The organism is Mycobacterium kyorinense, assembly GCF_002101735.1.
GTDB classification, from domain to species: Bacteria; Actinomycetota; Actinomycetes; order Mycobacteriales; family Mycobacteriaceae; genus Mycobacterium; species Mycobacterium kyorinense.
Map to the genome: position 1 here is coordinate 1 of NZ_LQPE01000133.1, position 99,236 is coordinate 99,236.

The window sequence follows — 99,236 nt, forward strand, 5'->3', positions numbered from 1 at the left end:
AGCGGCGCACCGTCTCCCGGGAGGCCCCGCACGGGATCGGCGTGCCGTCGACCAGTCGCAGGTCGTCGGCCCACGAGCGGCCAGATACAGCATGGCTTTGCAGATCAACGGAGCGGCGGCCTTGATCCGTTTGTGGTAGCCCGGCTGCTTGGGCAAATACGGAAACAGATGGCGCAGCCGGCCCAAACACATACGCAGCCAATGGTGTTCGCTGCGAGCACCGAGCAGTACCTGCGCCACGGCCAGGCACACCAGCTCGGCATCGGTGAGTCTCTTCGGTCGACCGACTCGCCGTCGGTCCGGTCCGATGACATGATCATCGATCGTCACATACAGTTCGGTCAGGAGGGCATCGAGGTTCGTCGTCACAAACGTCCATCGATGCCCTCCAACCACATCAGTCACAAGCCGCCACGCCGCACAGACAACCAACAGCGGTACGCATCAACAACCCGCCGCAACTCACCCGCCGCCGCGGTTAGGAATTACTCATCTAGTGGGTCGGGGGCATCGACCGGCCCATCACCGCGGAGAACAGCCGCTGGTAGCCAGAACCAGTTGCGCGCACGATCACGTCAAGCGCCTTGGCGTCCGGGCCGACCAGCACCCGGGCCTTGTTCTTACGCACCGCGTCCAGAATGATCCGGGCGGCCCGCTGCGGGCTGGTGCTGGCGAGGCGCTTGTCGAAGAACTCGGCCAGCTGATTGGCGTCGACCCCCTCAGCGGCGGTGGCGTTACGAGCAATCGCCGTCTTGATGCCGCCGGGATGCACAGTGGTCACCTTCACCGGATGGCCGGCCAGGATCATCTCCTGTCGCAGCGCCTCGGTGAAGCCGCGAACGGCGAATTTGGCCGAGTTGTAGGCCGCCTGCCCCGGCACGGAGAACAACCCGAAGACGCTGGAGACGTTGATGACATGCCCGTCGCCGGAGGCAATCAGGTGCGGCAGAAAAGCCTTGGTGCCATTCACGACGCCCCAGAAGTCGACGTCCATCACCCGCTCGATGTCCTTGAACTGGCTGATCTCAATGTCACCGGTGAATGCGATCCCGGCGTTGTTGTAGATCTGGTTCACCTTGCCGAAATGCTCGTTGACCGCGTCGGCATAGGCCAGGAAGGCCTCGCGCTCGGCGACGTTGAGGCGGTCGGCCTTGACCGGGGCGCCGATAGCCGCCAGGCGCTCCTCGGTCTGCGCCAGCCCTTCGGTGTTGATGTCGCTGATCGCCAACTTGGCGCCCGAGCGGGCCAGTTCGACGGCCAGCGCCTGGCCGATACCCGAACCGGCGCCGGTGACCACGGCCACCTTCCCGGCAAACCCCTCCATGGAAACTCCTTAATCGGTTAGCTCTCGATGAGGCTAGCCGGTACTCGTGGTACGGCCTGCGTGGCCCCCGCGAGCGTGCACAGAATCCCGCCGGCACCCGGCGTGTCGTGCGGGGACACGCACGCTCGCGGCAGGCAGATCAGCTCAGCCGAACGCGAGGTCGATAATTTCCTGCTGCTCGACGGCGTGCACCTTCGACGAGCCCGACGACGGCGCCGACATCGCGCGGCGTGAAATCCGTTTGATGCCAGTCAATTTGTCCGGCACCATCTCGGGTAGCTCAAGACCGAACCGCGGCCACGCGCCCTGGTTCGCCGGCTCTTCCTGCACCCAGAAGTACTCGTTGACGTTCGGGTAGCGGTCCAGCGTTTCGTTGAGACGCCGTCGCGGCAGCGGCGCCAGCTGCTCGATGCGCACAATCGCGACGTCATCACGGTTGTCCTTGGCCTTGCGGGCCGCCAACTCGTAGTACAGCTTGCCGCTGGTCAACAGGATCCGCTTGACGTTGCCGCGATCGCCGACGCCGTCCTCGTAGGTGGGCTCTTCGAGCACCGAGCGGAACTTGATCTCGGTGAAGTCCTTCAGGTCGCTGACCGCGGCCTTGTTGCGCAGCATCGACTTCGGGGTGAACACGATCAGCGGCCGCTGGATGCCGTCGAGTGCATGCCGGCGCAACAAGTGGAAGTAGTTCGCCGGAGTCGACGGCATCGCGATCGTCATCGACCCCTCCGCCCACAGCTGCAGGAAGCGTTCGATGCGGCCCGACGTGTGGTCCGGGCCCTGGCCCTCGTGCCCGTGCGGCAGCAACAGCACCACGTTGGACAGCTGGCCCCACTTGGCCTCGCCGGAGCTGATGAACTCGTCGATGATCGACTGCGCGCCATTGACGAAGTCGCCGAACTGGGCCTCCCACATCACAAATGCGTCCGGGTTGCCCACCGTGTAGCCGTATTCGAAACCGACAGCGGCGAATTCGGACAGCGGCGAGTCGTACACCAGGAATTTACCGCCGGTCGGGGTGCCGTCGGGGTTGGTGGCCAGCAGCTGCAGCGGGGTGAACTCAGCGCCGGTGTTGCGGTCGATGATCACCGAATGCCGTTGCGAGAACGTGCCGCGCCGGGTGTCCTGCCCGGATAGCCGCACCAGTTTGCCTTCTGCCACAAGCGAACCCAGCGCCAACAATTCGGCGAACGCCCAGTCGACCTTGCCCTCGTAGGCCATCTCCCGGCGCTTCTCCAGCACCGGCTTGACCCGCGGATGCACGGTGAACCCTTCCGGCATGGCCAGGTGAGCATCCCCGATGCGGGCCAGCAACGACTTGTCCACCGCGGTGGCCAGCCCCGCAGGAATCATCTGGTCGGACTCCACCGATTCGCTGGGCTGCACGCCGTGCTTTTCCAGTTCGCGGACCTCGTTGAACACCCGCTCCAACTGGCCCTGGTAGTCGCGCAGGGCGTCTTCGGCTTCCTTCATCGAGATGTCGCCGCGGCCGATCAGCGCTTCCGTATAGCTCTTGCGCGCACCGCGTTTGGTGTCGATCACGTCGTACATGTACGGGTTCGTCATCGACGGGTCGTCGCCCTCGTTGTGGCCGCGGCGGCGGTAGCACAGCATGTCGATGATGACGTCCTTGTGGAACTCCTGCCGGAAGTCCACCGCCAGCCGCGCTACCCACTCGCAGGCTTCGGGGTCGTCGCCGTTGACGTGGAAGATCGGCGCCCCGATCATCTTCGCGACGTCGGTGCAGTATTCGCTGGACTTGGAGTGTTCCGGCGAGGTGGTGAAGCCGATCTGGTTGTTGACGATGATATGAATGGTGCCGCCCACCCGGTAACCGGGAAGCAAAGCCAGGTTCAGCGTTTCGGCCACCACGCCCTGCCCGGCGAACGCGGCGTCACCGTGCAGCATCAACGGCACCACCGAGAAGCCGTCCTCGCCGAGCCCCTTGTCGAGCAGATCCTGCTTGGCCCGCACCAGCCCCTCCAGGACCGGGTCGACGGCCTCGAGGTGCGACGGGTTGGCGGTCAGCGACACCTGAATGTCGTTGTCGCCGAACATCTGAATGTAGACGCCGGTGGCGCCGAGGTGGTACTTGACGTCACCGGAGCCGTGCGCCTGCGCCGGATTGAGGTTGCCCTCGAATTCGCTGAAGATCTGCGAGTACGGCTTGCCGACGATGTTGGCCAGCACGTTGAGCCGTCCGCGGTGCGGCATGCCGATGACCACTTCGTCGAGACCGTGCTCGGCGCACTGGTCGATCGCGGCGTCCATCATCGGGATGACGGTCTCGGCGCCTTCCAGCGAGAAACGTTTCTGCCCAACGTATTTGGTCTGCAGGAACGTCTCGAAGGCTTCGGCGGCGTTGAGTTTGGACAGAATGTACTTCTGCTGGGCGACGGTCGGCTTGTCGTGCTTGACCTCGATCCGCTCCTGCAGCCACTTCTGCTGCTCGGGTTCGAGGATGTGGGTGTATTCCACGCCGACATGCCGGCAGTAGGCGTCGCGCAGCACCGACAGCACGTCGCGCAGCTTCTTGTACTCCGCGCCCGCAAACCCATTGACCTTGAATACCCGATCGAGGTCCCACAGCGTCAGCCCGTGGGTCAGCACGTCGAGGTCGGGGTGGCTGCGGAAGCGGGTGTTGTCGAGCCGCAGCGGGTCGGTGTCGGCCATCAGGTGGCCGCGGTTGCGGTAGGCCGCGATCAGCTCGACGACGCGCGCATTCTTGTCGACGATCGAGTCCGGGTTGTCGGGCCGCCAGCGCACCGGCTCATACGGGATGGACAGCTCGCGAAAGATCTCGTCCCAGAAGGTATCCGAGAGGATCATCTCGTGGATGGTGCGCAGGAAGTCGCCGGATTCCGCGCCTTGGATGATGCGGTGGTCGTAGGTCGAGGTCAGCGTGATCAGCTTGCCGATACCGAGTTCGGCGATGCGTTCGGGGCTGGCGCCCTGGAACTCGGCGGGGTATTCCATTGCGCCGACGCCGATGATGGCGCCCTGGCCAGCCATCAGCCGCGGCACCGAGTGCACGGTGCCGATGGTGCCCGGGTTGGTCAGCGAAACCGTCACGCCGGCAAAGTCTTCCGCGGTCAGCTTGCCGTCCCGAGCGCGGCGCACGATGTCTTCGTAGGCGGTGACGAACTGCGCGAAGCGCATGCTCTCGCAGCGTTTGATGCCGGCAACCACAAGCGACCGCTTGCCGTCCTTGCCCTGCAGGTCGATCGCCAGGCCCAGATTGGTGTGCGCGGGCGTGACCGCAGTGGGCTTTCCGTCGACTTCGGCGAAGTGGCGGTTCATGTTCGGGTATTTCTTGATGCCCTGAACCACCGCGTAGCCCAGCAGATGGGTGAACGAGATCTTGCCGCCGCGGTTGCGCTTGAGCTGGTTGTTGATGACGGTCCGGTTGTCGATCAACAGCTTGGCCGGGATGGCCCGCACACTGGTGGCCGTCGGTACATCCAGCGACATGGACATGTTCTTGACGACGGCGGCGGCGGCACCGCGCAGCACCTGGACCTCGTCGCCCTCGGCGGGCGGGGGCCCGGCCGGTTTGGCCGGGGCCACCGGTGCGCTGGTTGCGCCATTGCCCGGGGTGGCGGTGGTGGCGGGCGGCGCGGCGGGCTTGGGCGCCGGCGCCGGCTCGGGAGCGGCCGGTCGCCCGTCGCCGGTCGGCGGGGTGTCGATCGTCGGCTCGGGGTTGTAATCGACCAAGAACTCATGCCAACTCGGGTCGACCGAGGAGGGGTCGTCGCGGAATTTGCGGTACATCTCCTCGACCAGCCATTCGTTCTGACCGAATGGTGAACTCGTACTGCTCACGGCAGCTGCTCGCCTCGATTCCTCTGTCCGGCAAGCGCGCTACCCACGACACTTGCCCCCTAACTGCGCCCGACGTGCCGGCGCAACTCCCACCTGCGGCGGACTTGACGATGGCCGCCCCATAAAGGCTATCTCTTTGCCGGTAATCCGCCAGGCGCGCCGCTACCCAGCGCCCGTTGCCGCTCTACCCGGCGTCGCGAACCGTCGGCAGCAGGTGCAGCGTCACCGGCCAGCGTGCCGGCGGCTCGCCGAATGCCTTGCGGGCGTTGCGGACGATCTTTTTGCCGACCATCCGGTTGCCGATCGCCCCGACCAGCGCGCCGATTCCCACCGGCAGCAGCTTGCCGAACAGCAACGCCCCGCGCCGCAGCGTGTAGCGCTTGACGGCGTATTTCAGCAGCCGCGAGTTGAGCTGCGACACCGCGGGCATCGGCAGCGTTGCCACCCCGTCGGACAGCCACGCTCCGCTGGTGCGGCCCGGCCCGATCAGTTCGGCGAGCGCGTGCTTGCTGTCGTCGCCGACCAGGACGGACAGCACCAGGGCGCGGCGGCGTTCCCGGTCCTCGATGGGGACCCCGTGCACGGCTGCGACGGCCAACGCGAAGAACGCAGTGGCCTCGAGGAACACGGCGGTCTCACCGGCCGCTGCGGAGAACGCGGCCAGCGTGCCGACCCCCGGCAAGGCCGCCGCCGAACCCACCGCGGCGCCACTGGCCGTCACCGCCGCCAGGTAGCGCTTCTCCAGCTTCGCGACGATGGTGGCCGGTCCCGCGCCCGCGTTGGCGCGCCGCAGCCGTTCCACATACGCCTTGGCAGTCGGTCCCTGCGACCGCGACGCGCGCTCGATGACATGCGCCAACGCGCGCGCGGATGCTTTGGGCTTGCCGTTGCTGGCTGTCTGCGGGTCCGCCGTCGACCCGCTCCGTCGGGCGCTCATAGTGCCTCCGTTAGCTGGAATGGCGTCACTTCAGGCTAGCGCCGGCGCCACGGAAGGCGGGGGAGGCGTCGCCACCGAATACTCCACCCGGAATAATCCGCTCCGGACAAGCCGAGCCGACAGGACGGATGGTTAATGGCCTACCAGTTGACGTCGTTGGGTATTTCCGTCTTGGCGCTGCTGCGGGAGCGCCCCATGCACGGCTACGAGATGTTCCAGACGCTGGTGCGACGTCATGCGGATCACATCGTGAAGGTTCGCCCGGGCTCTCTGTATCACGCCGTGGACCGGCTGACCGAGGAGAAACTGATTCGCCGCGCAGCAACAACCCGTGCCGGCAACCGCCCCGAGCGCGCTGTCTACGAGATCACCGATGCCGGCGTCGAAGCGCTCGGTGAGCGGGTCCGCGACCTGGTAGCGATGCCGGCCAACGAATTCCCGCAGTTCGTCGCCGCACTCGCCGCGATCGATACCCTGGACCCGGACGCCGCGGCGACTGCCGTCGACGACCGGGTCGGGGCATTGGAGGCGCGCGCCGCGGAAATCATGGCGCTGCGAGACGCCGGCATCACACCGGCCACCGGCTCTTTGGTGGCTTTCGACTACGTGCTGGCGACGATGCGGGCCGAGCTGTCATGGTTGCGCGAATTTGCCGACTCGCTGCGGACCGGAAGCCGAGACGAGGTGAGCAGATGACCACGGCGACGAGCAGGACGCGTTCGGCCCGCAGCACCCGGCGCCCGCCCGCCGTGACGCCGCGCAAGCGGGGGAACAGCCCGAACCCGTGGCACGCGCTGTGGGCGATGATGGTCGGCTTCTTCATGATCCTGCTCGACTCGACCATCGTCGCGGTCGCCAACCCCAGCATCATGAACGACCTGGAAACCGGCTACGACACGGTGATCTGGGTGACCAGCGCGTACCTGCTCGCCTATGCGGTGCCGTTGCTGGTGGCCGGCCGACTCGGGGATCGGTTCGGCCCGAAAAACCTCTACCTGGGTGGGCTGGCGGTGTTCACCGTCGCCTCGCTGTGGTGCGGCCTGTCCGGCAGCGTCGGCACATTGATCGCTGCGCGGGTGGTTCAGGGCATCGGCGCTGCACTGCTGACCCCGCAGACTCTGTCGACAATCACCCGCATCTTCCCGCCGGAGCGTCGCGGCATGGCGATGAGCGTGTGGGGCGCCACCGCCGGCGTCGCCACCCTGGTGGGCCCGCTGGCCGGCGGTGTCCTGGTCGACGCGATGGGCTGGGAGTGGATCTTTTTCGTCAACGTCCCGATCGGTGTCATCGGGCTGGGATTGGCGGCCTGGCTGGTTCCGGTCCTGCCCACCGATATGCACCGCTTCGATCTGGCCGGCGTCGCCTTGTCGGGGGTGGGGATGTTCCTCGTCGTCTTCGCCCTGCAGGAGGGCCAGTCGGCGGGCTGGGCGCCGTGGATCTGGGCGGTGCTCGTCGCCGGCATCGGGTTCATGGTCGCGTTCGTCTACTGGCAGTCGATCAACACGCGCGAGCCGCTGATCCCGCTCGACATCTTCCGCGACCGCGACTTCAGCCTGTCCAACCTCGGGGTGGCAGTCATCGGATTCGCCACGACGGCGATGATCCTGCCGCTGATGTTCTACGCGCAGGCGGTGTGTGGACTGTCGCCGACGCGTTCGGCGCTGCTGACCGCACCGATGGCGATCACCAGTGGGCTGCTGGCCCCGGTCGTCGGCAGAATCGTGGACCGCACCCATCCGCGGCCGGTTGTCGGTTTCGGGTTCTCGGTTCTGGCTATCGCGCTGACGTGGCTTTCCATCGAGATGGCGCCGGGCACGCCGATTTGGCGGCTGGCGTTGGTGTTCATCGCGATGGGCGTCGGGATGGCGTTCGTCTGGCAGCCGCTGGCCGCCACCGCGACGCGCAACCTGCCGGCGAACCTGGCCGGCGCGGGCTCGGGGGTGTACAACGCGACCCGGCAGGTCGGCGCCGTGTTGGGCAGCTCCAGCATCGCCGCGTTCATGACGTTGCGGATCACCGCGGAGTTGCCGCCGATGCCGGGCGGCCTGCACCCGGAGGCCACCGAGGACCGCAGCGCCCTGCAGTTGCCGGAGTTCCTGCGGGAGCCGTTCGCGGCCGCCATGTCTCAGTCGATGCTGTTGCCGGCGTTCATCGCGCTGTTCGGGGTGGGCGCGGCGCTGTTCATGGTCGGCTTCACCGCGTCGCCGGCCAGTCGTCAATCGCAGGCCGTCGAGGGCGACGCCGGGACTGAGCGGATCCGGGTGATGCCGGCTGTGTCCGACGATTTCGACGACTACGTCGAGTACGTAGTGCCTCGTGCGCCCCAGCCGCGCACCGATGAGTACGACACCGAGCCGCTGGCTCCCGTCAAGCCGCCGGCTCCTAAGGCGGAGCCGATCAGGTTCGCGCACAACGGATTCCATGTCGACGACCGGCGCTTGCGGTCCGGCGCGGAGTTGCCGCAGTCACGGCGCAATCGGCACTACCGGGCCGATCCCGATGACGCGCCCGGCTACGGCCGACACTCGTACGACTAACCGTCGGTCACCGCCAGGAACGCGCCCAACTCCACCAGCCCCGCCGGCGTGGCGGGCAGGTAGTCGGTCAGTGTCTCCGCCCGTACGATCAGCGCCGCGTACTGCGCGCGGCTGATTGCCACGTTCAACCGATTCCGGTTGAGCAGGAACGGGATTCCGCGCGGGATGTCTTCGACGGACGACGCCGTCATCGAGATGAGGACCACCGGCGCCTGCGCGCCCTGGAATTTGTCGACGGTTCCGACCCGGACGTCGCCGAGACCGGCGGCCGCCAGTCGACGCCGCAGCAACACCACCTGCGCGTTGTACGGGGCCAGCACCAGCACGTCGGCGGCCTGCAACGGCCGGGTACCGTGCTCGTCGGTCCACGACGAGCCCAGCAGCCGCGAGATCTCGTCGGCAATCGCCTCGGCCTCTTGAGGACTCTCGGTCGAATTGCCCTCGTGGCGCACCGTAAGTGCCTGGACCCCGGGCGAATATCCGTCGAGGCGACGCGCGGCGGTGCGTTCGACATGGGAATGCAGCCGTCCCTCGTACGCGAGCCGCGACACCGGCCCGCAGACCGCGGGATGCATCCGATAGGAGCGGTCCAGGAAGTAGCCGCGTTCGGCCGGCAACGTGCGCTGATTCTCGACCAGCCACCCGAGCGCGGAGGTGTCGACCGGTTCCGGATGGGTGCCCTGGCTGACTTGCGGCAATTGCTGCGGATCGCCCAGCAGCAGAAGGTTTTTCGCCGCCGGTGCCACCGCGATGGTGTTGGCCAAGCAGAACTGGCCGGCCTCGTCGATCACCAGCAAGTCCAAACTGCCGGGCGGCACCCGACTGGTATTGGCGAAGTCCCAGGCCGTACCGCCGATCACGCACCCCGGAGTCCCGGCGACGAAGTCGGCGTACTCGTCCCCGTCGATGTGCCGCCAGGCCGGATTGTCTCGGTCGTGCTGCTTCTTGGCCACCCGTTGCGGATCGATTCCGACCGACACCGCGCAGTCGAAGAGGTTCTCCACCACGGCATGCGACTGCGCGACTACCCCGATCCGCCAGCCGTGTTCGGCGACCAGTTGCATGATGGCGCGCGCCGCGGTGAACGTTTTGCCCGTCCCGGGCGGGCCGTGCACCGCCACGTACGACGAATCCAGGTCCAGCATCGCCGCGACGATGTCCGCGGCCGTATCGGCGCTGCGTGGCAGCGGCGCGCCGCTGCGGAGTCGGGGGGCGCGTCGCAGCAGAATATCCACGATGGCGGTGCGGGGAAGCCGCGGCAACGCGGCTGCGACCTCGGCAGCCGTGGCCTCGATCGACTCCCGCAGCTTCGTGGTCGCAATCGGCGGGCCGGGAGTGAGCGCGAACGGCAATTGGTCAAAGGTGCTGCCGTTATTCGGTGTTCGTTCCAGGACCACTACCTCGGTGGGCACCGCCGGGTCGTCGGCCTCGACGACCTGGGCGTGGCCGGCCGCCCGACGGTCGGGATCGTCGGTCATCCCTTCGGGCGCCGGGGGTTCGTAGAGCGCGAACACCGTCGAGCTGAGTTCGCCGCGGGCCAGCTCGCCGGTCAGCCGCAACCTGCGCTGCGGCTTGCGGGCACGCGGCGGCTGATGCCAGTCCACCGCCACCGAGGCTTCGTCGACGACGAAAACGTCGGTGTTGTCGGCCCATTCCTCCAGCGGGTAGTTGAGTCGGTCGAAATGCGCCCACCAGAACGGCTTGTCCTCGCGTCGGTGATAGCCGCGCGCCGCGGCCACCAACGCGACCGCCATCTGCTCCGCGGTCCGGTCGCCGAGTGACGCGAAGTCCGCCAGCGTCGCCGCCAGCGCGTCGTGTTGCTCGACGCTGCCGCCATCCGAAACGGGTTGGGCGCCAAGCGGTGTGATGCCACACTCGAAAGCCCGCATCAGCAGCCAGTCGCGCAGTGCCCGGGTTGACCGGCAGTCGTAGTGGTTGTAGTCCTCGATCTCCTTGAGCACCGTCGCGGCCTCGTCGGCGCAGCCGTCGGCGCGCAGCTCGCAGAACCGGGCGTATTGGGTGATCGAATCGGCGGCAGTGGTCACGTCCCCGGAGCGCAACTGCTGGCCCATGAACAGCGGCTCGAGCGCCTTGAGGCTGAACGAGTCTGCTCCGACCCGAAAACTCTTGCGCACCAACGGATACAGGTCCACCAAGACCCCGCTGCGCAGAAGGTCGTCGACGTCGTCCTCGCCGACGCCATGCCGACCGGCGAGCCGCAGCAGCGCGGTCTTCTCGTAGGGGGCGTAGTGGTAGATGTGCATGTTCGGGTAGCGCTTGCGGCGCTTGGCCACCATCGCCAGAAAGTCCGTCAACGCCCGCCGCTCGCCGGCGCGGTCGTGCGCCCACAGCGGGCGAAAAGCGCCGCCGGCGTCCAGGACGCCGAACAGATACTCCAGACCCCATTGCCTGCCGTCGGCGGTCCACAGCGGATCACCCTCGAAGTCGAAGAACAGGTCGCCGTCGTCGGGGTTGGGTAACAACGCCAGTGGCTGCGGATCGGCGATCTCGAACTGGGGCTCGCCGGTTTCGCGTTCGACCACCTGCAGCCGGGCTTGCGCGGTGAGCTTGGCCAGCGTGCGTGGTGCGAGATCGGGCACCGGCCCGGTGTGGCCGGCCAATTCGGCGACGGTGCTGACGCCGGCGTCGAGCAGCTTGGCTCGCTGGCTGACCCGCATCCCGGCTACCAGCAGCAGGTCGTCGCTGAGCCGAACCTGCTCCTCGCACTCCGGGCAGCGAAAACACGCCCGCACCCGCTCGTCGTCCCAGCGCACCGGTTCGGTTGCGGCGTAATGCTCGTCGAGCAGCCGCTGCACCAGCGCCCGCTGAGAGCGATAGACCGGTATCAGCTCGTCGATCGCGTAGCGCAGGACGGTGCCGTCGCCGAGGATCAGTTCGGCGTCCGGCGCCACCGGCACCCCCGAGCAGCTCAGCGTGTCGGCGTAGCCGGCCAGTTGCAGCAGCGCGGTGACCTTGGCCGAGCGGGCCAGTTTGGTGTCGGCAACGCGGTACCGGCCACCGTCGCGCACCAGGAAGTCGGCGAACCCGACGAAGCGGCCGTCGAACATGGCGGCCTGGTACACCACCGGCGCGCCGTCGGCGACCGCGCGCCGGGTCGCCTCGGCGGCGGCGGTCAGCCCGGCGATCGTGTAGGCCGGGCGACCGATGACGGCAACCGCGTCGCCGAATTCGACTCGGAACTGGTCGAGTTGGCGTTGCTCGTGCCGGCGGCCCAGATCGGCAGTGCGGGCGAGCAACTCGTCCTCGGCGGCCACCGCGGGCCCGCGTCCCAGCTTCGCGTCGAAGTCGCGTAGCAGCGCGAACTCGCAGCGGGACGCGGCTGCCAGATCCGACGCGCTGTAGACCACTCCGTCGTCGGTGACGAACACAGGCCCACCCTAGGTGAGGGCACCGACATCGACCGGCGACACGCACCGGCGCGAAGAGGGGTCAGCCGGCGGTATTGCCGATCAGCTCCACCCCGTTGCCGTTCCAACGGAACTTCACCACGCTGGCCAAGCCGCTGATACCGCTGGCGGCGGTCAGCGCCACGGTGTCGCCGGTGGACTGCGACGTGTCCAAGCCGTTGAACCCGTAGGTGTCGGGCACCCCTTGCGGGATGTACTTGCCGAGGTGGAACATCACCGCCCGGGTGTTGGGGTTCGCGCCGTTGGTGTTGGCCTTGACGATGACGGCCGACAGCTGGGCGCACTCGTTGTAGTTGCCGGCCAGCGGCTCGGGATTCCACGGCTGCTGGCTGCGCGGATCACGCGGCAGCTCGGACACCGCCCGGGCGATGGCCGGGTCGGCGAGATCGATCGCGCAGGGATCGGCCGGCGCGGCGGCGGTGGTCGTCGGCGGCGGGGCAGCGCGTGGCGCGCCCGGCTTGCCCGGTGTGCTGGTCGGACGCGGTGTGCTGGCCTGGGGCGTCTTGGCGACGGTCGAGTCGCCCGATCCGCAGCCGGTCAGCATCGCGGTGGTCAGCACGGCAGCAACGGTCAACCGCTTCCACACAACGCTGCACCGTACCGGCATCGGACTCGCGGGTGTGGCAGGCGCGGCCACTAGACTCCTTGTGAAATGGCTTCTCCGGACGACGCGCCTGTCACATTCGCCGACCTGCAGATTCACCCCGCGGTGCTGCAGGCCGTCGTTGACGTCGGCTACGAGTCGCCGTCGGCCATTCAGGCCGCGACCATTCCGGCGCTGATGGCGGGCTCCGACGTGGTGGGCCTGGCGCAGACCGGCACCGGCAAGACGGCCGCGTTCGCCATTCCGATCCTGTCGAAGATCGACACTGCCAGCAAAGCGACCCAGGCGCTGGTGCTGGCACCCACCCGCGAGCTCGCTCTGCAGGTGGCCGAGGCGTTCAGCCGCTGGCGCACATCTGCCGCAGATCCACGTGCTGCCGATCTACGGCGGCTCGTCGTATGCCGTGCAGCTGGCCGGGCTCAAGCGCGGCGCGCAGGTGGTGGTGGGCACCCCGGGCCGGGTCATCGATCACCTCGAACGCGGGACACTGGATCTGTCCCGAGTGGACTATCTGGTGCTCGACGAGGCCGACGAGATGCTGCAGATGGGTTTCGCCGAGGACGTCGAGCGAATCCTGTCCGACACCCCGGAGTACAAGCAGGTCGCGCTGTTCTCGGCGACCATGCCGCCGGCGATCCGCAAGCTCACCGCCAAATACCTGCACGAGCCGCTCGAAGTCACCGTCGAAACCAAAACCGCTACGGCGGAAAACATCTCGCAGCGCTACATCCAGGTCGCCGGGCCCCGCAAGATGGACGCGCTGACCAGGGTGCTCGAAGTCGAGCCGTTCGAGGCGATGATCGTCTTCGTCCGTACCAAGCAGGCCACCGAAGAGGTGGCCGAAAGACTGTGTGCCCGAGGGTTTTCCGCGGCCGCCATCAACGGCGACATCGCGCAGTCGCAGCGGGAACGCACCATCAGCGCGCTCAAGAACGGCAGCATCGACATTCTGGTCGCTACCGATGTGGCCGCCCGTGGACTGGACGTGGACCGGATTTCGCATGTGCTCAACTACGACATCCCGCATGACACCGAGTCGTATGTGCACCGGATCGGACGCACCGGCCGGGCCGGACGCTCGGGGACCGCGCTGCTGTTCGTCTCACCGCGGGAGCGCCACCTGCTCAAGGCGATCGAGAAGGCGACGCGCCAGAAACTCACCGAAGCCGAGCTGCCCAGCGTCGAGGACGTCAACGCACAGCGGGTGGCCAAGTTCGCCGACTCGATCACCGACACGCTCGGCTCGCCGGGAATCGAGCTATTCCGCAGCCTGGTCGAGGATTACGAACGCGAGCACGACGTCCCGATGGCCGACATTGCGGCGGCGCTGGCGTTGCAGTCCCGCGACGGTGAAGCGTTCCTGATGGCGCCGGAGCCACCACCCGAGCGTCGCCCGAAAGAGCGCCGCGACAAGCCTTCCAAGCCCAGGCCGAAGGACGGCTTCGCCACCTATCGCATTGCCGTGGGCAAGCGACACAAGGTCGGCCCGGGAGCGATCGTCGGGGCCATCGCCAACGAGGGCGGTCTGCACCGCAGCGATTTCGGCCACATCACCATCGGGTCGGACTTCTCCTTGGTGGAGCTGCCGGCCAAGCTGCCGCGTTCGACGCTCAAAGCGCTTGAGCGAACCCGTATTTCGGGGGTGCTGATCAATCTGCGGCCCGACAGTCGCGGCGCCAAGCCCCGCCGGAAGCACGCGGGATGACGGTCTCGGACGCCACCACCGACCAGGGCGGTCTCGAGCAGGTCTCCGGCCCGGACCGGGTCGCGTCGCTGACCGGGATCCGCGCGGTCGCCGCTCTGCTCGTGGTCGGCACGCACGCCGCCTACACCACCGGCAAGTACACCCACGGCTATTTCGGATTGATGTGTGCGCGCATGGAGATCGGGGTGCCGATTTTCTTTGTGCTGTCCGGGTTTCTGCTGTTTCGTCCGTGGGTGCGCTCGGTTGCCGCCGGCGGGCCCTCGCCGTCGGTGAGTCGCTATGCGTGGCATCGCGTTCGGCGCATCATGCCGGCCTATATCGTCACGGTGCTGGCCGCCTACGTCGTCTACCAGTTCCGCACTGCCGGGCCCAATCCCGGCCACACCTGGATGGGGCTGTTCCGCAACCTCACGCTGACGCAGATCTACGCTGGCAACTACCTGGACTCGTATCTGCACCAGGGGCTCACGCAGATGTGGAGCCTCGCAGTAGAAGCCGCCTTCTATGTGGTGTTGCCACTGCTGGCCTACCTGCTGCTGGTGTGGGTGTGTAAGCGGCGGTGGGAGCCGGTGCGCATGCTCGTCGCGTTGGGCGTGTTGATGTTGATCACCCCGGCGTGGCTGGCGTTCGTGCATGCCGCCACGTCGGTGCCCAACGGGGCGCGGCTGTGGCTGCCGACCTACCTGGCCTGGTTTCTGGCCGGCATGATGCTGGCGGTGCTGCAGGCGATGGGCGTGCGCTGTTACACGCTCGTCGCGCTACCGCTGGCGATCGTCAGCTACCTCATCGTCTCCACCCCGATCGCGGGTGCCCCGACGACGTCGCCGCAGGGATTGCCTGAGGCGCTGGTGAAGTCGGCGTTCTACGCCGCCATCGCCGCGCTGGCGGTGGCGCCGCTGGCACTCGGCGACCGCGGCTGGTACAGCAAGCTGTTGGCGAGCCGGCCGATGGTGTGGCTGGGCGAGATCTCCTACGAGATCTTCCTGATCCATCTGGTGACGATGGAGATCGCGATGGTCGAGGTGGTGCGTTATCCGGTCTACACCGGCTCGATGGTGAACCTGTTCGTGGCCACGCTGGCGATCACCATCCCGTTGGCCTGGTTGCTGCACCGGTTCACCCGAGTGCCAAGCTGAGTGTGTTAGGTTAACCTTCCCTAAGTTGCAACGGAAGGGTAGCTTGACGCAGATGGCTGATCACAAGGGGTCCCGCGGCTTTGCCGGCGCGGTGCTGAAGCTCTTGCGAGCCGGTGACTACCGGCTGACTGTGACCGGCAAGCGCGAAATAAGCCCGCACTACCTGCGATTGAGCTTCGACGGGGGCGGCATGCTCGCCGAGCACCAGGTGCACCCGACCATGTGGATCCGAATGTGGTTCGCCGACGGCGACAAACAGCATCAGCGCGGCTACACCTTGGTCGACCCCAACCCGTCTGCCGACACCTTCGACATCGAATTCGCGCTGCACGGCGGGATTGCGTCGCGGTGGGCGCAGGACGCGCAGCCCGGCGACACCATCGAGGCGACGGTGTTGGGCAGCAAGTTCGCCGTCCCCGAGCCGGCGCCGGCCGGGTACGTCATCGTCGGCGACACCGCATCGTTGCCCGCGATCAACTCGCTGCTGACGGCGATCGGGGACGCCCCGGCGCAGGTGTTCCTCGAGGCCGGCTACGACGACGACAAAGACTTACCGGTGGCCCGCGACGCGAACATCACCTGGGTGGACCGCAAGAACGCCGGCGAGGCATTGGTGCAAGCCGTCCGGTCGGCGGCCTTCGATGCGGGGGACCACTTCGGCTGGGTGGCGTGCGACCACCGCACCACGCGCTCGGTGGTCAAGGTGCTGCGCGACGAGTTCGGCATCCCGCGCAATTCCATTGCCTCGCGGGCATATTGGATGGCTAGCCGGGGAGCCTAGCCGGTACCACGATCGGGGCGACGAACTCCTCGACCATTGCCAGCTCGTCGGCTTCGTCGCGGCCCGGGAAGATCAGCAGCGACGTGATAACCCGCACCAACCATCGGGCCCGGCGATCGACCGCCGCCGGGTCGTCGACACCCAACGAAGCGACGAACCCGCCGACCAGCGCATTGATCACATCGGAATATTCGGCCATCTCGCCGCCGATTGGCGGCTGCGTGGTGGCGAACCATGATGCCAGCGCCGGATTCTCCCGCACCATGGCTACCGACCTGGTGATGCCCGCCACGAGTCGCTCATGCGGGTCCTCGATACCGGCGAGGCTCTCGGTCATTCGCCGGTACACCATGCGCGCCTCGCGGTGTACGTATGCAGTCCGCAGCGCCTCGCGGCTTTCGAAGTAACGGTACAGTGTCGCGCGCGAACACCCTGCCGCACTGGCGATCTCGTTCATTCCGACCGAAGCGGCATCCTGGCGGGTGAAAAGTTCCCCGGCCGCGTCCAGAATCCGATCTGCGGCCACCTCGCTGCGCCGGTCCGCCAGCCAGTCGTTGCGGGGCATCAGGACCTGACCTTGAAAGGCACCGACAGTGGGCGTCGCACATAGCTGCCGCCCGACCACACGATGCCGGACTCGTCGACGTCGAATTCCGGGCAGCGCGATAGCAATTCGGTCAATGCCACACGCGACTGCATCCGGGCGGCGGCCGCGCCCAGGCAGTGGTGTGCGCCGTGGCTGAAGGTCAAGATGTTGCGCGGACAGCGGCGCACGTCGAGCTCACTGGCATCCGGCCCGTATTGGCGTTCGTCGCGATTACCCGAGCCGTACAGCAGCAGCACCTTGCGGCCGCCCGGCACGGTGGTGTCGCCAATCGTCACGTCGCGAGTGGTGGTGCGGGCCAGACCTTGCACCGGCGACGTCAGCCGCAGCAGTTCGTCGACCGCGTCCGGAATCAGGTCGGGGTCATCGACGAGCAGCTGTCGTTGGTCGGGGCGTTGGTGCAGCAGTTGGACCGACCCGCCGAGCATGCCGGTGGTGGTGTCGTTGCCGCCGGTGACCATCGTGAAGGTGAACGCCAGCACCGACAGCGTGCCGGCGATGTCGCCGTCGGCGCCGACCCCGGCCGCCACCAGATGCGAAATGGTGTCGTCCTCGGGCTTATGGCGGCGCCGCTCGATCAGCCCGGTGAAGTAGGCCATCATCGACCCGACCGCGTCGCCGGCCGACGCAACCCCGGCCTCGGCGGCGTTGGCCGCGACGATGGCTTGGGTCCAGCCGTCGAACTGGGCCCGATCCTCCTCCGGGACGCCCAGGTAGTGCGCCACAACCATCGACGGCAGCGGCTTGAACAGCTCGGCGACGATGTCGCCACCGCCCTTGGCGCGTAGCCGCTCGATGCGCTGCACGACGAACTCGCGCACCTTCGGCTCCACCGCCTCGACCTGACGCGGCGTGAAACCGCGCGACACCAGCTTGCGGAACTCGGTATGCACCGGCGGGTCCTGCATCACCATCGGCGGATTGTCTTGCAGCCCAATGAGTTCCAGCTCGCCGTAGTTGACCGTCAGCCCCTGGGCCGACGAGAACGTCTCGTGGTCGCGCGCGGCCGCCCAGATGTCGGCGTGCCGGGACAGCACGTAGTAGTCCTCATCGGGCCTGTCCTGGGGCACCACGTGGTGCACGGGGTCGTGGTCGCGCAAGGCCTGGTACATCGGCCACGGGTTGGGCCAGGTTTCGGCGGTGCAGAGCTCGAAGCGCGCCTCGTGAGACAAAGTCGTCGTCATGTCTTATTCGTACGACATGTAGGCTGCTGTGTCAATCGCCGAGCGTAACGTCAGGGCGGAAAACCGGCCCGGATTTCGCCGTGGCGTTACAGCCGGCGCAGAGTCAGATGCCCGAGCCCGGGTTCAGAATGCCCAGCGGATCCAACGCGTCCTTGATGCGGCGGTTCAGCGCCATCGCGTCCGGGCCGAGCTGGTCGGCCAGCCATGGCCGCTTCAACCGGCCGACGCCGTGCTCGCCGGTGATCGTGCCGCCCAGGCGCAAGGCGAGGTCCATGATCTCGCCGTAGGCCAGCTGCGCGCGCTCGGTCATCGCCGGATCGGCGGGGTCGTAGACGATCAGCGGATGGGTGTTGCCGTCGCCGGCGTGCGCGATCACCGAGATCATCAGCTCGTGCTCGGCCCCGATACGGGCTATCCCGCTCACCAGGTCGGCCAGCGCGGGCAGCGGCACGCCGACGTCTTCGAGCAGCAGTGGGCCCTTGGCCTCCACCGCAGGGATCGCGAACCGGCGCGCGGCGACGAACGCCTCGCCCTCGTCGGGGTCGTCGGTCGAAAACACTTCGGTCGCACCGTATTCGGTGAACACCTCGGCGATGAACTCGGTGTCCTCGCTGCCCGCGCGGCCCCGTTCGTCGGAGCAGGCCAGCAGCATCGCGGCAGCGCCGCGGTCCAGGCCCATCCGTAACTTGTCCTCGACGGCGTTGATGGCCACCGAATCCATGAATTCCAGCATCGCCGGACGAATGCGGGCGCTGACCGCCAGCACCGCCTCGGCGGCGGCCTCCACCGACCCGAAGTTGGCGACCACCGTGCAGGACCGGGGCTGCGGCGGCACCAGCCGCAATATCACCTCGGTGATCACGCCGAGCGTGCCTTCGCTGCCGACGAAGAGTTTCGTCAGCGACAGCCCTGCCACATCCTTGAGTCGCGGTCCGCCCAGCCGCACCGCGGTGCCGTCGGCCAACACCACCTGCACGCCGAGCACGTAGTCGGTGGTGACCCCATATTTGACGCAGCACAGCCCGCCGGCGTTGGTGGCGATGTTGCCGCCGATGCTGCAGATCTCATACGACGACGGGTCGGGTGGGTACCACAGGCCGTATTCGGCGACGGTCTTTTTCACCTCGGCGTTGAGTAGTCCGGGCTGGCAGACCGCGGTGCGGGTGACCGGGTCGACGACGATGTCGCGCATCTTCTCCGTCGACAGCACGATCCCGTCGTCGACGGCGGTGGCCCCGCCGGACAGGCCGGTGCCGGCCCCGCGGGTCACCACCGGCACTCGATGAGCGCTGGCCCACCGCATGATGGTCTGCACGTCTTCGCTGCGTCGCGGCCGCACCACCGCCAGCGGTTTGCCCGCCGACGGGTCGAAGGCGCGGTCCTGCCGATAGCCTTCGGTCACCGCCGGGTCGGTCACCACCATGCCGTCGGGCAATTCGGCGACCAGGCCGGCCAGCACATCGCTGCTCACCAGCACGATCCTACGGTCCGGTCACGATCTCTGACGTGCGGTCCAGCTCACGCAGCGACGGCAGCACGACCGACACCACCCCGATCGCGATCATCGGAATCGCCAGCACCAGAAACGTCGTCCGTAGCCCGGTGGTGTCGGCCAGCGGTCCGGCCACCATCAGGCCCAGCGGTCCGGCCGCATAGGCCAGCGAGGTCATCACCCCGACGACGCGACCACGCAGCTGCGGCGGCGATTTGGTCTGCATGACGTAGTTGTAAATCGGCGCAATCGGCCCGTAGACCAGGCCGATGACGCCGCACAGCAGAAGGATCACCGGCAGCGCCGGCAGCAGCGAGATCAGCGCTGTGCACGCGCCGAGGGTCAGCGTGGCCGACAGCAACGTGACTCGCCGGCTCATGAACCGCACCAGCAGCGGATAGGCCAACGCGCCGACCAACCCGCCGATGCTCAACGCCATCAACACCCAACCCAGGTGCGACGGCGCATCGCGGTCGGTGAAGTACTTGGGGAACAGCACACTTTCCAGTGGCAGATACAGCCCGGTCATCGCCAGGTCGATCAGCGCCAGTGTGCGTAACACCTTGAGGTTCCAGACGAACCGCAGCCCGTCAAGCATCCCCGACCACGGGCCTTCCGGCCGTTCCGGCGGCCCCGCGCCCGGCAGCCGCAACACGCTCACCGCAAGGATCGAGAGCGCGAACGCGCCGGCGGTGACCCACATGGTGTTGACGCCGCCGATCAACGCGATCAACAAGCCGCCCAGGCCCGGCCCGACGATGTAGGCGACGTTGAAGATGGCCTCGTAGACGCCGTTGATGCGATCCAGCGTCCACCCGGCCCGCCCAGCCGCCTCCGGCAACATCGATTCGCGTGCGGTGATCCCGGCCGGGTCGAACACCGCGCCCAACGCGGCCAGCACCGCGAGCACAGCGACGTTCACACGGTGCTGGCCGAACAGCGACGCGGCGATCGGAACTGCGGCCACGGTGGCAGCCGACAATGCGTCGGACATGATCGAAATACGGCGCCGGCCAAGGTAATCCACCGCTGTGCCGGCGATCAGCGTGGAGAACAGCAGCGGCAGCGAGGCGGCAGCCGCGACGATCGACGCGTCGGACGCACTGCCACTGTGCTGCAACACCAATCAGGGAAAAGCGATCAGCGAGATGCCGTTCCCGGCGGCGGCAGCCAGCGCCGCGAACAGGATGAGGTAGACCGGGCGGCGGGACGAGGCGGACATGGGAATTCGGGGTCGGAATCTAGCAGCGGGCAGGCCTGCCGGGCGAGCGATTTTCGCCCACCGTGCACAGTAGAGCGGTGATCTTTGCTCATCCGCGCACAGGACAGATGTTCGCGTCGCCGGTGCCGCCGGGCAGCGGCTGGCCGGGCGACCCCGCCACGCCGGATACGCCCATCGCGTCGACACCGGCGCAGGTCGTTGCGATGGCCGAGTCTGCCGAGACGCCCGCACAGCTCGACGCGGAGGTGTCGGTGTGCCGGGCGTGCCCGCGACTGGTCGAGTGGCGCGAGCAGGCCGCGCTCGCCAAGCGGCGATCGTTCGCCGACCAGCCGTACTGGGGCAGGCCGGTGCCCGGCTGGGGCGCCAAGCGTCCTCGGGTGCTGATCGTCGGGCTGGCGCCGGCCGCCCAGGGCGGCAACCGGACCGGCCGGGTTTTCACCGGCGACCGGTCCGGCGACGTGCTCTATGCGGCGATGTACCGGGCCGGCCTGGCGAATTCGCCGATCAGCGTCGACGCCGCCGACGGGTTGATGCTGCACGACACCCGCGTGGCGGCCGCGGTGCGCTGCGCGCCGCCCGACAACGCGCCGACGCCGGCCGAGCGCGCCACTTGCGCGCCGTGGCTGGCCGCCGAGTGGCGGCTCACCGGCGGCGACGTGCGGGTCATCGTGGCGCTGGGCGGGTTCGGCTGGCGGTCGGCGCTGGAGATGGTCCGCAACGGCGGCGGTCAGGTGCCGCGGCCGCAGCCGAAGTTCGGTCACGGCGCCACCGCAACACTGAAGGCCGCCCACGGCGACGTCACGCTGCTCGGTTGCTATCACCCCAGCCAGCAGAACACCTTCACCGGCAAGCTCACCACCGCGATGCTCGACGACGTCTTCGGCCGCGCCGCAGACCTGGCAGGACTATCCGAGTGACCCCAGGCGTTGACGCCGACATGCGGCTTTCGGTTCTCGACCTCGTCCCGGTGCGCACCGACCAGAGCACGGCCGACGCGCTGGCGGCCACGCTGCGGCTGGCGCAGAACGCCGACCGGCTGGGCTACACCCGCTACTGGGTCGCCGAACACCACAACATGCCGTCGGTGGGCGCCACCAGCCCGCCGGTGCTGATCGCCTACCTCGCCGCCCAGACCACACAGCTGCGGCTGGGCTCCGGCGGGGTGATGCTGCCCAACCACGCGCCGCTGGCCGTGGCCGAGCAGTTCGCCCTGCTGGAAGCGGCCGCGCCGGGCCGCATCGACCTCGGCATCGGCCGGGCACCCGGCTCGGACCCGGTGACCTCCTACATGCTGCGAGGTGCGGCCGGCCGGGAAAGCGCGCTCCGCGAGCAAGACATAGCCCAGTTCCCGGACTACCTCGACCACGTGCGGGCGATGATGAGCCGAAACGGTGTGCGGGTACAACTGCGCGACGGCGACTATGTCCTCAAGGCCACTCCGGCCGCCGCCACCGAACCGCGGCTGTGGCTGCTCGGCTCGTCGCTGTACTCGGCGCGGCTGGCCGCGGCCAAGGGGTTGCCCTATGTGTTCGCGCATCACTTCTCGGGCAAGGGAACCGAAGAGGCGCTCGAGCTGTACCGGTCACAGTTCGTGCCCAGTGAGCTAGCCGCCGAGCCCACGACGTTCCTCACCGTCAACGCCGTCGTTGCCGAAACCCGGGAGGAGGCAACGGCTTTGATACTGCCGAACCTGCAGATGATGGCGCGGCTGCGCACCGGCCAACCGCTCGGGCCGCTTCAGCTCGTGGAGGACGCCGCTGGCGCCGAGCTGACACCACCCCAGCAGCACATCGTCGAAAGTGGCCTGCGGCGTGCCGTTCTCGGCACCCCCGCCGACGCCGCCGACCAACTGCGGGCGCTGGCCACCCGGTTCGACGTCGACGAGATGATGGTGCACCCGGTAGCCTCGGCTCACCTCGGCACCGACCAGCGAACCGCGCCAGGCCGGGAGAAAACTCTCGAGCTGCTGGCGAAAGAACTGTTCTAAGCAGAAGGCGTCAGCACGATTACCGGGATCGGCCGCGACGTGCGCCGCTGATAAGCCTTGTACCGGTTGGCGTTGGGCTTGTTGACAATCTCCCACAGCCGGTCATAGTCGGCGTCGCCGGGCATGACCCGTCGCGCGGTGACAGCGAAACGCTTTGGGCCGACGTTGATTTCGGCATCGGGATGCTTGCGCAGGTTGTGATACCAACCGGGATAGGTGTCGGCGCCGCCGTTGGACGCGACGATCAGATACGAGTCGCCGTCGCGTGCATACGTGAGTGACGTGGTGCGCTGCCGGCCGGTCTTTGCGCCGATCGTGTGCAACAGCAGGCTCGGCGGTGCCCCCGGTATCCGATGCCCGACCCAGCCGTTGGTTTTCCGGTAGACCATGTCGTGGATCCGCAGCAGCCGGATGCCCACCTGCTCGATCGGCGTGAGATTGCTCATCGGTTCAGTCTGACTGCCGGGCGTCGATCCGCGCCAGCGCGTCGCGCAGGATCCGTCCGGTGCTCTCGCGGTCCGGGTCGCGGCGCAGCAGCATTCCCTTGGCGACCGACAACTTGTCGCCGTTGCGCCGCGGCAGCACATGCAGGTGAATGTGCGACACCGTCTGGAAGGCGGCCCGGCCGTCGTTGATCGCGATGTTGGTGGCGTCAGCCAGCTCGGTGGTGCGGGCAGCCTTGGCGATCCGCTGTCCGATCGTCACCATGTCGGCCAGCGTCTCGGGCGGGGTGTCGGTCAGATCGACGGTGTGCCGCTTGGGCAGCACCAGCGTGTGGCCGCGGGTGAACGGTCGGATGTCGAGGATGGCCAGGTAGTTGTCGTCTTCGCAGATGCGGATGGCGGGCGCCTCGCCGGCGACGATCGCACAGAACACACAAGACATAACGCCACCGTAGTCAGGCCGACAGCGCCGCAGCCATCGCCTCGATCGCACGGTCCAGGATCCGCCGGGTGGTCGCGAAGTTCAGCCGCGCGAAACCGGAGCCGACGCTCGCCCCGAACGGGATGCCGGGCGACAGCGCCACCTTGGCCTTCGACAGCAGATACTCAGCGGGCTCGGCCGGCAGATCCAGCGCCCGAAAATCCACCCACGACATGTAGGTGGCCGCCGGGGTGTTGATCTTCAGCCCCGGAACCGCCTGCGGCAGCGCCCGGGCCAGGTGGTCGCGGTTGGCCCGCAGATACCCCAGCAACTCGTCGAGCCAGCCGACATCGCCCTCGTACGCCGCGATGTTTGCCCGAATACCGACCGTCGCCGCCCCCATCTTGTGCAGCATGTTGATCCGGTCCCAGTCGTCGACGTCGCGCGGATTGGACAACACCACCTGAGCGCACATCAGCCCCGGCAGATTCCAGCCCTTGGAGGCCGACAGCAGCGTGACCACCGTGCCGGCGGCTGTATCGGACACCGACGCGGCGGCGACGTGCGGCCGGTCGTAGACCAGCGGCGCGTGGATCTCGTCGGCGATCACCCGGGCGTCGTGCCGGGCCGCGATGTCCACGATCGCCCGCAGCTCGTCGGCGGTGAACGCGGTGCCCAGTGGGTTGTTCGGATTGCACAGAATCAACGACCCCGCCCCGCCGGCGAACGCGGCGTCCAGGGCATCCAGATCCAGCACATACCGTCCCGAATCCTGTTGCGGCGACGGGATTTCCACCCGTTGGCGACCGGTGACCCGCAGCACGTCGAAAAACGGCATGTAGGCGGGTACGGGCAGCACTACCGGACTTTCCGGGCGGGTGAGGAAGTTGACGACGGTCTCCATGCCCTTGAGCACGTCCGGAACGACGCGAACCCACTCGGGTTCGACGTGCCAGCCATAGCGGCGCCGGCACCAGTCCGCGGTAGCGCGCGGCAGAGTGTCCTCGCCGACCGGCGGGTAGCCGAACTCCTCGTTGGCGACGCACGCGTGCACCGCGTCGCGCACCGCCGGCGCGGTGGGAAAGTCCATTTCCGCGATCCACAACGGCAACACGTCGGGGCCGAACAGGTTCCACTTGATCGTGTTGCGCGCGCGAAGCTGATCTTCGGTCAATAGATCGAACACCGAGTCGGTCATGGCAGTAGTCTGCCTGCCCGTGGACCCACGTGAGCTCGCGTTCGCCGGCGCGGCGGAGCAGGCGCGGATGCTGGCGGACGGCGTCATCACCGCGCCCGCGCTGCTCGACGTGTATCTGGAGCGCATCGCGCGGCTGGACCAGCAGCTGCGCTCCTACCGCGTGGTGCTGGCCGGCAGCGCACGCGAAGAGGCCGCCGCCGCACAGCGCCGCATCGACGCCGGCGAGCGCCTGCCCCTGCTGGGTGTGCCCATCGCGATCAAGGACGACGTCGACATCGCCGGGCAGACAAACACTTTCGGCACCAGCGCGCACGGGCCCGCGGCCGTCGAGGACGCCGCCGTGGTGCGCGCGCTGCGCGAGGCCGGCGCGGTGATCCTCGGCAAGACCGCGGTGCCGGAGTTGATGATGCTGCCGTTCACCGAGTCGGTCACCTTCGGCGCCACCCGCAACCCGTGGGACTTATCCCGCACGCCGGGCGGCAGCAGCGGCGGCAGCGGCGCCGCGGTGGCCGCCGGGCTGGCCCCCTTGGCGCTGGGTTCCGACGGCGGCGGCTCGATCCGCATCCCGTCGACGTGGTGCGGGGTCTTCGGTCTCAAGCCACACCGCGACCGGGTCTCCGTCTCGCCGCACGACGACGCCTGGTGCGGGCTGAGCGTCAACGGCCCGATCGCGCGTTCGGTTCGCGACGCGGCGCTGTTCCTGGACGTGACGACGACGTTGCCGGCACCCGACGGAGGATTTGTCGCGGCGGCGTCGCGGCCTCCCGGCCGGCTGCGGATTGCGTTGAGTACCAAGGCGCCACCGCCGTTGGTGATCCGAGCCGGCAGACAGCAGCGGGCGGCCGTCGAGCAGGCGGGCCGGTTGCTTTCAGACCTCGGCCACGACGTCGTCGCCCGCGATCCCGACTACCCGCCCGCAGCGATCGTCGGCAACTACCTGCCCCGCTATTTCCGTGGCATCTACAACGACTTTCGCTTGTTGGCCCATCCGGAGCGGTTGGAGGCCCGCACCCGCAACATGGCCCGCATCGGCTCGTTGTTCTCCGAGCGGCGGATGGCGGCGGTGCGCGCCGAAGAGGCGGCGCTGGCCGCCCGGATCCAGTCGATTTTCGACGACGTCGACGTGCTGCTGACCCCCGCCAACGCCACCGGACCATCCCGCGTCGGCGCCTATCAGCGCCGCGGCGCGGTGTCGAGCCTGCTGCTGGTGTCCGCGCAGGTGCCGTTTTTCGAGATCTGGAATCTCACCGGCCAGCCGGCAGCCGTGGTGCCATGGGGCCTCGACACCGACGGCCTGCCGATGTCGGTACAGCTCGTCGGCCGGCCCTACGACGAGGCCACGCTGCTGGCGCTGTCCGCCCAGATCGAAGCGGTGCGGCCGTGGGCGCAGCGGCGACCGCCGGTGTCATGACTGCGCAATCAACCGCCATGCGGCGAGTTTTTCGCCGGGCCGCATCGCGCGGGCCGGACTGCTCGACGGCAACAGGTGGTAGGTCAGCGCGCGGTCGATACTGACCAGCCTGCGGAACAGCGTGGCCGCCGTCTGGCCGTTGAAGCAGACCGTGCTAATCGTCGGGTAGCGGCCGAACAGCCAACCAAAGTCGTTGACTACCAAGCATTTCCGATCGATCTTCGCGTCAGCGCTACCGACGCGAAGGCACTTGTCCACCACATCCCACAACGCGATCCCGTGCGATTGCAGTGCAGCCAGCCGACTTTCGTAGGCCAAGCCCGTATCGATGCCGAACAGCTCAGCCATCATCGGCCAGAACGCATTTCGCGGATTGGCGTAGTACTGGCGCTCCGCCAGCGACTGGACGCTGGGAAACGATCCGAGAATCAGCAGCCGGGCAGCGTCGTCGACCACTGGTGGGAATCCTTGCAGAAGCGGTGTGGTCATCGACCCACATGATGCCTCGTCGCGTTATACGTTGACGGCGTGGACGTACCCGAAGAGCTGCTCGCCGGTCTGGAGGGCTCCGCACGCGACGAGCGGGCCGAGCTGATCGAGTGGCTGCTCGAGCGGGGCTTCACCGCCGACGAGATCCGGGCCGGGGATCCGCCGATGCTATTGGCGTCGCGGCGAATCCTCGGCGACGACGGCGTCTACGTGTCGGCACGCGAAATCAGCGAGCGCTACGGCATCGACCTCGACCTGCTGCAGCGCGTGCAACGCGCCATCGGGCTGGCCCGGGTGGACGATCCCGACGCCGCGGTGCACATGCAGGCCGACGGCGCGGCCGCCGCGCACGCGCAACGCTTCCTCGAGGTCGGCCTGGAACCCGAGCACCTCGTGCTCGTGGTTCGGGTGCTGGCGGAGGGGCTTTCGCATGCCGCCCAGGTCATGCGCTACACCGCGCTGGCGACCATCCTGCAGCCTGGCGTGACCGAACTGGAAGTCGCAAAGCGCTCCGAAGCGCTGGTCAGCCGGATCGCGCCGCTGCTGGGTCCATGGATCGAGGACATGCTGTTCATGCACCTGCGGCACCAGATGGAGACCGAAGCCGTCAACGCCAGTGAACGTGCTGCCGGCAGGGCGCTTCCGGGTGCCCGAGAAGTCACCGTGGCGTTTGCCGATCTTGTCGGTTTCACCCGGCTGGGGGAGGCCGTGCCGCCCGAAGACCTGGTGCAACTCGCCAACCGGCTGGCCGACCTTGCCCGCGACGTGGCGGTGCCGCCCGTGCGCTTCGTCAAGACGATCGGCGACGCGGTCATGCTCGTCTGCCCCGACCCGGCTCCGCTGCTGGACGCCGTACTCAAGCTGGTCGAGGTGACCGACACCGACAACGAGCTGCTCCGGCTGCGGGCCGGCATCGCCACCGGGCTGGCGGTGAGCCGGGCGGGCGATTGGTTCGGCAGCCCGGTGAACCTGGCCAGCCGAGTGACCGGGGTGGCCCGGCCGGGCACCGTGCTCGCGGCCGAGTCGACACGGGAGATCCTCGGCGATTCGGCGGGATTCAGCTGGTCGTTCGCCGGCGGACGGCACCTCAAGGGGATCAAGGGCGAGGTGAAACTGTTCCGCGCCCGCCGCGGCGACAGCTCGTAGTCCAGACATGAGGGCAGGCCCGGAGGGCACTGGGGCTGCGTCTCATACATCCTGCGCGGCCGGCTCTCTTACCCCTTACACCGGCTCTTTGGATCAGCCACTCTCGGGCCTGCTTCGCTCCTAAAGCTATAACTTTCCACCCGTCATATCAACGGTTTTCGCGCAATCCGAGCATGTGGGCGGACCGCGCGTTCGCCCGGGGTGAAACCACTATCCAAAGTTTTGTAATGATGTAATCATGTAAGCATGAGACACCATCGCACACGGTACGGGCGCCCCGGCGGCTGGCAGCAGGCCCAGCAACCCGACGCCAGCGACGCCGCCGAGTGGTTCGCCGGACGCCTGCCCGACACCTGGTTCGACGGCGATCCGACCGTCGTTGTCGACCGTGAAGAGATCACGGTGATCGGCAAGCTGCCCGACACCTCCGAGAAGGACAAGAGCGAGGCCCGCACGTCGGGCCGCGTCTCGCGGTTCCGCGAAGAGACTCGGCCGGAGCGGATGAACATCGCCGACGAGGCGCAGGACCGCTACGGCCGCAAGGTTTCCTGGGGCGTCGAGGTCGGCGGTGAGCGAACCCTGTTCACCCACATCGCCGTACCGGTCATGACGCGGCTCAAGCAACCCGAGCGTCAGGTGCTCGACACCCTCGTCGATGCCGGAGTGGCCCGATCCCGATCCGATGCGTTGGCCTGGTCGGTCAAACTGGTCGGCGAGCACACCGAAGAGTGGCTGGCCAAGCTGCGCGACGCCATGTCGGCCGTCGACGACCTGCGCGCGCAGGGGCCCGAACTGTAAACCGTTGTCAGCTCACGGGCTTTCCGCACCGCGGGCAGAACCGGTCCTGCGGCCGACGTGGTGCGCCGCACGCCGGACAGACTTTGATCGCGGTGGTCACGCTGTCGCTGCCGGGCACGGGATTGCTCGGCCGCGGGATCGGTTGGGGCGGTAGCCCGCCGACAGCGGCAGGACCGCGTGGCGGTGGCGGCGGCGGTGTCGGGCCGGGCATCCACCCTTGCATTGGCGAGGGTGGCGGCGCCTGCATCGGAAAGCCGGGAATCGGCGGGCCGTCCGCAAATTGCGGCCTGCGCCGGCGTCGTCGCACCAGCACCGCTAACAGCACGAGGGCTCCGACGCCGACCAACACCACCGCGCCGATGATGTACCACAGGGGCGCCAGTCCGGCGCTGGGGGGAGTTGGGGGCTTGACGAGAGTTACGTTGTGCGACAACGCAAATGACCGGAGGTCGGGGGTGTTGGTGATGAAATTGAAGCCGGCTGCGGTGGTTAGGCCCCTGCTGTTCACACCGACTACCTGTCCGTCCTTGTTGACGGTCGGCCCGCCCGACATGCCCGGCGCGAGTTCGGTGCTGACCTCTATTTGCACCACGCCCGACGGCGTCACTTGATTGCTGGAGATGGTGCCGGACTTGAACGATGCCCGCGCGATCTGGCTTTGATCGGTGATGTCCTGAATATCGCCGGGGAACCCGATCGACGTCACCGGATCGCCCACTTGCGGCGTGTTCTGCGCGATGACCAGCCCGGGGGTGGGCTTGGTCATGTTGGGGACGTGCAGCAACGCGACATCGCCGGCATCGGGCGCCTTGAAATCCACGACTTCGACCGTCGTGGGACTGGTGATCGTGGCACCGTCGACGCCATTCGGCTGGATGGCCCGCACCGTGCGCTCGACGGGCGACCCGCCCATTGCGCCTTCGACGCGCCAGTTTGCGTATGCCTGGTCCTTGAATTTGGTCGCCTTCTGGTCGTGCAGAAAACCATCGAGGATGACCAGCCGGCCCTGACCGGGGTCTACGCAATGCCCGGCCGTGACAATCTGCGCCGATGTGCTGACGTACCAGCCGGTGCAGGTCACCGAGTACTTCAGCGGTTTGGTCCAGAAGCCCTCACCGTCCGCGTCGGCACTCGGTGGCACCTGGACGGCACCGACCCACTGCGTCACGAGAAACACGATGGACTTCTCTAAACTGCCGAGGGCTTCTTTGTTGTCCGATGACGCAGTGGGGGCTCCGGCCAGCCCGACAGTGGCAGCCAACAGAAAGGCCGTGAACAGGCATAACGCGCGGCTGATGAACGTCGCCACCATGCCAGTTACCTTAATCCACCCATAACCGGTGAGTTTGCAGAATTCTGGTCTCCGGGTGGCAAATGGCCCAGGCTTCCGGTTAAGCCTGAGCCATGGCGTAGTAGGCGCCGCGGCGCGCCATCAGCTCGGTGTGACTGCCCTGCTCGACGATCTTGCCTGCCTCCATCACCAGGATGACGTCGGCGTCTCGGATCGTCGAAAGCCGGTGGGCCACAAGGAAGCTCGTCCGGCCGCGACGAAGCTCGCGCATCGCGTGCTGGACGAGCAGTTCGGTGCGGGTGTCCACCGAGCTGGTTGCCTCGTCGAGAATCAGCAGTTGGGGCCGGGACAGAAATGCCCGGGCGATGGTGATCAGCTGCTTTTCGCCGGCGCTGATGTTGCCGCCGTCGTCGCTGACCCGGGTGTGGTATCCGTGCGGCAGGCTGTGCACGAACCGGTCGACGTAGGCCGCCTTGGCGGCCTCGATCACCTCGTCCTCGGTGGCGTCGGGCCGGCCGTAGGCGATGTTCTCCGCAATCGTCCCGCCGAACAGCCAGGTGTCTTGCAGCACCATGCCGATCCGCGACCGCAGCGAGTGCCTGCTCACCGACGCGACGTCGACGCCGTCGATCAGGATCCGGCCCGAATCCACGTCGTAGAAGCGCATCAGCAGGTTCACCAGGGTGGTTTTGCCCACCCCGGTCGGCCCGACGATCGCGACGGTGCTGCCGGGTTCGGCCACCAGCGACAGGTCGTCGATCACCGCGGTGCCCGGGCGGTAGGCGAAGCTGACATGCTCGAATTCGACGCGGCCGGTTGGGCTTTGCCCGTTGAGCGACGGCAGCGACGCGGAGCGATCGGGTGACTCCTCGGGTTCGTCGAGCAGCTCGAAGACCCGTTCGGCGCTGGCCACGCCGGATTGCAGCGTGTTGTACATCGCGGCCACTTGGCCCAGCGGCCAATTGAATTGGCGGACGTACTGGATGAACGCCTGAATGCTGCCAACGGTGATCTGCCCGGTCGCGACCTGCAGTCCGCCGACCACTGCCACCGCGACATAGCTGAGGTTGCCGATGAACGTCGTCGCCGGCGAGACCAGCCCGGAAAAGAACTGGGCACCGAAACTCGCTTCGTACACATCGTCGTTGAGCCGACGGAACTGCTCTTCGGCTCGCGCTCGATGACCGAAGGTCTTGACCAGCGTGAAACCGCTGTAGGTTTCCTCGATGTGGGCGTTGAGCCGTCCGGTGTTGGCCCACTGCGCAACGAACAGTCGCTGCGAACGCCGGGTGATCGCGCGGGTCGCGAGCAGCGACAGCGGCACGGTCAGCACGATGAGTGCGGTCAGCAGCGGCGAGATGGTCAGCATCATCACCAGCACGGTCGTGACGGTCAGGATCGCGGTCAGCAGTTGGCTGATCGTCATCGACAGCGACGTCGCGACGTTGTCGATGTCGTTGGTGACCCGGCTGAGTACCTCGCCGCGCTGCCGGCCGTCGAAGTAGGCCAGCGGCAGCCGGTGCAGTTTGTCTTCGACGTCGGAGCGCAATGCCCGCAGGGTGCGCTGGACCGTCAGGTTCAGCAGCCGCGCCTGTGCCCAAACCATCGCTGCGGCAACCAGATACAGAGCCAACGCCAGCGCCAGGGTGCGGGCCACGGCGGCGAAGTTCACGCCCTGGCCCGGAACCACGTTCATCCCGGAGAGCAAATCGGCGAAGGTGTTGTTGCCGCGTGCCCGGGCGGCCGCCACGGCTTGTGCCTTGGTCATGCCGGCGGGCAGCTGGCGGCCGATCACCCCGTTGAACAACAGGTCGGTGGCGTGGCCGAGGATCCGTGGCACCACCACGCCGATTCCGGTGCCGACGACACTCAGCGCGATCACCGCGGCGGCCAGCCCCCGTTGCGGCGCCAGACGTTTCACCAGCCGCACAGCCGAGCCGGTGAAGTCGCGGGACCGCTCTGTCGGTGCCTGCACCACACCGCGGATCGGGCGATCCATCGACGCGGTCATCGCGGGCCTCCGACGCCGCTGCCCACCGACTGCGATTCGGCGAATTCGCGGTAGGCGGGGCAGTCGGCCAGCAGCGATTCGTGGGTGCCCGCGCCGACCACCTGGCCGTCGTCCACCACGATCACCTGGTCGGCCTGGGCAACGGTCGAAATGCGTTGTGCGACAATGATCATCGTCGCATCGGCGGCGACCTCGCGCAACGACGCGCGGACCTGGGCGTCGGTGTGCACGTCGAGCGCGGAGAACGCGTCGTCGAACAGGTAAATGGCCGGGCGGCGGATCACCGCCCGCGCGATCGCCAGCCGCTGGCGCTGTCCGCCGGAGAAGTTGATGCCGCCCTGCGCCACCCGCATCGCCAGCCCGTCGTCGTGCGCCCGCACGAACTCGTCGGCGGCCGCCACCCGCAGCGCTTGCCACATCTCTGCATCGGTGGCGTCCGCTTTGCCGTAGCGCAGGTTGTCGGCCACGGTGCCGGAGAACAGGTAACCGCGTTGCGGCACCAGCCCGATGTCCGCCCACAGCCGCTCGATGTCGTGGTCGCGCACGTCGACGCCGCCGACCAGGACTGCGCCGGCGGTCACGTCGTAAAGCCGGCAGATCAGCGAGATCAGGGTCGACTTTCCCGAACCGGTGCTGCCGACGATGGCGGTGGTGGTGCCCGGCCCCGCTGTCAGCGAGACGTTCTGCAGCACAGGGCGATCCGCGCCGGGGTAGCAGAACGTCGCGTTCTCGAGCCGCACCGCGCCCCGGGCGTCGACCGCGGGCGGCAGCGGCGTGTCCGGATTGCTGATCGCGGGGCGGGTGGCCAGCACCTCCGCGATCCGGTCCGCGCACACCGAGGCCCGCGGCCACACCATCATCATCGTCGTCGCAATCAACACCGACATCAGGATCTGGGTGAAGTAGACAAGGAACGCGATCAGCGAGCCCACCTGCATCTGGCCGGCATCGATGCGCAGGCCGCCGAACCAGATCAGCGCGACGCTGGAGCAGTTCACGGTCAGCGTGGTGACCGGCAACATCAGCGCCTGCCAATTGCCCGCGGCCAGCGAGGTGTTGGACAGCGCCAGGTTGGCTTCGCCGAATCGCCGGCGTTCGAACGGTTCGCGCGCGAATGCCCGGACCACCCGGACACCTGACAGCTGCTCGCGCATCACCCGGTTGATGTTGTCGATCAGCCGCTGCATGCTGCGAAAGAGCGGCAGGGTGTGCGAGACGATCCAGTAGTTGGCCACCGCCAACACCGGGACGCTGACGAGCAACAGCCACGACAGCCCGGCGTCCTGGTGGATGGCCATGAAGATTCCGCCCACGCTCATGATCGGGGCGCTCACCAGCACCGTGCAGCTGATCTGCACCAGAAACTGGATCTGCCGGATGTCGTTGGTGGTGCGGGTCAGCAGCGACGGCGCGCCGTACCGGGCGGTCTCGTGTGCGGAGAAGGTGATGACGTGGTGGAACATCGCCGAGCGCAGATCCCGGCCGAACCCCATCCCGGTCCGGGAGCCGAAGTAGACCGCGCCGACCGCGCACAGCACCTGCAGGCCGGTGACCGCGAACATCACCCCGCCGAGCCTGACGATCGTCGCGGTGTCGCCCTTGGTGACCCCGTCGTCGATGATCGCGGCGTTGACCGTCGGCAGGTACAGCGACGCCAGCGTGCTGACCAACTGCAGCGTCATCACCGCCGCGACCAGCCAGCGATACGGCCGGACGTACTGGCGCAGCAGTGCCAGGAGCATCTGGTAACTGTCGCACACCGGATGCCCTGCAGTTAGGACGACCGCCGGATTAGAAAGCCCTGGTCAGCGTGGTGCCTGGGTTGGCCACAGACGCTGCCGCTACAGTGCATGCTGTGACGAGAAGCAGGTGCGGGTAGCGGTGCGGCGCAGTGTGGCGGCGCTGGCCCTCGCGGCAGCGACCTTGATCCCGACGGTGGCCGCATGCTCCGGTTCCGACTCCAACCAGGCCAAGTCGACGGAGTCGTCGGCGCCTGCGTCCGGAGAGGGACATCACGGGCCGTTCTTCCCACAGTGCGGCGGCGTCACCGACGAGACCGTTGCCCAGCTCACCCAGATCACCGGGCTCGTCAACACCGCCCAGAATTCGGTGGGTTGTCAGTGGCTGGCCGGCGGCGGCATCCTCGGCCCGCACTTCTCCTTCTCGTGGTATCGCGGCAGCCCGATCGGTCGGGAACGCAAGACCGAGGAGCTATCGCGTTCGAGCGTCGAAGACATCAACATCAACGGCCACGGCGGCTTCATCGCCGTCGGCAACGAGCCCACGTTGGGTGACTCCCTGTGCGAGATCGGAATCCAGTTCAACGACGACTTCATCGAATGGTCGGTCAGCTTCAACCAAAAGCCGTTTCCCGACCCGTGCAACATCGCCAAAGAACTGACGCGCCAGTCGATTGCGAACTCGAAATGACGAGGCGGGTTCTGATTGTCGCGGCCGCGCTGCTCACCGCGCTGGCCGTGGTGACCGGCTGCACCCGGTCGGTCGGCGGCACCGCGGTCAAGGCCGGCTCGGGCGATGTGCAGCGCAACAACAACTCCGAACAGCAGTACCCGAACCTGCTCAAGGAATGTGAGGTGCTGACCACCGACCTGCTCGCCAAGACCGTCGGCGCCGACCCGCTCGACATCCAGAGCACGTTCGTCGGCGCGATCTGCCGCTGGCAGGCCGCCAACCCGGCCGGTCTGATCGACATCACCCGGTTCTGGTTCGAACAGGGCAGCCTGGACAACGAGCGCAAGGTCGCCGAGGGCCTGAAGTATCAGATCGAAAGCCGCTCGATCTCCGGGGTGCAGTCGATCGTGATGCGGCCCAATGACCCCAACGGCTCGTGCGGTGTGGCCAGCGACGCCGCCGGCGTGGTCGGGTGGTGGGTCAACCCGCAGGCGCCGGGGATCGACGCGTGCGCGCAGGCGATCAAGCTCATGGAGCTGACGCTCTCGACGAACTCGTGATCTGCGCCCAACGTCGAGGTGCCGCGCCAATTAGCGCAATTCTTCACAACAACTCCACGTTGGGTTAGCGCGGCACGTGAAAGTCGACGAGCGCGGCGCCGCCCAGCTCGAGATCGGCCCACGGGCCCGCCACCGTGAGCACCGCGATCGCCGAGGTCGGAAACTTCTCCGAAATCGCTTCGACCGCAGCGCCATTGGTGCCTTCGGCGCCGGCCAGCCCGACGGCCACGTCTGACGTCGTCGGCTCGTGCCCGACGACGAGCAAGGTGGTCACCTCGCCGGGCACCCCGTTGATTTCGTCGATCACCATTGCGGGCGTCGCGCCGTACAGGCGCTCGACATAGCGCGTCGGGGCGTCGATACCGCTGCGCGCCAAGGTTTGCCGCGCCCGCGTCGCCGTCGAGCACAACACCAAGTCGATCGGCGGCAGGTTGGCCCGCAACCAGTCACCGGCCAAGGCGGCTTCTCGTTCGCCCCGCGGCGCCAGCGGCCGCTCGTGGTCGGCCACCCCGTCCGGGTACGCCGACTTCCCGTGCCTCAGCAAGACCAGAGTTCCCGTCACCCGACCCACGGTAGACCTGCCGGTCGAGGTCCCCGGACTTGTCGGTGGCCGGCCATACACTCGCGATGCCTGGCTAGAGAAAGGACGGGAGCACGATGCGGTTCATCCACACCGCCGACTGGCAACTCGGCATGACCCGCCATTTCCTGGCCGGCGAGGCTCAGCCCCGGTATTCGGCGGCCCGTCGCGACGCGGTCGCCGGGCTCGGTTCGCTGGCGGCCGAGGTCGGCGCCGAGTTCGTCGTAGTCGCCGGCGACGTCTTCGAACACAATCAACTCGCCCCGCAGGTGATCAGCCAATCGCTGGAAGCCATGCGCGCCATCGGAATTCCGGTCTATCTGTTGCCCGGCAACCATGACCCGCTGGATGCGTCGTCGGTGTACACCAGCGCGCTGTTCGAAGCCGAATGCCCGGACAACGTCGTGGTCCTCGACCGCGCCGGTGTGCACCAAGTGCGGCCCGGCCTGCAGCTCGTCGCCGCGCCGTGGCGGTCCAAATCGCCGACCACCGATTTGGTCGCCGAGGTGCTCGACGGCCTGTCGGCCGACCAGGGAGTCACCCGCGTCCTCGTCGCGCACGGTGGCGTCGACGTGCTCGACCCCGACCCCACCAACCCGGCACTGATCCGGTTGGCAGCGGCGCAGGACGCGCTGGGCCGCGGCGCCATCCACTACGTCGCGCTGGGCGACAAGCATTCGGTCACCGAAGTCGACGCCCGGGTCTGGTATTCCGGTTCGCCGGAGGTGACCAACTTCGACGACATCGAACCCGACCCGGGGCACGTGCTCGTCGTCGACGTCGACGAGGCCGATCCGCGCCGCCCGGTCACCGTCGAGGCCCGCCGCGTCGGCCGCTGGCGGTTCCTCACCCTGCGTCGTCACGTCGACAACAACCGCGACATCGCCGACTTGGACCTGAACCTCGACCAGATCACCGACAAAGACCGCACGGTGGTGCGGCTGGCATTGGTCGGCTCGCTGACGGTCACCGACCGCGCCGCCCTGGACGCCTGCCTCGATAGATACTCGCGGCTATTTGCCTGGCTCGGCACCTGGGATCGGCACACCGACCTTGCCGTGATCCCGGGCGACGGCGAGTTCGACGACCTCGGGATCGGGGGCTTCGCCGCCGCCGCCGTCGACGAGTTGGTTGCCGCCGCACGCGCCGGCGACGCCGAAGCCGCCGACGATGCGCAGGCGGCGCTGGCGCTGCTGCTGCGGCTCACCGATCGGGGCGCGGCATGAGGCTGCACCGGCTGGTCCTCAGTAATTACCGCGGCATCGGCCACCGCGAGCTCGACTTCCCCGACCACGGCGTCGTGGTGGTGTGCGGGGCCAACGAGATCGGGAAGTCCTCGATGATCGAGGCGCTGGACCTGCTGCTGGAATCCAAAGACCGCTCGACCAAAAAGGACGTCAAGCAGGTCAAGCCGACCCACGCCGACGTCGGCTCCGAGATCACCGCCGAAATCAGCACCGGCCCTTACCGTTTCGTCTACCACAAGCGCTTCCACAAGAAGCCCGAGACCCAGTTGAGTGTGCTGGCGCCGCACCGCGAACAGCTCACCGGCGACGAGGCGCACGAGCGAGTGCGGGCCATGCTGGCCGAGACGGTGGACACCGATCTCTGGCGCGCCCAACGCGTCCTGCAGGCGGATTCGACGGCGGCGGTCAACCTCTCCGGCTGCGACGCGCTGTCGCGCGCGCTTGACGTGGCGGCCGGTGACGCCGCCACCCTGTCGGGCACAGAACCGCTGCTGATCGAGCGGATCGACGCCGAGTACGCCCGCTACTTCACCCCGACCGGGCGCCCGACAGGGGAGTGGTCCGCGGCGATCGCTGCGCTCGACGACGCCGACAGCCAAGTCGAGCGGTGCGCGGCGGCGGTGGCCGAGGTCGACCAGCGGGTACAACGGCACGCCGCCTTGACCGCCGAACTTGCCCAGTTGTCGCAGCAGCAGCAGGGGGCCACGGCCCGGCTTACCGCCGCCCGAACTGCCGCCGACGAAATCGCCAGGCTCACCGAACAATTGCGGGAAGCCAAGCTGATCGCCGCGGCCGCCACCGCAACCAGCGCCGCATCCACCGCCGCGCACACCGAACGGCTGCGGCTGCGCACCGACATCGAGACCCGCACCGCAGCGGTCGCCGCGTCGGAAGCCGAGGCGGCCGAGGCCGCCGACGCGGAGTCGACGGCACGCGAGGTCGTCGAGGCCGCCGACGCCGCGGTCGAGGAAGCGGAAAACGCCCTGGCGGCCGCTCAGCAGCGGGCCGAGTCCGCCCGCCGCGTCGTCGGCCAGCTGGCCCGCCGCGACGAAGCCGAGCGGTTGGCGGCGCGGCTGGCCAAAATCGACGCCGCCCGGCGCGAGGTCGAGCAGATCGCCGCCGAGCTGTCCGCAATCACGTTGACCGACCAGACATTCCAGCGGATCGAACAGGCCGCCGCCGCCGTCGACCGCGCCCAAGGACAGCTCGCGCTGATCTCGACGACGGTGGAATTCACCGCGGTCAGCGACATCGAACTCGCCGTCGGCGCTCAGCGAGTGGCGTTGGCTGCCGGGCAGAGCTGGGCGATGACCGCCGGCGCCCAAACCGAGGTCGAGGTTCCCGGGGTCTTGACGGCGCGGTTCAGCCCGGGTGGCACCGCAGTCGAAGTGCAAGCCAAACTGGCTGCGGCGCAAGAGGAATTGGCCGCCGCGCTTACCGCCGGGCGGGTGGCTGACCTGGCGGCGGCACGGCACACTGTCGAGAGGCGCCGCGAACTGCAGCATGGCCACGATCGGCTGCGTGCCACCCTGACTGCGCTGTGCGGCGACGACGATGTCGAACAGCTGCGCTCGCACCTGGCAGCGCTGCGCGCCGACCCGGTGCCCGACGTCGCGATGGGCAGCGCGGCGGCCGCCGCGGAACTCGACGCCGCGGAAGCCGCCCGCACCCAGGCCGCCAAAGACTGCGACACCCACCGCCGCGTCGCCGCGGCCGCGGCGCGGAAATTCACCGAAATAGCCTCTCAGGCAAAGCTTTTGCGCGACAAGGCGGCAAACCAGCACGCCGAACTGGCCGCCGCCGCCGACCGGCTGGCCCAACAGCGCGCGACGATCGCGGACGACCAACTGGCGGCCACCGCCGACGCCGATCAGCGCGCCGCGCAATCCGCCGAGCGGCGGGTCGCCGAACTGTCCGCGCAGTTGGACGGCGCCGCACCCGATGCCTTCGCCGCCGAATTAACAGAGGCCGCCGACGCGGCCGACACGCTGCGCGCCCGCCACGACGAGGCCGCTCGGACACTGCACGAGATCACCGTCGAACTCGCCGTATTCGGTACCGAAGGCCGTCAGGGCAAGCTCGACGCTGCCCAGACCAAACGCGAACACGCCCACAGCGAATACTTGCGGGTGCAGCGACGAGCCCGCGCCGCGCAGCTGCTGCGGTCGGTGATGGCGCGCCACCGCGACACCACCCGGCTGCGCTACGTCGAGCCGTTCCGCTCCGAACTGCAGCGGCTCGGGCGCCCGGTGTTCGGGCCCAGCTTCGAGGTCGACGTCGACAGCGACCTGTGTATCCGCAGCCGCACTCTCGACGGGCGCACGGTGCCGTACGAGTCGTTGTCCGGCGGAGCCAAGGAGCAACTCGGCATCCTGGCGCGGCTGGCCGGGGCGGCGCTGGTCGCCAAGGAGGACAGCGTCCCGGTGCTGATCGACGACGCTCTCGGGTTCACCGATCCCGACCGGCTGGCCCGGATGGGCGAAGTGTTCGACACGCTGGGCGAAAATGGCCAGGTGATCGTGCTGACGTGTACCCCCGCCCGCTACGACGGTGTCAAGGGTGCGCACCGTATCGAATTGAGCGCCTAAGCCTCGCTGCCGACATACACTCACCCGCAACAGGGGGTGAGCGATGGACTTGAACTGCGATTACGTGGTCGTCGGCACGGGGTCGGCGGGCGCGGTGCTCGCGAATCGGCTCAGCGCCGACCCGGCCGTCTCGGTGGTGGCGCTCGAGGCGGGCCCGCGCGACGCCAACAAGTTCATCCGCATCCCGGCGGCGTTCTCCAAGCTGTTCCGCACCGAGGTGGACTGGGATTACCTGACGGAGCCGCAGAAGGAGCTGGCCGGCCGCGAGATTTATTGGCCCCGCGGCAAGATGCTCGGCGGGTCGTCCTCGATGAACGCGATGATGTGGGTACGCGGATTCGGCGCCGACTACGACGAGTGGGCCACCGCGGCGGGGCCGGAATGGTCCTACGCCGAGGCGCTGAGCTACTTTCGCCGCATCGAAAACGTCGCCGACGCTTGGCATTTCGTCAGCGGCGACGAGAGCGGCGTGACCGGTCCGCTGACTCTCTCCCGCCAGCGCAGCCCGCGCAGCTCGACCGCGGCCTGGCTGACCACCGCGCGAGAATGCGGATTCGTCAGCGCCCACCCGAATTCCGCTGCGCCGGAAGGATTCTGCGAAACCGTCGTCACCCAGCGCAGGGGTGCCCGGTGGAGCACCGCCGACGCCTACCTCAAACCTGTCCTGCGCCGCAAGAACCTCGACGTGCTCACCGAGGCCACCGCCACCCGAGTCCTCTTCGACGGCAACCGCGCAACCGGGGTGGAATTCGACCAGGACGGCCAGCGCCGCATCGCCCACGCCCGCCGCGAGGTGGTGCTGTGCGGCGGCGCGATCAACACACCGCAGCTGTTGATGCTCTCCGGCATCGGCGATTCCGACCACCTCGACGAGCACAGCATCGAGACCGTGCACCACGCGCCGGAGGTGGGGCAGAACCTGCGCGACCACCTTGTCACCCCGCTGGGCTTCGACGTCGAGCAGGACAGCCTTTTCGTCGCCGAAAAGCCCATGCAGCTTGTCAACTATCTGCTGCGGCGCCGCGGCATGCTGACGTCCAATGTCGGCGAGGCGTACGGCTTTGTCCGCAGCAAGCCCGAGTTGGAGCTGCCCGATCTGGAGCTGATTTTCGCGCCGGCGCCCTACTTCGACGAGGGAATCGGCGAGCCGTACACCAGGCACGCAGTGGTATTCGGGCCGATCCTGCTCAAGCCGCACAGCCGCGGACAGATCCTGCTGCGATCCGCCGACCCGCTCGCCAAGCCGATCATCGATCCGCGCTATCTGTCGGACCCCGACGGCGTCGACCGCGCCACGATGATGGCCGGCCTGCGGATCTGCGCGAAGATGGCCAAAACGCCGCCGCTGAAGGGTCTGCTCGGCGCCATCGCCCGACCACAGGGTGCCACCGAACTGGACGAGGCCACCCTCGAAGAGGCGCTCAACACCTGCTCGCACACCCTGTACCACCCGGTGAGCACCTGCCGGATGGGCGACGACGATGCCAGCGTCGTCGACCCGCACCTACGGGTCCGCGGTGTGGAGGCGCTGCGGGTGGCCGACGCGTCGGTGATGCCGAGCATCATCCGCGGGCACACCCACGCGCCGGCGGTGCTGATCGGCGAGAAGGCCGCCGATCTGCTCGTCACTACCGGGTGAACCCGATCGCGGTGTAGACCACGTCGGCCAGCCCGTGCGCGCCGTAGTTGGCTAGCGTGCTGCGCACCGCGATGTCGCCGGGTGACTGGAACAGCGGCAGGTTGAAGCCTTCCCGCCAGATCATCATGTCGACCTCGTTGGCCAGCGCACGCGCCTTGTCCGGATCCAGTTCGGACAGCGTCTGTTCGATCTTGGCGTCGATCTGCGGATTGCCGATCTTGCCGAAATTGCTGTCCCCGTCGGAGGTGTAGATCTGCGGCAGCGCAGAGAGCGGGAAAGCGTTGCCCACCCAACCGAATTGGGTGATGTCGAAGTCGCCGACGGCCACGTGCTGGCTGAAGAATCCGGTGCCGGGCTTGGGATCGAGCAGCAGCTTGACACCGATCTGCGCCAGGTTCTGCTGAGCCACCAACGCGATCTGCCGGGCCGACTGCCCGTCGTAGAACACGTCGCGGATCACCAGCTGTTTGCCGTCCTTCTCCCGCACCGCCCCATTGAGCTTCCAGCCCAGCGCATCCAAATCCCGGCGGGCCTGGTCGGGATTGTAAGCGCCTGGGGCGCTGTTGTTTTGGTAGCCCACCTGGCCGGCGACGTAGACGTGGTTGTCCAGCGGCGCCGGACGACCGGTCAGACCGTGCTGGACCACGTCGACGATCGCCTGGCGGTCGATGCCGCGGCAAATCGCCAGCCGCAGCTTCTCGTCGGCCAGGATCGATCCGGGTGCCCCGTTGAAGGTGAGGTGGTACCAGGTGGGCGCCGGCGCGGTGCGGATCACGATCCCCGGAGTGCGCTGAGCGGTGACCATGTCGTCGAGGGTGCCCACCCCGGCAGCATCGATCGCGTTGTTCTGCAGGGCCGGGATGACGGCGGCGGCGTCGAGCACCAGGAAGGTGATCGAGTCCAGCCGCGGTTTGGCGCCCCACCAACGCGGATTGCGGGTCAGCACAATGCGTTGCGCGGTGCGGTCGATCGTGGTCACGATGAACGGTCCGGCCGACGGGCCGGGGGCGTTCAGTTGGCCCTTGTTGAACACCTCCGGGTTCGCGGTCATGCTGCGTGGTTGCATGCCGCCGGCGAACATGCCTCGCCACTCCGCGTACGGCTCGGCGAAAGTGACCACCGCCTGGCGGTCGTCCACGCCGCGAGTCACCGACTTCACCCGCTCGAATCCGGCTCTACTGGCGATCAAGTAGCGCTTGTCGCGACCGCTGCACGCGTCGACCTCGGACTTGAGGTCTTCCCAGGTGATCGGGGTGCCGTCGCTCCACACTGCCTTCGGGTTGATGGTGTAGGTGACGACCTGCGGGGTGGTGCTGGTCAACTCGACATCGGTGAAGTAGTCGGTGTTGAGTTTCAGCGAGCCGTCGGGCTGGGTGATGAACGCGCCCGGAAGCGTCGGCGACACAATGGAACCGACGTCGGCGGTGTTGCCGTCGATGTTGAGCTCGTTGAAGTTTTCCGGGAAGGATGTCAGCGCAAGCCGCAGGTTGCCGCCGTCGCGCAGCGTCGCCGGGTCTCTTGGGTTGATGTCGCTGGTGCTGCCGACCCGCGCGGCGTGCGTCTGCGGAAGGTCCCGATACCCGTTCGAGCAGCCGGTGACGACTACCAGCATCAGCACCAGCAGCACCGCGAGCCGGCTAGCCATCGGAAACCTCGGCGTGTGCCCGCGGGACCGCGGCCAGGAGCCGTCGGGTGTATTCGTGCTGTGGATTGGTGAAAACCTGCTCGCCGTCGCCCTGTTCGACGATCGTTCCCTTGTACATCACCGCGACCCGGTGAGCCAGGTGCTTCACCACCGAAAGATCATGCGAGACAAACAGATACGACAATCCGAATTGCGTCTGCAGGTCAAGCAGCAGGTTGATGATCCCCGCCTGGATCGACACGTCGAGCGCCGACACCGGCTCGTCGAGCGCAAGGATCTTCGGTTGTAGGGCGAGAGCCCGCGCGATGCCGATCCGCTGCTTCTGCCCGCCGGAGAACTCGGCGGGATAACGGCTGGCGTCGGCATTGTCCAGCCCGACGACGGCCAGCAGCTCGGCGACCCGCTCCTCGCAGCGGCGCCTGTCAAACCCATTGGCCACCAACGGTTCAGCGATGACATCGAAGACCGGCAGTCGGGGGTCCAGCGACGCGACCGGGTCCTGAAACACCACCTGCAGCTCGGTGCGCAGCTTGCGGCGGGCAGCCGAGTCAAGAGCTGCAACGTCAGCACCGAGAACCTCGATGGAGCCGGCCTGGGGCCTGGCGAGGTCGAGAATCTGAGACAGCGTCGTCGATTTGCCCGAACCGGATTCGCCGACGATGCCCAGCGTGCGGCCCTGCTCCAGCGTGAAGCTGACGCCGTCGACCGCACGCACCTCGCCCACCCGCCTGCGGAAAACGGCACCTTTGGTCAGCGGATAGGTCTTGACCAGATCGGCTACTTGCACCACCACCGGCGGTTCTTCGGTCGCGGTATCGACGGTGTCCGGTCCGGTTGACACGCCGTAGATCTCGGCCGCACTGCGGCCGGCGACATAGTCGGTGCGGATGCAGGCCGCTCGGTGGCCGTCGGCAATCGCGACGAGATCCGGTTCGGCTGAACGGCATTCGTCGATCGCCAGTGGGCAGCGCGGGGCAAATGTGCAGACGCCCGGCGTCAGCGACGTCATCGTCGGAGGCGCGCCGGGGATCGGAATCAGCCTGGTGCCCTGTGGGGCATCGAGGCGCGGCACCGAACCCAGCAGCCCGACGGTGTAGGGCATCCGGCGGTCACGGTAAAGCTCGTCGACGGCGGCGATCTCGACCGGGCGTCCGGCATACATGACCAGCGCCCGATCGGCGAACTCCGACACCACGCCCAAGTCGTGGGTGATGATCAGTACTCCGGCGCCGGTCACGTCGCGCGCGGTTCGCAGCACGTCGAGGATCTGTGCCTGCACGGTGACGTCCAATGCGGTGGTCGGCTCGTCGCAGATCAGCAGGTCGGGATCGTTGGCGATAGCGATCGCGATCACCACCCGCTGGCGTTCACCGCCGGACAGCTCGTGCGGGAAGGCCTTTGCGCGACGCTGCGGCTGCGCAATGCCGACCAACTCGAGCAGCTCGACGGCGCGCTTGCGGGCCTCGGCTCGGCTGATCCCGCGGTGGTGGACCTCGATGGCCTCGGCGATCTGGTCGCCGATGGTGTAGACGGGCGTCAGCGCCGACATCGGGTCTTGGAACACGGTGCCGATCGTCTTGCCGCGGATCCGCGACATCGCCTGGTCGCCCAGCGTAAGCAATTCGTCGCCGTGCAGCCGTACCGATCCCGAAACCCGCGCGTATTCCGGCAGCAGTCCGACGACGGCCATCGCGGCAGTGGTTTTGCCGCAACCGGATTCCCCGACGATGGCGACCACTTCGCCGGGGTTGATGTGGTAGCTCGTGCCGCGCACCGCGGGCACCACCACGTCCTCGGTTTCGAAGGTGACGGTCAAGTCGGTCACCTCGAGCAGCGCGGTCATTTCGCGCGCCGCTTTCTGCGGCGCGCGGCTCCGCTGCCCGGATCCAGCGCGTCGCGCAGACCGTCGCCGGCAAGGTTGGCGCACAACACGATCAGCACCAGCGCCCCGGCCGGAAACAGGAAGACCCACGGGAATGTGGTGGCCGACGGTGTGCCGTCGGCGATCAGCGTGCCCAGCGACACGTCGGGAGGCTGGACACCGAATCCCAGGAAACTCAGCCCGGTTTCGGCCAGGATCGCGAATCCCACGTTGAGCGTCGCGTCGATGATGAGGATCGAGGCGACGTTCGGCACGATGTGCCCGACGATGATGCGGCGGCTCGACACTCCCATGTACCGTGCCGCGCGGACGAATTCGCGCTCCCGCAGGCTCATCGTCAGCCCGCGCACCATCCGCGAGCTGACCATCCAGCCGAACGCGGCGAGCAGCACGATCAGCCACAGAATGCTGCTCGACTGTTTGGTCCGCGGCGTGACGATCGCGATCAGGATGAAGCTCGGCACCACCAGCAGAAGATCCACCAGCCACATCAACACCCGGTCGCGCCAGCCGCCGAAGTAGCCCGCCACCGACCCGACCGTCGCGGCGATGCTGGTCGAAATCACCGCCACACAGAAGCCGATCAGCATCGACTTCTGCATGCCCCGCAGCGTGCGCGCCAACAGATCCTGGCCGAGCGCGTTGGTGCCGAACCAGTGCCGCAGCGACGGCGGCTGCAGCAGCGCGCCGTAGTCCAACGCGGTGTAGCTGTAGGGGAGTAGCGGCGGCAGCGCATAGCAGCCGACGAACAACACCGCCAGCAGAACCAATGCCACCACCGCCGGCTTGTTGCGGATGAACCGGCGTACCAACAGATTTCGCCGCGACGTGAAAGCAGCCGGGTGAACACCGGACCGGACTGCCGTCGTCTCTTGCGTCATGACACCCGAATCCTGGGATCCAGCATCGCGTAGATGACGTCCGAGAGCAGTCCGGCGACCAGAATCGCCGCTCCGGTGAATACCGTGATCGCGACGACGACGTTGGTGTCCTGAGTCGAGATGCCTTGCACCACCCAGTCGCCTATGCCGTGCCAGCCGAAGATCTTCTCGACGAACACCGCGCCGACGACCAGGCCGCTCACGCCGTACGCGAACAAGGTGGCCATCGGAATCAGCGCGGTCCGCAGGCCGTGCTTGAACAGCGCACGCCGGCGGGTCAGGCCCTTGGCACGAGCGGTCCGGATGAAATCCTCACCCAGCACGTCGAGCATCGCGTTGCGCTGGTAGCGACTGAAACCCGCGATCGCTCCCAGCGCGAGCGTCAGAGTCGGCAAAACGATGTGCTGAATGCGGTCGACGATCCTGTCCCATGCGCCGCCGAACGGAATCGGCGAGGTCTCGCCGGTGTAGAGGAAAATCCTCACGCCGGTGAGCATGTTGACTCGGAGCCCGGCCAAGATGAGCAGTCCCGCCAGCACGAACGACGGAATGCTCAGGACGATCAAGGACAGCACGGTGATCACCCGGTCGCTCAGCTGATATTGCCGGATCGCTCCCCAGGCCCCCACCACGACGCCGATCACCGTGCCCAGCACAGAGCCGATCACCACCAGGCGCAGACTGACCCCGATCCGCCGCCACAGCTCCTCGGAGACGGGATGGCCGGTCACCGTGGCGCCGAAGTCGCCGCGGACCGCGCCGGAAACCCAGTTGGCGTACCGGATGGGTACGGGTTTATCCAGGCCGAGCTCAACGACTTTGGCATGGATGGCTTCCGGCGGAGGCTGCGGGTGACGCTGGACGAAACTGTCCAGCGGATGAAACGTCACCGACGCCAGGCAGAACGCCAAGAACGACGCCAGCGTCAGCAGCACGAGATAGTTCAGCAAGCGACGGGCCAAGAAGCGGATCATGCCGTCCGGCCTCGCCCGTGTCGCATGGGCACAGGGTAAGAGATGTGCGTGCCAACCGCCGCGAACAGATGCGATCCGACTGATTCGTACCGGTGATCGGCAACGCGCGAATTGTTAGAATCAGCCACCCGAAATGCTCGATCCAGCAAACAATGCAAGGAGATTGGCGTGACGGTTACCGACGACTATCTGGCCAACAACGCCCAATACGCGAGCTCCTTCAACGGCCCGCTGCCGATGCCGCCGAGCAAACACGTGGCGATCGTCGCATGCATGGATGCCCGCCTCGATGTCTACCGCGCGCTCGGGATCAAAGAGGGCGAGGCGCACGTCATCCGCAACGCCGGCGGCGTCGTCACCGACGACGCAATCCGTTCACTGGCGATCAGCCAGCGGTTGCTGGGCACCCGCGAGATCATCCTCATTCACCACACCGACTGCGGGATGCTCACCTTCACCGACGACGACTTCAAGCGCGCCATCCAGGACGAGATCGGCATCAAACCCGCCTGGGCCGCCGAGGCCTTCCCGGACCCCGCCGAGGACGTCCGCCAGTCGCTGCGTCGCATCGAGGCCAACCCGTTCGTCACCAAGCACGAGTCGCTGCGCGGCTTCGTGTTCGACGTCGCCACCGGCAAGCTCGACGAGGTCACCCTCTAGCCCGAACAGACGCAGACTCGCACGTTCGGGCACCGAATCGTGCGAGTCTGCGTCTGTTCGGCGGGGGCCGTTGACAGCTCCGGCCCCATCTCGGTAAATTCACGGTAACGCTCATAAATCTGGCCAATCTAGCCAACTTTACCGGGAATCACGGGAGCCTTATGACAAGCCAAGCAACAGCCGGCCCGACGGCCGGGCAGTACGAATTGAGCCATCTGCGCTCCCTGGAGGCCGAGGCCATCCACATCATTCGCGAGGTGGCCGCCGAGTTCGAACGCCCGGTGCTGCTGTTCTCCGGCGGCAAGGACTCGATCGTGATGCTGCACCTGGCGCTCAAGGCGTTCCGCCCGGGCCGGCTGCCGTTCCCGGTGATGCACGTCGACACCGGCCACAACTTCGACGAGGTCATCGCCACCCGCGACGAGCTGGTCAAGCAGACCGGGGCGCGGTTGATCGTGGCGAAAGTGCAAGACGACATCGACGCCGGCCGCGTCGTCGAGACCATCCCGTCGCGCAACCCGATCCAGACCGTGACGCTGCTGCGCGCCATCCGCGAGAACAAGTTCGACGCGGCCTTCGGCGGCGCCCGGCGCGACGAGGAGAAGGCGCGCGCCAAGGAGCGGGTGTTCAGCTTCCGCGACGAGTTCGGCCAGTGGGATCCCAAGGCCCAGCGACCCGAGCTGTGGAACCTCTACAACGGCCGCCACCACAAGGGCGAGCACATCCGCGTGTTCCCGCTGTCGAACTGGACCGAGTTCGACGTCTGGTCCTACATCGGCGCCGAGAAGGTCACGTTGCCGTCGATCTACTTCGCCCACCGGCGCAAGGTGTTCGAGCGCGACGGCATGCTGCTGGCCGTACACCGGCACATGCAGCCCCGCGCCGACGAGGAGGTGTTCGAAGCGACGGTCCGGTTCCGCACCGTCGGCGACGTCACCTGTACCGGGTGTGTGGAGTCGACGGCGGCGACGGTGGCGGAGGTAATCGCCGAGACGGCGGTGTCGCGGCTGACCGAGCGGGGGGCGACTCGGGCCGACGACCGGATCTCCGAGGCAGGCATGGAAGACCGCAAGCGGCAGGGGTACTTCTGATGACGACATTGCTGCGTATCGCAACGGCCGGCTCCGTCGACGACGGCAAGTCCACGTTGATCGGGCGGCTGCTGTATGACTCCAAGGCCGTTATGGAAGACCAGTGGGCCTCGGTCGAAGCCACGTCGAAGCAACGCGGCCACGACTACACCGACCTGGCGCTGGTCACCGACGGGCTGCGCGCCGAACGTGAGCAGGGCATCACGATCGATGTCGCCTACCGCTATTTCGCCACGCCCAAGCGGAAATTCATCATCGCCGACACGCCCGGCCACGTTCAGTACACCCGCAACATGGTGACCGGGGCATCCACTGCCCAACTCGCGATCGTGCTCGTCGATGCCCGCCACGGTCTGCTCGAGCAGTCGCGCCGGCACACCTTCTTGGCGTCGCTGCTGGGCATCGAGCACATCGTGCTCGCGGTCAACAAGATGGACCTGATCGACTGGGACAAGGAAAAATTCGAGGCCATTCGCGACGATTTCCATGCCTTCGCCACGCGCCTCGATGTGCATGACGTGCTCGCCATACCGATGTCGGCGCTGCACGGCGACAACGTGGTGACCAAGTCCGACAAGACGCCGTGGTACGACGGACCGGCGTTGCTGTCGCACCTCGAGGAGGTGTTCATCGCCGGTGACCGCAACCTGGTCGACGTCCGCTTCCCGGTGCAGTACGTCATCCGGCCCCAGACCCGCGAGCATCACGACTACCGCAGCTACGCAGGCTCGGTGGCCAGCGGGGTGATGCGTCCCGGCGACGAGGTGATCGTGCTGCCGGCAGGTAAGACCAGCCGCATCACCGAGATCGAGGGGCCCACCGGGCCGGTGGACGAAGCGTTTCCGCCGATGGCGGTCGCGGTGCGACTCGCCGACGACATCGACATCTCGCGCGGCGACATGATCGCCCGCACCAGCAACCAGCCGCGCGTCACCCAGGAGTTCGACGCGACGGTCTGCTGGATGGCCGACGGCTCGGCGCTGGAGGCGGGCCGCGAATACCTCGTCAAGCACACCACCCGCACCACGCGGGCGATCGTCACCGGGCTGGACTACCGCCTGGACGTCAACACGCTGCACCGTGACAAGAGCGCAACGGCGTTGAACCTCAACGAACTTGGCCGCATCTCGCTGCGCACCCAGGTGCCGCTGCTGCTCGACGAATACACCCGCAACGCCAGCACCGGGTCGTTCATCCTGATCGACCCGGCCACCAATGGCACCGTGGCCGCGGGCATGGTGCTGCGCGACGTCGCCGGGCGCACGTCGAGTCCCAACACCGTGCGGCACAAGTCGCTGGTGACCGCCGAAGACCGGATGGCGCGAGGCCGCACCGTGTGGTTCACCGGACTGTCCGGTTCGGGCAAGTCTTCGGTGGCCATGCTCGTCGAGCGAAAGCTACTCGAAAACGACGTTCCCGCTTACGTTCTCGACGGCGACAACCTGCGCCACGGTCTGAACGCCGACCTGGGCTTCTCGATGGCCGACCGCGCCGAGAACCTGCGCCGCCTGGCGCATGTCGCGACGCTGCTCGCCGATTCCGGGCACACCGTGCTGGTGCCGGCAATCAGCCCGCTCGCCGAGCACCGCGAGCTGGCCCGGCAGGTGCATGCCGAGGCCGGGCTCGACTTCTTCGAGGTGTTCTGCGACACCCCGATCGAGGACTGCGAAAAGCGGGATCCCAAGGGGCTTTACGCGAAGGCGCGTACCGGTGAGATCACCCATTTCACCGGTATCGACAGCCCGTATCAGCGGCCCAAGAACCCGGATCTGCGCCTGACACCCGGAATGTCGGTCGACGAGCAGGCCGAGCGAGTCCTCGACCTGCTCGAGTCGCGCAGGTGACCGACCACGAGCTGGCGGCGCGGCTGGCCACCCAGGCGGGTCAGCTGCTGCTTGCGGTGCGCGAGGAATTTGCCGCAGCAACCGGGGCCGAGCGAAAAGCCGCGGGGGACAAGCGGTCCCACGATTTCCTGATGGAGGCCCTGGAGCGCGAGCGGCCCGCTGACGCGGTGCTGTCCGAAGAGGGCGCCGACAACCGGGTGCGGCTGAATTCCGAGCGGGTGTGGATCGTCGACCCGCTGGACGGCACCCGCGAGTTCTCCGAACTCGGCCGCGAGGACTGGGCCGTGCACGTCGCGCTGTGGCAATCCGGCGAACTCGTCGCGGGCGCCGTCGCGCTGCCCGCGCAGGGCGTCACGCTGGCCACACCCGACGTCACATCGCCGTCGCTGCATCCGGGGCCGCCCCGGGTGGTGGTCTCCCGCACTCGTCCGCCGGCGATCGCACTGCAGGCGCGCGACCACCTCGGCGGCACGCTGGTGGAAATGGGATCGGCCGGAGCCAAAGTCGCCGCGGTCATCCAAGGGCGCGCCGACGTCTACGTTCACGCCGGTGGACAGTACGAATGGGATTCGGCTGCACCGGTCGCGGTGGCGCGCGCCGCCGGTCTGCACACCTCGCGGATCGACGGGTCGGCGCTGGCCTACAACCAGAGCGACCCGCTGCTGCCGGATCTGGTGGTGTGCCGCCCCGAATACGCCGAAGCCGTGCTGGCGGTCACTGGCTAACCTCGGCGCTTCATGCCGCGGTGGCAGAATCGCCAGAATGCGGATGTCGGCCAAGGCGGAGTACGCAGTGCGGGCGATGGTGCAGCTCGCAACCGCCGACAGCGGCACGCTGGTCAAGACCGAAGACCTGGCGAACGCCCAAGGGATCCCGCCACAGTTTCTGGTCGACATCCTGTCGGACCTGCGCACCGATCGGCTGGTGCGCAGCCACCGAGGCCGCGACGGCGGCTACGAATTAGCGCGTCCGGCCACCGAGATCAGCATCGCCGACGTGTTGCGCTGCATCGACGGGCCGCTGGCCAGCGTGCGCGACATCGGTCTCGGCGACCTGCCCTATTCCGGTCCCACCGCGGCACTCACCGACGTCTGGCGGGCGCTGCGGGCGAGCATGCGCTCGGTATTAGAGGAAACGACGGTTGCCGACGTCGCCGCCGGCGCTTTGCCCAAGCACGTCGGTCAACTCGCCGACGCCTATCGCGACCAGGAACGCAAGCGCCACGGCCCGCGATAGTTGGCGCTCACCCACCCGAGCCGTAGGGCCGGGTGATGATCTCCAGGAAATGGCCGCCGGGATCTTGGAAGTAGACCCCGCGGCCGCCGTCGTTGTGGTTGATCTCGCCGGGGCGTTTGGCGGCGGGGTCGGCCCAGTGCTGGATTCCGCGCGATTGGATCTTTCCATAGATCGCGTCGAAGTCGTCCTCGGAGACCAGGAAGGCATAGTGCTGGGGCCGGATGTCGTCTCCCTCGGCAACGTCGGCGTAGTCGAGGTCGACGCCGTGCTCGAGTTTGACGGTCAGGAATTGGCCGAACGGCACCGGATCGGGCAGCCCGAACAGCTCGGTGAGAAACTCGGCCGACTCCCGCTTGTCGCGCGCGGCGACGATGGTGTGGTTCAAAGCGATAGGCATCTTGCTTCTCCTTATCTCGGCGCGAGCGTGCGTGTTTGTACGTCGACACGCCGTATCTGATGTCATTCTGTGCACGCTCGCGGAGGGGTGGCGGCTACTTCGGCGCTGTCAGCTCCAACGCGATGTTGTCCGGGTCGCGGAACTCCAGGATGTACGACGGGCCGATGTCCTTGACCGGCTCGTGATGGACACCGAGCTCATCGAGATGCTTTGCCGCTGCCTCTAATTCGTCTCTGTCAGCGCACCGGAACGCGATGTGGTCCAAGCCCACGCGGTCCTCGTCGAAACGATCGCTGGCAACCGGCCGTAGCCCGATCAGTGCGCCCCCCAGGTCGTAGATGACGCCGCCGAACAGAAACCCCAGGCGGCTGCGAGTGGCCTCGTCGGCGTCGTCGGGCAGTTCGATCAAAACCGGCCAGCCGAAGACGCTCTCGTAAAACTGCCGAGATCGCTCGATATCGGTGACGGTGAGCCGGACATGCGCGATAGAGGTTGCGGTGATGCCCACGCGCGACATGCTGCCAGAATCACGGTCGTGCAGATAGGGATGACCATGCCGGTGATGGAACCGGACTTGGACGCACATGTGCTCCGCGACTGGGCGCAGGCGATCGACGAGGGCCCGTTTTCGTCACTGTGCTGGGGTGAGCGCATCGCATTCGACAACCCCGAGGCCTTGACACTGCTGGGCGCGCTGAGCGCGTGGACCGATCGGGTGCGGTTGGTGACGACGGTGATCGTTCCCCAGTTGCACGACCCGGTGATGCTGGCGAAGGCGTTGGCGACCGGCGACATGTTGTGTGGTGGGCGGCTGACGGTCGGCATCGGGGTAGGCGGCAGGACTGAGGATTATGAAGCCGTCGGCGCGGATCTGGCGACGCAGACGATGCGCGGCATGGCCGAGCGGGTGGAGGTGATGAAGCGCGTCTGGGCGGGGGAGAAGACCACCGAGTCGGTGCTGCCGGTCGGTCCGGCGCCGCTTCAGCCTGGTGGGCCGCCGCTGCTGGTCGGCACCATCGGCCCGAAGACGGTGCGCAGCGCGGCTGCCTGGGCCGACGGGCTGGCCGGCACCACGTTGGACCTCGACGCCGCCAAACAAAACGAGCTGTTCGACGTGGCGCGGACGGCGTGGGCCGAGGCGGGCAAGCCGAAACCTCACCTGGCGACGTCGTTCTGGTTCGCGCTGGGTGCCGCCGATGACGCACGGCAGCAGATGCATCGGCACCTGCGCCGCTACATGAACTGGATACCGGCCGAATACGTCGACGCGATGGCGCCGACGACCGGATTTGCGGGCAGCGCCGACGAACTGGTCGCGGTGCTACGGAAGTTCGACGCGATCGGCGCCGACGAAATTCAGCTCATCCCAACCAGTTCCGACCTGGACCAGCTGCGCCGGGCAGCCGAGGTGGTTGCCGGCATCTGATCCCGCCTTGCGGCGATTGTGCGGTTTCGTACGCGACACGCCGCCGCCGGCGGATGAATCCGCACACTCGGCGCGCCCCTAGATTTGCGGCAAGCTGGATGGATGTGGGGTAAGAGCGCGAGCACCATCGTGCACGGCCGGTGCCCATTCAATGCGGAAGCGGCTCCCGCCGCGCTGGCCCGCGACGAGATCACCCCGATGGACGTCTTCTACTGCCGCAACCACGGGCCGATCCCGGACGTCCCGTCCGACCAGTGGCGGCTGGCAGTCGACGGGCTAGTCGACACCCCGCTCAACCTGTCCTTCGACGAGCTGAGCAGCACATTTCGTGCGCAGACGGTCGTCGCGACCCTGCAGTGCGCGGGAAACCGTCGGGCCGAGTTCAACGAGATCCGCGAAATCGTCGGCGAGGATCCTTGGGGTCCGGGGGCGACGTCGACCGCCGAGTGGCGAGGTGTGCGGCTCGCCGACGTACTCGACGCCGCAGGCGTCCGTCGCGTCGACGGCTTGCACGTTGCCTTCGCTGCACCAGACGTGTCGCCGCTGGCCCTCCCGGCGCAGCCCTTCGGCGGCTCTATTCCGTTGGCGAAGGCGATGTCGGACGAGGTCCTGCTGGTCTGGGAAATGAACCGCCAACCGCTTCCGCGGATCCACGGCGGTCCGGTGCGGGTATTGGTACCGGGGTACATCGGTGCCCGCAGCGTGAAATGGGTCAGCGCGATCACTGTGCAAGAAACGCCGTCGCACAACTACTTTCAAGCAGTCGCGTATCGAATCCTTCCGGCTGATGCCGATCCGGATACCGCCGGACCGGAGGAAGGCATCTCGTTGTCGTCGGTGGCGCTGAATTGCGACATCCTCATTCCGGAGAACTGTGCCGAAGTTCCCGCGGGGCCACTGACCATCCGGGGTTATGCCCTTGCCGACGGCGACCACGGCATCGCCCGCGTCGATGTGTCTCTCGACGACGGTCGCACCTGGCGCCAAGCCAAGCTGGAGCCGGCGCTGAGCCGGTGGGCCTGGCGGCAGTGGTCGCTGACCGTGAACGCCGAGCCGGGACCGCTGACGGTGACGGCTCGCGCGTGGGACACGGCCGGCAACACCCAGCCCGAATCGGCGGCATCACTGTGGAACCCCAAGGGCTACGGCAACAACTCCTGGGCCCGGGTGCATACAGAGGTCACACCGAATCGCGGATAGCCTTCTGACCTGCGGAAATATGGGTGCCCCCGGCAGGATTCGAACCTGACAGGACTTCCGGCGTGGCTGGTTTCTCTAGCTGCGGCTTGTGTGCTCTGAGCTGCATATTAGGCACGTTCACCACTGCGACAGTATAGGACACTGCCGGATATAGCGGTACAGTCATGTTGCACGAACCTTGCACAGGGAAAGGCAACATAACATGGGCAAGCGCCGCGGGTTCGGCCGGTTGCGGCAGCTGCCGTCCGGTCGCTGGCAGGCCGCCTACACCGGACCGGACGGCAAACTACACAAGGCCCCGCGGACCTACGCTGCCAGCGTCGACGCCGAAGGCTGGCTTGCCGCCGAGCGCCGCAAAATCGACCTGGGCACCTGGGGAGCCTCTGAGCGCTCCGACGGGGTGACGTTACGCGGCTACGCCGGCAGGTGGATCGAGCAACGGCACTTGCGGCCGCGCACCCGCCAGCTCTACGAGTCCATGCTTGAGCGGCTGATCCTGCCCGAGCTCGGCGACGCCAAAATCGTGACGCTCACCCCGGCCAAGGTGCGCGCCTGGCACGCCGGCCTCGGCGCTGAGCATTCGACCCGCAACGCGCACGCCTACGCGCTGCTGCACGCGATCTGCGCCACGGCCGTCCAGGACGAGGTGCTCGACGCCAACCCGTGCCGTATCCGCGCGGCGATGCAAACCAAGCGTCGCCGCGAGGTCGAGATACTGAGCCCGGCCGAGGTTGACCGGCTGGCCGCCAAGATGCCCGCGGCATTGCGGGCCAGCGTCGTGCTGGCCGCGTGGTGCGGGCTGCGCTGGGGGGAGACCTCCGAACTGCGGCGCAAGGACGTCAGCGCCGATTGCAGCGTGCTTCGCATTCGGCGCGCCGTGACCTACCGCGCCGGCAAGTTCTACATGGGGGAGCCGAAGACCGCGGCGGGCGTCCGCGACGTGGCGGTGCCCCCGCATATCCGGCCAGTCCTCAAAGCGCACCTGAAGAATCATGTTGGTCGCGCCGGTGATTCGCTGCTGTTCGCCGATGACGACGGCACCCATCTGCGCGCCGACCGCTACCGGGTGCATTGGGAGAAGGCCCGCGCCGCCATCGGTAAACCGGGCTTGCGGGTGCATGATCTACGCCACGTCGGCGCGGTCTTGGCGGCCCAATCGGGTGCCACCACAGCAGAACTCATGCATCGGCTCGGGCACACCACGCCGCAGATGGCGCTGCGGTATCAGCATGTCGCCGAGGGCCGCGACGCCGAGATCGCCGAGCGGCTGTCGAAACTGGCGGAAGGAAAATTCAAGTGACTCAACCGCGCGTAGTTACCCGCATATTCTGCAGCCGATCAAAAGGTGCGCACCAGCTCGGCATGATCACCACCGACGCGGAAGGGCTACTCCTCAGCTACCAGACTTCGGTGCACACCAGTCCCACGGACCCGACTGCAGTCATATCGCCACAGGACGCTTGCTATTACCGGGCAAGCGGCGCAAAAGTCGAAGAGCGACCTCCGGTCGGTGAAGTTCGCCAGGTCGACATATGGTGCCAGGGTTGCAAGACAGGCCATCCGGTCGACTCCGGCGCCCTATTCAAGGCCGCGCAAGAGGGGCGCAAGAAGGTAACGCTGACCAGTCGCGGAGAATGGGAGGGGCTGTGGACACAGTCCCATTGGTAGTCGAGGACACGCCGGTGAGCCTTGTCATGTCATACTCTGGCCGCAAAATCGGGTAACGTCCCGCATGTAAGAGCCTCGTCCTTTGGGCGGAATTTAGTTCTCTGACGGGCAGGAGACAAACCTTTCGGAGGTTTGTCATGCCCAAGAGGCTTGAATCACTTTCTGCCGCAGCGGAAATCGCGAACGTTCACCCGCGGACGCTGCGCCGCTATATCGCGAGCGGTCGACTAACGGCCTACCGAGTCGGCCCGCGGCTGCTCAAGGTAAGTCTGGATGACTTGGAAGCTCTGCTGGTGCCGGTCGGCGGCGGTGCCGTGTGAGCCCCCCGGAACGACGAAAAAGGCCGGCCCAGCCAGACCGGCCCTCTCGTACCGACAGAGATGCCACCAAGTCTACCGCCCTTGTGCCGTACTGCCACACAGCAACGTGGTGGCGTCGTCAACGCGCTGCCCAACGACTGGAACCCCTACCGTGCGGCTGTCGTGATCCGTGGGTCCACCGCTGCAGTCAACGGTCTAGCTACCGCCCGAGCCGCCAGGACCACCGCGGGAATTGCCCCACGGTGGCGTTGTCGGCGGCTTTAGGTGCACTGCGCCGCGCGTGGCGCTGCGCGGACGACGCCGACCGGCCCGTGCTGGCCTCAATAGCCGCCGTGCTGGCCGAAATCGCCGAGCCTATCGAGGCGGCGTCATGACTGATGCCCGGTTCCCCGACCGCTGGCTATGCGATCGCCGATTGCAACGGCTCAAGGACAGCGAGTACCGGTCGTTCGTCCAGTCACTCGCGTGGGCGGTGTGCAACCGCACCGACGGCATTGTCGAGCCAGGAGACCTATGTGTGATTCCAGGGTTCGACCCGGACGCGGTGGCGGCGTTTGTCGATAACGGCCTATGGGCGCACCGCGGCACACACTGGCTAATTGTCGACTTTGCCGCCTCGCAGACCACGCGCTCGGAGCTGGAAGCGCTCGACCGAGTGCGCGCACGCGACCGCGAGAAGAAGGCGCGCAAGCGTGCTGCTCAAAAGACTGTCCCCGGGAGCGTCCCCGGGGACAGTCCCCAGGGAACGGAAGGCGGACTACACAGGCTAGGCCAGGCTAGGCAAGGCAAGGAAGAAAAGCAACCAAACTACGTAAGCGCATGGCCCGAAAGCGAGGCCCGCAACGACTACGAGAACGAGTGCGCCGAGTACTTCGCCGCCGGCGCCGCCTACGAGCCGCCGGCAACCGACCCCGATGGCTTCCCACTCGACGAGCGGAGCGTCTGGTGAGCCGCTACCAATCGTCGTCCCGGCTGGCCGCCTACGCCGAGAAAGCGTGCGTGTGCCGCCGCGGCTTTATGTGCCCGTTCTGCCGCCAATGGCTCACACCCCGAAGGAGGAAAAGTTGCGATGACCGACCCAAAGCCTAAGATCGTCGCCGCGATCGCGCGCCTGAACGCCAGGCCACCCAAGCTACGCAAGGTGCAGCGACTCAAGCAGCAACGCCAGATCGCCGCGTGGCAGCGCAGAGCTGAGCCCAAGTGAGCTGGCGGCCGATTCCCGGCTCGTCGAATGCCGTGTTCGCGGGCCAGAAGTGACTAAGCGACCACGCGACGCCATACAGCCAGAAGTGACTAAGCGAGCCGTCGCAGAAGTGACTAAGCACGAACGCACGTTCGAAGTGACTAAGACACACGTTCGATTAACTGAACGACCATCCTCCCGCACGGCAAATGTTTGCTGGCCGGAAGTGACTAAGACAGGACCCAAACGCGCAGTTCAGGAGGGTGAAACCAACCCTCCGACCACCCCGGAGGGTCAACAAGCTAACCCTCCACAGAAAGTTTGCTACGGTAAAACCGCAGGTAGGGGGGCATAAAAATCCCTCAGCAAAGGCCCCAGCCGCGACCCTGCGGGCCAGATATAACATTTGCCGGGTTTTCCCGAAAAGGGTTTGTGCAGGTCAGAGGCATAGTTTGGCGTATGGTAAGGCTTTCAGTTTACTATCGACAGGACGTGTCTAATAGTGTCAGCTAATCGCATTTACGCAGGTCAAAGAGCTATATGCTATTGGACTTCGCGCGTCCACACTGTTCCAGCAAACATGCCCGCCAAAAGGCCTGGTCAGTCATGCGGCCCGACGCGCGTTGGCGCACGGCTGTTGTCGCCCAGCAAACGCCACTGCCGCAAACGGGGCACATCTGTTCGACACCCCGGCCGAACGCTTATTCGATGGGATGAGACTCTGATGACCGCATTCTACGACCCTGAGCGCGCCTGGCTGACCGCCTACTTGCACGGCATCGGCGAGCACGTCACGTTCGACGAGCACGACTGGCCGCAGTGCAGTGCCGACGCGCTGTTCGCGCTGGTGAACCTGGGCGTCAAGGTGCGGGACGTCACCCGCGGCCAGGTGTCGCCGTTGGAGATGACGGCCCGGCGGCTGACCTTTGCCACCGACGAGCTGTTGGCGATCCTGCTGGCGCCGGGCGATGAGGCGGCCGACCGCGAGGTCGTAGCGACCTGGCGTCAGGCCTGGGACGAGATGCGAGAGTTCATGTCGTGATGGCCTTGAGTGCCGAATCACAAGGGTGTAACTTTAGGTCAGCAACGCGATGCGCTCGCCGCCGCGACCGCCGCGACCGCCCCGGACGGGCCGCCGCGACCGTTTCGACCGCCAGCAATTCACGCGGAGCGATTCCCCCATGCTTTTTCCGCGCCGAATACGTGCGGTTCAAACGAAGGACACCCCGATGAACATCGATGACGTTCGCCGGCGGGCGCAGGAGCTCGACGCCGAACTGACCCGCCGGAAGAGGCTGCTCGACGCCGGCCGGATCTCCGCCAAGGCGTACAGCGACTTCGTTGACGACGCCTACGAAGAAGTCGAGCGGCTCAAGGCCACACGTGAAGCGTTCCAGAAGGCCGGACAGGCCATGGGCCGCCAGGAGGCCGCGTACGGCGCCGGGCCTGTGCACACCAAGGCCTTCAGCGTGGGAGCGCGCCCGCCGTCGCCGCTGGACATCACCGAAAGCCAGCTCAAGGAGCTGTATGAGGCCGGCCGCCGGCGCACCCCGCTGCAAATCGAAATCGGTGCCAAGGGCTTCGCCGACGAGGTGAGCACCAAGAGCCCGATGCTCGAATCCGGTATCACCGGCGGGCTCGGGAGCTTGCCGCCGGTGATGAGCCCTGGGCAGTTCGTCGCGTTGGGATATGAGCCGACGCGGCTGTTCGGGCATCTGATGCAAGCCGCGATGCAGGGGCCGTCCGCGGCGTGGCTTCAGCACGTCGGCAACACCACGGAGGCGACCGGAGTCGGCGAGGGTGCGACCAAACCCGACATCGGCCCCCAGGTCGAGGAGCGGGTCGTCTATCCGCAGAAGCTGGCCGCGCTCGCCAGTATCTCCATGGAGTACTTCTCCGACTATCCGCAGTGGGCCTCGTGGTTGCCGATGGAGCTGACCCGCTCACTGGTCAACACCGAATCCCTTTACCTGATCGCGGCGACGACCGGCTCGACGAACTCGATTCCCGGCGGCCCGGTCAATGCCACGTTCGACGGATGGCTGAACACCTCGGGCACCTTGACGCGCAGCGTCGGTACCGACACACCGTTGGACGCGGTGAACAAATCGTTCATCGACCTGCGCACCGGGCCCGCGTTCGCCGAACCCGATTTAGTGGTGCTCCATCCGTCCACCTGGGGCGCGCTGCGCCGCGAAAAGGACTCCATGGGGCGCTACCTGCTGGCGCCGGGCGGCCCGACGAAGTTCAGCGCCGACGGTTCGCCGGTGGTGGGCCGTCCGGATGACGAGATGGACCGCGGCGCCTACATTCCCCAAGGTGTCTACCCGGCCAATGGCGACATCTGGGGCGTGCCTGTGGTCGAGACGACGCAGTGCCCGGCGGGTACCGGCATCGTCGCCAGTATCAGGGCGGGCGGCGGTGTGGCCTGGACCCGGTGGGGTTTGATGTTGCAGTTCAACATGTTCGGCGACTCCCAATGGGCAAACAACACCTATTCCTACCGGGTCGAGGAACGTATCGCGTTGACGGTGCCGCGGCCGGCGGCGCTGAACATCGTCACCGGATTGCCTACGGAATAAGTTGTGGCACACGATGTTTGGCCGTTCGGCCAGAAAGACATCGTGGCAAAACCCGAATTGGTGTTCATCGGCGACGAAGATAAAGGGAGCAAGCTAGTGACCCAAACAGCAAGCGCCACAGTGAAGGTGCGGGTCAACGCACCGTTTCGGGTGGTGCACAACGGCAGCGCGCACACCGGCGGCGATGTGCTCCAGGTGCCGCTGGATGACACGACGAAACTTTGGATCAAAGCCAGATGGGTGGAGGAACTGCCCGTCGCACAGAAAGGCAAATAGATGCCCTACCAGACCGGACAGGTCAGCGTCGGCACCACCGCCGCGCCGATCTGCACAGTAGGCCCGGTCCCCGACAACGACGGGGTGCTGATCACTTCCAGCGCCGCGGCTTTCATCGGCGGCGCGGGCGTCACGGCGTCGACCGGGTTTCCGGTGCCGGCCAACACGCCGGTGCGCTTCCCCACCACCGGCGCCGAACCCGTTGCGCTGTACGGGATCACCAGCTCGGGTACCGCGACCGTCTCGTTCGCGTTCCCCGGCTGATTGAACTGTCCCCGGCGCGCAGCGGGTCGCGTGGAAGCCCCCCACCTTCCGCAGGCCCGCAATGGAGGCGGCAACACCTGGCCCGCCGACCGTGTGCGCCGGGGCCTCGAGGCGCCCCCCCGGCCGGTTCACAGGTGGGCCGGGGGGGTCGGCCGCCCCGAACCCGACTGAGAGAAGGTGAGCCGTAATGGCTGACGACGACGACACGATCTACATCGACGGCAACACACTCACCGTTCCTGAAGCGACAGCACAGGACTGGGAGCGTAACGGCTGGGTGCGCCGCGTCACCGGCAAGTGAAATGCATCTCGGCGTGCCCGGCGTCAACCGCTGCGACCGCTGGGCATTGCAGCGATGGCACGGCCACGACGGTCTTTAAAAACTCCTTTGACCCCGAGCCGCGACCAGCGTCGGGCACGCCGAGACTCCCGCAAACTGGTGAAAGACGTTGCAACACAACGTCATTCGAAAACGAAATGCGTTGTGCCACAACGCATCTCATCAGCAGACCGACACTGCAAAGCACCGTTGATCTTGAATACAGCAAACACTAACCGAAGCATTACCGCAGGTAGGAGGGGGTATGCAAATCTCTAGCAAACCCCAAAAATGGCACCTAGGACTTGCCGGATTTTTTCGCCCACAGAGTTGTAAGTAGCCCTGTTACAACATGTTTCGCGCACACCTTGCGCGTGGAATGCGAACTGACACAACGGGTTTGAGCAACGATGGCAGCAAAGCACGGTACCCGCAGACGCTACAACGACGGCTGCCGCTGTGATGATTGCACGGCCGCCAACAACACCTACCAACAGCAATACCGGCAGCGGCGCGCCGGCGGTGCGCCGGTGGCGTTGAAGGTGGTCAGTTCGGACAGTGTTCCACACGCAACCGGTGAGCCTGGCCCGGTCGAATGCGGGGTAGCGGCCGAGCTGGACAGCCTACCCGCCGTCGCCGACAGGCCGGGCACCGCGGCGATGGTGCTGGCGCTGGCGCGCATCCTCGACAACCCGCGGGCGCTGTCGGCCCAGCCGGCGGCGTCGAAGGTGCTCAACACTCTGCTCGACGAGCTGCACTCGGCGTCGGCGCGCGGCCGTCGCGGGAAGCTGTCGGTGGTGCGCGCAATGACGGACGAGGCGCGCTAACGCGCTGCTCGGCGGCGGCGAGCCCTGAACCAATCGAACGCCAAAGCGACCGGGATAAACGCCAGGATGGCGATGTTGAGGTAGCGGAGCCGTGAACTGTTGATGACTTCGATAGTCAGAATCACGGCCATCATCGCCAGAAACCAGTATTGAGTGATTTGCACTCGACGGGCCCCGTGAGCAGGATCGCGGCCACTACGCCGGGCTGCGCTGCGTACCACAAGACCGATCAGCAGGCCCAGCGAAGCCGCTGCCAAGACCCATGACATCACTTGCTGCATTCATCCAAACCGATCACGCCGCCGCTGACCATCGTGCCGCCTCCGATGATGCCAGCGGTGGCGGCACCACCCGTAACCGTCTCACCGGGTATCGACACACCGATGGTCGCAAGACCCCCAAGAATAAGGGCCAAATCCTGGGCCTGCTCTAAGCCGCTGCAACCCTCGAATCCCGGTTTTGGTTCGTGACCGGCGTCGTCCGGCGGCGCGGCGGTAATGACGGTCGGCGGCGGTGTGGTGCGCGGTGGCATCCTGATCGGCTCACCCGTCCGCGGCGGTGCCGGTGTCGGCGTGGGCGTAGGCGCGGGGCCGGGTCCGTCTGTCTTGAAGTCCACCAGGCGCACGGAGTTAGGCGCGTCGGTGCTGTGTTTGTAGACGCCGGGAGCCGTCCCGCCATAACTAAATCCACTGCCGGTAGTGTTCGTCGGCGCGGTTTGGGGTGTCGCGGCGCCGTGCCCGTTCGCTGCCGCCGGATGCACGGCTTGGGGTGCGGGGTTGCCATTCGTGGGGCCGCCCATCGCCGAGCCCATCGCTGCGGCTACCGCCCCGGCCCGCTCGTCGTCTGTGGCGCTGTATTGCGCGCCCGCGGCGTGAACGTTGGTCGAGATGTCGTTGAGTTCGCGAACCTGGGCCTCGGCGGCCTGCTGGAAGCGGGTAATCGCCTGCTGCGCGGCATCGGAGGCAAAACCCTTCCAGTGGTTGCCCATCAGGTCCGCGGCGGTCCGCTCCACTTGGGCGATGACGTTCTTTAGCTCCCCGGCGATCCGCTCGAAATTGGCGGCCTCTTTGGCAAGGACGGCGACATCGGTGGTCAGCACCATGCCGGGAGTATAGCGGCGCTTACAGGGCTGCAATCGCGGAAATTTGTAGGGCAGGACGGAGCCGACCCCTGCGGGTCATCGGTCCTCGGCGGCCAAGCGCAGCTCGCGCAGCGCGTCGCTCATCGCGCGCAGATCACCGGCCGCGGCGTAGAGCGCGTCCAGCTCGGCGCTCTTGGCGTAGGCAGCGGCACGCAGATACCCCGTGCGCAGCCGGGTCACCGCTTGTTCGACGTAGTGAATCTGCTGGCGCGTTGGTGGTGCGACGGTCATGGTGGCTCCGTTCTCGTCGGAGCCACGCCGATGTAGTTGCACGCTGCTTGCACGGACCCATGTTCGTGCTGGTCAGACTGTGCCCCCGGCAGGATTCGAACCTGCGGCCTTCTGCTCCGGAGGCAGCTCAGACGCGTTCATAGCGGTCTGGCGGCGTCCGCCGAGGTGTGGCGGCTACGGCAGAATTACAGCCCTGACCTGCGGCGTCAGTCTGCACAGGTTCGGGGGGGTCCGCGACCGTTCGCCAACGAGTTTTGGTCGAGTTGTGACAACGTCGTGACAGCCTCGGCCGGCGACCCCAAACGACACGGCGAGCCGAGGCCGCCTCGCACACGATCCTGGGCCGGCCGGACCTTATCGTGAGTCATGTGAACGAATGGGGGTTCGCCGGCGAGATCAAATCGTGGTGGGACGCGGTGATTGAAGATGACCCGTCGCTAGGACTGGGACGAGTCATCATCGAAAAGGAAACCGAAGGTGAGCGGAAGCGCGCCGACATCACCCTCTGCGACGCCTCCGATAAGCCGCTGATGGTTCTTGAACTGCGACTGCCCGATCATCCCGACAGCGCTCCCTCGTCGATATCCAACATCACAAACGCAATGAATAAGGCTGCCGCGCTAGGCGCCCGCTGGTCGGCAACGTCGGACGGCGAAATATTTCGATTGCTTGACCAGTCTCGACATGACCGCCCACTTCTTGATCGAGCAGTACCCGTGCCTCCGCTCGCGACGCCTACCACGCGCGCAAGTTTGGATGTACCGGCCCAGCTCGCGCTCATCAGATCGGCATGGGTTGAACTGGTTCGGACCCTTGCTCCCGTACTTACTGGACGACATCATGTCCCTCAGGTACCTCCCGACGAGTTCTTCGTCGATGCCCTTAAAGGATCTCTGGCTCGGCCTCTCGCCGCTGTGCGTGACGCAATAGCCGAGCGCCAAGCAAGCGACGCTTCATTTCGTGAAGAACTGATTCGATGGATGGTCGATGAACAAAATTGGGTTCATGACGCCACGAAGATTCTAGATGAAATTAATCGGGTAGCGCAGGTTTCAACGTACGTTTTCGCCACCAGGTTGCTATTTTATGGCGCACTTCGCCGAGCCGAGCCGACGCTCCCGCCGCTCGATCTCCCATCCGGTGGGAATCCTGCGGCAACACAAGCCGCCATCGCATCGCTCTTCGAGCAAGCGCAAGCTATTACTGGCGACTATCAGACAGTCTTTATCTTCGATCCGGTCTGCAAATGGGCGCTCATATCCCAAGAATCCTGCAAGGGCTGGCTCAATGTCATCGAACTGCTAGAAAGCTTTCAGCTCGAATCGATTAGCTATGACGTGTTGGGAAGGCTTTTCGAGCGACTGATTGACCCACACGAGAGGTACAGGTGGGGTCAGCACTACACATCGCCCGACGTTGTGGATTTGATGTTGTCGGCGGCCTTGCCTGACGGCATTGGGACGGTGCTCGACCCCGCCTGCGGCGGCGGAACCTTCCTAGTAAGGGCGTATACGAGAAAACGGGCCTACGATCCGCATGCCTCCCACGAGCAACGCCTTTCCGAAATCGCAGGATGCGATGTTTCCGCATTCGCCGCATCGGTCGCCACGGTTAACCTCGCCTCTCAAAACCTCGCGACTGGTGCTAATTACCCACGGGTTCGGGCCGGCTCATTCTTTCGGGTATCTCCCGGTGGCGTCTTCATCGATTTACCAGATGGAGGCGGCACGATGATAAAACATGTATTACCGCCTATCGATGCTGTCGTCTGCAATCCGCCCTACATCAAATTTGCCGATATCGGCGAGGATAGACGTGCAGAAGCTGATGCCGCTTACGCGGCAGATCGGCCGGGTCAACGGACCTTGAAATACAGATTTAATTACCACCTCTACTTTTGGTTTCATTCGGCTTCTTTCCTTAATTCCAACGCGCGGATGTCTTTTATTACATCGGGCGAATGGCTCGATTCGGATTACGGACAGCAACTCCAGGAGTGGCTTCTTAGTAACTTTCACATCGAGTTGGTCATTGAATCGCTCTCCGAACCATGGTTCGGAGAGGCCCGCGTCGGAACGGTTGTCTTCGTAGTCCGCAAATGGACTGATGCAGATGACAAAACGCAAGCGAAGATACGATTTGTGATATTGCGGAAGCCGCTGCACGCGTTGTACTCGGCGGATACCGCCGATGACACCGTGCGTTTATTGAGCGTGGACGCTTTCCGTGATCGACTGATCACACTAGAAGGTATCGGCGAGTCCGACGACTTCGATTATTCCGTTGTTTCCCAAAAACAGCTCCGTGAGCTCGGCACCGATGAGGAAGGTCGTTACCTCGGACTACCGTGGCGATCGCGCTACCTTCGTAGTCCAAAGATCGCCGAAGAGCTGAGCAAGCGAGAAGGCTTTGTCGAGTTAGGTGAGATTGCCGACATCGCTCTCGGAGGTAAGACCGGCGCGGATGAATTCTTCTACCTGACGCCTACTGGCCAGGGGACATCGGCGAAACCTGTGTTGCAAGGTTTGACCGGATGGGAAGGCGCGATAAGTCGGAGCAATACGAGTCCTGCGCTTCGGAACCCACGTGATCTCGATACAACAGACGGCAGACGTTTTGTCGTTCCAACCCGAGGGCTTGTCCGCTACTTTTCACCTTCCGCCACCGCGCGCGAGCAAGGAGTACGTGACTATGTTGCCCACGGCGAATCGTCAGATATCCACCGGCGTACGTTGGTACAACAAAATTCTGTCGGCGGGAAATGGTATCTCCAGGGAAGGCAGATGCCGAGCTCCAATTGGGTCATGCCTTACAACTCCGCGTACGATTACTTCGCCGCGGACAACAGCAGGGCCCACGCTGTACTAAATGGGCGTTTTGTAGGCGTCGACGCCAAACACGGCGTTGACCCGGATCTACTGGGCGCTGTGCTGAACTCAACATTTGCGCTTCTCGCTCGGCTTCTTGAGGGCGTCGCTACCGGAAACGAAGGTGCGTACGATGTCGGGCCGCCAGCCGCAAGGCGTATGAAAATACCGGATCCGCGGATATTCTCTGAGCCGGGTATTAGTGAAGTGCGAGCGACGTTGCAGGCAATTCGAGCTGCCGACCGTTTGCTTCCCGCCCCATCAAGCCACGGCGAGGTCAATCCTCTCCGACGTACTCTTGATCTTTCGATTCTGCACGCCATGGGGGTCGCGGCGGGCGACGCGGCGATCCTGTTGGACAGGGTCTATACCTCCTACGCTCGTTGGCGCAAGTCGGTTGAATCTGTCGAAGATCAGGTTCAGGAAAATCGGAGGGCTCTCAGCCGGCGAGGCGGCAGTCGCGCAACCGATCCTGTCGCGGTAGCAAGGAACACGGTCTCGGACGAAATTGGCCATACGTTCGACATCGTCTTTCCGACCTGGTCCGCTGATCCGCAGTCCTATGAGCTCATTGACGCTGTTCGTCCAAGCGAAGATGCACAAGACGCCCTGCTCCCGCAAACGAGTGTGCGAGACACCCACACTGGTCAGCATCTGGATCTAGGAAAGGAGCAGCGGGTGCGGTTCGTAAGGGCCGTCCGCGACCTTGGCTGGCCTGGGCCGGTACCCGTCCCGGTATCCGACACGGAATGCGCGACGTTGGCCGAGCAGATTGGCGAGGCGCGAAGTCGTTTGGAAACCGAAGCAGCAATGCGAGCTGCTAAGTACGTAGCGGCCGAGACTGTGGGCTCAATCGTCTCGGGGGTTGTCAGGGGGTGGTGTCGAACTCAGTGCGAGAACCTCCGACGGGCGATCGAATCGGAGGGCGAAAATGGTGTTCCCCAAGGGTCGGAACGTCGACAAGAACTAGGCCCTTCACTCTTCGATACCAACGGACTAGTCCCGACGCCACCGGAATCGGAATCTGATGACAAAGCGCCGCCGTCTAGGTAAAAGAACACATCGCAGTCCTCAGGCTTTGCCTTTTCTTGACACTAATCCAATGGCGCTCACAAAAAATTCTATGGCGCTCAAAAAAAATTCCTGACTACCGCTGGGCAGTCAGGAAGGGGGGTACCCGAATATTTTCGGGGGTGGGGGTGGCGCAGTGGCGGCCGGCCGTCAGAACCGCCACTCGGGCGGTCGCAGGTCGTCGGCCGGGCCGGGATTGCTCGACAGCGGCGGCGCCGAGCCGAGGCGGCAGCCGTTGGCGTGGTCGTCGGGATCGAACGACGCGGTGCCGCAGGTACAGCGGGCGAGCTCGGGCGGAAACTCTGGCTCGTCGGGTTTAGTGGTCACGGGCACCCCAGCCGGTTAGGAGTGCGGCCGGGGTGCCCGCGGGTCGGCCGCGGCGGTTGCCTGGCGAGGGACCGCCGGCGGCGACGATCAGTAGAACCAGGCGGGCTGCTTGTCGGCGTCGCGATCGGCGGGCTCGGTGCTGTGACCGAGCTCGGTCATCGGCACGGCCGTCTCGTTGGGCACGGCCGCGAGGACCTCGATCATGCCCTCGTCGTGGGTGCACAGCGTCACCCAATGCTGACGCCGGCTCGGTGCGATCTTGCCGAGCCGCAGCGCCTCGTCGACGGCGGCCTCGATTTTCTGCGCCTTTGCCGCGGCGGCCATCTGCCGGCCTTGCTGGGCGTCGTGGCGCAGCGCGGCGAGGGTCTGGGTGTCGACGACCTCTAGACCGGCCTTGCGCGCCGCAGCGGCCACGGTGGAGGGCTTTTCGGGGTTCATACCGGCGGCCTGCGCCGCGAGATCGGCGACAGTGGCGAGGATCAGGTCGACGTCGGTGGTGTCGGCGGGCAGGCCGAGGGCCTCGATCAGCGCGGCGGCCTGCTCGTCGTTGAATGTGAGTGCCATTGGTGTTGTCTCCCTTGGTTTCTAGACGCCGAGGATTTTCTTGGCGGCGTAGGGCCGATCGACCGCGAACGCGGGCACGGCGTACGCCTGCACCCACATCGAGCGCGTTGAGCGGTCGTCGTACACCTCGACGGTCAGCGCTGTCTCGAATCCGACGGTGCCGACCATGCCGCCCTGCGCCACGAACCCGGTGCCCTCGGGGATGCGCGGATTCGAGAACATCTCAAGGCCCGCCGATTCGAGCATTGCGCCGAGGTTTTCGGCGTACGCCTGGCGCAGCGCACGCGCCTGCGACGGATGCACGAGCAGCGTGTCGTGGGTGACGCCGAGCTCCTCAAGGTCGGCGAGCTCCTGGGCTTGCGCGAAATGCGCGGTCGGCCGGTTGCCCGACGCGGTGAGGTTGGCGTCGGGACCAACGAAAACGAGGCTGTCCCAGCTATTCGAAGTGGCGACGCTGGCGATGCTGGCGGCCTGCAATGCCTCGACGGCGCGAGTGTCGAGCTTGCGCGCAATTACGTTGCTGAGCTGCGTTGTTTGCTGGTCCAGATAGGACACGTCGTTGCGGCTGCGCTGCTCGTCGGTGATCTGGAACTTGCCGCCCCAATCCTCGACGGCGGCGAGCCGCGGCTCGGGTTCGACGCCCTCGACGACCTTGTACTCGGCGCCGGGCGTGCGCTTCTCGACGTCGCTGGTGAAAAAGTCACTCGACGCGATCACGGAATAGAGCAGGCCACCGCCCTGGACCTGGGCGCCGAACGGGCGAAACACCTTGGGCAGCAATATCTGATCGTCGGCGAGCTTGGCGATCTGGTCGCGCAAGATCGAGGGTTGCTTGAGCGCGACGTCGACGGTGAGCCGGCGGCCGGTGAGCTCGGGAATGAGCGGGTTAGGCATGAGCGTGAATCCTCCCTAGTACAAGCTGATTTCGGCGTCGGCGGCGTCGGCCGCGCCGGTGATCGCGTAGCCGACGGCGACGCCGGCGGCCTTGGTGGCGGCCATCCCGTTCGCGCCGACCTGCACCTCGGCGCCGGCGGCGATCGCACCGGCGGCGGTCACGCGCACGACGCGGCCACCGCCGCGCACCACGCGCACGAGCTCACCCACGGCGGCGTCGTTTCCGGCCACGCCGCACGTTCGGCCGGCGGCAGCCGCGGGCGCAACGCTGATGTTGCCGCCGGCGGTGCGGTCGCCGCTGATCGCGAGGAACCGCTTGGCGGTCACGGCGGCCGTGGCCTGCCCGGTGATGGTTGCGCCGGGGTCGTACACCGACGGGTTGGCGATGGTGGTCGACACGTCAGACTCCTAACGTCGTTCGGCGGGTGCGGCGCCGTCGGGCCGCGGCTACTTGCACGGCGCGCCGGCGGTGCGCGTCGAGGTCGGCGGGGTGGAACGCGGCGGCCGCGACGGCGACCGGGCGGCCGCGGTGGGCGGCGGCGACGTCGTAGAGCTCGGCGACGTCTTGCAGCGACTTGAGGGTGCGAACCGCGGGCGCGGCCGCGCCGAGCAAGGCCAGCGCGGTCAGCACGAACGGCCACACGCGGCCGGTGTCGTCGGTGAACCCCATGTAGCCCTCGATAGAGCGGTCGGGCCAAGCACGCGGCAGCAACGTCGCGACTGCCTTGGGAACGCCGGCTAGGTCGCCGACGAGGATGTGCCCGCCGTCGGTCAGTCGCAGTCGCTCGACGTATCCGAGCGCTGGCGCGGCGTCGCCCATGCCGGTGTGGCCCAGCTTTACGACGGCTTTTCTGCCGAGGATGCCGGCCTCGTGGGCCTCGACGGCCGAGGCGAGGTGCTCGGGGCCGAATTCGAACTCGCCGGTGATGCCGTCCCAGCGGCCGACTTTCAGGAGCTCCAAGTTGGGCACGCGGCGCACATCAACGGGCATGGTTGCCTCCCTCAGCCGGCGCGGCGACCGGCCTTGCGCTCGGCGCGCTCGACGACGACGCGGGCTGGGAGTAGCCAGCGGTTGCCGGCGCGGCGCGCAGGAAGCCGGCCGCGGCGCACGAGGTCGCGAACATTGGCGGCGCTACAGCCAAGGAGCCGGGCGGCTTCGTCGGTGTCGACGAGGTCATAGGCTGCATGGTCACTCACGTCGAGCTCAGAGTGCACGCCGCGCAAGTGATTTCGCCCGTTTTCTTGCGCGGGGGTGAGCGCTGCGCATGATTTTCTGAGTCGGCGGGCAAAATCCGCGAGGCGAGGCGACGGGCGCATGCTGCGGCACACGTGGTCGAGAAAATCGGCCAGATACGCCGCGTCGTCGACAGTGAGATACAGGCCGTGCTGAGCGGTAATCACGTTGGACCCTCGTCTCCGCCGCGGAACCGGCGCAGCGCCTCGTCGAGTTCGTCGGGGTCGATCGCCGGCCAGGCGTCGGTGTCGAGCTTCTCGGCGCCGACTTGGGCTACCAGCCGTTCCATGTACTCCCGCATCGTGCCGATGATCGGTTCCAGATACTCGGGATGCTCGGTGCTTTTCTCGGCGATCAGATGCAGGGCGCGGATGCACATCTTGATCAGATAGTCCTCGTGTTCGCCTTAGCGGTAGCCGGCCACCCGCCGATACACCTCGCGGGTGAGTCGCGGGTCGCCGGTGAACAGCGCCACCACGTACTGCGCCGCGGTGTAGTCGCGGCGCGCCTCGGCGAGTTCGTCGTCGGGTTTCGCGGTCATCGGTGGTCCTCCTGATGGTTGGCTGAATGTCGATTGCCACGACGGTGGCGGCCGATCATGGTCGCACCTCGTTTTCCGCGCACGCGGTCTGTTGGTTACCTACGAGGCTGGTTTGCTCTCGGTAACCACGCATTTGAAGCGACCAGAGAGTTACGTTCGTCTTGCACGTCAGTGCACGACGGTAATGGGTATTCCCTTGGGTATTCCCTTGTTGCACCCACGGGGGTGCATTTGAAATGCACGGCAGCGGTGCATGTTGCGGCCTGTCATGATGCACAAAAAACGGTGCATCATGATGCACGGTTTCCGTGCATGTTGAATGCCGTTGTGATGCACCGAAACCGTGCATGTTGCGCCGCGTCATGATGCACTCTTTCCGTGCACCTTGGATGGCAACTCAATCGGCCTACTTTGCTCGGCGCGCTCCCAATCGGTGAACCGTCGACCGCCGGCCGCGACGACGTAGGCTCGGCGCTTCTGGACCTCTCGCCCGTCGCGCATGTATCTGCGGATCACGAGGCGGCCGTCCTTTTCGGCGTTTGCTAGAGCACGCTTGACGCGGTCGCGGTTGAGGCTCCACCCGAACTCTTTCGCCATGAGGGCCGGCGACGTCTCGAACGGCCTCCCGCCGCCGCCGGCGTGCGAGAGCAGATAGGCCATGACCACGAAACCGTCGGAGTCGAGACGCGACTTGTGCGCGCCGACCCGAATCAGGTCGTTGCATAGGTAGAAATAACCCCCACGGGGGCGGTCGCCGATCACGTGGATTGGGTGACCCATCAGGGCACCGCCTCGCAGCAGGCCGCGCCGGCCGGCAGCGGCTCGTGTTGCCCGCATTCTCGGCAGAGTCGATCGAGGAGCTCGGCACCACGGCCGAGGTGAGGTCGTCGGGTGGGCGCGGTAGGCTTGCCGCGATCGCCTAGATCGCTCGGCGCCCCGGCCTCGCTGTCGGGGTGCCGTTGTCTGTAGGTCACGCCGAGGCGGCCGCGGTGAGCCGATCAATGTACGCGTCAATTGATTTCGCGGTGATAAAGCCCCGACGTCCTACGTTCACGCGCACGATCTGGCCTTGGTTGACTAGTTGCCATAACGTCGTTCGGCTGATGCCGCCAAGTGCGGCGCGGGCCTCGTCGTAGGGCAGTAGCAGCCGCTCAGGTTTGCCGTCCATTTGTCGGTGTCGCTCCTTAATGTTCGTTTGTGTCTGCACACGCCTCGCGTGGCCTCTTGCAATCATTGGCTAACGGTGGCAACGTTGTCGTTGCCATTAGCCCCCTAGTTTTTGGCATGGCTGGAGGTGTTTGTGCGAGCCGTGGTGCGGGAGACGGTCGCCATAAAGGCCGCGGTCGGTGACGGCGAGGTCCAGATCGGCGAGGTGAGTTGGCCCTTCGGGACACCCGTCGTCGCGGTCCGTGACGTCTATATGCCCGAGACAGTCGATGTGTGGGGCCGCTTTCCTGGCAAGTCCGACCAGCCGCTACTACGTCTCAAACTTGATGTGCGCCAAGGCATTCCATCGTTCACCCGTGTTGAGATTGAGGCGACACCAAACGGCGCCGAGGTGACCGGTGTCCACCTCGGCCTCGTTCGCGACAATCTCGAATGGTGGCGTGAGGTGGTTGTGCAGCGTTGCGCGCAAAGTGAGCCCGCGCATGACCTCACGAGCGAACCTGTGTGGGCCGACTCGCGGGCGGCGAGCGCGGCGGTCAAACAGGCCCGGCGCGGCGCACCGCGTAAGGCGACCGAGGCACGACACGAACGCGTCGCCGCGGTCTACCGCGCCCACCTCGACGAAAAACCGCTCGACGCGATCAGGGACGCATTCCGTAACACCAACGGCGAGAGGATCAGCCGGCGCACGGCCGCGCGCTACGTCGAGGAGGCGCGCAAGGCCGGACACCTCCCACCGACCACACCCGGCAAGAAAAAGGCATGAGCAGATGAGTAGGCAGCAGCTACCCCCGCAGATCAAGAAAGTCGACGTAACCGACCGCAAGACGGGCAAAACCGTTGTGCGCTATCAGGTCACGGTCGACGCCGGTAGCGATCCCATCACCGGCCGGCGCCGACAGGTACGCCGGCGCTTCAAGACCGAGCGCGAGGCACGCGAGGAGCTTGGGAGGATCACCGAGCAGGCCGCGACCGACACGTTCGTTCCGCGTAAGGCGGTGACTGTCGAGGAGTTGTGCAAAGACTGGTTGGCGTCGCTGCACAACGCCCGCCCGACCACGGTCAACGCCTACCGCTACAGCCTGGCCCCGCTGCGCGAGCGTCACGGCGACCTTGTGGCCCAGAAACTCACCCGCCCCGACTTGGACCGCCTGCTGACCGATCTGCGCGACGGCGGCACCACGACGGCCAAAGGTCACCCGCGCCGGCCGTGGTTGCCGCGGTCGCTGAACAAGGCTGTCGACGCCTGGCGTGCGGTCCTGGCCTACGGCGTCGAGCGCCGGGAGCTTTCGCACAACGTGGCCGCGTCGATGCGCAAGGCTCCTCGCGTGCATCGGGAGATGGCGACCTACACGCCCGAGGAGATTCGCCGCGTGCTGCGGGCCGCTGACAAGGACCGCAACGGGCACCTCTGGTATCTGGCGCTGTCCGGTCTGCGCCGCGGTGAGATTGCGGGGTTGCGGTGGTCGGACGTCGACCTCGATGCCGGGACGGTCAGCGTCGAGCGCAACCGGGTGCAGGCCGGCGCGGGCAACGTCGTCGAGAACGAACCGAAAACGCTGTCGTCGCGGCGGGTGTTGCCGCTCGACGAGGGACTAGTCGGTGTTCTCAAGCGGGCGTCGGCCCGCTACGCGCAAGAGCGGTTGTCGCTCGGGCCGGCGCACCGAGATAGCGGCTACGTCGCGGTGAACGAGATTGGCGAGCCGTACACGCCCGACACGCTCACGCGCATGTGGCTCAAGCTGGCCAAGGCGGCCGGTGTGCGCCCGATCCGGCTGCACGATGCCCGCCACTCCTGCGGGACCGCGATGCATCTGCGCGGGGTGCCGCTGGCCGTCATCGCGAAGTGGCTCGGTCATGCTGACGCCTCGATCACGGCGCGCCTGTACGCCCACAGTCAGGACGACGCGCTGCGCGCTGCCGGGCAGAGTTTGGGCGCGGTTGTGACATCCTCGTGACACTGAGCCCATTTTCGGGAGCCGGGCGCGCCTAGGCGATGCGCTTAGGTGCAGGTCAGAGGGTGTTTCAGATGGTGCCCCCGGCAGGATTCGAACCTGCGGCCTTCTGCTCCGGAGGCAGACGCTCTATCCCCTGAGCTACGGGGGCGCACGCGCGAGATGCTGCGCCATAGGGCCCAGCCAGACTAACGCATCACAGCAGCCGGCTGACCACCGGAACGGATTCGGGTCGCGAGCACCACAGCCCATAGGATGGACGTTCGTGACCCCCGCCGACCTGGCTGAGCTGCTCAGGAACACCGCAACCGCGGTGCTGACCGAGCGCGGCCTCGACACCGCCGCGCTGCCGGCTGCGGTCACCGTCGAGCGGCCCCGCAACCCCGAACACGGCGACTACGCCAGCAACCTGGCGCTGCAGGTCGCCAAGAAGGTCGGTGCCAACCCGCGCGAGCTGGCCGGATGGCTGGCCGACGCGCTCACGCAAGCCGACGGCATCGCCTCGGCCGAGGTCGCCGGACCAGGCTTCATCAACCTGCGCCTCGATGCGTCGGCGCAGGGCGTCATCGTCAACAACGTCATCGACGCCGGCGCCACATACGGCCACTCCGAGGCCCAGGCCACCCACAAGGTCAACCTCGAGTTCGTCTCGGCCAACCCCACGGGTCCCATCCACATCGGCGGCACCCGCTGGGCCGCGGTCGGCGACGCCCTCGGCCGGTTGCTGACCACCCAGGGCGCCGACGTCACACGCGAGTACTACTTCAACGACCACGGCGCGCAGATCGACCGCTTCACCAACTCGCTGATTGCCGCCGCCAAGGGCGAGCCGACGCCCGAGGACGGATACGCGGGCAGCTACATCACCGATATCGCCGCGCAGGTGCTTGAAAAAGCCCCCGACGTGCTCAGCCAACCAGAAGCACAGCAGCACGAGACGTTCCGGGCCATTGGCGTCGACTTGATGTTCACTCACATCAAGCAGTCGTTGCACGACTTCGGCACCGACTTCGACGTGTACACCCACGAAGAGTCGATGCACACCAGCGGCCGGGTCGCCCAAGCCATCGAAAAGCTGCGCGAGAACGGCAACATCTACGAGAAGGACGGCGCAACCTGGTTGCGCACCAGTGCTTTTGGCGACGACAAGGACCGCGTCGTCATCAAGAGCGACGGCAAACCCGCCTACATCGCCGGCGATCTGGCCTACTACCTGGACAAGCGGCAGCGCGGCTTCGACCTGTGCATCTACATGCTCGGCGCCGACCATCACGGCTACATCTCCCGGTTGAAGGCCGCTGCCGCGGCGTTCGGTGACGACCCGGCCACCGTCGAGGTTCTCATCGGCCAAATGGTCAACCTGGTCCGCGACGGCCAGCCGATCAAGATGAGCAAGCGCGCCGGAACCGTGATCACCCTCGACGACCTCGTCGAGGCGATCGGTGTCGACGCCGCGCGCTACAGCCTGATTCGCTCCTCGGTGGACACCCCGATCGACATCGACCTGGCGCTGTGGTCGTCGGCATCCAACGAAAACCCGGTCTACTACGTGCAATACGCACACGCCCGGCTCTCGGCGCTGGCTCGTAACGCCGCAGAGCTGGGCTTGACCCCGGACACCAGCCACCTCGAACTGCTCACCCACGACAAAGAGGGCACGCTGATCCGCGGCCTCGGCGAGTTCCCCCGGGTGCTCAAAACCGCGGCGTCGCTGCGCGAACCGCACCGGGTGTGCCGCTACCTGGAGGACCTCGCCGGCGACTACCACCGGTTCTACGACTCCTGCCGGGTATTGCCGCAAGGCGACGAGGAACCGAACGAGCTGCACACCGCGCGTCTGGCGTTGTGCCAGGCCACCCGTCAGGTCATTGCCAACGGCTTGGCAATCCTGGGCGTCACCGCTCCGGAGCGAATGTGAGCGCACATCCTGCCGGCCCACGACACGCCGAGGAAATCCATCACGCGGGCATGCCGCCGCGGCCGCAGACCTCGCAGGAACTGCTAGGCCTAGCGCCGAATGTCTGGCCGCGCAACGCAGTTCGCGGCAAAGACGGCACCGTCACTATCGCGAACATCTCGGTGACCGAGCTCGCACGGGAGTACGGCACACCGCTTTTCGTCATCGACGAAGACGACTTCCGCTCGCGGTGCCGGGAGATGGCCCAGGCATTCGGCGGCGGGGAGAACGTCCACTACGCCGCAAAGGCATTCCTGTGCACGGAGATAGCGCGGTGGATCGATGACGAGGGACTCTGCCTCGATGTGTGCACCGGCGGAGAGCTGGCCGTCGCGCTGCACGCCGACTTCCCGCCCGAGCGGATCGCCTTGCACGGCAACAACAAATCGGTTGCCGAGCTGACTGCCGCAGTCAAGGCCGGAATCGGACACGTCGTGCTGGACTCGATGACCGAGATCGAGCGCCTCGACGCCATCGCGGCCGAAGCCGGTGTGGTCCAGGATGTCCTGATCCGCGTGACGGTCGGCGTGGAGGCCCACACCCACGAGTTCATCTCCACCGCGCACGAGGACCAGAAGTTCGGGCTGTCGCTGACCAACGGCGCGGCGATGGCCGCCGTGAAACGCGTCTTCGCCACCGACAACCTCAGATTGGTTGGCCTGCACAGCCATATCGGTTCACAGATCTTCGAGGTGGACGGGTTCGAGCTGGCGGCGCACCGTGTCATCGGTCTGCTGCACGACATCGTCGCCGAGTTCGGTGTCGACAAGACGGCGCAGATCTCGACCGTCGACCTCGGCGGAGGCCTGGGGATCTCGTACCTGCCGCCTGACGATCCGCCGCCACTCGGCGACTTGGCCGCCAAGCTCAGCGCCATCGTGCGCCACGAATCCGCGGCGGTGGGTCTGCCCGCGCCCCGGCTGGTCGTCGAGCCGGGCCGCGCGATCGCCGGCCCCGGGACCATCACGCTCTACGAGGTCGGCACCGTCAAGGACGTCGACGTGAGCGCCACGGCACAGCGCCGCTACGTCAGCGTCGACGGCGGCATGAGCGACAACATCCGTACCGCGCTCTACGCCGCGGAGTACGACGTACGGCTGGCCTCCAGGGTCAGCGATGCCGAGTCGATGCTGGCGCGCGTAGTCGGAAAGCACTGCGAGAGCGGCGATATCGTCGTGCGCGATGCCTGGGTCCCGGCCGACCTGCAACCCGGCGACCTGGTGGCCGTGGCGGCAACCGGCGCGTATTGCTACTCGCTGTCGAGCCGCTACAACCTGATCGGCCGCCCGGCAGTGGTGGCCGTGCGCGACGGGCAGGCCAGACTGGTCCTACGCCGGGAGACCGTCGACGACCTGTTGAGCTTGGAGGTGAGCTGAGGCGTGAGCGTTAACGGAAAGCCGGTCGGCGTGGCGGTGCTGGGATTGGGCAATGTCGGCAGCGAGGTTGTCCGCATCATCGAGGACAGCGCCGACGACCTCGCCGCCCGAATCGGTGCCCCCTTGGTGCTGCGCGGAATTGGTGTGCGCCGGGTGGCCGCTGACCGCGGCGTGCCCATCGAACTGCTCACCGACAACATCGAAGAGCTGGTATCCCGCGAGGACGTCGACATTGTCGTCGAGCTGATGGGGCCGGTCGAACCGGCCCGCAAGGCGATCCTGTCGGCGCTCGAGCGCGGCAAGTCCGTCGTCACCGCGAACAAGGCGCTGCTGTCGATCTCCACCGGTGAACTCGCGCAGGCAGCCGAAACCGCCAACGTCGACCTGTATTTCGAGGCCGCCGTCGCAGGTGCCATCCCGGTAATCCGCCCACTGACCCAGTCGCTGGCCGGCGACACGGTTCAGCGGGTGGCCGGCATCGTCAACGGCACCACCAACTACATCCTCTCCGAGATGGCCAGCACCGGCGCCGATTACGCTGCCGCGCTGGCCGACGCGAGCGCGCTCGGCTACGCCGAGGCCGACCCCACCGCTGACGTCGAGGGTTACGACGCCGCAGCCAAAGCCGCGATCCTGGCGTCCATCGCCTTCCACACCCGCGTCACCGCAGACGACGTCTACCGCGAAGGCATCACCCACATCACTCCCGACGATTTCGAGTCGGCCCGCGCGCTCGGCTGCACCATCAAGCTGCTGGCGATCTGCGAACGCGTCACCGTCGACGGTGGCCAGCAACGGGTTTCGGCTCGCGTCTACCCTGCGCTGGTTCCTCTGAGCCATCCGCTGGCCGCGGTCAACGGCGCCTTCAACGCGGTGGTGGTCGAGGCCGAGGCCGCCGGCCGGTTGATGTTCTACGGCCAGGGTGCCGGGGGAGCGCCGACCGCTTCGGCGGTGACCGGCGACTTGGTGATGGCCGCCCGCAACCGGGTGCTGGGCAGCCGGGGTCCGCGGGAGTCCAAATACGCTCAGCTGCCGGTCATTCCGATAAGCCTCGCTTCGACCCGCTACTACGTCAGCATGCAGGTGGCCGACGAGCCGGGCGTATTGTCGTCGGTGGCAGCAGAATTCGCCAAACGCGAAGTCAGCATCGCCGAAGTCCGCCAGGAAGGCGTCGTCGACCAGGGCGGCCAACGGGTCGGGGCTCGCGTCGTCGTCGTCACCCACCGGGCCACCGACGGCGCATTGTCCGAAACCGTCGCCGCGCTGGAGGATCTGGACGTGGTGCAGGCCGTGGCCAGTGTGCTGCGGCTGGAAGGAACCAACCCATGAGTCTGCCGAAGACCAGCACCCGTCAGCCCTGGCCCGGCGTGATCGCGGCCTACCGCGACCGGCTGCCGGTCGGCGACGACTGGACCCCGATCACGCTGTTCGAGGGCGGCACACCGTTGATCCATGCGACCGGGCTGTCCGAGCAGACCGGCTGCACAGTGCATTTGAAGGTCGAGGGCCTCAACCCCACCGGGTCGTTCAAGGACCGCGGCATGACCATGGCGGTCACCGACGCGGTGGCCCGCGGCCAGCAGGCCGTGCTGTGCGCCTCGACCGGCAACACGTCGGCCTCGGCCGCGGCCTACGCTGCGCGCGCGGGCATCACCTGTGCGGTGCTGATACCGCAGGGCAAGATCGCGATGGGCAAGCTGGCCCAGGCAGTGATGCACGGCGCCAAGATCATTCAGATCGACGGCAACTTCGACGACTGCCTGGAGCTGGCCCGCAAGATGGCCAACGACTTCCCGACCATCTCACTGGTCAACTCGGTCAACCCGGTGCGCATCGAGGGCCAGAAGACGGCCGCATTCGAGATCGTCGACGCGCTGGGCGTCGCACCGGACGTGCATGCGCTGCCGGTGGGCAACGCCGGCAACATCACCGCGTACTGGAAGGGTTACACCGAATATCACCGCGAGGGCATCATCGACAAGCTGCCCCGCATGCTGGGAACCCAGGCGGCCGGCGCGGCGCCGTTGGTGTTGGGCCAGCCGGTGAGCAAACCGGAGACCATCGCCACCGCGATCCGCATCGGGTCGCCGGCTTCGTGGACGTCGGCCGTCGAGGCGCAGCAGCAGTCCGGCGGGCGCTTCTTGGCCGCCACCGACGACGAAATCCTGGCCGCCTACCACCTGGTGGCCCGCTCTGAAGGTGTCTTCGTGGAGCCGGCCTCGGCGGCCAGCATCGCCGGTCTGCTCAAATCCATCGAGGACGGCTGGGTGCCGCGCGGATCGACGGTCGTTTGTACGGTGACCGGCAACGGCCTCAAGGACCCCGACACCGCACTGAAAGACCTGCCGAGCGTGTCGCCCGTGCCCGTCGACCCCGTCGCCGTCGTCGCAAAGTTGGGACTGGTCTAGGTGGCGACCGCAAGCGCGGCTGAGCCGGGCGCTGGGGGCACCCCCAGCCGCGGAGCGGCGAGGGGGACAGGTCGCCACGGAGGGCACATGCTGCCGTCCGGACTGTTGGCCAGCGCCGTCGTCGCGGCGTCGACCGCCAATCTCGGCCCCGGCTTCGACAGCATCGGCCTGGCGTTGAGTCTCTACGACGAAATCGCCGTCGAGACAACGACTTCCGGCTTGACTGTGCACGTCGAGGGCGAGGACGCCGATCAACTTTCGCGCGGGGCCGACCATTTGGTGGTCCGGGCCGTCGAATGCGGCCTGCAGGCAGCCGGTGTCGGTGCTCCCGGATTGGCCGTGCGATGTCGCAACGCGATCCCGCATTCCCGCGGGCTCGGCTCGTCCGCCGCGGCGGTGGTCGGAGGTCTCGCGGCGGTCAACGGCCTTCTGGCGCAAGTGGATTCGACGCCGCTGTCCGAAACCCAACTCATCCAGCTGGCTTCGCAGTTCGAAGGCCATCCGGACAACGCCGCAGCCGCGGTGCTCGGCGGCGCCGTGGTGTCGTGGACCGACAGCACCCGCGAGCCGCCGGGCTACGCCGCGGTGCCGCTGCGGCTACACCCCGACATCCATCTGTTTCCGGCCATTCCCGAGCACCGCTCGTCGACGGCGGAGACCCGGGTGCTGCTTCCCGCGCAGGTCAGCCATGGCGACGCGAGCTTCAACGTGAGCCGCGCCGCGTTGTTGGTCGTCGCGCTCACCGAACGGCCCGACCTGTTGATGGCCGCCACCGAGGATGTGCTGCACCAGCCCCAGCGGGCCCCGGCGATGCCGACGTCGGCGGAATACCTACGACTGTTGCGGCGTTATGGCATCGCAGCTGTACTTTCCGGTGCCGGGCCTGCGGTGATCGCGCTAAGCACGGAGCCGGAGTTGCCCGCCGCGGCCATCGAGTACGGCATTGCAAACGGGTTCACCGTCCGCGAGATGTCTGCGGGGGACGGTGTTCGCTGGAGTTCTGGAGTTGCGGTCCCCAGTTGACGTCGACAGGCGGGAGACGGGTTTCTTGCTTCCGGCAAAAAAGCGGGTTATCCTCGGAGCCGTCCAGCAATCGCAGCTTCTGCATCATGCATAGACACTGCGTGCCACCAGGACAACCACCAATTCTTCTCGTGGACGATGGTTCGCCATTTAACTTGCCAGTCTTGGCGATCACCGTTGCAGAGTCGATGGTTGGCAGCACTCGGCGATTTGGCTGAATGCAACGAATCCCTCGCGTGATCCGATCAGCGAGGGAAAGAAAGGAAATCCGTGACTGATACGGACCTCATCACGGCTGGCGACAGCACCCAAGACGACAAGCTGTCGAATTCCGTGACCTCAGACACTCCCACCGCCCCGGACGCGTCCGCGCCGGCGGTGGCCACCAAAGACGGTTCGCTGTCCACGATGGTGCTTCCCGAACTGCGGGCGCTGGCCAACCGGGCCGGCGTCAAGGGCACCTCGGGCATGCGCAAGAACGAACTGATCGCGGCGATCCGGGAAATCCAGGGACACGCCAACGGCGCGCCTGCCAAAGAGGCAAAAGACGACGACACCAAGGCCGACCCGCCGGCTGAGCAAACCCAAACGGTCTCCGACGAAACGCCGCGCCGGGAACGACGCAGCGCCCCTCGCGATGCCGACTCATCCGCGACCGAGCAGGGCGACAAGGCCGAATCCGACAACCGCACACGTGACCAGCAGGACACCAAGACAGACGAGCGCGAGTCGGACAAGGGTGCCGACCAGCTGGGGTCGGGCGGGCAGCAGAACCGCGGCGGCGCGAACCAGCAAGACGACGACGGCGAAGGACGCCAGGGCCGGCGGGGCCGTCGGTTCCGTGAACGTAGGCGCCGCGGCGAGCGGTCGGCTGACGGCGGCGAAGCCGAACTGCGTGAAGACGACGTCGTCCAGCCGGTAGCCGGCATTCTCGACGTCCTCGACAACTACGCATTCGTGCGTACGTCGGGGTACCTGGCCGGCCCGCACGACGTCTACGTCTCGATGAACATGGTGCGCAAGAACGGCTTGCGCCGCGGCGACGCCGTGACCGGCGCGGTGCGCGTCCCCAAGGATGGTGAACAGCCCAACCAGCGGCAGAAGTTCAATCCGTTGGTGCGCCTCGACAGCGTCAACGGCGGGCCCGTCGAAGACGCCAAGAAGCGTCCCGAATTCGGCAAACTCACCCCGCTGTACCCCAACCAACGGCTGCGTCTGGAAACCACCCCCGAACGGCTCACCACCCGCGTGATCGACCTGATCATGCCGATCGGTAAGGGCCAGCGTGCGCTGATCGTGTCGCCGCCGAAGGCCGGTAAGACGACGATCTTGCAGGACACCGCCAACGCGATCGCCAAGAACAACCCGGAATGCCACCTCATGGTCGTGCTCGTCGACGAGCGGCCCGAGGAGGTCACCGACATGCAGCGCTCGGTCAAAGGTGAGGTCATCGCCTCGACCTTCGACCGGCCGCCGTCCGACCACACCTCGGTTGCCGAGCTGGCCATCGAGCGCGCCAAGCGACTCGTCGAGCAGGGCAAGGACGTCGTGGTGTTGCTCGACTCGATCACCCGGCTGGGCCGTGCCTACAACAACGCGTCACCGGCGTCGGGCCGCATCCTGTCGGGTGGTGTCGACTCCACCGCGCTGTATCCGCCCAAGCGCTTCCTCGGCGCTGCGCGCAACATCGAGGAAGGCGGGTCGCTGACGATCATCGCCACGGCCATGGTGGAAACCGGATCCACCGGTGACACAGTGATTTTCGAGGAGTTCAAGGGCACGGGTAACGCCGAGCTCAAACTGGACCGCAAGATCGCCGAGCGACGGGTGTTCCCCGCGGTCGACGTGGCTCCGTCGGGTACTCGCAAGGACGAATTGCTCTTGTCGCCAGACGAATTCGCGATCGTGCACAAGCTGCGCCGGGTGCTCTCGGGGCTGGATTCCCACCAGGCCATCGATCTGCTGATCTCGCAGCTGCGCAAGACCAAGAACAACTACGAATTCCTGGTGCAGGTGTCCAAGACAACCCCGGGCATGGACAACGACTAACTGGACGTAGCACATCAGTGCCAACCGCCAAACCGCCGTCCCGCTAACCAATTGACGTCGCGCCGGTAAGGTGCGAGTCCGTGGCGGACACTTTGCAGCAACTGCTTCGCGCACGTGTTGCCGACGACGGTCCGGCCGTGAAGTACGGCGAGCGGGTGTGGAGCTGGCGCGAGCATCTTGGCGACGCATCGGCCGTCGCCGCCGCCGTGCTCGGCATCGCGGACAGCAAGCGCCCACTGCATGTCGGCGCGCTGCTGGGCAACACACCGGAGATGCTCACCGCGATGGCGGCGGCAGCACTGGGCGGCTATGTGTTGTGCGGCATCAACGACACCCGCCGTGGCGAGGCCCTGGCCCGTGACATCGTGCGGGCCGACTGCCAGATCCTGCTCACCGACGCCGCGCACCGCGGGCTGCTCGACGGCCTGGAGCTGCCCGGCGTGCGGGTCTTCGACACGTCGAGCGGCGACTGGCCGGATCTGCTGGCGTCGGCCGGGCCGCTCACCCCGCACCGCGAGGCGGCGCCCACCGACACCTTCATGATGATCTTCACCTCGGGCACCAGCGGCGAGCCGAAGGCGGTGCAGGTGACCCACCTCACGGTGCTGTTCGCCGGCACCACGCTGATCGAGCGGTTCGGGGTCACCGACTCCGACGTGTGCTACCTGTCGATGCCGCTGTTTCACTCCAACGCGCTGCTGGCCGGCTGGAGCGTGGCGGTGGGGTCCGGGGCCGCGATGGTGCCGGCAACCTTTTCGGCGTCGCGGTTGCTGGCAGATCTGCGCCGCTACGGCGCGACGTACATGAACTACGTCGGCAAGCCACTGGCCTACGTGCTGGCCACCCCCGAGCAGCCTGACGATCACGACAACCCGCTGCGGGTGGCCTTCGGCAACGAGGCCAGCGACCGCGACATCGCCGAGTTCAGCCGGCGGTTCGACTGCACGGTGTGGGACGGCTTCGGCTCCACCGAAGGCGCGATCATCATCACCCGCGAGGACGGCTGCCCGCCGGGCTCGCTGGGCCGGGGCTTTCCCGGCGTGGCCATCTACAACCCCGACACCCTCACCGAATGCCCTCCCGCCCGCTTCGACGACGACGGCGCCCTGACCAACCCCGACGAGGCGATCGGCGAACTGGTCAACACCACCGGCGCGGGCCTGTTCGCCGGCTACTACAACGACCCCGACGCCACCGACGCGCGGCTGAGGGACGGCATGTACTGGTCGGGCGACCTGGCCTACCGCGACGACGACGGCTGGATCTACTTCGCCGGCCGCAGCGGGGACTGGTTGAGGGTCGACGGGGAAAACATGACGACGGCGCCCATCGAGCGCATCCTGCAGAGGTTGCCCGCAATCAGCCAGGTCGCGGTGTATGCGATACCCGACGAGCACGTCGGCGACCAGGTCATGGCCGCGATCGTGCTGGTCGACGACGCCGAGCTGACGCCGCAGGAGTTCGGGGAGTTCCTGGCCGCTCAGCCCGACCTGTCGCCCAAGGCCTGGCCGCGCTATGTGTGGATCACCGACGACCTGCCCAGCACGGCGACCAACAAGATCCTCAAGCGGGAGCTAAGAGCCCGCGGCACGGCGGTCGACGGCGGCGTGCTGTGGGCGCGTGCCCCACGCCAGAGGACCTACGGCGTGCTGGACCGCGTCCGGGAATGCGCGCCGACGTCCCCGCGTTTGGGCTGACGGCGGCTGAGCTGGCATAATCAACCGCCAACCCCTCAGGTTCCGGTTCACGTCCGAGCATCGGCGCGATGCGGGCGACCCGGCGGCCGACGATCGAAGAGGAAATCATGAAATCTGGTATTCATCCGGCATACGGCGAGACCACCGTGGTCTGCGGTTGCGGAAACACCTTCCAAACCCGCAGCACCAAGGAAAGCGGCCGCATCGTGGTCGAGGTCTGCTCGCAGTGCCACCCGTTCTACACCGGTAAGCAGAAGATTCTGGACAGCGGCGGTCGTGTGGCCCGCTTCGAGAAGCGCTACGGCAAGCGCAAGGCCGGCGCCGACAAAGAGGCCAACGCCGACAAGTAGCACCGGCGCCCGAACCTGTCGCGGAACCCGCACAGGTCGGGCGTCGTTTCATGTGCGGGCTGTGGGCGGTTCAGAAAGGGGCCAGCGACATGACGCAGAGCGTGCAGGCGATCGACGCGCTGCTGGCCGAGCACGCCGACCTCGAGCGTCAGCTGGCCGATCCGGAATTGCACAGCAACCCGGCCAACGCCCGCAAAGTCGGGCGCCGCTTCGCCCAATTGGCGCCGATCGTCGCCACTCACCGCAAACTCGAGACGGTGCGCGGCGACCTGGAGGCCGCACGGGAGCTGGCCGCCTCCGACGACTCGTTCGCCGCCGAGGTCACCGAGCTCGAAGCGCGGGCCGCCGAACTGGACACCCAGCTCACCGACATGCTGGCGCCGCGCGACCCGCACGACGCCGACGACATCCTGCTCGAAGTGAAATCCGGTGAGGGCGGCGAGGAATCGGCGTTGTTCGCCGCCGACCTGGCTCGGATGTACATCCGCTACGCCGAGCGGCACGGCTGGACGGTGACGGTGCTGGACGAGACCACCTCGGATCTGGGCGGCTACAAGGACGCCACGCTGTCGATCGCCAGCAAGGGCGACTCCGCCGACGGCGTGTGGTCGCGGATGAAATTCGAGGGCGGTGTGCACCGCGTGCAGCGCGTGCCTGTCACCGAATCCCAAGGGCGCGTGCATACTTCGGCCGCCGGCGTATTGGTCTATCCGGAGCCCGAGGAAGTGGGAGAGGTGCAGATCGACGAGTCGGACCTGCGCATCGACGTCTACCGCTCGTCCGGCAAAGGCGGGCAAGGTGTCAACACCACCGACTCCGCGGTGCGAATCACTCACTTGCCCACCGGCGTCGTCGTCACCTGCCAAAACGAGCGTTCCCAGCTGCAGAACAAGACACGTGCCCTGCAGGTGCTGGCGGCGCGGCTCCAGGCGATGGCCGAGGAACAGGCGCTGGCCGACGCCTCGGCCGACCGGGCCAGCCAGATCCGCACGGTAGACCGCAGCGAACGCATTCGCACGTACAACTTTCCGGAGAACCGAATCACCGACCACCGCATCGGCTACAAGTCGCACAATCTGGATCAGGTTCTCGACGGCGACCTCGACGACCTCTTCGACGCGCTCAGCGCCGCAGACAAGCAGTCCCGACTACAGCAGGCATGACCACTCGACTGCGGCACGCGATCGACTCGGCTGCGGCGACATTGGCGGAAGCCGGAATCGACTCTGCCCGTTACGATGCCGAGGAGTTGGCCGCGTACCTGGCCGGCACCGAGCGGGGACGCCTCCCGCTGCTGGACTCACCCGGCGACGAGTTCTTCGCTCGCTACCAGTCGGTCGTCGCGCAGCGTTCACAACGGGTGCCCCTGCAGCACCTCACTGGCACCGTGGCTTTCGGGCCGGTGACGCTGAACGTCGGGCCGGGGGTCTTCATCCCGCGACCGGAAACCGAGGCCATGCTGGAATGGGCCAGTGGCCAACGTCTTTCCGCCCGGCCGGTCATCGTCGACCTGTGCACCGGATCCGGCGCGCTGGCCGTCGCGCTGGCGCACTACTGGCCGTCGGCCCGGGTGCTGGGCATCGACGACTCCGATGCCGCCCTGGATTACGCCCGGCGCAACAGCGCCGACACCGCGGTCGAACTGCTGCGCGCCGACGTCACCGCCCCCGGCCTGCTCAGCGAGCTCAACGGCGATGTCGACCTCGTGGTGGCCAACCCGCCGTACGTCCCCGACGACGTCGAGCTGGAGGCCGAAGTGGCGCAACATGATCCGCCTCACGCGGTATTCGGCGGCGCCGACGGGATGACGGTCATCAGAGCGGTCACCGCGCTCGCCGGCCGGTGGTTGCGTGCGGGCGGTTTATTCGCCGTCGAGCACGACGACACCACCTCGGCACAGACATCTGAATTACTGGCCGGCACAGGGCTTTTCGACGAGATCGTGGCTCACACTGACCTGGCCGGCCGGCCCAGGTTCGTGACGGCCCGCAGAAAGGTCAGCCAGTGATGGAAGTTTTCGACTGCGCCGACCCCGGCCAGCGTGCTCGCGGGATCACTGCGGCGGCCGGGGCGGTCAAAAACGGCCGGTTGATCGTCATGCCGACCGACACCGTCTACGGCGTCGGCGCCGACGCCTTCGACAGTGCAGCAGTGGCCGCGCTGCTCGCGGCGAAGCGTCGGGGTCGCGACATGCCGGTCGGAGTGCTGGTCGGCTCCTGGAACACCATCGACGGTCTGGCTCTCAGCGTGACGCAGGGGACTCGGGACCTCATCCGCGCCTTTTGGCCCGGCGCGCTGAGCCTGGTTGTCCAGCAGGCGCCGTCGCTGCAGTGGGACCTCGGTGATGCCCGCGGCACCGTGATGCTGCGGATGCCGCTGCACCCGGTAGCCATCGACGTGCTGCGCGAGGTCGGCCCGATGGCGGTGTCCAGCGCCAACGTCTCCGGCCAAGCGCCCGCCGTCGACGCCGACGATGCCCGTCGCCAACTCGGAGATTCCGTCGAGGTCTATCTCGACGCTGGCCCATCCGCGCAACAGGCGGCGTCGACGATCCTGGACCTGACCGGGCCGGCCCCCCGCATTCTGCGACCCGGGCCCGTGAGCGCAGACGCCATCGCCGAGGTGCTCGGGGTGGACGCCGCCAGCCTGACCGGATGATCTGCGTGGAGTACGGTCTTGCGCGTGTTTAGCGACCCCGAGAGGCTACGCAGCCTTGCCGGCGGTCTGCTTGCGCTGTCCGATCGCGGCACCGGCGTCCCGCTGCGCGAGCTCGTGCTGGTGGGGCTGACCGCCGCCATCATCACCTACTTCGCGACCGGGCCCGTCCGCGTGATGGCGACCCGGTTCGGCGCGGTGGCCTACCCGCGCGAACGGGACGTCCATGAAACGCCGACGCCCCGGATGGGCGGACTGGCCATGTATCTCGGCGTCATCGCCGCCGTCTTTCTGGCATCCCAACTTCCCGCGCTCACCCGCGGCTTCGTCTACTCCAGCGGCATGCCCGCGGTGCTGGTGGCCGGCGGCGTGATCATGGGCATCGGCCTGATCGACGACAAGTGGGGCCTCGACGCACTGACCAAGTTCGCCGGACAGATCACCGCGGCCAGCGTGCTGGTCACCATGGGCGTCGCCTGGAGCGTGCTCTACATCCCGTTCGGCGGCGTCGGAACCATCGTGCTGGACCAGGTTTCCTCGATCCTGCTCACACTGGCGCTGACCGTGTCGATCGTCAACGCGATGAACTTCGTCGACGGCCTCGACGGCTTGGCCGCGGGCTTGGGGCTCATCACCGCGCTGGCAATCTGCATGTTTTCCGTCGGCCTGCTTCGCGACCACGGCGGCGACGTCCTGTTCTATCCGCCCGCGGTGATCTCGGTGGTGCTCGCGGGGGCATGCCTGGGATTCCTGCCGCACAACTTCCACCGGGCCAAGATCTTCATGGGCGACTCCGGGTCGATGCTGATCGGACTGATGCTCGCGGCCGCCTCGACAACCGCGGCGGGACCCATTTCGCAGAACGCCTACGGCGCTCGCGATGTGTTTGCTCTGCTGTCCCCATTCCTGTTGGTGGTCGCGGTCATGTTCGTGCCCATGCTCGACATGTTGCTGGCGGTCATTCGCCGCACTCGCGCCGGAGTGCACTTCTCCACTCCGGACAAGATGCACCTGCATCACCGCCTGCTGCAGATCGGTCACTCGCATCGCCGCGTGGTGCTCCTCATCTATCTGTGGGTGGGCATCGTGGCATTCGGCGCGGCAAGCTCGATTTTCTTCGATCCCCGCGAGACCGGAGTGGTGATGCTGGCGGCGATCGTGGTCGCGATCATCGCCACGCTGATTCCCTTGTTACGACGCGACAACGACGTCTACGACGAGGAGTAGTAGCATCGCCCGCCGTGTGGTACGGTGCAGCTAGAACCCGAAATAAACCTCGCGGGTTGCCGGCCACCGGCCGTCGGATTCAGCTCCGATCGCGCCGACCTACGACCGACATGGGGAGCCACTCCTTGGGTGATTCGAGCGCGCCGATTGCCCTCCGATACGCTCTACGGGCCACGCAACGATCAACCAGGCAACGCGGCGACAACCCACTGAGCGAGGACTGAGGTGCAGCTTTGACAACGCCAGCGCAGGACGCGCCGTTGGTGTTTCCGTCCGTTGCGTTCCGGCCGATCCGGCTGCTTGTCATCTCCGTTGCCCTGACCGCTGTGGCGATCGCCGCCGCCGGTTGGCTCGAGCATCCGATGATCGGCGTGTTCTTCGGGATCGGGCTCCTGATGGGTTTGCTCAACGCCCTCGGTGTGCGGCGTTCGGTTGCGGTGATCACCGCCGATGCCCATCCGCTGAAGAAGAAGATGGCGTTGAATTCGGCGGGGCGGCTGCTGGTTATCTCCGTGATCGGACTGATCATCGCGTTTGCCTTCCGGCCGGAAGGGTTGGGCGTAGTTTTTGGACTGGCGCTTTTCCAGGTGCTGCTGGTGCTCAGCACCGCTCTGCCGGTGTGGCGGAAGATGCGCGCGGGAACCGTCGAGCCGGCTGCGGGCGGCAGCGGTACTGAGGGGAGGGAAGGCAGCGATGACTGAGGCGCTCCTGGCCGAGGCAAACATCGAAGTCGGCGAGCACACCACCGCCACCTGGTTCGGGCTGACGGTCAACACCGACACGGTCCTGTCGAGCGCCATCGCCGCCGTCATCGTGATCGCGCTGGCATTCTTCTTGCGCGCCAAGGTCACCTCGAGCGGCGTGCCGGGCGGCGTGCAGCTGTTCTTCGAGGCGATCACCATCGGCATGCGCAATCAGATCGAGAGCGCGATCGGCATGCGGATCGCCCCGTTCGTGCTACCGCTGGCGGTCACGATCTTCGTCTACATCCTGATCTCCAACTGGCTGTCAGTACTGCCGCTGCAGTACACCGACGCCCAGGGGCATACCACCGAGTTGCTCAAGTCGGCAGCCGCGGACATCAACTACGTGCTGGCCCTGGCGCTCTTCGTGTTCATCTGCTATCACGCGGCCGGCATCTGGCGTCGCGGCCCGGTGGGGCACCCGATCGGGGTGCTCAAGGGCCACGTCGCCTTCATGGCGCCCTTCAACTTGGTCGAAGAGATCGCCAAGCCGATCTCGTTGTCGCTCCGACTATTCGGCAACATCTTCGCCGGTGGGATCCTGGTCGCGCTGATCGCGCTCTTCCCGCCGTACATCTTGTGGGCCCCCAACGCCATCTGGAAGGCATTCGACTTGTTCGTCGGCTTGATCCAGGCCTTCATCTTCGCGTTGCTGACCATCTTGTACTTCAGTCAGGCAATGGAAACAGAGGAAGACCACGGGTAGACGACCACGAGTTCGCCCGAGACAAGGACCATCACAGGAATCTGGTAGACCGCTACCAGACGTCAAGGAGGATATGGAATGGCAGGACTGGACCCACAAATCGCAGCCGGCGCGCTCATCGGCGGCGGGCTGATCTTGGGCGGCGGCGCTGTCGGCGCGGCCATCGGTGACGGCATCGCCGGTAACGCGCTGATCTCCGGTGTAGCCCGGCAGCCCGAGGCACAAGGCCGGCTGTTCACCCCGTTCTTCATCACCGTCGGTCTGGTGGAGGCCATGTACTTCATCAACCTGGCGTTCATGGCGTTGTTCGTCTTCGCCACACCAGTCAAGTAATCCGCAGGAATGGGTGACATGAGCGCTACCGTCCTGGCCGTCGCAAGCCGGGCCGCCGAGGAAGCCGAGGGCAACAACTTCCTCATTCCCAACGGGACCTTCTTCGTCGTGCTGATCATCTTCTTGATCGTGCTCGGCGTGATCGGCACCTTCGTCGTGCCGCCGATCATGAGGGTGCTCCATGAGCGCGAAAACATGGTCACCAAGACCCTGGAGGACAACAAGAAATCCGCCGAGCAGTTCGCCGCTGCGCAGGAAGATTTCGAGAAGGCAATGTCCGAGGCCCGGGTGGAAGCGTCGGCCGCCCGCGACAATGCCCGGGCCGAAGGACGCAAGGTCATCGAGGACATGCGCGGTCGAGCCGAGGAACAGGTGAACGCGACGCTTCAGGACGCCGCGGAGCAACTCAAGCGGGAGGGCGACGCCGTGGCTGCGGAGCTGCGCTCTCGGGTAGAGGGCATGGCCACCACCCTGGCCAGCCGCATCCTGGGCGTCGAGATCACCACCTCGGTCACCCCGACCGCGACCGGGTCAGGGCGGTAACCGCCGATGTCGACTTTCATCGGGCAGCTGGCCGGGTTCATCGCCATCGTGTTGTTGGTGTGGCGCTATGTCGTGCCGCCGGTGCGCAAGCTGATGGTCGAGCGGCAGGAAACCGTTCGCCAGCAGTTGGAAGACTCAGCAGCTGCCGCCAAAAAGCTGGAGGAAGCCAGTCAGGCCCACACCAAGGCACTCGAAGAGGCCAAGTCCGAAGCCAAGCGGGTCACCGAGGAGGCCCACACCGACGCCGAACGTATCGCCGAACAATTGCGGGCCCAGGCCGACGTCGAAGTCGAGCGCATCAAAACCCAGGGTGCCAAGCAGGTCGAGCTGCTGCGCGCGCAGCTGATCCGCCAGCTGCGATCCGACATCGGCGCCGAATCCGTGCGGCGCGCAGGCGAGTTGGTGCGCGGCTACGTGGCCGAGCCGGAGCAGCAGGCGGGCACCGTCGACCGATTTCTCGACGAGCTCGAGGCCATGGCCCCCTCAGCGGCCGAGGTCGAGTATCCCGTGCTGGCCAAAATGCGGTCGGCCAGCCGACGCGCGCTGACCGCCCTGGTTGACCGGTTTGGCGAAATCGCCGAGAACCTCGACGACAACGGGTTGTCCACCCTCGCCGACGACTTGGCATCGGTGGCCTCGCTGTTGAATCGCGAGATCGTGGTCACCCGCTATCTCACTGTGCCGGCCGAAGATGCGGGGCCCAGAGTCCGTCTCCTCGAGCGGCTGGTGTCCGGGAAAGTAGGAGAACCGGCGCTCGACATCCTCAAGAGCGCGGTCGCCGAACGTTGGTCCGTCGGTTCAGATCTGGTCGACGCCGTGGAACATGTTGCGCGTCATGCGCTCTTGATGCGGGCCGAGCGTGCCGGCCAGGTCGACGAGGTGGAAGACCAGCTGTTCCGGTTCAACCGCATCCTCGACTCCGAGCCGCGCCTGGCCATCCTGCTGGGCGACTACGCTGCACCCGCCGACGGCCGAGTTCGGCTGCTGCGCAAGGTGCTCGACAGCGCCGACACCTCCGTCAACCCGATCGCGTTGGCGCTGCTGTCCCAGACGGTCGAATTGCTGCGCGGCCAATCGGTCGAGGACGCCGTGCTCCAACTTGCCGAGGTGGCGGTGGCACGCCGCGGCGAGGTCGTCGCACACGTCAGCGCTGCAACCGAACTCAGCGACACCCAGCGCAACCGCATCACCGAGGTGCTGAGCCGTATCTACGGCCACCCGGTGACGGTGCAGATGCAGATCGATCCCGAACTACTGGGCGGGCTGTCGATCTCGGTCGGTGACGAGGTGATCGACGGGACGCTGTCGTCTCGTCTCGCCAAAGCGCAGACCCAGCTACCCGACTGAACAACCAACTAATCACCACAATCAACAAGCAGGAAGACGAAAAGCCATGGCAGAGTTGACAATCTCCGCTGACGACATTCAGGGCGCGATCGAGGAATACGTCAGCTCCTTCACCTCCGACACCGCCCGCGAAGAGGTCGGCACCGTCATCGACGCGGGTGACGGTATTGCGCACGTCGAGGGCTTGCCGTCGGTGATGACGCAGGAGCTGCTCGAGTTCCCCGGCGGGGTACTGGGCGTCGCGCTCAACCTCGATGAGCACAGCGTCGGCGCGGTGATCCTGGGTGACTTCGAGAAAATCGAAGAGGGCCAGCAGGTTAAGCGCACCGGCGACGTGTTGTCGGTCCCGGTCGGCGACGGGTTCCTGGGCCGGGTGGTCAATCCGCTCGGTCAGCCGATCGACGGTCGCGGCGACATCGAAGCGCAAGAGCGCAGGGCGTTGGAGATCCAGGCGCCCTCGGTGGTGCAGCGTCAGGGAGTCAAAGAGCCACTGCAGACCGGTATCAAGGCCATCGACTCGATGACCCCGATCGGGCGCGGTCAGCGCCAGCTGATCATCGGCGACCGCAAGACCGGCAAGACCGCGGTCTGCGTCGACACGATCCTCAACCAGCGTCAGAACTGGGAATCGGGCGACGAGCAAAAGCAGGTGCGGTGCGTCTACGTCGCCATTGGGCAGAAAGGCACCACGATCGCTTCCGTCCACCACACCCTCGAAGAGGGCGGTGCGATGGACTACACGACGATTGTCGCCGCTCCCGCATCGGACTCCGCCGGCTTCAAATGGCTTGCGCCATACACCGGTTCGGCGATCGCTCAGCACTGGATGTATGAGGGCAAGCATGTGCTGATCGTCTTCGACGACCTTTCCAAGCAGGCCGAGGCGTACCGCGCGATTTCGCTGCTGCTGCGCCGTCCGCCGGGCCGAGAGGCCTACCCGGGCGACGTGTTCTATTTGCACTCACGGCTGTTGGAGCGCTGCGCCAAGCTCTCCGACGAGCTCGGCGGCGGTTCGCTGACCGGCCTACCCATCATCGAGACCAAGGCCAACGACATCTCGGCCTACATCCCGACCAACGTCATCTCGATCACCGACGGGCAGTGCTTCCTGGAATCCGACTTGTTCAACCAGGGTGTGCGCCCGGCGATCAACGTCGGCGTGTCGGTGTCTCGGGTCGGTGGCGCAGCGCAGATCAAGGCGATGAAGGAAGTGGCCGGGTCATTGCGGTTGGACCTGTCGCAGTACCGCGAACTGGAGTCGTTCGCGGCCTTCGCCTCCGACCTCGACGCCACATCCAAGGCGCAGCTGGCCCGTGGCGAGCGCCTGGTCGAATTGCTCAAGCAGCCGCAAAACCAGCCGGTACCGGTCGAGGAGCAGGTGGTTGCCATCTTCCTCGGCACCGGCGGTCACCTGGATTCGGTTCCGGTGGAAGACGTTCGGCGCTTCGAGAGCGAGTTCCTCGATCATGTTCGTGCTTCCGAAGAGGCCATTCTGTCGGAGATCCGGGAATCGCAGAAGCTCAGCGACGAGCTGGCCGACAAGCTGACCGAGGTGGTCAACGAGTTCAAGAAGGGCTTCGCGGCCACCGGTGGCGGGTCGGTGGTGCCCGACGAGCATGTCGAGGCCCTTGACGAGGACAAACTGGCGAAGGAGGCGGTGCAGGTCCACAAGCCCGCGCCGCCGAAGAAGAAGAAGTAATCGAAAATGGCTGCCACACTTCGCGAACTGCGGGGGCGGATCCGCTCCGCCGGGTCGATCAAAAAGATCACCAAGGCGCAAGAAATGATCGCTACCTCGCGCATCGGCAAGGCGCAGGCCCGGCTGGAGGCTGCTCGGCCCTACGCCACAGAAATCACCCGGATGCTCACCACCCTGGCCGAGGAAGCTGCTTTGGACCATCCGCTGCTGGTCGAGCAGCCGGAGCCCAAACGCGCTGGCGTACTGGTGGTCTCGTCCGACCGTGGCCTTTGTGGCGCGTACAACTCCAGTGTCTTGCGTCGAGCCGAGGAGCTCTTCTCGCTGTTACGGGAAGAGGGTAAGGCGCCGGTGCTCTACGTTGTCGGTCGTAAGGCCTTGAATTACTACACGTTCCGGAACTGGGACATTAGCAAATCGTGGACGGGGTTCTCGGAGCGACCCAGCTATGAGAACGCAGCGGAGGTCGCCGACACACTGGTGAATGCCTTCATGGCCGGCGCGGTGGAAGACGGTGAGCCACAGGGACAGGACAGCCCTGAGCCGGTCGACGAACTGCACATCGTCTACACCGAGTTCAAGTCGATGATGTCGCAGTCCGCGGAGGCACACCGGATTGCGCCGATGGTCCTTGAGTATGTCGAGGAAGAAGCCGGACTGCACACGCTGTACTCATTCGAGCCGGATGCCACGACGTTGTTCGAGTCGCTGCTTCCGCGGTACCTGACCACCCGGGTATACACGGCGATGCTGGAGTCCGCGGCATCCGAGCTGGCATCGCGCCAACGGGCAATGAAATCAGCGAGCGACAACGCCGACGACCTCATCAGGGATCTCACGCTGCAGGCCAACCGCGAGCGGCAGGCACAAATCACCCAGGAAATCAGCGAAATCGTCGGTGGGGCAAACGCACTCGCCGAAGCCGCTGGATAAGCCCCTCTAGGAAGCGAAAAGATATGGCTGCTACCAAACAGACTCAAAAGTCGAACAACGCCAAGAGCAACGACAACAACGGGCGTGTGGTGCGGGTGACCGGACCCGTCGTCGACGTCGAGTTTCCGCGTGGGTCCGTGCCGGACCTGTTCAATGCGCTGCACGCTGACGTTACCTTCAAGTCTCTCGCGAAGACGTTGACTCTCGAAGTGGCGCAGCACCTCGGCGACAACCTGGTGCGCACCATTTCCCTGCAGCCCACCGATGGGCTGGTGCGCGGCGTCGAGGTGATCGACACCGGCGCCTCGATTTCGGTTCCCGTCGGCGACGGCGTCAAGGGCCATGTCTTCAACGCGCTGGGCGACTGCCTGGACGACGAGGGCTACGGAAAAGACTTCGAGCACTGGCCCATCCACCGCAAGCCGCCGGCGTTCGACGAGCTGGAGCCTCGCACCGAAATGCTGGAGACCGGCCTGAAAGTCGTCGACCTCCTCACGCCGTATGTGCGCGGCGGCAAGATCGCGCTGTTCGGCGGTGCCGGCGTGGGCAAGACCGTCCTCATCCAGGAGATGATCAACCGCATCGCTCGAAACTTCGGCGGTACTTCGGTTTTCGCCGGAGTGGGCGAGCGCACCCGTGAGGGTAACGACCTGTGGGTCGAACTGGGCGAGGCCGACGTGCTCAAGGACACCGCCCTGGTGTTCGGCCAGATGGACGAACCTCCCGGCACCCGTATGCGGGTGGCCCTGTCGGCGCTGACCATGGCCGAGTACTTCCGCGACGAGCAGGGCCAGGACGTGCTGCTGTTCATCGACAACATCTTCCGGTTCACCCAGGCTGGTTCGGAGGTGTCCACGCTGCTTGGCCGGATGCCCTCGGCGGTGGGATATCAGCCCACACTGGCCGACGAAATGGGTGAGCTACAAGAGCGGATTACCTCGACGCGGGGCAAGTCGATCACCTCGATGCAGGCGGTGTACGTGCCAGCGGACGACTACACCGACCCCGCGCCCGCGACCACCTTCGCCCACCTCGACGCCACCACCGAGCTGAGCCGGTCGGTGTTCTCGAAAGGCATCTTCCCGGCAGTGGACCCGCTGGCGTCCAGCTCGACCATTCTCGACCCGGCCGTGGTCGGCGACGAGCACTACCAGGTGGCGCAGGAAGTCATTCGTATCCTGCAGCGCTACAAGGACCTTCAGGACATCATCGCGATTCTTGGTATCGATGAGCTGTCCGAAGAGGACAAGCAGCAGGTGCAGCGGGCCCGGCGTATCGAACGCTTCCTCTCGCAGAACATGATGGCGGCCGAGCAGTTCACCGGTCAGCCCGGTTCGACGGTGCCGGTCAAGGAGACCATCGAGGCCTTCGACCGGCTGTGCAAGGGCGAGTTCGACCACGTGCCTGAGCAGGCCTTCTTCCTGATCGGTGGGCTCGACGACTTGGCCAAGAAGGCCGAGAGCTTCGGGGCCAAGCTGGACGGTGGCGGTTCGAAGAAGTCCAGCGCCAAGAAGGACGACGGTTCCAAGAAGGACGATGGTGGCAACGGGAAAGCCGAAGACGGCGACTAAGCCATGCAGATGGTGACTTTCTTCCGAGGGCGAAGGTGATGTGAGATGGCCGAATTGGACGTCGAGATCGTCGCCGTCGATCGCAAGATCTGGTCCGGCAAGGGAACTTTCGTCTTCACCCGCACCACCGTCGGCGAGATCGGAATCATGCCGAGGCATATTCCGCTGGTAGCCCAGCTGGTCGACGACGCAATGGTGCGCGTCGAACGCGAGGGCGAGAAGGACTTGCGCATCGCGGTGGACGGCGGCTTCCTGTCGGTGACCGAGCAAGGTGTCAGCATTCTCGCCGAGTCGGCGGAATTCGAATCCGAAATCGACGAGACGGCTGCGAGACAGGATTCCGAGTCCGACGATCCCCGCATCGCCGCCAGGGGTCGCGCCAGGTTGCGCGCGATCGGCGCGCTCGACTAGCGGGGTTCGCAACCGATGAGCGCGCCCATGGTCGGCATGGTCGTGCTCATCGCTTTGTTGGGACTTGCGGTCCTGGCGTTGAGTTTTCGGTTGTGGAAGCTGCGCCAGGGTGGGACAGCTGCCATCATGCGCGACATTCCCGCCGTGGGAGGTCATGGCTGGCGCCACGGCGTAGTCCGTTACCGCGGCGGCGAGGCCGCGTTCTACCGGCTGTCGAGCGTTCGGCTATGGCCGGACCGCCGACTCAGCAGGCGCGGTATCGAAATCATTTCGCGGCGCGCACCTCGCGGCGACGAATTCGACATCATGACCGAAGAGATCGTCGTGCTCGAACTGCGGGACACAACCCAGGACCGAAGGCGCGGTTATGAAATTGCCTTGGACCGAGGCGCATTGACGGCGTTTTTGTCCTGGCTGGAGTCCCGTCCCTCTCCGCGGGCCCGTCGCCGCAGCACCTGATGGTATCGGGGCCTATTTCGCGGGCTGCTCCGATTGTCCGCCGCCGGGCTGCCACAGCACGTCGCCCTCAGGGTTGGCCAGCCGGGACAGGATAAACAGCAAGTCCGACAGTCTATTCAAGTACTTCGCTGGCAACGGGCTGACATCCGACGGGTGCGAGTCTATGGCAGCCCAGGCGGAACGTTCGGCACGGCGGACCACGGTGCGCGCGACATGCAGCAGCGCCGAAAGCTGCGAACCCCCAGGCAGCACAAAGGAGTTCAGTGCCGGCAGGCCTTCGTTGAACTCGTCGCACCAACGCTCCAGCCGGTCGATGTAGGGCTGCGTGACACGCAGTGGAGGGTATTTGGGGTTCTCCACCACCGGAGTGGAAAGGTCGGCACCGGCATCGAACAGGTCGTTCTGGATTTGCCGCAACACGTCGACGATGCGTTGCTCGGGGTTTCCCAACGCGATCGCGGTGCCGATGGCTGCGTTGGCCTCGTCGCAATCGGCGTAGGCCACCAGGCGGGCGTCGGTCTTGGAGACCCGCGAGAAATCGCTCAATCCCGTCGTCCCGTCATCGCCGGTGCGGGTATAGATGCGGGTCAGATGTACTGCCATGGTTCAAAACGTTACCGGGCTGACTGACAGCGGCGGTACCGCTCACTAAACTAACGCGGGTGGCGGAGCATTTCGTGGTGACCGGTGGCAACCGGTTGTCGGGCGAAGTTGCTGTTGGGGGCGCCAAGAATAGCGTTCTCAAGTTGATGGCCGCGGCGTTGTTGGCCGAGGGCACCAGCACGATCACCAACTGCCCCGACATTCTCGACGTCCCTTTGATGGCAGAAGTGTTGCGAGGCCTGGGCGCCACCGTCGAACTCGCCGGTGACACCGTGCGGATCACATCGCCGGACGAGCCGAAATACGACGCGGACTTTGCCGCGGTCCGTCAATTCCGCGCGTCTGTCTGCGTATTGGGACCGCTGGTCGGACGATGTAAGCGGGCCAAGGTTGCGCTACCTGGCGGTGACGCGATCGGCTCACGCCCGCTCGACATGCACCAGGCCGGCCTGCGGCAATTGGGCGCCCGCTGCAACATCGAACACGGCTGCGTGGTTGCACAAGCAGATACGTTGCGCGGCGCTGAAATTCAGCTGGAGTTCCCGTCGGTGGGAGCGACCGAGAACATCCTGATGGCTGCGGTTCTGGCCGACGGAGTCACCACAATTCACAATGCTGCGCGCGAGCCGGACGTCGTCGACCTGTGCACGATGCTGAATCAGATGGGCGCACAGGTCGAAGGCGCCGGCTCACCGACGATGACGATCACCGGTGTCCCGCAGCTGCACCCCACCGAGCATCGGGTGATCGGGGACCGGATCGTGGCCGCCACCTGGGGGATCGCAGCGGCCATGACACGCGGCGACATCACGGTGTCTGGGATCGACCCGGCCCATCTGCAAGTCGTGCTGCACAAGCTGCACGACGCCGGTGCCACCGTCACCCAGACCGAGGACAGTTTCCGGGTGGTGCAGTACGAGCGCCCCAAGGCCGTCAACGTCGCGACGTTGCCTTTCCCCGGATTCCCGACCGACCTGCAGCCGATGGCGATCGCGTTGGCCTCGATCGCCGACGGAACGTCGATGATCACCGAGAATGTCTTCGAGGCGCGGTTCAGGTTCGTCGAGGAGATGATCCGGCTCGGCGCGGATGCCCGCACCGACGGGCACCACGCGGTCGTGCGTGGTCTTCCGCAGCTGTCCAGCGCGCCGGTGTGGTGTTCTGACATCCGCGCCGGCGCTGGGCTGGTGCTCGCCGGGCTAGTGGCCGACGGGGATACCGAGGTCCACGACGTCTTCCACATTGATCGCGGATATCCGTTGTTCGTGGAGAACCTGGCCAGTCTCGGAGCCGAGATCGAGCGAGTAGAATAGCGAGCACTTAACGACTCCCGCTGGTTCCCGAGCGGAGCAGTTACCGGAGTTGACCGGGCCTTTGTCGCGGAGTATAGTGGCAGGGTTGCCTGTTCATGGGTGTTGTTTGAGAACTCAATAGTGTGTTTGGTGGTTTTGTTTGTTGTTGTTTTTTGCCATGCCTTGACTGCCC

At 66.5% G+C, this 99,236-nt stretch carries 92 protein-coding genes, 1 tRNA gene and 3 pseudogenes; 57 read left to right on the forward strand and 39 right to left on the reverse strand.

Annotated features, from left to right (window positions below):
• The 4 genes and pseudogenes from AWC14_RS16060 to AWC14_RS16075 form a co-directional block, all read right to left on the reverse strand.
• Window positions 1–369: pseudogene (locus AWC14_RS16060) on the reverse strand (IS982 family transposase); the annotation flags it as partial.
• 124 nt (window positions 370–493) lie between these two features.
• A complete protein-coding gene (locus AWC14_RS16065) occupies window positions 494–1,324 on the reverse strand; it encodes an SDR family NAD(P)-dependent oxidoreductase (RefSeq protein ID WP_045380234.1) in 831 nt (276 codons plus the stop codon).
• Between the two features lie 144 nt (window positions 1,325–1,468).
• On the reverse strand, window positions 1,469–5,146 hold the full coding sequence (locus AWC14_RS16070) for a multifunctional oxoglutarate decarboxylase/oxoglutarate dehydrogenase thiamine pyrophosphate-binding subunit/dihydrolipoyllysine-residue succinyltransferase subunit (protein WP_045380231.1): 3,678 nt from the start codon (window positions 5,144–5,146) through the stop codon (window positions 1,469–1,471).
• Between the two features lie 184 nt (window positions 5,147–5,330).
• Window positions 5,331–6,083, reverse strand: a complete 753-nt coding sequence (locus AWC14_RS16075; RefSeq protein ID WP_045380229.1) for a hypothetical protein — start codon at window positions 6,081–6,083, stop codon at window positions 5,331–5,333.
• Between the two features lie 135 nt (window positions 6,084–6,218).
• On the opposite strand from AWC14_RS16075, the gene AWC14_RS16080 reads away from it, so the two are divergent.
• Window positions 6,219–6,779 carry a PadR family transcriptional regulator gene (locus AWC14_RS16080; RefSeq protein ID WP_045380226.1) on the forward strand — a complete coding sequence of 187 codons (561 nt, stop codon included), beginning with the start codon at window positions 6,219–6,221 and terminating at the stop codon, window positions 6,777–6,779.
• Complete coding sequence (locus tag AWC14_RS16085; RefSeq protein WP_045380224.1) at window positions 6,776–8,620, forward strand: MFS transporter; 1,845 nt, start codon at window positions 6,776–6,778, stop codon at window positions 8,618–8,620. Before AWC14_RS16080 ends, AWC14_RS16085 begins: the two co-directional genes overlap by 4 nt.
• Here AWC14_RS16085 and AWC14_RS16090 read toward each other — a convergent pair.
• Both AWC14_RS16090 and AWC14_RS16095 read right to left on the reverse strand, forming a co-directional pair.
• Window positions 8,617–12,009, reverse strand: a complete 3,393-nt coding sequence (locus AWC14_RS16090; protein WP_045380222.1) for a TM0106 family RecB-like putative nuclease — start codon at window positions 12,007–12,009, stop codon at window positions 8,617–8,619. The two genes, AWC14_RS16085 and AWC14_RS16090, sit on opposite strands and share 4 nt — an antisense overlap.
• A gap of 61 nt (window positions 12,010–12,070) precedes the next feature.
• Complete coding sequence (locus AWC14_RS16095; RefSeq protein WP_045380219.1) at window positions 12,071–12,655, reverse strand: LppP/LprE family lipoprotein; 585 nt, start codon at window positions 12,653–12,655, stop codon at window positions 12,071–12,073.
• A 45-nt stretch (window positions 12,656–12,700) separates the two neighbouring features.
• On the opposite strand from AWC14_RS16095, the pseudogene AWC14_RS29975 reads away from it, so the two are divergent.
• From AWC14_RS29975 to AWC14_RS16110, 3 genes and pseudogenes are all read left to right on the forward strand, one after another.
• Window positions 12,701–14,357, forward strand: a pseudogene (locus AWC14_RS29975) (DEAD/DEAH box helicase).
• A complete protein-coding gene (locus tag AWC14_RS16105; RefSeq protein WP_045380212.1) occupies window positions 14,354–15,493 on the forward strand; it encodes an acyltransferase family protein in 1,140 nt (379 codons plus the stop codon). Before AWC14_RS29975 ends, AWC14_RS16105 begins: the two are co-directional and overlap by 4 nt.
• A gap of 52 nt (window positions 15,494–15,545) precedes the next feature.
• Window positions 15,546–16,274, forward strand: a complete 729-nt coding sequence (locus AWC14_RS16110) for a siderophore-interacting protein (protein ID WP_045380209.1) — start codon at window positions 15,546–15,548, stop codon at window positions 16,272–16,274.
• Here the strand turns inward: AWC14_RS16110 and AWC14_RS16115 are convergent.
• The 4 genes and pseudogenes from AWC14_RS16115 to tap all read right to left on the reverse strand — a co-directional run bounded on the left by AWC14_RS16115 (window position 16,258) and on the right by tap (window position 20,776).
• The gene (locus AWC14_RS16115) at window positions 16,258–16,839 is read right to left on the reverse strand and encodes a TetR/AcrR family transcriptional regulator (RefSeq protein WP_045380206.1); all 582 of its coding nucleotides are present in this window, start codon (window positions 16,837–16,839) and stop codon (window positions 16,258–16,260) included. The genes AWC14_RS16110 and AWC14_RS16115 overlap by 17 nt on opposite strands.
• Window positions 16,839–18,062: a cytochrome P450 gene (locus AWC14_RS16120; RefSeq protein WP_045380203.1), complete on the reverse strand. Its 1,224-nt coding sequence runs from the start codon at window positions 18,060–18,062 to the stop codon at window positions 16,839–16,841. The genes AWC14_RS16115 and AWC14_RS16120 overlap by 1 nt, the downstream gene beginning before the upstream one ends.
• 103 nt (window positions 18,063–18,165) lie before the next feature.
• Window positions 18,166–19,533 (reverse strand): FAD-binding oxidoreductase, encoded by a 1,368-nt coding sequence (locus AWC14_RS16125; protein ID WP_045380253.1) that lies wholly within the window; start codon window positions 19,531–19,533, stop codon window positions 18,166–18,168.
• Between the two features lie 10 nt (window positions 19,534–19,543).
• Window positions 19,544–20,776 (reverse strand): annotated as a pseudogene (gene tap, locus AWC14_RS16130) (multidrug efflux MFS transporter Tap).
• A 77-nt stretch (window positions 20,777–20,853) separates the two neighbouring features.
• Here tap and AWC14_RS16135 point away from each other — a divergent pair.
• Together AWC14_RS16135 and AWC14_RS16140 are read left to right on the forward strand one after the other, a co-directional pair.
• A complete protein-coding gene (locus tag AWC14_RS16135) occupies window positions 20,854–21,693 on the forward strand; it encodes a uracil-DNA glycosylase (RefSeq protein ID WP_428838975.1) in 840 nt (279 codons plus the stop codon).
• A gap of 20 nt (window positions 21,694–21,713) precedes the next feature.
• On the forward strand, window positions 21,714–22,763 hold the full coding sequence (locus AWC14_RS16140) for an LLM class flavin-dependent oxidoreductase (protein WP_057003255.1): 1,050 nt from the start codon (window positions 21,714–21,716) through the stop codon (window positions 22,761–22,763).
• Here AWC14_RS16140 and AWC14_RS16145 read toward each other — a convergent pair.
• From AWC14_RS16145 to AWC14_RS16155, 3 genes are read right to left on the reverse strand one after another with little or no spacing between them, the layout of a single operon-like run.
• Window positions 22,760–23,209 (reverse strand): nitroreductase family deazaflavin-dependent oxidoreductase, encoded by a 450-nt coding sequence (locus tag AWC14_RS16145; RefSeq protein WP_045380198.1) that lies wholly within the window; start codon window positions 23,207–23,209, stop codon window positions 22,760–22,762. The two genes, AWC14_RS16140 and AWC14_RS16145, sit on opposite strands and share 4 nt — an antisense overlap.
• A 4-nt stretch (window positions 23,210–23,213) precedes the next feature.
• Window positions 23,214–23,648, reverse strand: a complete 435-nt coding sequence (locus tag AWC14_RS16150) for an HIT family protein (protein ID WP_045380195.1) — start codon at window positions 23,646–23,648, stop codon at window positions 23,214–23,216.
• Between the two features lie 13 nt (window positions 23,649–23,661).
• Window positions 23,662–24,825 (reverse strand): MalY/PatB family protein, encoded by a 1,164-nt coding sequence (locus AWC14_RS16155; protein ID WP_045380192.1) that lies wholly within the window; start codon window positions 24,823–24,825, stop codon window positions 23,662–23,664.
• A 19-nt stretch (window positions 24,826–24,844) separates the two neighbouring features.
• On the opposite strand from AWC14_RS16155, the gene AWC14_RS16160 reads away from it, so the two are divergent.
• Window positions 24,845–26,236: an amidase gene (locus AWC14_RS16160; protein ID WP_142281728.1), complete on the forward strand. Its 1,392-nt coding sequence runs from the start codon at window positions 24,845–24,847 to the stop codon at window positions 26,234–26,236.
• Here the strand turns inward: AWC14_RS16160 and AWC14_RS16165 are convergent.
• Window positions 26,231–26,725: a DNA-deoxyinosine glycosylase gene (locus AWC14_RS16165; protein ID WP_045380186.1), complete on the reverse strand. Its 495-nt coding sequence runs from the start codon at window positions 26,723–26,725 to the stop codon at window positions 26,231–26,233. The two genes, AWC14_RS16160 and AWC14_RS16165, sit on opposite strands and share 6 nt — an antisense overlap.
• A 39-nt stretch (window positions 26,726–26,764) precedes the next feature.
• Between AWC14_RS16165 and AWC14_RS16170 the strand changes: the two genes are divergently transcribed.
• Window positions 26,765–27,871, forward strand: a complete 1,107-nt coding sequence (locus AWC14_RS16170; protein WP_045380183.1) for an adenylate/guanylate cyclase domain-containing protein — start codon at window positions 26,765–26,767, stop codon at window positions 27,869–27,871.
• Between the two features lie 246 nt (window positions 27,872–28,117).
• A complete protein-coding gene (locus AWC14_RS16175; RefSeq protein WP_045380180.1) occupies window positions 28,118–28,669 on the forward strand; it encodes a hypothetical protein in 552 nt (183 codons plus the stop codon).
• A gap of 7 nt (window positions 28,670–28,676) precedes the next feature.
• Here AWC14_RS16175 and AWC14_RS16180 read toward each other — a convergent pair whose 3' ends face one another.
• The 3 genes from AWC14_RS16180 to AWC14_RS16190 all read right to left on the reverse strand — a co-directional run bounded on the left by AWC14_RS16180 (window position 28,677) and on the right by AWC14_RS16190 (window position 33,713).
• Window positions 28,677–29,981 (reverse strand): trypsin-like peptidase domain-containing protein, encoded by a 1,305-nt coding sequence (locus AWC14_RS16180; RefSeq protein ID WP_045380177.1) that lies wholly within the window; start codon window positions 29,979–29,981, stop codon window positions 28,677–28,679.
• Between the two features lie 79 nt (window positions 29,982–30,060).
• Window positions 30,061–31,971, reverse strand: a complete 1,911-nt coding sequence (locus tag AWC14_RS16185; protein ID WP_057003253.1) for an ABC transporter ATP-binding protein — start codon at window positions 31,969–31,971, stop codon at window positions 30,061–30,063.
• A complete protein-coding gene (locus AWC14_RS16190) occupies window positions 31,968–33,713 on the reverse strand; it encodes an ABC transporter ATP-binding protein (protein ID WP_045380175.1) in 1,746 nt (581 codons plus the stop codon). The genes AWC14_RS16185 and AWC14_RS16190 overlap by 4 nt, the downstream gene beginning before the upstream one ends.
• A 139-nt stretch (window positions 33,714–33,852) precedes the next feature.
• On the opposite strand from AWC14_RS16190, the gene AWC14_RS16195 reads away from it, so the two are divergent.
• Together AWC14_RS16195 and AWC14_RS16200 are read left to right on the forward strand one after the other, a co-directional pair.
• Window positions 33,853–34,401, forward strand: a complete 549-nt coding sequence (locus tag AWC14_RS16195) for a DUF3558 domain-containing protein (RefSeq protein WP_045380173.1) — start codon at window positions 33,853–33,855, stop codon at window positions 34,399–34,401.
• Window positions 34,398–34,943, forward strand: a complete 546-nt coding sequence (locus tag AWC14_RS16200; protein WP_045380171.1) for a DUF3558 domain-containing protein — start codon at window positions 34,398–34,400, stop codon at window positions 34,941–34,943. The genes AWC14_RS16195 and AWC14_RS16200 overlap by 4 nt, the downstream gene beginning before the upstream one ends.
• A gap of 64 nt (window positions 34,944–35,007) precedes the next feature.
• Here AWC14_RS16200 and AWC14_RS16205 read toward each other — a convergent pair whose 3' ends face one another.
• Window positions 35,008–35,505, reverse strand: a complete 498-nt coding sequence (locus tag AWC14_RS16205; protein ID WP_193393813.1) for a SixA phosphatase family protein — start codon at window positions 35,503–35,505, stop codon at window positions 35,008–35,010.
• Window positions 35,506–35,600: 95 nt separating this feature from the next.
• On the opposite strand from AWC14_RS16205, the gene AWC14_RS16210 reads away from it, so the two are divergent.
• The 3 genes from AWC14_RS16210 to AWC14_RS16220 are packed head-to-tail and all read left to right on the forward strand — an operon-like array spanning window position 35,601 to window position 40,997.
• Window positions 35,601–36,749, forward strand: coding sequence for a metallophosphoesterase family protein (locus AWC14_RS16210; protein ID WP_045380169.1), 1,149 nt, complete (start codon window positions 35,601–35,603; stop codon window positions 36,747–36,749).
• Entirely contained in the window at window positions 36,746–39,358 is a 2,613-nt protein-coding gene (locus AWC14_RS16215; protein ID WP_085241354.1) for an AAA family ATPase, read from the forward strand. Before AWC14_RS16210 ends, AWC14_RS16215 begins: the two co-directional genes overlap by 4 nt.
• 43 nt (window positions 39,359–39,401) lie before the next feature.
• A complete protein-coding gene (locus AWC14_RS16220) occupies window positions 39,402–40,997 on the forward strand; it encodes a GMC family oxidoreductase (RefSeq protein ID WP_045380168.1) in 1,596 nt (531 codons plus the stop codon).
• On the opposite strand, the gene AWC14_RS16225 is transcribed toward AWC14_RS16220, so the two are convergent.
• The 4 genes from AWC14_RS16225 to AWC14_RS16240 are packed head-to-tail and all read right to left on the reverse strand — an operon-like array spanning window position 40,987 to window position 46,379.
• Window positions 40,987–42,642 carry an ABC transporter family substrate-binding protein gene (locus AWC14_RS16225; protein WP_045380166.1) on the reverse strand — a complete coding sequence of 552 codons (1,656 nt, stop codon included), beginning with the start codon at window positions 42,640–42,642 and terminating at the stop codon, window positions 40,987–40,989. The genes AWC14_RS16220 and AWC14_RS16225 overlap by 11 nt on opposite strands.
• Window positions 42,635–44,485, reverse strand: a complete 1,851-nt coding sequence (locus AWC14_RS16230) for a dipeptide ABC transporter ATP-binding protein (RefSeq protein WP_045380165.1) — start codon at window positions 44,483–44,485, stop codon at window positions 42,635–42,637. The genes AWC14_RS16225 and AWC14_RS16230 overlap by 8 nt, the downstream gene beginning before the upstream one ends.
• Window positions 44,482–45,405, reverse strand: coding sequence for an ABC transporter permease (locus AWC14_RS16235; RefSeq protein ID WP_057003251.1), 924 nt, complete (start codon window positions 45,403–45,405; stop codon window positions 44,482–44,484). The genes AWC14_RS16230 and AWC14_RS16235 overlap by 4 nt, the downstream gene beginning before the upstream one ends.
• The gene (locus AWC14_RS16240; protein WP_045380162.1) at window positions 45,402–46,379 is read right to left on the reverse strand and encodes an ABC transporter permease; all 978 of its coding nucleotides are present in this window, start codon (window positions 46,377–46,379) and stop codon (window positions 45,402–45,404) included. The genes AWC14_RS16235 and AWC14_RS16240 overlap by 4 nt, the downstream gene beginning before the upstream one ends.
• Window positions 46,380–46,547: 168 nt before the next feature.
• Between AWC14_RS16240 and AWC14_RS16245 the strand changes: the two genes are divergently transcribed.
• The 5 genes from AWC14_RS16245 (at window position 46,548) to AWC14_RS16265 (ending at window position 51,210) form a co-directional block, all read left to right on the forward strand.
• The gene (locus AWC14_RS16245) at window positions 46,548–47,039 is read left to right on the forward strand and encodes a beta-class carbonic anhydrase (RefSeq protein WP_045380160.1); all 492 of its coding nucleotides are present in this window, start codon (window positions 46,548–46,550) and stop codon (window positions 47,037–47,039) included.
• Between the two features lie 161 nt (window positions 47,040–47,200).
• Entirely contained in the window at window positions 47,201–48,130 is a 930-nt protein-coding gene (gene cysD / locus AWC14_RS16250) for a sulfate adenylyltransferase subunit CysD (RefSeq protein ID WP_045380158.1), read from the forward strand.
• The gene (cysC, locus tag AWC14_RS16255; protein ID WP_045380156.1) at window positions 48,130–49,974 is read left to right on the forward strand and encodes an adenylyl-sulfate kinase; all 1,845 of its coding nucleotides are present in this window, start codon (window positions 48,130–48,132) and stop codon (window positions 49,972–49,974) included. The genes cysD and cysC overlap by 1 nt, the downstream gene beginning before the upstream one ends.
• Window positions 49,971–50,699, forward strand: coding sequence for a 3'(2'),5'-bisphosphate nucleotidase CysQ (locus tag AWC14_RS16260; protein WP_045380154.1), 729 nt, complete (start codon window positions 49,971–49,973; stop codon window positions 50,697–50,699). The genes cysC and AWC14_RS16260 overlap by 4 nt, the downstream gene beginning before the upstream one ends.
• A 37-nt stretch (window positions 50,700–50,736) precedes the next feature.
• Window positions 50,737–51,210, forward strand: coding sequence for an Rrf2 family transcriptional regulator (locus AWC14_RS16265; RefSeq protein WP_045380152.1), 474 nt, complete (start codon window positions 50,737–50,739; stop codon window positions 51,208–51,210).
• A gap of 7 nt (window positions 51,211–51,217) precedes the next feature.
• On the opposite strand, the gene AWC14_RS16270 is transcribed toward AWC14_RS16265, so the two are convergent.
• On the reverse strand, window positions 51,218–51,607 hold the full coding sequence (locus tag AWC14_RS16270) for a VOC family protein (RefSeq protein ID WP_057003250.1): 390 nt from the start codon (window positions 51,605–51,607) through the stop codon (window positions 51,218–51,220).
• A gap of 94 nt (window positions 51,608–51,701) precedes the next feature.
• The gene (locus AWC14_RS16275) at window positions 51,702–52,115 is read right to left on the reverse strand and encodes a VOC family protein (RefSeq protein WP_142281724.1); all 414 of its coding nucleotides are present in this window, start codon (window positions 52,113–52,115) and stop codon (window positions 51,702–51,704) included.
• A gap of 39 nt (window positions 52,116–52,154) precedes the next feature.
• Here AWC14_RS16275 and AWC14_RS16280 point away from each other — a divergent pair, with 39 nt between their 5' ends.
• From AWC14_RS16280 to AWC14_RS16325, 11 genes are all read left to right on the forward strand, one after another.
• Window positions 52,155–53,033, forward strand: coding sequence for an LLM class flavin-dependent oxidoreductase (locus tag AWC14_RS16280; protein ID WP_045380143.1), 879 nt, complete (start codon window positions 52,155–52,157; stop codon window positions 53,031–53,033).
• A 102-nt stretch (window positions 53,034–53,135) separates the two neighbouring features.
• Window positions 53,136–54,233, forward strand: a complete 1,098-nt coding sequence (locus AWC14_RS16285) for a sulfite oxidase (RefSeq protein ID WP_057003249.1) — start codon at window positions 53,136–53,138, stop codon at window positions 54,231–54,233.
• Between the two features lie 202 nt (window positions 54,234–54,435).
• Window positions 54,436–55,533 carry a tyrosine-type recombinase/integrase gene (locus tag AWC14_RS16290; protein WP_045380140.1) on the forward strand — a complete coding sequence of 366 codons (1,098 nt, stop codon included), beginning with the start codon at window positions 54,436–54,438 and terminating at the stop codon, window positions 55,531–55,533.
• A gap of 505 nt (window positions 55,534–56,038) precedes the next feature.
• Window positions 56,039–56,221 carry a helix-turn-helix domain-containing protein gene (locus AWC14_RS16295; protein WP_045380137.1) on the forward strand — a complete coding sequence of 61 codons (183 nt, stop codon included), beginning with the start codon at window positions 56,039–56,041 and terminating at the stop codon, window positions 56,219–56,221.
• A gap of 370 nt (window positions 56,222–56,591) precedes the next feature.
• On the forward strand, window positions 56,592–57,170 hold the full coding sequence (locus tag AWC14_RS16300; protein WP_069601516.1) for a hypothetical protein: 579 nt from the start codon (window positions 56,592–56,594) through the stop codon (window positions 57,168–57,170).
• A gap of 120 nt (window positions 57,171–57,290) precedes the next feature.
• The gene (locus AWC14_RS29980; protein WP_268811716.1) at window positions 57,291–57,425 is read left to right on the forward strand and encodes a hypothetical protein; all 135 of its coding nucleotides are present in this window, start codon (window positions 57,291–57,293) and stop codon (window positions 57,423–57,425) included.
• Between the two features lie 703 nt (window positions 57,426–58,128).
• Window positions 58,129–58,446, forward strand: a complete 318-nt coding sequence (locus AWC14_RS16305; RefSeq protein WP_045380134.1) for a hypothetical protein — start codon at window positions 58,129–58,131, stop codon at window positions 58,444–58,446.
• Window positions 58,447–58,633: 187 nt separating this feature from the next.
• Window positions 58,634–59,986, forward strand: a complete 1,353-nt coding sequence (locus AWC14_RS16310; RefSeq protein ID WP_045380131.1) for a phage major capsid protein — start codon at window positions 58,634–58,636, stop codon at window positions 59,984–59,986.
• 3 nt (window positions 59,987–59,989) lie between these two features.
• A complete protein-coding gene (locus AWC14_RS16315; protein ID WP_045380128.1) occupies window positions 59,990–60,262 on the forward strand; it encodes a hypothetical protein in 273 nt (90 codons plus the stop codon).
• A complete protein-coding gene (locus AWC14_RS16320) occupies window positions 60,263–60,526 on the forward strand; it encodes a hypothetical protein (protein ID WP_045380125.1) in 264 nt (87 codons plus the stop codon). It begins immediately after the preceding gene.
• 729 nt (window positions 60,527–61,255) lie between these two features.
• On the forward strand, window positions 61,256–61,672 hold the full coding sequence (locus AWC14_RS16325; protein WP_085241356.1) for a hypothetical protein: 417 nt from the start codon (window positions 61,256–61,258) through the stop codon (window positions 61,670–61,672).
• Here AWC14_RS16325 and AWC14_RS28270 read toward each other — a convergent pair.
• The 3 genes from AWC14_RS28270 to AWC14_RS16335 all read right to left on the reverse strand — a co-directional run bounded on the left by AWC14_RS28270 (window position 61,669) and on the right by AWC14_RS16335 (window position 63,044).
• Complete coding sequence (locus tag AWC14_RS28270; protein ID WP_142281725.1) at window positions 61,669–61,953, reverse strand: hypothetical protein; 285 nt, start codon at window positions 61,951–61,953, stop codon at window positions 61,669–61,671. The two genes, AWC14_RS16325 and AWC14_RS28270, sit on opposite strands and share 4 nt — an antisense overlap.
• Entirely contained in the window at window positions 61,941–62,774 is an 834-nt protein-coding gene (locus tag AWC14_RS30095) for a WXG100 family type VII secretion target (protein ID WP_069601515.1), read from the reverse strand. The genes AWC14_RS28270 and AWC14_RS30095 overlap by 13 nt, the downstream gene beginning before the upstream one ends.
• 75 nt (window positions 62,775–62,849) lie before the next feature.
• The gene (locus AWC14_RS16335) at window positions 62,850–63,044 is read right to left on the reverse strand and encodes a hypothetical protein (RefSeq protein ID WP_045380119.1); all 195 of its coding nucleotides are present in this window, start codon (window positions 63,042–63,044) and stop codon (window positions 62,850–62,852) included.
• A gap of 368 nt (window positions 63,045–63,412) precedes the next feature.
• Here AWC14_RS16335 and AWC14_RS16340 point away from each other — a divergent pair, with 368 nt between their 5' ends.
• A complete protein-coding gene (locus tag AWC14_RS16340; RefSeq protein ID WP_081968178.1) occupies window positions 63,413–66,964 on the forward strand; it encodes an HsdM family class I SAM-dependent methyltransferase in 3,552 nt (1,183 codons plus the stop codon).
• A gap of 168 nt (window positions 66,965–67,132) precedes the next feature.
• Here the strand turns inward: AWC14_RS16340 and AWC14_RS28745 are convergent, their stop codons facing one another.
• The 10 genes from AWC14_RS28745 to AWC14_RS16385 all read right to left on the reverse strand — a co-directional run bounded on the left by AWC14_RS28745 (window position 67,133) and on the right by AWC14_RS16385 (window position 71,710).
• On the reverse strand, window positions 67,133–67,315 hold the full coding sequence (locus AWC14_RS28745) for a hypothetical protein (RefSeq protein ID WP_057003246.1): 183 nt from the start codon (window positions 67,313–67,315) through the stop codon (window positions 67,133–67,135).
• Window positions 67,316–67,396: 81 nt separating this feature from the next.
• Window positions 67,397–67,873: a phage protease gene (locus AWC14_RS16350; protein WP_045380113.1), complete on the reverse strand. Its 477-nt coding sequence runs from the start codon at window positions 67,871–67,873 to the stop codon at window positions 67,397–67,399.
• A gap of 21 nt (window positions 67,874–67,894) precedes the next feature.
• A complete protein-coding gene (locus tag AWC14_RS16355) occupies window positions 67,895–68,767 on the reverse strand; it encodes a major capsid protein (protein WP_045380108.1) in 873 nt (290 codons plus the stop codon).
• A 15-nt stretch (window positions 68,768–68,782) separates the two neighbouring features.
• Window positions 68,783–69,166, reverse strand: coding sequence for a capsid cement protein (locus AWC14_RS16360; RefSeq protein WP_045380105.1), 384 nt, complete (start codon window positions 69,164–69,166; stop codon window positions 68,783–68,785).
• Between the two features lies 1 nt (window position 69,167).
• The gene (locus AWC14_RS16365; protein WP_045380102.1) at window positions 69,168–69,758 is read right to left on the reverse strand and encodes a hypothetical protein; all 591 of its coding nucleotides are present in this window, start codon (window positions 69,756–69,758) and stop codon (window positions 69,168–69,170) included.
• A gap of 11 nt (window positions 69,759–69,769) precedes the next feature.
• Window positions 69,770–70,168, reverse strand: coding sequence for a helix-turn-helix domain-containing protein (locus AWC14_RS16370; protein ID WP_052425604.1), 399 nt, complete (start codon window positions 70,166–70,168; stop codon window positions 69,770–69,772).
• Window positions 70,165–70,380: a hypothetical protein gene (locus AWC14_RS16375; protein ID WP_045380098.1), complete on the reverse strand. Its 216-nt coding sequence runs from the start codon at window positions 70,378–70,380 to the stop codon at window positions 70,165–70,167. The genes AWC14_RS16370 and AWC14_RS16375 overlap by 4 nt, the downstream gene beginning before the upstream one ends.
• 27 nt (window positions 70,381–70,407) lie before the next feature.
• On the reverse strand, window positions 70,408–70,542 hold the full coding sequence (locus AWC14_RS29985; RefSeq protein WP_268811715.1) for a hypothetical protein: 135 nt from the start codon (window positions 70,540–70,542) through the stop codon (window positions 70,408–70,410).
• Between the two features lie 360 nt (window positions 70,543–70,902).
• Window positions 70,903–71,304, reverse strand: coding sequence for a hypothetical protein (locus AWC14_RS16380; RefSeq protein ID WP_200885673.1), 402 nt, complete (start codon window positions 71,302–71,304; stop codon window positions 70,903–70,905).
• A 208-nt stretch (window positions 71,305–71,512) separates the two neighbouring features.
• Complete coding sequence (locus AWC14_RS16385) at window positions 71,513–71,710, reverse strand: helix-turn-helix domain-containing protein (RefSeq protein WP_045380094.1); 198 nt, start codon at window positions 71,708–71,710, stop codon at window positions 71,513–71,515.
• Between the two features lie 132 nt (window positions 71,711–71,842).
• Between AWC14_RS16385 and AWC14_RS16390 the strand changes: the two genes are divergently transcribed.
• On the forward strand, window positions 71,843–72,475 hold the full coding sequence (locus AWC14_RS16390) for a hypothetical protein (RefSeq protein WP_142281726.1): 633 nt from the start codon (window positions 71,843–71,845) through the stop codon (window positions 72,473–72,475).
• Window positions 72,476–72,479: 4 nt separating this feature from the next.
• On the forward strand, window positions 72,480–73,667 hold the full coding sequence (locus tag AWC14_RS16395) for a tyrosine-type recombinase/integrase (RefSeq protein WP_045380088.1): 1,188 nt from the start codon (window positions 72,480–72,482) through the stop codon (window positions 73,665–73,667).
• A gap of 72 nt (window positions 73,668–73,739) precedes the next feature.
• On the opposite strand, the gene AWC14_RS16400 is transcribed toward AWC14_RS16395, so the two are convergent.
• Window positions 73,740–73,815, reverse strand: a tRNA-Arg gene (locus AWC14_RS16400).
• 114 nt (window positions 73,816–73,929) lie between these two features.
• On the opposite strand from AWC14_RS16400, the gene argS reads away from it, so the two are divergent.
• The 22 genes from argS to AWC14_RS16515 all read left to right on the forward strand — a co-directional run bounded on the left by argS (window position 73,930) and on the right by AWC14_RS16515 (window position 97,148).
• Window positions 73,930–75,582 (forward strand): arginine--tRNA ligase, encoded by a 1,653-nt coding sequence (gene argS / locus AWC14_RS16405; protein ID WP_045380085.1) that lies wholly within the window; start codon window positions 73,930–73,932, stop codon window positions 75,580–75,582.
• A 50-nt stretch (window positions 75,583–75,632) separates the two neighbouring features.
• The gene (gene lysA / locus AWC14_RS16410) at window positions 75,633–76,997 is read left to right on the forward strand and encodes a diaminopimelate decarboxylase (protein WP_193393816.1); all 1,365 of its coding nucleotides are present in this window, start codon (window positions 75,633–75,635) and stop codon (window positions 76,995–76,997) included.
• 3 nt (window positions 76,998–77,000) lie between these two features.
• Window positions 77,001–78,326: a homoserine dehydrogenase gene (locus tag AWC14_RS16415; RefSeq protein WP_045380079.1), complete on the forward strand. Its 1,326-nt coding sequence runs from the start codon at window positions 77,001–77,003 to the stop codon at window positions 78,324–78,326.
• On the forward strand, window positions 78,323–79,405 hold the full coding sequence (gene thrC, locus AWC14_RS16420) for a threonine synthase (protein WP_045380076.1): 1,083 nt from the start codon (window positions 78,323–78,325) through the stop codon (window positions 79,403–79,405). Before AWC14_RS16415 ends, thrC begins: the two co-directional genes overlap by 4 nt.
• Before the next feature lie 87 nt (window positions 79,406–79,492).
• Entirely contained in the window at window positions 79,493–80,428 is a 936-nt protein-coding gene (gene thrB / locus AWC14_RS16425; RefSeq protein ID WP_045380073.1) for a homoserine kinase, read from the forward strand.
• Between the two features lie 270 nt (window positions 80,429–80,698).
• On the forward strand, window positions 80,699–82,477 hold the full coding sequence (rho, locus tag AWC14_RS16435; protein WP_045380071.1) for a transcription termination factor Rho: 1,779 nt from the start codon (window positions 80,699–80,701) through the stop codon (window positions 82,475–82,477).
• 80 nt (window positions 82,478–82,557) lie between these two features.
• The gene (gene fadD1 / locus AWC14_RS16440) at window positions 82,558–84,174 is read left to right on the forward strand and encodes a fatty-acid--CoA ligase FadD1 (protein WP_057003245.1); all 1,617 of its coding nucleotides are present in this window, start codon (window positions 82,558–82,560) and stop codon (window positions 84,172–84,174) included.
• 107 nt (window positions 84,175–84,281) lie between these two features.
• Complete coding sequence (rpmE, locus tag AWC14_RS16445) at window positions 84,282–84,524, forward strand: 50S ribosomal protein L31 (protein WP_045380239.1); 243 nt, start codon at window positions 84,282–84,284, stop codon at window positions 84,522–84,524.
• Window positions 84,525–84,613: 89 nt separating this feature from the next.
• Window positions 84,614–85,687 (forward strand): peptide chain release factor 1, encoded by a 1,074-nt coding sequence (gene prfA / locus AWC14_RS16450; protein ID WP_045380236.1) that lies wholly within the window; start codon window positions 84,614–84,616, stop codon window positions 85,685–85,687.
• On the forward strand, window positions 85,684–86,532 hold the full coding sequence (gene prmC / locus AWC14_RS16455) for a peptide chain release factor N(5)-glutamine methyltransferase (RefSeq protein ID WP_057003244.1): 849 nt from the start codon (window positions 85,684–85,686) through the stop codon (window positions 86,530–86,532). The genes prfA and prmC overlap by 4 nt, the downstream gene beginning before the upstream one ends.
• Entirely contained in the window at window positions 86,529–87,182 is a 654-nt protein-coding gene (locus AWC14_RS16460) for an L-threonylcarbamoyladenylate synthase (RefSeq protein WP_045380069.1), read from the forward strand. Before prmC ends, AWC14_RS16460 begins: the two co-directional genes overlap by 4 nt.
• Before the next feature lie 18 nt (window positions 87,183–87,200).
• Window positions 87,201–88,406 carry a glycosyltransferase family 4 protein gene (locus AWC14_RS16465; protein ID WP_142281727.1) on the forward strand — a complete coding sequence of 402 codons (1,206 nt, stop codon included), beginning with the start codon at window positions 87,201–87,203 and terminating at the stop codon, window positions 88,404–88,406.
• A 233-nt stretch (window positions 88,407–88,639) separates the two neighbouring features.
• Window positions 88,640–89,107: an ATP synthase subunit I gene (locus AWC14_RS16470; RefSeq protein WP_045380067.1), complete on the forward strand. Its 468-nt coding sequence runs from the start codon at window positions 88,640–88,642 to the stop codon at window positions 89,105–89,107.
• On the forward strand, window positions 89,100–89,855 hold the full coding sequence (gene atpB, locus AWC14_RS16475) for a F0F1 ATP synthase subunit A (protein WP_045380066.1): 756 nt from the start codon (window positions 89,100–89,102) through the stop codon (window positions 89,853–89,855). Before AWC14_RS16470 ends, atpB begins: the two co-directional genes overlap by 8 nt.
• A gap of 87 nt (window positions 89,856–89,942) precedes the next feature.
• On the forward strand, window positions 89,943–90,188 hold the full coding sequence (locus tag AWC14_RS16480; RefSeq protein ID WP_099539703.1) for a F0F1 ATP synthase subunit C: 246 nt from the start codon (window positions 89,943–89,945) through the stop codon (window positions 90,186–90,188).
• 9 nt (window positions 90,189–90,197) lie between these two features.
• Entirely contained in the window at window positions 90,198–90,731 is a 534-nt protein-coding gene (locus tag AWC14_RS16485) for a F0F1 ATP synthase subunit B (RefSeq protein ID WP_045380064.1), read from the forward strand.
• Window positions 90,732–90,737: 6 nt separating this feature from the next.
• The gene (locus AWC14_RS16490) at window positions 90,738–92,078 is read left to right on the forward strand and encodes a F0F1 ATP synthase subunit B/delta (protein WP_045380061.1); all 1,341 of its coding nucleotides are present in this window, start codon (window positions 90,738–90,740) and stop codon (window positions 92,076–92,078) included.
• Between the two features lie 46 nt (window positions 92,079–92,124).
• Window positions 92,125–93,777, forward strand: a complete 1,653-nt coding sequence (atpA, locus tag AWC14_RS16495; RefSeq protein WP_045380058.1) for a F0F1 ATP synthase subunit alpha — start codon at window positions 92,125–92,127, stop codon at window positions 93,775–93,777.
• 6 nt (window positions 93,778–93,783) lie between these two features.
• The gene (locus AWC14_RS16500; RefSeq protein ID WP_045380055.1) at window positions 93,784–94,707 is read left to right on the forward strand and encodes a F0F1 ATP synthase subunit gamma; all 924 of its coding nucleotides are present in this window, start codon (window positions 93,784–93,786) and stop codon (window positions 94,705–94,707) included.
• A gap of 23 nt (window positions 94,708–94,730) precedes the next feature.
• Window positions 94,731–96,278 carry a F0F1 ATP synthase subunit beta gene (gene atpD / locus AWC14_RS16505; protein WP_045380051.1) on the forward strand — a complete coding sequence of 516 codons (1,548 nt, stop codon included), beginning with the start codon at window positions 94,731–94,733 and terminating at the stop codon, window positions 96,276–96,278.
• A 45-nt stretch (window positions 96,279–96,323) separates the two neighbouring features.
• Entirely contained in the window at window positions 96,324–96,689 is a 366-nt protein-coding gene (locus AWC14_RS16510; protein WP_045380048.1) for a F0F1 ATP synthase subunit epsilon, read from the forward strand.
• Between the two features lie 15 nt (window positions 96,690–96,704).
• Window positions 96,705–97,148: a DUF2550 domain-containing protein gene (locus tag AWC14_RS16515; RefSeq protein WP_045380045.1), complete on the forward strand. Its 444-nt coding sequence runs from the start codon at window positions 96,705–96,707 to the stop codon at window positions 97,146–97,148.
• A gap of 12 nt (window positions 97,149–97,160) precedes the next feature.
• Here AWC14_RS16515 and AWC14_RS16520 read toward each other — a convergent pair whose 3' ends face one another.
• Entirely contained in the window at window positions 97,161–97,751 is a 591-nt protein-coding gene (locus AWC14_RS16520; protein ID WP_045380042.1) for a cob(I)yrinic acid a,c-diamide adenosyltransferase, read from the reverse strand.
• Between the two features lie 59 nt (window positions 97,752–97,810).
• On the opposite strand from AWC14_RS16520, the gene murA reads away from it, so the two are divergent.
• Window positions 97,811–99,064 (forward strand): UDP-N-acetylglucosamine 1-carboxyvinyltransferase, encoded by a 1,254-nt coding sequence (gene murA / locus AWC14_RS16525; protein ID WP_045380039.1) that lies wholly within the window; start codon window positions 97,811–97,813, stop codon window positions 99,062–99,064.
• Window positions 99,065–99,236: the final 172 nt, after the last annotated feature.

Coding starts and splice junctions, on each gene's coding strand:
- atpA (WP_045380058.1), top strand. CDS start 92,125: ATGGCAGAGTTGACAATCTCCGCTGACGACATTCAGGGCGCGATCGAG.
- AWC14_RS29980 (WP_268811716.1), top strand. CDS start 57,291: ATGACCGACCCAAAGCCTAAGATCGTCGCCGCGATCGCGCGCCTGAAC.
- thrC (WP_045380076.1), top strand. CDS start 78,323: ATGAGTCTGCCGAAGACCAGCACCCGTCAGCCCTGGCCCGGCGTGATC.
- AWC14_RS16395 (WP_045380088.1), top strand. CDS start 72,480: ATGAGTAGGCAGCAGCTACCCCCGCAGATCAAGAAAGTCGACGTAACC.
- AWC14_RS16180 (WP_045380177.1), bottom strand. CDS start 29,981: ATGGTGGCGACGTTCATCAGCCGCGCGTTATGCCTGTTCACGGCCTTT.
- lysA (WP_193393816.1), top strand. CDS start 75,633: ATGCCGCCGCGGCCGCAGACCTCGCAGGAACTGCTAGGCCTAGCGCCG.
- AWC14_RS16485 (WP_045380064.1), top strand. CDS start 90,198: ATGGGTGACATGAGCGCTACCGTCCTGGCCGTCGCAAGCCGGGCCGCC.
- AWC14_RS16150 (WP_045380195.1), bottom strand. CDS start 23,648: ATGTCTTGTGTGTTCTGTGCGATCGTCGCCGGCGAGGCGCCCGCCATC.
- AWC14_RS16115 (WP_045380206.1), bottom strand. CDS start 16,839: ATGCCCCGCAACGACTGGCTGGCGGACCGGCGCAGCGAGGTGGCCGCA.
- AWC14_RS16285 (WP_057003249.1), top strand. CDS start 53,136: ATGTGGGGTAAGAGCGCGAGCACCATCGTGCACGGCCGGTGCCCATTC.
- AWC14_RS16355 (WP_045380108.1), bottom strand. CDS start 68,767: ATGCCTAACCCGCTCATTCCCGAGCTCACCGGCCGCCGGCTCACCGTC.
- prmC (WP_057003244.1), top strand. CDS start 85,684: ATGACCACTCGACTGCGGCACGCGATCGACTCGGCTGCGGCGACATTG.
- AWC14_RS16185 (WP_057003253.1), bottom strand. CDS start 31,971: ATGACCGCGTCGATGGATCGCCCGATCCGCGGTGTGGTGCAGGCACCG.
- AWC14_RS29985 (WP_268811715.1), bottom strand. CDS start 70,542: ATGACCGCGAAACCCGACGACGAACTCGCCGAGGCGCGCCGCGACTAC.
- AWC14_RS16365 (WP_045380102.1), bottom strand. CDS start 69,758: ATGCCCGTTGATGTGCGCCGCGTGCCCAACTTGGAGCTCCTGAAAGTC.
- AWC14_RS16295 (WP_045380137.1), top strand. CDS start 56,039: ATGCCCAAGAGGCTTGAATCACTTTCTGCCGCAGCGGAAATCGCGAAC.
- AWC14_RS16215 (WP_085241354.1), top strand. CDS start 36,746: ATGAGGCTGCACCGGCTGGTCCTCAGTAATTACCGCGGCATCGGCCAC.
- AWC14_RS16300 (WP_069601516.1), top strand. CDS start 56,592: ATGACTGATGCCCGGTTCCCCGACCGCTGGCTATGCGATCGCCGATTG.
- AWC14_RS16225 (WP_045380166.1), bottom strand. CDS start 42,642: ATGGCTAGCCGGCTCGCGGTGCTGCTGGTGCTGATGCTGGTAGTCGTC.
- AWC14_RS16140 (WP_057003255.1), top strand. CDS start 21,714: ATGCGGCTTTCGGTTCTCGACCTCGTCCCGGTGCGCACCGACCAGAGC.
- prfA (WP_045380236.1), top strand. CDS start 84,614: ATGACGCAGAGCGTGCAGGCGATCGACGCGCTGCTGGCCGAGCACGCC.
- AWC14_RS16175 (WP_045380180.1), top strand. CDS start 28,118: ATGAGACACCATCGCACACGGTACGGGCGCCCCGGCGGCTGGCAGCAG.
- AWC14_RS16520 (WP_045380042.1), bottom strand. CDS start 97,751: ATGGCAGTACATCTGACCCGCATCTATACCCGCACCGGCGATGACGGG.
- cysC (WP_045380156.1), top strand. CDS start 48,130: ATGACGACATTGCTGCGTATCGCAACGGCCGGCTCCGTCGACGACGGC.
- AWC14_RS16515 (WP_045380045.1), top strand. CDS start 96,705: ATGAGCGCGCCCATGGTCGGCATGGTCGTGCTCATCGCTTTGTTGGGA.
- AWC14_RS16210 (WP_045380169.1), top strand. CDS start 35,601: ATGCGGTTCATCCACACCGCCGACTGGCAACTCGGCATGACCCGCCAT.
- AWC14_RS16510 (WP_045380048.1), top strand. CDS start 96,324: ATGGCCGAATTGGACGTCGAGATCGTCGCCGTCGATCGCAAGATCTGG.
- AWC14_RS16280 (WP_045380143.1), top strand. CDS start 52,155: ATGACCATGCCGGTGATGGAACCGGACTTGGACGCACATGTGCTCCGC.
- AWC14_RS16120 (WP_045380203.1), bottom strand. CDS start 18,062: ATGACGACGACTTTGTCTCACGAGGCGCGCTTCGAGCTCTGCACCGCC.
- AWC14_RS16065 (WP_045380234.1), bottom strand. CDS start 1,324: ATGGAGGGGTTTGCCGGGAAGGTGGCCGTGGTCACCGGCGCCGGTTCG.
- atpB (WP_045380066.1), top strand. CDS start 89,100: ATGACTGAGGCGCTCCTGGCCGAGGCAAACATCGAAGTCGGCGAGCAC.
- AWC14_RS16290 (WP_045380140.1), top strand. CDS start 54,436: ATGGGCAAGCGCCGCGGGTTCGGCCGGTTGCGGCAGCTGCCGTCCGGT.
- AWC14_RS30095 (WP_069601515.1), bottom strand. CDS start 62,774: ATGGTGCTGACCACCGATGTCGCCGTCCTTGCCAAAGAGGCCGCCAAT.
- AWC14_RS28270 (WP_142281725.1), bottom strand. CDS start 61,953: ATGCAGCAAGTGATGTCATGGGTCTTGGCAGCGGCTTCGCTGGGCCTG.
- thrB (WP_045380073.1), top strand. CDS start 79,493: ATGCTGCCGTCCGGACTGTTGGCCAGCGCCGTCGTCGCGGCGTCGACC.
- AWC14_RS16500 (WP_045380055.1), top strand. CDS start 93,784: ATGGCTGCCACACTTCGCGAACTGCGGGGGCGGATCCGCTCCGCCGGG.
- atpD (WP_045380051.1), top strand. CDS start 94,731: ATGGCTGCTACCAAACAGACTCAAAAGTCGAACAACGCCAAGAGCAAC.
- AWC14_RS16265 (WP_045380152.1), top strand. CDS start 50,737: ATGCGGATGTCGGCCAAGGCGGAGTACGCAGTGCGGGCGATGGTGCAG.
- AWC14_RS16095 (WP_045380219.1), bottom strand. CDS start 12,655: ATGCCGGTACGGTGCAGCGTTGTGTGGAAGCGGTTGACCGTTGCTGCC.
- AWC14_RS16220 (WP_045380168.1), top strand. CDS start 39,402: ATGGACTTGAACTGCGATTACGTGGTCGTCGGCACGGGGTCGGCGGGC.
- AWC14_RS16335 (WP_045380119.1), bottom strand. CDS start 63,044: ATGACCGTCGCACCACCAACGCGCCAGCAGATTCACTACGTCGAACAA.
- AWC14_RS16190 (WP_045380175.1), bottom strand. CDS start 33,713: ATGCTCCTGGCACTGCTGCGCCAGTACGTCCGGCCGTATCGCTGGCTG.
- AWC14_RS16490 (WP_045380061.1), top strand. CDS start 90,738: ATGTCGACTTTCATCGGGCAGCTGGCCGGGTTCATCGCCATCGTGTTG.
- AWC14_RS16110 (WP_045380209.1), top strand. CDS start 15,546: ATGGCTGATCACAAGGGGTCCCGCGGCTTTGCCGGCGCGGTGCTGAAG.
- AWC14_RS16200 (WP_045380171.1), top strand. CDS start 34,398: ATGACGAGGCGGGTTCTGATTGTCGCGGCCGCGCTGCTCACCGCGCTG.
- AWC14_RS16230 (WP_045380165.1), bottom strand. CDS start 44,485: ATGACCGCGCTGCTCGAGGTGACCGACTTGACCGTCACCTTCGAAACC.
- AWC14_RS16235 (WP_057003251.1), bottom strand. CDS start 45,405: ATGACGCAAGAGACGACGGCAGTCCGGTCCGGTGTTCACCCGGCTGCT.
- AWC14_RS16305 (WP_045380134.1), top strand. CDS start 58,129: ATGACCGCATTCTACGACCCTGAGCGCGCCTGGCTGACCGCCTACTTG.
- AWC14_RS16085 (WP_045380224.1), top strand. CDS start 6,776: ATGACCACGGCGACGAGCAGGACGCGTTCGGCCCGCAGCACCCGGCGC.
- rpmE (WP_045380239.1), top strand. CDS start 84,282: ATGAAATCTGGTATTCATCCGGCATACGGCGAGACCACCGTGGTCTGC.
- AWC14_RS16350 (WP_045380113.1), bottom strand. CDS start 67,873: ATGGCACTCACATTCAACGACGAGCAGGCCGCCGCGCTGATCGAGGCC.
- AWC14_RS16080 (WP_045380226.1), top strand. CDS start 6,219: ATGGCCTACCAGTTGACGTCGTTGGGTATTTCCGTCTTGGCGCTGCTG.
- AWC14_RS16325 (WP_085241356.1), top strand. CDS start 61,256: ATGGCAGCAAAGCACGGTACCCGCAGACGCTACAACGACGGCTGCCGC.
- AWC14_RS16155 (WP_045380192.1), bottom strand. CDS start 24,825: ATGACCGACTCGGTGTTCGATCTATTGACCGAAGATCAGCTTCGCGCG.
- AWC14_RS16385 (WP_045380094.1), bottom strand. CDS start 71,710: ATGGACGGCAAACCTGAGCGGCTGCTACTGCCCTACGACGAGGCCCGC.
- AWC14_RS16375 (WP_045380098.1), bottom strand. CDS start 70,380: ATGTGCATCCGCGCCCTGCATCTGATCGCCGAGAAAAGCACCGAGCAT.
- AWC14_RS16105 (WP_045380212.1), top strand. CDS start 14,354: ATGACGGTCTCGGACGCCACCACCGACCAGGGCGGTCTCGAGCAGGTC.
- cysD (WP_045380158.1), top strand. CDS start 47,201: ATGACAAGCCAAGCAACAGCCGGCCCGACGGCCGGGCAGTACGAATTG.
- AWC14_RS16320 (WP_045380125.1), top strand. CDS start 60,263: ATGCCCTACCAGACCGGACAGGTCAGCGTCGGCACCACCGCCGCGCCG.
- AWC14_RS16165 (WP_045380186.1), bottom strand. CDS start 26,725: ATGACCACACCGCTTCTGCAAGGATTCCCACCAGTGGTCGACGACGCT.
- AWC14_RS16270 (WP_057003250.1), bottom strand. CDS start 51,607: ATGCCTATCGCTTTGAACCACACCATCGTCGCCGCGCGCGACAAGCGG.
- AWC14_RS16240 (WP_045380162.1), bottom strand. CDS start 46,379: ATGATCCGCTTCTTGGCCCGTCGCTTGCTGAACTATCTCGTGCTGCTG.
- AWC14_RS16145 (WP_045380198.1), bottom strand. CDS start 23,209: ATGAGCAATCTCACGCCGATCGAGCAGGTGGGCATCCGGCTGCTGCGG.
- AWC14_RS16310 (WP_045380131.1), top strand. CDS start 58,634: ATGAACATCGATGACGTTCGCCGGCGGGCGCAGGAGCTCGACGCCGAA.
- AWC14_RS16075 (WP_045380229.1), bottom strand. CDS start 6,083: ATGAGCGCCCGACGGAGCGGGTCGACGGCGGACCCGCAGACAGCCAGC.